The organism is Pseudomonas sp. 22526 (assembly GCF_052044735.1).
In the GTDB taxonomy this organism is placed as follows: domain Bacteria; phylum Pseudomonadota; class Gammaproteobacteria; order Pseudomonadales; family Pseudomonadaceae; genus Aquipseudomonas; species Aquipseudomonas piscium.
This window is the reverse complement of the sequence record NZ_JBQENK010000002.1, coordinates 4638-115088: the sequence shown is the minus strand read 5'-3', so window position 1 is coordinate 115088 and position 110451 is coordinate 4638. Positions and strand designations below refer to the sequence as shown.

The 110451-nt window shown below is 61.6% G+C and carries 112 protein-coding genes and 1 pseudogene (1 of these 113 cut by a window edge); 87 read left to right on the top strand and 26 right to left on the bottom strand.

Annotation, left to right across the window (positions count from 1 at the left end; all coding sequences use genetic code 11):
* A protein-coding gene (locus tag ACTJKT_RS02895) for an efflux RND transporter permease subunit (protein WP_440786125.1) crosses the window boundary here: on the top strand, window positions 1-2698 show its 3' portion. The gene continues 368 nt to the left of window position 1, outside the view; the window shows 2698 of its 3066 coding nt (coding positions 369-3066); its start codon lies off the left edge, out of view; its stop codon occupies window positions 2696-2698.
* A gap of 106 nt (window positions 2699-2804) precedes the next feature.
* On the opposite strand, the gene ACTJKT_RS02890 is transcribed toward ACTJKT_RS02895, so the two are convergent.
* The 3 genes from ACTJKT_RS02890 to plsB are packed head-to-tail and all read right to left on the bottom strand — an operon-like array spanning window position 2805 to window position 6477.
* Window positions 2805-3494: a DUF4197 domain-containing protein gene (locus ACTJKT_RS02890; RefSeq protein WP_440786124.1), complete on the bottom strand. Its 690-nt coding sequence runs from the start codon at window positions 3492-3494 to the stop codon at window positions 2805-2807.
* A 27-nt stretch (window positions 3495-3521) separates the two neighbouring features.
* A complete protein-coding gene (locus tag ACTJKT_RS02885) occupies window positions 3522-3920 on the bottom strand; it encodes a YbaY family lipoprotein (RefSeq protein WP_440786123.1) in 399 nt (132 codons plus the stop codon).
* Between the two features lie 52 nt (window positions 3921-3972).
* The gene (gene plsB, locus ACTJKT_RS02880) at window positions 3973-6477 is read right to left on the bottom strand and encodes a glycerol-3-phosphate 1-O-acyltransferase PlsB (protein ID WP_440786122.1); all 2505 of its coding nucleotides are present in this window, start codon (window positions 6475-6477) and stop codon (window positions 3973-3975) included.
* Between the two features lie 244 nt (window positions 6478-6721).
* Between plsB and ACTJKT_RS02875 the strand changes: the two genes are divergently transcribed.
* Window positions 6722-6931 carry a cold-shock protein gene (locus ACTJKT_RS02875; RefSeq protein WP_007927922.1) on the top strand — a complete coding sequence of 70 codons (210 nt, stop codon included), beginning with the start codon at window positions 6722-6724 and terminating at the stop codon, window positions 6929-6931.
* Window positions 6932-7025: 94 nt separating this feature from the next.
* On the opposite strand, the gene ACTJKT_RS02870 is transcribed toward ACTJKT_RS02875, so the two are convergent.
* From ACTJKT_RS02870 to ACTJKT_RS02855, 4 genes and pseudogenes are all read right to left on the bottom strand, one after another.
* The gene (locus ACTJKT_RS02870; RefSeq protein ID WP_007927921.1) at window positions 7026-7403 is read right to left on the bottom strand and encodes a hypothetical protein; all 378 of its coding nucleotides are present in this window, start codon (window positions 7401-7403) and stop codon (window positions 7026-7028) included.
* Between the two features lie 83 nt (window positions 7404-7486).
* Window positions 7487-8276, bottom strand: a pseudogene (locus tag ACTJKT_RS02865) (putative RNA methyltransferase).
* Window positions 8276-9427, bottom strand: coding sequence for a succinyl-diaminopimelate desuccinylase (gene dapE, locus ACTJKT_RS02860; protein ID WP_440786121.1), 1152 nt, complete (start codon window positions 9425-9427; stop codon window positions 8276-8278). Before dapE ends, ACTJKT_RS02865 begins: the two are co-directional and overlap by 1 nt.
* A gap of 232 nt (window positions 9428-9659) precedes the next feature.
* Entirely contained in the window at window positions 9660-12254 is a 2595-nt protein-coding gene (locus ACTJKT_RS02855) for a glycosyltransferase (protein WP_440786120.1), read from the bottom strand.
* Between the two features lie 264 nt (window positions 12255-12518).
* On the opposite strand from ACTJKT_RS02855, the gene tcdA reads away from it, so the two are divergent.
* Complete coding sequence (gene tcdA / locus ACTJKT_RS02850) at window positions 12519-13328, top strand: tRNA cyclic N6-threonylcarbamoyladenosine(37) synthase TcdA (protein WP_440786119.1); 810 nt, start codon at window positions 12519-12521, stop codon at window positions 13326-13328.
* A gap of 86 nt (window positions 13329-13414) precedes the next feature.
* Here the strand turns inward: tcdA and ACTJKT_RS02845 are convergent, their stop codons facing one another.
* From ACTJKT_RS02845 to ACTJKT_RS02830, 4 genes are all read right to left on the bottom strand, one after another.
* Window positions 13415-13828: a SufE family protein gene (locus ACTJKT_RS02845; RefSeq protein WP_440786118.1), complete on the bottom strand. Its 414-nt coding sequence runs from the start codon at window positions 13826-13828 to the stop codon at window positions 13415-13417.
* Window positions 13825-15030 (bottom strand): aminotransferase class V-fold PLP-dependent enzyme, encoded by a 1206-nt coding sequence (locus tag ACTJKT_RS02840; protein ID WP_440786117.1) that lies wholly within the window; start codon window positions 15028-15030, stop codon window positions 13825-13827. Before ACTJKT_RS02840 ends, ACTJKT_RS02845 begins: the two co-directional genes overlap by 4 nt.
* Window positions 15031-15107: 77 nt before the next feature.
* Window positions 15108-16142 (bottom strand): 2,3,4,5-tetrahydropyridine-2,6-dicarboxylate N-succinyltransferase, encoded by a 1035-nt coding sequence (gene dapD / locus ACTJKT_RS02835; protein WP_440786116.1) that lies wholly within the window; start codon window positions 16140-16142, stop codon window positions 15108-15110.
* A gap of 34 nt (window positions 16143-16176) precedes the next feature.
* The gene (locus tag ACTJKT_RS02830) at window positions 16177-16485 is read right to left on the bottom strand and encodes an arsenate reductase (protein WP_440786343.1); all 309 of its coding nucleotides are present in this window, start codon (window positions 16483-16485) and stop codon (window positions 16177-16179) included.
* Between the two features lie 279 nt (window positions 16486-16764).
* On the opposite strand from ACTJKT_RS02830, the gene ACTJKT_RS02825 reads away from it, so the two are divergent.
* Window positions 16765-18411 carry a Na+/H+ antiporter gene (locus tag ACTJKT_RS02825; protein WP_440786115.1) on the top strand — a complete coding sequence of 549 codons (1647 nt, stop codon included), beginning with the start codon at window positions 16765-16767 and terminating at the stop codon, window positions 18409-18411.
* A 113-nt stretch (window positions 18412-18524) separates the two neighbouring features.
* Here ACTJKT_RS02825 and dapC read toward each other — a convergent pair whose 3' ends face one another.
* From dapC to map, 3 genes are read right to left on the bottom strand one after another with little or no spacing between them, the layout of a single operon-like run.
* The gene (gene dapC / locus ACTJKT_RS02820) at window positions 18525-19724 is read right to left on the bottom strand and encodes a succinyldiaminopimelate transaminase (protein WP_440786114.1); all 1200 of its coding nucleotides are present in this window, start codon (window positions 19722-19724) and stop codon (window positions 18525-18527) included.
* 39 nt (window positions 19725-19763) lie between these two features.
* Complete coding sequence (locus ACTJKT_RS02815; RefSeq protein ID WP_097302068.1) at window positions 19764-22466, bottom strand: [protein-PII] uridylyltransferase; 2703 nt, start codon at window positions 22464-22466, stop codon at window positions 19764-19766.
* Window positions 22467-22513: 47 nt separating this feature from the next.
* Entirely contained in the window at window positions 22514-23296 is a 783-nt protein-coding gene (gene map / locus ACTJKT_RS02810; RefSeq protein WP_023969788.1) for a type I methionyl aminopeptidase, read from the bottom strand.
* A 407-nt stretch (window positions 23297-23703) separates the two neighbouring features.
* Here map and rpsB point away from each other — a divergent pair, with 407 nt between their 5' ends.
* The 23 genes from rpsB to ispD all read left to right on the top strand — a co-directional run bounded on the left by rpsB (window position 23704) and on the right by ispD (window position 49851).
* A complete protein-coding gene (rpsB, locus tag ACTJKT_RS02805) occupies window positions 23704-24444 on the top strand; it encodes a 30S ribosomal protein S2 (RefSeq protein WP_007924078.1) in 741 nt (246 codons plus the stop codon).
* 204 nt (window positions 24445-24648) lie between these two features.
* Window positions 24649-25515, top strand: a complete 867-nt coding sequence (gene tsf / locus ACTJKT_RS02800; protein ID WP_097302071.1) for a translation elongation factor Ts — start codon at window positions 24649-24651, stop codon at window positions 25513-25515.
* A 208-nt stretch (window positions 25516-25723) separates the two neighbouring features.
* Window positions 25724-26467: a UMP kinase gene (gene pyrH, locus ACTJKT_RS02795; RefSeq protein WP_007924076.1), complete on the top strand. Its 744-nt coding sequence runs from the start codon at window positions 25724-25726 to the stop codon at window positions 26465-26467.
* Window positions 26464-27021 (top strand): ribosome recycling factor, encoded by a 558-nt coding sequence (gene frr, locus ACTJKT_RS02790; protein WP_025806624.1) that lies wholly within the window; start codon window positions 26464-26466, stop codon window positions 27019-27021. Before pyrH ends, frr begins: the two co-directional genes overlap by 4 nt.
* Before the next feature lie 16 nt (window positions 27022-27037).
* A complete protein-coding gene (gene uppS, locus ACTJKT_RS02785) occupies window positions 27038-27793 on the top strand; it encodes a polyprenyl diphosphate synthase (RefSeq protein ID WP_025806625.1) in 756 nt (251 codons plus the stop codon).
* Window positions 27793-28599: a phosphatidate cytidylyltransferase gene (locus ACTJKT_RS02780; protein WP_124319338.1), complete on the top strand. Its 807-nt coding sequence runs from the start codon at window positions 27793-27795 to the stop codon at window positions 28597-28599. Before uppS ends, ACTJKT_RS02780 begins: the two co-directional genes overlap by 1 nt.
* Window positions 28596-29786: a 1-deoxy-D-xylulose-5-phosphate reductoisomerase gene (gene ispC, locus ACTJKT_RS02775; RefSeq protein WP_440786113.1), complete on the top strand. Its 1191-nt coding sequence runs from the start codon at window positions 28596-28598 to the stop codon at window positions 29784-29786. The genes ACTJKT_RS02780 and ispC overlap by 4 nt, the downstream gene beginning before the upstream one ends.
* A gap of 53 nt (window positions 29787-29839) precedes the next feature.
* Window positions 29840-31192 carry a sigma E protease regulator RseP gene (gene rseP, locus ACTJKT_RS02770; protein ID WP_440786112.1) on the top strand — a complete coding sequence of 451 codons (1353 nt, stop codon included), beginning with the start codon at window positions 29840-29842 and terminating at the stop codon, window positions 31190-31192.
* Between the two features lie 74 nt (window positions 31193-31266).
* Window positions 31267-33654 (top strand): outer membrane protein assembly factor BamA, encoded by a 2388-nt coding sequence (gene bamA, locus ACTJKT_RS02765; RefSeq protein ID WP_440786111.1) that lies wholly within the window; start codon window positions 31267-31269, stop codon window positions 33652-33654.
* Window positions 33655-33699: 45 nt separating this feature from the next.
* Window positions 33700-34203 carry an OmpH family outer membrane protein gene (locus ACTJKT_RS02760; RefSeq protein WP_007924063.1) on the top strand — a complete coding sequence of 168 codons (504 nt, stop codon included), beginning with the start codon at window positions 33700-33702 and terminating at the stop codon, window positions 34201-34203.
* Between the two features lie 3 nt (window positions 34204-34206).
* Window positions 34207-35262 (top strand): UDP-3-O-(3-hydroxymyristoyl)glucosamine N-acyltransferase, encoded by a 1056-nt coding sequence (gene lpxD / locus ACTJKT_RS02755; protein WP_097302083.1) that lies wholly within the window; start codon window positions 34207-34209, stop codon window positions 35260-35262.
* 109 nt (window positions 35263-35371) lie between these two features.
* Window positions 35372-35812, top strand: a complete 441-nt coding sequence (gene fabZ, locus ACTJKT_RS02750) for a 3-hydroxyacyl-ACP dehydratase FabZ (RefSeq protein ID WP_007924058.1) — start codon at window positions 35372-35374, stop codon at window positions 35810-35812.
* Window positions 35809-36585 carry an acyl-ACP--UDP-N-acetylglucosamine O-acyltransferase gene (lpxA, locus tag ACTJKT_RS02745; protein ID WP_025806631.1) on the top strand — a complete coding sequence of 259 codons (777 nt, stop codon included), beginning with the start codon at window positions 35809-35811 and terminating at the stop codon, window positions 36583-36585. Before fabZ ends, lpxA begins: the two co-directional genes overlap by 4 nt.
* A gap of 2 nt (window positions 36586-36587) precedes the next feature.
* Window positions 36588-37718 carry a lipid-A-disaccharide synthase gene (lpxB, locus tag ACTJKT_RS02740; protein ID WP_440786110.1) on the top strand — a complete coding sequence of 377 codons (1131 nt, stop codon included), beginning with the start codon at window positions 36588-36590 and terminating at the stop codon, window positions 37716-37718.
* Window positions 37719-37729: 11 nt separating this feature from the next.
* Window positions 37730-38362: a ribonuclease HII gene (rnhB, locus tag ACTJKT_RS02735; RefSeq protein WP_081251597.1), complete on the top strand. Its 633-nt coding sequence runs from the start codon at window positions 37730-37732 to the stop codon at window positions 38360-38362.
* A gap of 69 nt (window positions 38363-38431) precedes the next feature.
* Window positions 38432-41956: a DNA polymerase III subunit alpha gene (gene dnaE / locus ACTJKT_RS02730; protein ID WP_440786109.1), complete on the top strand. Its 3525-nt coding sequence runs from the start codon at window positions 38432-38434 to the stop codon at window positions 41954-41956.
* Window positions 41957-42096: 140 nt separating this feature from the next.
* Window positions 42097-43044, top strand: coding sequence for an acetyl-CoA carboxylase carboxyltransferase subunit alpha (locus tag ACTJKT_RS02725; protein WP_053277647.1), 948 nt, complete (start codon window positions 42097-42099; stop codon window positions 43042-43044).
* Window positions 43045-43163: 119 nt separating this feature from the next.
* The gene (gene tilS, locus ACTJKT_RS02720; protein ID WP_440786108.1) at window positions 43164-44492 is read left to right on the top strand and encodes a tRNA lysidine(34) synthetase TilS; all 1329 of its coding nucleotides are present in this window, start codon (window positions 43164-43166) and stop codon (window positions 44490-44492) included.
* Between the two features lie 274 nt (window positions 44493-44766).
* On the top strand, window positions 44767-46398 hold the full coding sequence (locus ACTJKT_RS02715) for a CTP synthase (protein WP_007924045.1): 1632 nt from the start codon (window positions 44767-44769) through the stop codon (window positions 46396-46398).
* A gap of 5 nt (window positions 46399-46403) precedes the next feature.
* A complete protein-coding gene (gene kdsA / locus ACTJKT_RS02710; protein ID WP_007924043.1) occupies window positions 46404-47249 on the top strand; it encodes a 3-deoxy-8-phosphooctulonate synthase in 846 nt (281 codons plus the stop codon).
* Between the two features lie 157 nt (window positions 47250-47406).
* On the top strand, window positions 47407-48696 hold the full coding sequence (gene eno / locus ACTJKT_RS02705) for a phosphopyruvate hydratase (RefSeq protein ID WP_009042397.1): 1290 nt from the start codon (window positions 47407-47409) through the stop codon (window positions 48694-48696).
* 172 nt (window positions 48697-48868) lie between these two features.
* Window positions 48869-49147, top strand: coding sequence for a cell division protein FtsB (gene ftsB, locus ACTJKT_RS02700; protein ID WP_007924039.1), 279 nt, complete (start codon window positions 48869-48871; stop codon window positions 49145-49147).
* A complete protein-coding gene (ispD, locus tag ACTJKT_RS02695) occupies window positions 49144-49851 on the top strand; it encodes a 2-C-methyl-D-erythritol 4-phosphate cytidylyltransferase (protein ID WP_081362554.1) in 708 nt (235 codons plus the stop codon). Before ftsB ends, ispD begins: the two co-directional genes overlap by 4 nt.
* Window positions 49852-50033: 182 nt before the next feature.
* Here the strand turns inward: ispD and ACTJKT_RS02690 are convergent, their stop codons facing one another.
* Window positions 50034-50930 carry a LysR substrate-binding domain-containing protein gene (locus ACTJKT_RS02690; RefSeq protein ID WP_097302093.1) on the bottom strand — a complete coding sequence of 299 codons (897 nt, stop codon included), beginning with the start codon at window positions 50928-50930 and terminating at the stop codon, window positions 50034-50036.
* Between the two features lie 106 nt (window positions 50931-51036).
* Between ACTJKT_RS02690 and ACTJKT_RS02685 the strand changes: the two genes are divergently transcribed.
* The 8 genes from ACTJKT_RS02685 to rpoS all read left to right on the top strand — a co-directional run bounded on the left by ACTJKT_RS02685 (window position 51037) and on the right by rpoS (window position 58233).
* On the top strand, window positions 51037-52149 hold the full coding sequence (locus ACTJKT_RS02685) for an S-(hydroxymethyl)glutathione dehydrogenase/class III alcohol dehydrogenase (RefSeq protein ID WP_440786107.1): 1113 nt from the start codon (window positions 51037-51039) through the stop codon (window positions 52147-52149).
* 83 nt (window positions 52150-52232) lie between these two features.
* A complete protein-coding gene (gene fghA, locus ACTJKT_RS02680; protein ID WP_440786106.1) occupies window positions 52233-53084 on the top strand; it encodes an S-formylglutathione hydrolase in 852 nt (283 codons plus the stop codon).
* 52 nt (window positions 53085-53136) lie between these two features.
* The gene (ispF, locus tag ACTJKT_RS02675) at window positions 53137-53610 is read left to right on the top strand and encodes a 2-C-methyl-D-erythritol 2,4-cyclodiphosphate synthase (protein ID WP_007924033.1); all 474 of its coding nucleotides are present in this window, start codon (window positions 53137-53139) and stop codon (window positions 53608-53610) included.
* Window positions 53607-54665: a tRNA pseudouridine(13) synthase TruD gene (gene truD / locus ACTJKT_RS02670; RefSeq protein ID WP_440786105.1), complete on the top strand. Its 1059-nt coding sequence runs from the start codon at window positions 53607-53609 to the stop codon at window positions 54663-54665. The genes ispF and truD overlap by 4 nt, the downstream gene beginning before the upstream one ends.
* Window positions 54653-55402 carry a 5'/3'-nucleotidase SurE gene (surE, locus tag ACTJKT_RS02665; RefSeq protein ID WP_440786104.1) on the top strand — a complete coding sequence of 250 codons (750 nt, stop codon included), beginning with the start codon at window positions 54653-54655 and terminating at the stop codon, window positions 55400-55402. The genes truD and surE overlap by 13 nt, the downstream gene beginning before the upstream one ends.
* A 41-nt stretch (window positions 55403-55443) precedes the next feature.
* On the top strand, window positions 55444-56079 hold the full coding sequence (locus ACTJKT_RS02660; protein ID WP_169916052.1) for a protein-L-isoaspartate(D-aspartate) O-methyltransferase: 636 nt from the start codon (window positions 55444-55446) through the stop codon (window positions 56077-56079).
* A 209-nt stretch (window positions 56080-56288) separates the two neighbouring features.
* Window positions 56289-57122: a peptidoglycan DD-metalloendopeptidase family protein gene (locus tag ACTJKT_RS02655; RefSeq protein ID WP_025806643.1), complete on the top strand. Its 834-nt coding sequence runs from the start codon at window positions 56289-56291 to the stop codon at window positions 57120-57122.
* A gap of 106 nt (window positions 57123-57228) precedes the next feature.
* Entirely contained in the window at window positions 57229-58233 is a 1005-nt protein-coding gene (gene rpoS, locus ACTJKT_RS02650) for an RNA polymerase sigma factor RpoS (protein WP_007924026.1), read from the top strand.
* Between the two features lie 502 nt (window positions 58234-58735).
* Here the strand turns inward: rpoS and fdxA are convergent.
* Both fdxA and mutS read right to left on the bottom strand, forming a co-directional pair.
* Window positions 58736-59059, bottom strand: coding sequence for a ferredoxin FdxA (gene fdxA, locus ACTJKT_RS02645; protein WP_007924025.1), 324 nt, complete (start codon window positions 59057-59059; stop codon window positions 58736-58738).
* Between the two features lie 142 nt (window positions 59060-59201).
* Window positions 59202-61781, bottom strand: a complete 2580-nt coding sequence (mutS, locus tag ACTJKT_RS02640; protein ID WP_440786103.1) for a DNA mismatch repair protein MutS — start codon at window positions 61779-61781, stop codon at window positions 59202-59204.
* 187 nt (window positions 61782-61968) lie between these two features.
* Between mutS and ACTJKT_RS02635 the strand changes: the two genes are divergently transcribed.
* The 46 genes from ACTJKT_RS02635 to recX all read left to right on the top strand — a co-directional run bounded on the left by ACTJKT_RS02635 (window position 61969) and on the right by recX (window position 96672).
* Window positions 61969-62703 carry a LexA family transcriptional regulator gene (locus tag ACTJKT_RS02635; RefSeq protein ID WP_028681850.1) on the top strand — a complete coding sequence of 245 codons (735 nt, stop codon included), beginning with the start codon at window positions 61969-61971 and terminating at the stop codon, window positions 62701-62703.
* 543 nt (window positions 62704-63246) lie between these two features.
* Window positions 63247-63435: a Com family DNA-binding transcriptional regulator gene (locus ACTJKT_RS02630; protein ID WP_440786342.1), complete on the top strand. Its 189-nt coding sequence runs from the start codon at window positions 63247-63249 to the stop codon at window positions 63433-63435.
* An 8-nt stretch (window positions 63436-63443) separates the two neighbouring features.
* Entirely contained in the window at window positions 63444-64025 is a 582-nt protein-coding gene (locus tag ACTJKT_RS02625) for a DUF642 domain-containing protein (RefSeq protein WP_440786102.1), read from the top strand.
* Window positions 64026-64127: 102 nt separating this feature from the next.
* The gene (locus ACTJKT_RS02620; protein WP_053277657.1) at window positions 64128-64475 is read left to right on the top strand and encodes a phage holin family protein; all 348 of its coding nucleotides are present in this window, start codon (window positions 64128-64130) and stop codon (window positions 64473-64475) included.
* Window positions 64476-64641: 166 nt separating this feature from the next.
* Window positions 64642-65406 carry an N-acetylmuramoyl-L-alanine amidase gene (locus tag ACTJKT_RS02615; RefSeq protein WP_440786101.1) on the top strand — a complete coding sequence of 255 codons (765 nt, stop codon included), beginning with the start codon at window positions 64642-64644 and terminating at the stop codon, window positions 65404-65406.
* 270 nt (window positions 65407-65676) lie between these two features.
* Entirely contained in the window at window positions 65677-65862 is a 186-nt protein-coding gene (locus ACTJKT_RS02610; protein WP_440786341.1) for a Com family DNA-binding transcriptional regulator, read from the top strand.
* A 10-nt stretch (window positions 65863-65872) separates the two neighbouring features.
* Complete coding sequence (locus tag ACTJKT_RS02605) at window positions 65873-66514, top strand: hypothetical protein (RefSeq protein WP_440786100.1); 642 nt, start codon at window positions 65873-65875, stop codon at window positions 66512-66514.
* A gap of 242 nt (window positions 66515-66756) precedes the next feature.
* On the top strand, window positions 66757-67281 hold the full coding sequence (locus ACTJKT_RS02600) for a hypothetical protein (protein ID WP_440786099.1): 525 nt from the start codon (window positions 66757-66759) through the stop codon (window positions 67279-67281).
* A gap of 3 nt (window positions 67282-67284) precedes the next feature.
* Window positions 67285-67893, top strand: coding sequence for a phage baseplate assembly protein V (locus ACTJKT_RS02595; protein WP_097302108.1), 609 nt, complete (start codon window positions 67285-67287; stop codon window positions 67891-67893).
* Window positions 67894-67906: 13 nt separating this feature from the next.
* Window positions 67907-68239 (top strand): phage baseplate protein, encoded by a 333-nt coding sequence (locus tag ACTJKT_RS02590; protein ID WP_007924012.1) that lies wholly within the window; start codon window positions 67907-67909, stop codon window positions 68237-68239.
* Window positions 68236-69231 (top strand): baseplate J/gp47 family protein, encoded by a 996-nt coding sequence (locus ACTJKT_RS02585; protein ID WP_440786098.1) that lies wholly within the window; start codon window positions 68236-68238, stop codon window positions 69229-69231. Before ACTJKT_RS02590 ends, ACTJKT_RS02585 begins: the two co-directional genes overlap by 4 nt.
* Window positions 69228-69962 carry a phage tail protein I gene (locus ACTJKT_RS02580; RefSeq protein WP_440786097.1) on the top strand — a complete coding sequence of 245 codons (735 nt, stop codon included), beginning with the start codon at window positions 69228-69230 and terminating at the stop codon, window positions 69960-69962. The genes ACTJKT_RS02585 and ACTJKT_RS02580 overlap by 4 nt, the downstream gene beginning before the upstream one ends.
* Window positions 69959-70495 (top strand): hypothetical protein, encoded by a 537-nt coding sequence (locus ACTJKT_RS02575; protein ID WP_440786096.1) that lies wholly within the window; start codon window positions 69959-69961, stop codon window positions 70493-70495. Before ACTJKT_RS02580 ends, ACTJKT_RS02575 begins: the two co-directional genes overlap by 4 nt.
* A 103-nt stretch (window positions 70496-70598) precedes the next feature.
* Entirely contained in the window at window positions 70599-71351 is a 753-nt protein-coding gene (locus tag ACTJKT_RS02570) for a hypothetical protein (RefSeq protein ID WP_440786095.1), read from the top strand.
* Window positions 71352-71362: 11 nt separating this feature from the next.
* Complete coding sequence (locus ACTJKT_RS02565) at window positions 71363-71599, top strand: tail fiber assembly protein (RefSeq protein WP_097302115.1); 237 nt, start codon at window positions 71363-71365, stop codon at window positions 71597-71599.
* A gap of 87 nt (window positions 71600-71686) precedes the next feature.
* Window positions 71687-71908 (top strand): hypothetical protein, encoded by a 222-nt coding sequence (locus tag ACTJKT_RS02560; RefSeq protein ID WP_097302117.1) that lies wholly within the window; start codon window positions 71687-71689, stop codon window positions 71906-71908.
* 2 nt (window positions 71909-71910) lie between these two features.
* The gene (locus ACTJKT_RS02555) at window positions 71911-73077 is read left to right on the top strand and encodes a phage tail protein (RefSeq protein WP_124372970.1); all 1167 of its coding nucleotides are present in this window, start codon (window positions 71911-71913) and stop codon (window positions 73075-73077) included.
* Entirely contained in the window at window positions 73077-73583 is a 507-nt protein-coding gene (locus ACTJKT_RS02550; RefSeq protein WP_440786094.1) for a phage major tail tube protein, read from the top strand. Before ACTJKT_RS02555 ends, ACTJKT_RS02550 begins: the two co-directional genes overlap by 1 nt.
* 128 nt (window positions 73584-73711) lie before the next feature.
* Window positions 73712-74293, top strand: a complete 582-nt coding sequence (locus ACTJKT_RS02545; protein ID WP_440786093.1) for a phage tail assembly protein — start codon at window positions 73712-73714, stop codon at window positions 74291-74293.
* Window positions 74294-74421: 128 nt separating this feature from the next.
* A complete protein-coding gene (locus ACTJKT_RS02540) occupies window positions 74422-76698 on the top strand; it encodes a phage tail tape measure protein (RefSeq protein WP_440786092.1) in 2277 nt (758 codons plus the stop codon).
* Window positions 76698-77081 carry a phage tail protein gene (locus ACTJKT_RS02535; protein WP_440786091.1) on the top strand — a complete coding sequence of 128 codons (384 nt, stop codon included), beginning with the start codon at window positions 76698-76700 and terminating at the stop codon, window positions 77079-77081. The genes ACTJKT_RS02540 and ACTJKT_RS02535 overlap by 1 nt, the downstream gene beginning before the upstream one ends.
* The gene (locus tag ACTJKT_RS02530) at window positions 77074-77286 is read left to right on the top strand and encodes a tail protein X (protein ID WP_440786090.1); all 213 of its coding nucleotides are present in this window, start codon (window positions 77074-77076) and stop codon (window positions 77284-77286) included. Before ACTJKT_RS02535 ends, ACTJKT_RS02530 begins: the two co-directional genes overlap by 8 nt.
* Window positions 77287-77295: 9 nt before the next feature.
* Entirely contained in the window at window positions 77296-78315 is a 1020-nt protein-coding gene (locus ACTJKT_RS02525; protein ID WP_440786089.1) for a phage late control D family protein, read from the top strand.
* Between the two features lie 177 nt (window positions 78316-78492).
* Entirely contained in the window at window positions 78493-79077 is a 585-nt protein-coding gene (locus ACTJKT_RS02520; RefSeq protein ID WP_440786088.1) for a phage tail terminator protein, read from the top strand.
* Window positions 79074-79256 (top strand): DUF2635 domain-containing protein, encoded by a 183-nt coding sequence (locus ACTJKT_RS02515; RefSeq protein ID WP_440786087.1) that lies wholly within the window; start codon window positions 79074-79076, stop codon window positions 79254-79256. The genes ACTJKT_RS02520 and ACTJKT_RS02515 overlap by 4 nt, the downstream gene beginning before the upstream one ends.
* On the top strand, window positions 79256-80752 hold the full coding sequence (locus tag ACTJKT_RS02510) for a phage tail sheath subtilisin-like domain-containing protein (RefSeq protein WP_440786086.1): 1497 nt from the start codon (window positions 79256-79258) through the stop codon (window positions 80750-80752). Before ACTJKT_RS02515 ends, ACTJKT_RS02510 begins: the two co-directional genes overlap by 1 nt.
* Before the next feature lie 66 nt (window positions 80753-80818).
* Entirely contained in the window at window positions 80819-81166 is a 348-nt protein-coding gene (locus ACTJKT_RS02505) for a phage tail tube protein (protein ID WP_007923973.1), read from the top strand.
* On the top strand, window positions 81163-81459 hold the full coding sequence (locus ACTJKT_RS02500) for a phage tail assembly protein (protein WP_007923972.1): 297 nt from the start codon (window positions 81163-81165) through the stop codon (window positions 81457-81459). The genes ACTJKT_RS02505 and ACTJKT_RS02500 overlap by 4 nt, the downstream gene beginning before the upstream one ends.
* 130 nt (window positions 81460-81589) lie before the next feature.
* Window positions 81590-83344 (top strand): phage tail protein, encoded by a 1755-nt coding sequence (locus ACTJKT_RS02495; RefSeq protein WP_440786085.1) that lies wholly within the window; start codon window positions 81590-81592, stop codon window positions 83342-83344.
* Window positions 83331-84569 (top strand): DNA circularization protein, encoded by a 1239-nt coding sequence (locus tag ACTJKT_RS02490; RefSeq protein ID WP_440786084.1) that lies wholly within the window; start codon window positions 83331-83333, stop codon window positions 84567-84569. Before ACTJKT_RS02495 ends, ACTJKT_RS02490 begins: the two co-directional genes overlap by 14 nt.
* A 3-nt stretch (window positions 84570-84572) precedes the next feature.
* Window positions 84573-85613: a phage baseplate assembly protein gene (locus ACTJKT_RS02485; protein ID WP_440786083.1), complete on the top strand. Its 1041-nt coding sequence runs from the start codon at window positions 84573-84575 to the stop codon at window positions 85611-85613.
* A gap of 110 nt (window positions 85614-85723) precedes the next feature.
* Window positions 85724-86233: a phage baseplate assembly protein V gene (locus ACTJKT_RS02480; RefSeq protein WP_025806669.1), complete on the top strand. Its 510-nt coding sequence runs from the start codon at window positions 85724-85726 to the stop codon at window positions 86231-86233.
* On the top strand, window positions 86233-86631 hold the full coding sequence (locus ACTJKT_RS02475) for a phage GP46 family protein (protein ID WP_440786082.1): 399 nt from the start codon (window positions 86233-86235) through the stop codon (window positions 86629-86631). Before ACTJKT_RS02480 ends, ACTJKT_RS02475 begins: the two co-directional genes overlap by 1 nt.
* Window positions 86621-87661 (top strand): baseplate J/gp47 family protein, encoded by a 1041-nt coding sequence (locus ACTJKT_RS02470; protein WP_440786081.1) that lies wholly within the window; start codon window positions 86621-86623, stop codon window positions 87659-87661. Before ACTJKT_RS02475 ends, ACTJKT_RS02470 begins: the two co-directional genes overlap by 11 nt.
* A complete protein-coding gene (locus ACTJKT_RS02465; protein ID WP_025806671.1) occupies window positions 87649-88248 on the top strand; it encodes a YmfQ family protein in 600 nt (199 codons plus the stop codon). The genes ACTJKT_RS02470 and ACTJKT_RS02465 overlap by 13 nt, the downstream gene beginning before the upstream one ends.
* An 11-nt stretch (window positions 88249-88259) precedes the next feature.
* Entirely contained in the window at window positions 88260-89420 is a 1161-nt protein-coding gene (locus ACTJKT_RS02460; protein WP_440786080.1) for a phage tail protein, read from the top strand.
* Entirely contained in the window at window positions 89417-89842 is a 426-nt protein-coding gene (locus ACTJKT_RS02455; protein WP_440786079.1) for a phage tail assembly chaperone, read from the top strand. The genes ACTJKT_RS02460 and ACTJKT_RS02455 overlap by 4 nt, the downstream gene beginning before the upstream one ends.
* Before the next feature lie 151 nt (window positions 89843-89993).
* Window positions 89994-90914 (top strand): gp53-like domain-containing protein, encoded by a 921-nt coding sequence (locus ACTJKT_RS02450; RefSeq protein ID WP_440786340.1) that lies wholly within the window; start codon window positions 89994-89996, stop codon window positions 90912-90914.
* Window positions 90915-90916: 2 nt separating this feature from the next.
* Window positions 90917-91402 (top strand): phage tail assembly chaperone, encoded by a 486-nt coding sequence (locus tag ACTJKT_RS02445; protein ID WP_440786078.1) that lies wholly within the window; start codon window positions 90917-90919, stop codon window positions 91400-91402.
* A gap of 73 nt (window positions 91403-91475) precedes the next feature.
* Window positions 91476-92687 carry a carbohydrate-binding protein CenC gene (locus tag ACTJKT_RS02440; protein ID WP_440786077.1) on the top strand — a complete coding sequence of 404 codons (1212 nt, stop codon included), beginning with the start codon at window positions 91476-91478 and terminating at the stop codon, window positions 92685-92687.
* Between the two features lie 12 nt (window positions 92688-92699).
* Window positions 92700-93350 carry a phage tail assembly chaperone gene (locus ACTJKT_RS02435; protein WP_440786076.1) on the top strand — a complete coding sequence of 217 codons (651 nt, stop codon included), beginning with the start codon at window positions 92700-92702 and terminating at the stop codon, window positions 93348-93350.
* Window positions 93351-93395: 45 nt separating this feature from the next.
* Complete coding sequence (locus tag ACTJKT_RS02430) at window positions 93396-93959, top strand: glycoside hydrolase family 19 protein (RefSeq protein WP_440786075.1); 564 nt, start codon at window positions 93396-93398, stop codon at window positions 93957-93959.
* Window positions 93941-94477, top strand: a complete 537-nt coding sequence (locus tag ACTJKT_RS02425) for a lysis protein (protein WP_440786074.1) — start codon at window positions 93941-93943, stop codon at window positions 94475-94477. Before ACTJKT_RS02430 ends, ACTJKT_RS02425 begins: the two co-directional genes overlap by 19 nt.
* Window positions 94478-94559: 82 nt before the next feature.
* On the top strand, window positions 94560-95060 hold the full coding sequence (locus ACTJKT_RS02420) for a CinA family protein (protein WP_226305181.1): 501 nt from the start codon (window positions 94560-94562) through the stop codon (window positions 95058-95060).
* A gap of 83 nt (window positions 95061-95143) precedes the next feature.
* Window positions 95144-96196: a recombinase RecA gene (gene recA / locus ACTJKT_RS02415; RefSeq protein WP_025806682.1), complete on the top strand. Its 1053-nt coding sequence runs from the start codon at window positions 95144-95146 to the stop codon at window positions 96194-96196.
* Window positions 96197-96204: 8 nt separating this feature from the next.
* Window positions 96205-96672: a recombination regulator RecX gene (gene recX / locus ACTJKT_RS02410; protein WP_096373213.1), complete on the top strand. Its 468-nt coding sequence runs from the start codon at window positions 96205-96207 to the stop codon at window positions 96670-96672.
* Window positions 96673-96717: 45 nt separating this feature from the next.
* Here the strand turns inward: recX and ACTJKT_RS02405 are convergent, their stop codons facing one another.
* Window positions 96718-97833 (bottom strand): TIGR00730 family Rossman fold protein, encoded by a 1116-nt coding sequence (locus tag ACTJKT_RS02405; protein WP_440786073.1) that lies wholly within the window; start codon window positions 97831-97833, stop codon window positions 96718-96720.
* 483 nt (window positions 97834-98316) lie between these two features.
* On the opposite strand from ACTJKT_RS02405, the gene ACTJKT_RS02400 reads away from it, so the two are divergent.
* Entirely contained in the window at window positions 98317-98511 is a 195-nt protein-coding gene (locus ACTJKT_RS02400; RefSeq protein ID WP_063428685.1) for a hypothetical protein, read from the top strand.
* A 1-nt stretch (window position 98512) separates the two neighbouring features.
* Here ACTJKT_RS02400 and ACTJKT_RS02395 read toward each other — a convergent pair whose 3' ends face one another.
* Window positions 98513-98935, bottom strand: a complete 423-nt coding sequence (locus ACTJKT_RS02395) for a PA3611 family quorum-sensing-regulated virulence factor (RefSeq protein ID WP_009042441.1) — start codon at window positions 98933-98935, stop codon at window positions 98513-98515.
* Window positions 98936-99124: 189 nt separating this feature from the next.
* On the opposite strand from ACTJKT_RS02395, the gene ACTJKT_RS02390 reads away from it, so the two are divergent.
* The 3 genes from ACTJKT_RS02390 to ACTJKT_RS02380 all read left to right on the top strand — a co-directional run bounded on the left by ACTJKT_RS02390 (window position 99125) and on the right by ACTJKT_RS02380 (window position 101259).
* Window positions 99125-99835 (top strand): tRNA-uridine aminocarboxypropyltransferase, encoded by a 711-nt coding sequence (locus tag ACTJKT_RS02390; protein WP_440786072.1) that lies wholly within the window; start codon window positions 99125-99127, stop codon window positions 99833-99835.
* A gap of 334 nt (window positions 99836-100169) precedes the next feature.
* The gene (gene erdR / locus ACTJKT_RS02385; protein ID WP_025806687.1) at window positions 100170-100820 is read left to right on the top strand and encodes a response regulator transcription factor ErdR; all 651 of its coding nucleotides are present in this window, start codon (window positions 100170-100172) and stop codon (window positions 100818-100820) included.
* Window positions 100821-100896: 76 nt separating this feature from the next.
* Complete coding sequence (locus ACTJKT_RS02380; RefSeq protein WP_009047331.1) at window positions 100897-101259, top strand: diacylglycerol kinase; 363 nt, start codon at window positions 100897-100899, stop codon at window positions 101257-101259.
* On the opposite strand, the gene ACTJKT_RS02375 is transcribed toward ACTJKT_RS02380, so the two are convergent.
* A complete protein-coding gene (locus ACTJKT_RS02375) occupies window positions 101256-102182 on the bottom strand; it encodes a LysR family transcriptional regulator (RefSeq protein WP_007923931.1) in 927 nt (308 codons plus the stop codon). The two genes, ACTJKT_RS02380 and ACTJKT_RS02375, sit on opposite strands and share 4 nt — an antisense overlap.
* Window positions 102183-102317: 135 nt before the next feature.
* Here ACTJKT_RS02375 and fpr point away from each other — a divergent pair, with 135 nt between their 5' ends.
* Window positions 102318-103097, top strand: coding sequence for a ferredoxin-NADP reductase (gene fpr, locus ACTJKT_RS02370; RefSeq protein WP_007923929.1), 780 nt, complete (start codon window positions 102318-102320; stop codon window positions 103095-103097).
* A 72-nt stretch (window positions 103098-103169) separates the two neighbouring features.
* Here fpr and tsaA read toward each other — a convergent pair whose 3' ends face one another.
* From tsaA to rimO, 6 genes are all read right to left on the bottom strand, one after another.
* A complete protein-coding gene (gene tsaA, locus ACTJKT_RS02365) occupies window positions 103170-103865 on the bottom strand; it encodes a tRNA (N6-threonylcarbamoyladenosine(37)-N6)-methyltransferase TrmO (protein ID WP_273864654.1) in 696 nt (231 codons plus the stop codon).
* A gap of 125 nt (window positions 103866-103990) precedes the next feature.
* A complete protein-coding gene (locus ACTJKT_RS02360) occupies window positions 103991-104761 on the bottom strand; it encodes an SDR family oxidoreductase (protein ID WP_440786071.1) in 771 nt (256 codons plus the stop codon).
* A 133-nt stretch (window positions 104762-104894) separates the two neighbouring features.
* Window positions 104895-105356, bottom strand: coding sequence for a DUF1456 family protein (locus ACTJKT_RS02355; RefSeq protein ID WP_097302161.1), 462 nt, complete (start codon window positions 105354-105356; stop codon window positions 104895-104897).
* Between the two features lie 66 nt (window positions 105357-105422).
* Complete coding sequence (locus ACTJKT_RS02350) at window positions 105423-106133, bottom strand: rRNA pseudouridine synthase (protein WP_025806691.1); 711 nt, start codon at window positions 106131-106133, stop codon at window positions 105423-105425.
* 82 nt (window positions 106134-106215) lie between these two features.
* Window positions 106216-106689: a GNAT family N-acetyltransferase gene (locus ACTJKT_RS02345; RefSeq protein WP_025806692.1), complete on the bottom strand. Its 474-nt coding sequence runs from the start codon at window positions 106687-106689 to the stop codon at window positions 106216-106218.
* 106 nt (window positions 106690-106795) lie between these two features.
* Window positions 106796-108133 carry a 30S ribosomal protein S12 methylthiotransferase RimO gene (rimO, locus tag ACTJKT_RS02340; protein ID WP_440786070.1) on the bottom strand — a complete coding sequence of 446 codons (1338 nt, stop codon included), beginning with the start codon at window positions 108131-108133 and terminating at the stop codon, window positions 106796-106798.
* Between the two features lie 392 nt (window positions 108134-108525).
* Between rimO and ACTJKT_RS02335 the strand changes: the two genes are divergently transcribed.
* Window positions 108526-110367, top strand: a complete 1842-nt coding sequence (locus ACTJKT_RS02335; protein WP_440786339.1) for a potassium transporter Kup — start codon at window positions 108526-108528, stop codon at window positions 110365-110367.
* The last annotated feature ends 84 nt before the right edge of the window (window positions 110368-110451 follow it).

The window sequence follows — 110451 nt, the reverse complement described above, 5'->3', positions numbered from 1 at the left end:
CCTGCCACCGGGTATCCAGGGGCCGTTCTTCAACGACGAGTTCGGCACCACCTTCGGCAATATCTACGCGCTGACCGGCGACGGTTTCGACTACGCGGTGCTCAAGGATTATGCCGACCGCATCCAGATCCAGCTGCAGCGGGTCAAGGACGTGGGCAAGGTCGACCTGCTGGGCCTGCAGGACGAGAAGGTCTGGATCGAGCTGTCGAACGTCAAGCTGGCCACCCTCGGTCTGCCCCTGGCGGCGGTGCAGCAAGCCCTGGAAGAACAGAACGCGGTGTCCACCGCCGGTTTCTTCGAGACCAGCAGCGAGCGCCTGCAATTGCGGGTGTCCGGTAATTTCCAGAGCGTCGAGCAGATCAGCAATTTCCCGATCCGGGTGGCCGACCGCACCTTCCGTATCGGCGATGTGGCGGACGTGCGTCGCGGCTTCAACGATCCACCGGCGCCGCGCATGCGCTTCATGGGCCAGGACGCGATCGGCCTGGCGGTGGCGATGAAGGACGGCGGCGACATCCTGGTGCTGGGCAAGGCACTGGAGCTGGAGTTCGCCCGGATCCAGAAAAACCTTCCCGCCGGCATGGAGCTGCGCAAGGTCTCCGACCAGCCGGCCGCGGTGAAGACCGGCGTCGGCGAGTTCGTCCAGGTGCTGGTGGAAGCCCTGGCGATCGTGTTGCTGGTGAGCTTCTTCTCCCTCGGCGTGCGCACCGGCATGGTGGTGGCCCTGGCGATTCCGCTGGTGCTGGCGATGACCTTCGCCACCATGTATTACCTGGGGATCGGCCTGCACAAGATCTCCCTCGGCGCGCTGGTATTGGCCCTGGGCCTGCTGGTGGACGACGCGATCATCGCGGTGGAGATGATGGCGATCAAGATGGAGCAGGGCTACGACCGGCTCAAGGCCGCCAGCTACGCCTGGACCAGCACAGCCTTCCCGATGCTCACCGGTACCCTGATCACCGCCGCGGGCTTCCTGCCGATCGCCACGGCGCAGTCCGGCACCGGCGAATACACCCGTTCGATCTTCCAGGTGGTGACCATCGCTCTGCTGGCTTCGTGGATCGCCGCGGTGGTGTTCGTGCCCTATCTGGGCGAGAAGCTGCTGCCGGACCTGGCCAAGCTGCACGCGGCCAAGCACGGCAACGGCGACGGCCAGCCCGATCCCTATGGCACGCCGTTCTATCAGCGGGTGCGGCGGATGGTGGAGTGGTGCGTGCGTCGGCGCAAGACCGTGATTGCCCTGACCGTGCTGCTGTTCATTGCCTCGGTGATGCTGTTCCGCTTTGTGCCGCAGCAGTTCTTCCCGGCTTCCGGGCGACTGGAGCTGATGGTCGACCTGAAGCTGGCCGAGGGTGCGTCCCTGAGCAACACCGCCGATCAGGTCAAGCGCCTGGAGGCGATGCTCAAGGATCACGCCGGTATCGATAACTACGTGGCCTACGTCGGCACCGGCTCGCCGCGTTTCTACCTGCCCCTGGACCAGCAACTGCCGGCGGCGAGCTTCGCCCAATTCGTGGTGCTGGCCAAGACCATCGAGGAGCGGGAAAGCCTGCGCAGCTGGCTGATCGAAACCCTCGACGAACAGTTCCCGGCCCTGCGTTCACGGGTCACTCGCCTGGAGAACGGCCCGCCCGTGGGTTACCCGGTGCAGTTCCGCGTCACCGGCGAGCACATCGAAGAAGTGCGGGCCCTGGCGCGCAAGGTAGCGGCCAAGGTGCGCGAGAACCCCCATGTGACCAACGTGCACCTGGATTGGGAAGAGCCGAGCAAGGTGGTCTACCTCAATATCGATCAGGACCGTGCGCGGGCCCTGGGCGTGAGCACGGCCAACCTGGCGAAGTTCCTGCAAAGCTCGCTGACCGGCTCCAGCGTCAGCCAGTACCGCGAAGACAACGAGTTGATCGAGATCCTGCTGCGCGGGACCTTGCATGAACGTACCGAGCTGTCGCTGCTGTCGAGCCTGGCGGTGCCCACCGACAACGGCAAGAGCGTGGCGTTGTCGCAGGTCGCGACCCTGGAGTACGGCTTCGAGGAAGGCATCATCTGGCACCGCAACCGCCTGCCCAACGTCACGGTGCGGGCCGATATCTATGGCAAGGAACAACCGGCGACCCTGGTGCAGCAGATCCTGCCGACCCTGGAGCCGATCCGCGCCGAACTGCCGGACGGTTACCTGCTGGACGTCGGCGGCACCGTGGAAGACTCGGCCCGCGGGCAGAACTCGGTGAAGGCCGGCGTGCCGCTGTTCATCGTGGTGGTGCTGACCCTGCTGATGCTGCAACTGCGCAGCTTCTCGCGCACGGCGATGGTGTTCCTCACCGCGCCGCTGGGGCTGATCGGCGTGACCCTGTTCCTGATGGTGTTCCGCCAGCCGTTCGGCTTCGTGGCCATGCTCGGCACCATCGCGCTGTCGGGGATGATCATGCGCAACTCGGTGATCCTGGTGGATCAGATCGAGCAGGACATCGCTGCCGGGCTCAAGCCGTGGCAGGCAATCATCGAGGCGACGGTAAGGCGCTTCCGGCCGATAGTGCTGACCGCGCTGGCGGCGGTGCTGGCGATGATCCCGCTGTCACGCAGCGTGTTCTTCGGGCCGATGGCGGTGGCGATCATGGGCGGGCTGATTGTGGCGACGGCGCTGACCCTGCTGTTCTTGCCGGCGTTGTATGCGGCCTGGTTTCGGGTCAAGAAAACCTGATTCATTCCTGTAGGAGCGAAGCTTGCTCGCGATGGATATCAAGGATAACGCGGNTTCTTGAGTTCATCGCGAGCAAGCTTCGCTCCTACAGGGGATAGGGTAGGGGTTACAGGGTACCGAACACCTTCTTCGCCAGGCTGGTGGCCGCTGCCGCCGGGTTCTCGCGAATGGTCGCTTCCTGCTTGCCGATCATCTCGAACAGGCCGTTGAGCGCCTGTTCGGTCACGTAGCCTTCGATATTCGCGTTCTTCGCATCCAGCACGCCCAGGGTGGCGGCCTGGCCGGCGAAGGCGTTGTACTGCTGGGCCAGGCCCACCTTGTCGGTGGCCTGCTTGACGATTGGCAGGAACTTCACGCGGATCTGCTCGCGGCTGGTCTTGCTCAGGTACTGGGTGGCGGAATCCTTGCCACCGCTGAGAATGCCCTTGGCGTCCTCCACGCTCATCTTCTTCACGGCATCCACCAGCAGCGCCTGGGCCTGCGGCACGGCGGCCTCGGCGGCCTTGTTCATGCTGGTCTCGAGTTCCTCGACCTGGGCGCCCATGCCGAACTGCTTCATTTTCTTCGCCACTTTGCCGAGGTTGCCCGGCAGTTCGATGCGCACGTCCGGGTTGTTGCTGAAACCGCCGGCGGTGCCCAACTGTTTGACCGCGACCTGGGCACCCTGGGTCAGGGCATCCTTGAGGCCGCCGGTGGCGTCTTGTTGCGACAGGTCGCCGAGGGACAGCGCCAGGGCGCTGGCGGAGATCAGCAGGCCGGCGCACAGGCTGGTGAAGCGAAGGGAAGAACGGAGCATGGCAGCTTCCTTGTTCGAGAAAAGGGATTAACGAACCGCGTCGACGCGGATTTTCAGCGGTTGCGGATCGCTGCCGTCGAGTTTCACTCCGTTGTGCTCGGTGGTGATGAACAGCAGTTTGCCGGCCACTTCGATCCGCGCGCTGACCGAATAACGGTGCCCGGGCTTGACCTGGGCCGGGTCGTAGCTGAGGTGGAAGGGCAGCGGCACCTGGCCTTTGACCGGGCCCTTCTGTTCGGCCAGCAGCACCGCGGGAGCGTCGGCCAGCGACACGTCCTGCAGGCTGACGCTCAGGGTGGCGGCCGGCGGCAGGGCGATGCGTTGCAGGTAGAAGACTTCGCCATCGAGGCTGGCTTTGCTGGCAGGTTGCATGCTGTTACAGGCCCCGAGCAGGGTGGCAAGGGCGAGCAGGCTGAGCTTTTTCATGACGGATCTCCGTATCGGGGGGCGCCAGAAACCGCCTGGCGCCGATAAGAATCTAGTCGCTTTGCTGCGGAGCAGCGACCTGTTCGGCGGCATCTTCGCTGCGATGCAGGGCCACCTGGCGGATCGACAGGCGAATCTCCGCCGGCAGCACGCGCTTGGCCGCGCCTTCGGCCAGTTCGCCGAGCAGTTCGTGGTAGCTCAGCTTGCCGGCTTCGTCGCGGCGCAGCACGTCCTGCTCCAGCAAGGTCTGGATGAAGTGGCGGAACAGGCTCTTGTCGAAGAACTCCGGGGCATTCAGGCCGTGCAGGATCGACAGGCGCTGGGCCATGACCGTGCACAGGTCTTCCAGCTCTTCGGCGCTGATGCTGCGCTGGCCGCTGTTGAGCAGCAGCGAGATGGCCATGTAGAAGCGCTGCAGGGTCTGGGCGATGCTCTTGGACAGCAGGGTCAGCAGCACGAAGTGCCGCGAACTTGGCGCCGGGCGCAGGTACAGGTCTTTCTCGAAGCGCAGCAGGCCTTGCTCGACGAAGGCCTCCAGCCATTGGTCGATCACCCCGTCCAGCTCGTCCAGGGACCAGCGGATGAACAGCTCCGACTGCAAGTAGGGGTAGAGCGCGCGGGTGTAGCGCAGGATCTGTTCGCGGCTCATGCGCGACGAGCTCTGGAAGAAGCTCGCCAGCAACGCCGGCAGGGCGAAGATGTGCAGCACGTTGTTGCGGTAGTAGGTCATCAGGACGGCGTTCTGCTCGTCCAGGTAGAGGATCTTGCCCAGGGCATCGCTCTGCTCGGACAGCAGGTCCATGTCCTTCACGTGCTCGATCAAGGCCTGGCCATCGCCTTCCGGCAGGGTGGTGTGAGGCGAGTAGGGAACCTTGCGCAGCAGCGCCAGGTACAGGTCCAGGACCCGGGCCATGGCGCGGTCGTCGAGGGCCAGGCGGCTGGTGGACAGCAGTGCCAGGGCCACCAGGTTGACCGGGTTGATCGCCGCTGCTTCGTTCAGGTGCTGGGCGACTTTTTCACCCAGGCGGTTGGTGGTTTCGTTGAGCCACGCCGGCTTGAACTGCGGGCCCAGCTCCTGGGCGCGCCAGCCCGGCTGTTCCTGGTCGAGGAACTCGGCCAGCTTGATCGGCTCGCCGAAGTTCACCGCCACCTGGCCGAAGCGCTGCTTGAGGGCGCCGATGACCTTGAAGATGTCGAAGATCGACTCTTTCTTCTTGCTCGCGCCGCGCAGTTCGCCCAGGTAGGTGCGGCCTTCCAGCACGCGCTCGTAGCCGATGTACACCGGCACGAAGACGATCGGCATGCGCGAGGAGCGCAGGAAGCTGCGCAGGGTGATGGCCAGCATCCCGGTTTTCGGTTGCAGCATGCGCCCGGTGCGCGAGCGCCCGCCTTCGACGAAGTACTCCACCGGGAACCCCTTGGTGAACAGGGTGTGCAGGTATTCGTTGAACACCGAGGTGTAGAGCGGGTTGCCCTTGAAGGTGCGGCGCATGAAGAACGCGCCGCCGCGGCGCAGCAGGCTGCCGATCACCGGCATGTTCAGGTTGATCCCGGCGGCGATGTGCGGCGGGGTCAGGCCGTTGCGGAACAGCAGGTAGGACAACAGCAGGTAGTCGATGTGGCTGCGGTGGCAGGGCACGTAGATCACTTCGTGGCCCGGGGCGACTTTCTGCACGCTTTCGATGTGGTTGACCTTGATCCCGTCGTAGATCTTGTTCCAGAACCAGCTCAGCACCACTTCGAGGAAGCGGATCGCGGTGAAGGTGTAGTCCGAGGCGATCTCGTTGCCATAACGCAGGGCCACGGCCTTGGCTTTTTCCGGGGAGATTTTTTCCCGTTCGGCTTCGTCGAGGATCGCCTGCTTGACCAGCGGCTGGTTCAGCAGGCCCTTGACCAGGTTGCGGCGGTGGGAAATGTCCGGGCCGATCACCGCGGCCTTCAGGTTGCGGAAATGCACGCGCAGGATGCGCTGGGCCATGCGCACGGTGCGTTCGTGGCCCTTGTTGTGCTCGATCAGCTCGCGCAGGTGGATCGGCGCGGAGAATTGCACCCGAGTCTTGCGACCCAGGATCATGATGCTCAGCAGCCGGCGCAGGCGCCCGGTGACTGCCCAGCTGTCGGCGAACAGCAGTTTCCACGGGCTCGATTCGCTATCTGGCGACTGGCCCCAGAACACGCTGACCGGAATGATCTGCGCGTCTTCGGCGGCATTCTGGCTCAGGGCGCTGACCAGGCGGGTCAGGGTCGGTGGCGCGCCGCGCTTGTCCTGGCGGCCGAGCCAGTCCGGGGCCGGGGTCAGGTAGAAGAACGCGGCGGGCTCCAGCAGGTTACCCACCGAGACCGGCAGCACCGGGCGCGGCAACCCGGCCTTGGTGCACTCGGTATCGACCACGGCGAGGTCGGTGAGCGAAGGGTTTTGCAGGACGTAGAACACCGGACGGCTGCGGTCGAGGTTGAGGGTGAAGGACGACTGGTTGATCGTCTCCGAGCGAACCCAGAGGTACAACAGTCGGCGCAAGGTGCCAAACACAAGACGGCGGAACGGGGAGCGGGTCATACGGCTTCTGCTTTAGTGGAAAAAACCGAGCAGTTGCTCGGGGCGGCTAGTGTGCCGGATTCACCGAAAATCGGCAAAAAAGCGGCAAACAAGATTGAGTTGAGAGTTTTTGCGCCTGTCATATACTCGCCCGACTGACGCTTGGGCATGTGGGGCCCATCAATAGAAACCCAGGTCCAGGCGAAAGTTCTCACGGCTTCGTTTCAGTAAGCCGACTGATAATAAAAAGACGGAGGATGGATTGATGGCAACTCGCGAGACCGGCAGCGTGAAGTGGTTCAACGACGCCAAGGGCTACGGCTTCATTCAGCGTGAAGGTGGTGCCGATGTATTTGTCCACTACCGTGCTATTCGTGGTGAAGGCCACCGCTCGCTGACCGAAGGGCAGCAGGTTGAATACGCCGTGGTAGAAGGGCAGAAGGGGTTGCAGGCTGAGGATGTAGTGGGCTTGTAAGCGCTGTGCCTTGTAGGAGCGAGGCTTGCCCGCGATAGCGTTGTGTCAGGTAAAACGCTATCGCGAGCAAGCTTCGCTCCTACAGTAAGCAGATTCAGGCGGTACGCCAGGTAATCTCTTCTTCCCCGTCGGCGCTGATGCGAATCCAGCGGTCGGCCGATTCCTCACCTTCTTCCTCGACCCAGCTGCCTGGTGCGCAGCGCACTTCGACGTTCAGCGCGGCGAAGGCGGCGCGGGCGCAGGCGATGTCGTCGTCCCACGGCGTCTGGTCGCTTTCCAGGTACAGGCTGTTCCACTTGCCCACGGCTTTCGGCAGCCAGGTCACCGGCACGCTGCCGGCCTTGCATTTGTAGGTCTGGCCTTTCTGTACCCAGTCGCTGCACGGGCCCAGGGCCGCGCCGAGCCAGGCGGCGATGGCCTTGTGGTCGACGTCGGCGTCTTTCAGGTAAATCTCGATATCCGGTTGGCGCATGGATGTCCTCACTGCGGGTCTGAAAAATCCATTCGCGGATTTATTCGGCCTCGAGACGCTGCTCGGGGCCGTGGATTAATGGGTTACTGCAGAACGAAGTAATCGTAGCGCATCGACACGCTGACCTCGAAGGGCTCGGCCTGCTCGATCACGCTGGCCCGGCGTTCGGCACTGGCGCGCCAGCCGTGGGGCGTCATGGCCAGCAGGTTGGCGCGATCCTGCGGATTACTCAACGTCAGCTTGAAGTCCAGGGTTTCACTGTGTTGCAGGGCCATGCCCGCGGGCACCAGCGCCAGGTGTTTGTCGTCGGTGTACTCGCGGACCTCGTCGTACAGGCGCTCGCGCAATTCCATCAGGTGACCGCTGGTCGGCCCGACCTTCATCAGGCCGCCGCCAGGGCTGAGCAGGCGCTTGGCTTCCTGCCAGTCCAGCGGGCTGAAAACACTGGCGAGGAACTGGCAGCTGGCGTCGGCCAGGGGCACCCGGGCCATGCTGGCGATCAACCAGGTCAACTGCGGGGCACGGCGACAGGCGCGCTTGACCGCTTCCCGGGAGATGTCCAGGGCATAACCGTCCGCCTGGGGCAGGGCTTGGGCGATCTGGGCGGTGTAGTAACCCTCGCCGCAACCGATATCGACCCAGCGCTGCGGGGCGCGCTCGGCGGCCAGTTCGGCCAGGCGCCTGGCCACCGGCGCGTAATGGCCGGCATTGAGAAAGTCGCGGCGGGCTTCGACCATGGCCTGGTTGTCGCCCGGGTCGCGGCTGTTCTTGTGCTGCACCGGCAGCAGGTTCAGGTAACCCTGGCGGGCGCGGTCGAAGCGGTGNGTTGTCGACGGCGCTCAGGGGCGCCGCGCAGATAGGGCAGGCAAGCATCAGGCGAGCAACTTGATCAGGGTCTGGTAGTAGATTTCGGTCAGCACGTCGAGGTCGCTGGCCAGCACTCGCTCATTGACCTGGTGGATGGTGGCGTTGACCGGGCCCAGCTCGACCACCTGGGTGCCGAGGGTGGCGATGAAGCGCCCGTCGGAGGTACCGCCGCTGGTGGAAGCCTTGGTCTCGCGCCCGGTGACGTCCTTGATGCTGGCCGACACCGCGTCGAGCAGGGCGCCCGGCTCGGTGAGGAACGGCAGGCCCGACAGCGCCCACTCTACGTGCCAGTCCAGGCCGTGCTTGTCGAGGATGGTGGCCACGCGCTGTTGCAGGCCTTCGACCGTGGATTCGGTGGAGAAGCGGAAGTTGAACGCCGCCACCAGCTCGCCGGGGATCACGTTGGTCGCGCCGGTGCCGGAATTCAGGTTGGAAATCTGGAAGCTGGTCGGCGGGAAGAAGGCATTGCCGTCGTCCCAATGCTCGGCGGCCAGTTCGGCCAGGGCCGGGGCGGCCAGGTGGATCGGGTTCTTGGCCAGGTGCGGGTAGGCCACGTGGCCCTGCACGCCGCGCACTGTGAGCTTGGCGCCGAGGGAGCCGCGACGGCCGTTCTTGACCACGTCACCGACCAGGCTGGTGCTCGACGGCTCGCCGACGATGCACCAGTCCAGGCGCTCCTTGCGCGCCGCCAGGCGTTCGACCACGGCCTTGGTGCCGTGGTGGGCCGGGCCTTCTTCGTCACTGGTGATCAGGAAGGCCACCGAGCCTTTGTGGTCCGGGTAGTCGGCGACGAAGCGCTCGGTCGCCACCAGCATCGCCGCCAGGCTGCCTTTCATGTCCGCCGCGCCGCGCCCGCAGAGCATGCCGTGCTCGTCGATCAGCGCGTCGAACGGGTCGTTCTGCCAGGCCTGGACCGGGCCGGTCGGTACCACGTCGGTATGGCCGGCGAAACACAGCACCGGGCCTTCGTGCTTGCCATGGGTGGCCCAGAAGTTATCCACATCCTCGATGCGCATCGGCTCCAGCTTGAAGCCGGCATCGCCCAGGCGCTGCATCATCAGCTTCTGGCAGTCGGCGTCGACCGGCGTCACCGACGGGCGGCGGATCAGGTCACAGGCGAGTTGCAGGGTCGGCGAAAGGTCGGCGTGGGCCGTCATGGGGAAACTCCGAAGCTGGGGCAAGGTCAGGCGCTGCTCTTTCTCTGTAGGAGCGAGCTTGCTCGCGATGGACGCAAGAGCGGCGCAGTGCATCAGGGCTGCGCGTTATTCTTGATATCTATCGCGAGCAAGCTCGCTCCTACAGAGGCGGCGGCGGGCGAGGCGCGCAAAATGGCGGATATCTTAAAGCAAAACGGCGGCCAGAGGCCGCCGTTTAGTGCTTTGCTGCGATTTATGCAGCCGCCACCGGCGCGCTTTCGGCAGCGGGTTTTGGCAGCGACGACAGGAAGGCCATGACCAGCGCCGCCACATAGGGCAGCGACTGCACCAGCAGCATGGTCACCCAGAAGCGCATGTCGTTGCTCGGCAGCCCACCCTGCACCAGGTAGATGCCCAGCGCCGCGCCCCACAACAGCAGCATGATGAACAGCTCTTCCCGGGCTTCCGAGATCGCCACCCAGAAGCCGTGGTTGTCGGCATTCTTCGGCGTGCGGAAGAACGGAATGCTGCTGGTGAAGAAACCGTACAGCACCGCCTTGGCGATGGTGTGGGACAACGCCAGGCCCGCCACGGCCGCGCAGAACGCGTCCTTGAGGTTGACCCCGACCGCCCGGCGGTAGAGGAAGATGATCTTGCCGACCTTGAACACGAACAGCGCCAGGGGCGGGATCGCGAAGATCAGCAACGGCGGATCGACGCGCTGCGGCACGATGATCATCGCCGCCGACCAGAGCAGGGCGCCGAGGGTGAAGAAGATGTTCATGCCGTCCGCCACCCACGGCAGCCAGCCCGCGAGGAAGTGGTAGCGCTGGCCACGGGTCAGCTCGGTGTCCTTGCCGCGCAGCAGGCTGGCGGTGTGGCGCTTGATGATCTGGATCGCCCCATAGGCCCAGCGGAAACGCTGTTTCTTGAAGTCGATGAAGGTATCCGGCATCAGGCCCTTGCCGTAGCTGGTGTGGTAGTACGCTGCCGACAGGCCTTTCTCGAACACCCGCAGGCCCAGCTCGGCGTCTTCGCAGATGCACCAGTCGGCCCAGCCCAGTTCTTCCAGGACCGAACGCCGGGTCATGGTCATGGTGCCGTGCTGGATGATCGCGTCACGGTCGTTGCGGGTGACCATGCCGATATGGAAGAAGCCTTTGTATTCCGCGTAGCAGAGCTTCTTGAAGGTGCTTTCGTTCTGGTCGCGGTAGTCCTGCGGCGATTGCACCACGGCGATTTTCGGGTCGGCGAAGTGCGGCACCATGTGCTTGAGCCAGTTGCGGTCGACGCAGTAGTCCGAGTCGATCACCGCGATCACTTCGGCGTCCTTGGCGGTGTGCGGGATCAGGTAGTTCAGCGCGCCGCCCTTGAAGCCGGCCAGGGGCGCGACGTGGAAGAACTTGAAGCGCGGGCCGAGGGTTTCGCAATAGGCCTGCACCGGTTCCCAGACCGCCGGGTCCTTGGTGTTGTTGTCGATGATCAGGACTTCGAAGTCCGGATAGTCGAGGTTGGCCAGGGCATTGAGGGTCTGTTTGACCATCTCCGGCGGTTCGTTGTAGCACGGCACGTGGATCGAGACTTTCGGCCGGTAACTGGAGTCGCCCTCAACCGGCAGGAACTCGCGCCGGCGCTTATGCACCCAGACTGCCTCGGCCAGTTCATGGGCCTCGGTGAGCAACACGATGAACACCCCGAGCGCACCCAGGGCGAGCAGGAAGCCTACCGTCAGGCTGAACCAGGTGCTGTATTGCTGGCTGTAGTCGTAGCCGATCCACACCAGCACCGAGCCGCAGAGGAAGGCGATGAAGGTCAGGAAGGTCCGGCCGCGCTGGCGCAGGGCCGAGCCGTCGATCATCAGCAGGGTCAGGGACAGCAGCGCCAGGACCACCGAACCGATGGCCAGCACGCGCCATTGCGGGATCGCCACCACCGGGCCTTCGAAGTTGAACTTCTGCTGGCGCGCGGCGTTGAACACGCCCCAGTAGGCGCCCACCGAACCTTCGTCGCTGGCCTTCCACGGCTGGTCGAAGGCTTCGATCACGAAGTAGTTGTAGCCCTGGCGGTTGAGCTTGTTGACCAGGTTACGCAGGTAGATCGCCTGATCCGCCGGGCTGGCGTCGGCGCCGCCACGCATGCGGCCGTTGCTCGGCCAGCCCACTTCGGACAGCAGCAGCGGTTTTTTCGGGAACATCTTCTTCAGGTCGCGGGCACGGTCGAGGACGAACTGCCCGGCCTTGTCCATCGGGATGAATTCCCAGTAGGGCAGGACGTGGGCGGCGATCAGGTCGACGTGCTGGGCCAGTTCCGGGTGTTCTTCCCAGACGTGCCACTGTTCGGACGTGGTGACCGGCACCTTGACCGCGGCGCGCACGCGATCGAGCAGCACGCTCAACTGGTCGGCGGTGATTTCCTTGCGGAAGATCGCTTCGTTACCGACCACCACGCGCACCACACTGCGCGAGTTGTTGGCGATGTCGATGGCGCGGGTGATTTCACGCTCGTTGCGCTCCAGGTCCGGGCTGATCCAGATCCCCAGGGTCACGCGCAGGCCGAACTCTTCCGCCAGCTTGGGGATGTTCTCCAGCGTGCCGTCGACCGAGTAGGTCCGAATGTTGTCGGTCAGCTTGCTCATGATCTCCAGGTCGCGACGCATTTCATCGTCGGTCGGGAACTGGTCTTTCTGCGGGAACTGGCCCAGCTGGAAAGGCGAGTAGGAAAAGCCGGAGATTTGTGCAGGCCAATTGGGGGCGGAGACCGGGCGGTTGACCAGTGCCCAGAAGCCGGTGAACAGGGCGGCGATTGCCAGAACCACCACCAGGTTGAGTCCAAATTTACGCGATGACATAGCTATTTCGGGTTCCAAAGGGTGTGGAACGGGGGGACGGTCGGCATGCGCCAAGCGGCGCGCATCCTACACTGGCCTTCGACTGAGCGTACAGCGCACAGGGGAAGGCCGCAGATTGGGCAATCCAACTCGATTTAAGTTCTCGGCGACGGAATTTTCAGATTGTTCCACTTATTAAAGCAGCCCCGACTGCCATTCATAGGGCAAAGATGCTCTTGGCGGGCATCGGCCCTATAATGCGCGCCGGTTTTTGGGGTAATGGTCATGAGTACAGAAGATCCGCGGTTTGCTGGCGTCGCCCGTTTGTATGGCATCGAGGGGCTGGAACGCTTGCGCGCCGCCCATGTGGCGATCGTCGGGGTCGGCGGTGTCGGCTCCTGGGCGGCGGAAGCCATTGCCCGTTGCGGCGTGGGCGAGATCTCGCTGTTCGACCTGGACGACGTCTGCGTCAGCAACAGCAATCGGCAGTTGCACGCCCTGGACAGCACGGTGGGCAAGGCCAAGGTCGAGGTCATGGCCGAGCGCCTGCGCGGGATCAATCCGCACTGCACCGTGCATGCGGTGGCGGACTTCGTCACCCGCGAGACCATGGCCGAATACATCACGCCGAACATCGACTGCGTGATCGACTGCATCGACAGCGTCAACGCCAAGGCGGCGCTGATCGCCTGGTGCAAGCGGCGCAAGATCCAGATCATCACCACCGGCGGTGCGGGCGGGCAGATCGACCCGACGCTGATCCAGGTCTGCGACCTGAACCGGACCTTCAACGACCCGCTGGCCTCGAAGGTGCGCTCGACCCTGCGCCGCGACTACGGCTTTTCCCGCACCGTGACCCGTCACTACAGCGTGCCTTGTGTGTTTTCCACCGAGCAGCTGCGCTACCCGAAACCGGACGGCAGCATCTGCCTGCAGAAGAGCTTTGTCGGCGATGGTGTGAAGCTCGACTGCGCCGGCGGTTTTGGCGCGGTGATGATGGTGACCGCGACCTTCGGCATGGTCGCGGCGACCAAGGCGGTGGACAAGCTGGTGGCCGGCGTGCGGCGCCCGGCGGACAGAGTCAAACCCGCATGATTCTGTAGGAGCGAGGCTTGCCCGCGATAGCGGTCTATCTGACACACCGCATTTCGCGGGCAAGTCGGATCGCCGCCCGCTCGCTCCTACAGGATTGCGGCAGCCAGCTCGCGCATCCGCTGCAATACCGCATTCAGCCCATTGCTGCGCGACGGCGACAGCTGGCGCGACAGGCCCAGCTGATTGAACCAGTCCGGCAAATCCACCCGTTGCAGCTCTTCGGCGGACAAACCGTTGACCCGCGCCAGCAGCAGGGCCACCAGGCCGCGGATCAGGCGCGCATCGCTGCTGGCGACGAATTGCCAGTGGCCGTCCTGCAAAGTAGCTACCAACCAGACCTGGCTTTCACAGCCATGCACCCGATTGGCTTCGACCTTGTCGGCCTCGGCCAGCGGCGCCAGGCGCTCGCCCCATTGCATCAGCAAGCGTGCGCGCTGTTCCCAGCCGGGAACGCCCTGGAAACTGTCGAGGGCAGCCAGGGCTTCGGCGGGCAGGCTCATCGCAACAGCTCCAGGGCTTGATCGAGGGCCTCGAAGAAGCGCTCCAGGTCCTCGGAGTCGTTGTACAGCGCCAGGGACACGCGGATCGCCCCGGCCAGGCCGAAGCTTTTCAGCAGCGGCATGGCGCAGTGATGCCCGGCGCGCACGGCTATGCCCTGTTCGGTCAGCAGGTGAGCCAGGTCGGCGTTGTGCACGCCATCGACCACGAAACTGACCAGCGCCAGCTGCGGCTTGCCCAGCAAACGCAGGCCTTTGCGGGCCAGCAGGCCGTGCAGCAGGTAGTCGTGCAGCGCGGCTTCATGGGCACTGACGGCGTCCTGATCCAGGCCGCTGAGGTAATCCAGGGTCGCGCCGAGGCCGATCACGCTGGCGATCGGCGGCGTACCGGCTTCGAAACCCAGCGGGGCGGGGCGGAAGCTGGCGTGCTGGTAGTCGGCCTGCTGGACCATCTCGCCGCCAAACTGCCAGTGACGCAGGCCTGGCAGCGCCTCGGTGCGCCCGTAGAGCACGCCGACGCCGTCCGGGCCGTAGAGCTTGTGGCTGGAGAACACATAGAAATCGCAGCCCAGCGCCTGCACATCGTGGCGGCCGTGGACCACGCCCTGGGCGCCATCGACCACGGTCAGGGCGTCGTGCGTCTTGGCCAGGGCCAGCAGCTGCGGTAGGGGCTGCCAGGCACCGAGCACGTTGGACAGCTGGCTGACGGCCAGCAGCCGAGTGCGCGGGCCGATCAGGCGGGCCGCGGCGTCGAGATCGATCAGGCCGTCGTCGTCCAGCGGCAGGACTACCAGGTTGAGCCCGCGACGGTGCGCCAGTTGCTGCCAGGGCAGCAGGTTGGCGTGATGCTCCAGGGCGCTGATGACGATTTCGTCGCCCGGGTTGAATTGGTGTTCCAGGCCATAGGCCAGGAGGTTCAGCGCGGAGGTCGCGCCGTGGGTAAAGATGATCTGCCCGCTGTCACCGGCATTCAGCCACTGCGCCACCTTGTGCCGGCTGTTCTCGAACGCCTGGGTGGCATGAGCGCCGGGCAGGTGCTGCGCGCGATGCACGTTGGCCGCGCCATTGGCGTAGTAGTGCGCCAGGGCGTCCAGCAGGGCTTGGGGTTTTTGCGTGGTGGCGGCGTTGTCCAGGTAGGTCTGGTCCTGCCGCTGCAGGGCGGTGATGGCCGGGAAGTCGGCACGCCAGGGGGAGGGTACAAGCATGGTGGTCAAGACTCGTATGAGCAGGCCGGGCGCTGATGATACGCGCCCGGCCTGTTCCGATGAAAGCGAGTCGCTGCTTAGTTGTGAGCGTGCAGCGCTGCGTTCAGCTCGATGGCCGATTTGTGGGTCTTGCACTCCACGGCACCGGTCTCCGAATTGCGGCGGAACAGCAGGTCCGGCTGGCCGGCCAGTTCGCGGGCCTTGAGCACCTTGACCAGCTGGTTGTTCTCGTCCAGCAGCGCCACCTTGGTCCCGGCGGTCACGTACAGGCCCGATTCCACGGTGTTGCGGTCGCCCAGCGGGATACCGATACCGGCGTTGGCGCCGATCAGGCAGCCTTCGCCGACCTTGATCACGATGTTGCCGCCGCCCGACAGGGTGCCCATGGTCGAGCAGCCGCCGCCCAGGTCGGAACCCTTGCCGACGAATACGCCCGCGGAAACCCGGCCTTCGATCATGCCCGGGCCTTCGGTGCCGGCGTTGAAGTTGACGAAGCCTTCGTGCATCACGGTGGTGCCTTCGCCGATGTAGGCGCCCAGGCGAATACGCGCGCTGTCAGCGATACGCACGCCGCTCGGCACCACGTAGTCGGTCATTTTCGGGAACTTGTCCACCGAGAACACTTCCAGCAGCTCGCCGCGCAGGCGGGCTTCCAGTTGACGCTCGGCCAGTTCGCCGAGGTCGACCGCGCCCTGGTTGGTCCAGGCCACGTTCGGCAGCAGCGGGAAGATCCCGGCCAGGTTCAGGCCGTGCGGCTTGACCAGGCGGTGGGACAGCAGGTGCAGCTTCAGGTAGGCCTCCGGGGTGGAGGTCAGCTGGGCGTCTTCGGCCAGCAGGGTGGCGACCAGCGGCTTGTGGCTCTCGGCCAGGCGGGTCAGCAGCGCGGCCTGGGTGGCGTCGATGCTTTTCAGCGCATCGGCCAGTTGCGAGGCCTGGGTGGTGGTGAAGGCGATGGCCTGGTTGCCTTCGCTGTAGCCCAGTACCGGGGCGATGGCGGCAAGGATTTCCGCGGATGGCTTGAGCAGGGGCGCGGCGTAGAAGACTTCCAGCCATGCGCCTTGACGGTTTTGAGTGCCGACACCAAAGGCCAGGCTGAACAGGGTAGTGGACATGCTGTTACCTCTTACAAAATTGAACGGGCAGGCGTTATTTGATTTCTGCCGCGTAGATATCGGGCTTGAAGCCAATCAGGGTTCGGTCGCCGAGATCGAGCACCGGGCGCTTGATCATCGAGGGTTGTGCGAGCATCAGTTCGATCGCTTTCGCCTGGTCGAGATCGGCTTTGCGTTCGTCGTCGAGTTTGCGAAAGGTCGTGCCCGCACGGTTCAGCACCACCTGCCAGCCGTGCTCGTTGCACCACTGGGTCAGGTGTTCACGGTCGATTCCGAGCGCTTTGTAGTCATGGAAGTCATAGCTGGCAGCGTGTTCATCGAGCCAGGTGCGCGCCTTTTTCATGGTGTCGCAGGCTTTGATGCCGAAAAGGTGCAACGTTTTGCTTGAAGCGGTCAAGGAATTGCCCCCTTTTGAGATGCTGGAGTTAAAGGTCACGGATTATGCCACGCCCGCGCCGGTTCGGCGTCGGCGAAGGCCCGGCTTTGTAGCTTTGTGTGACAGCAGCATGGACCGCTTGCGACTTTTGTGCAGCGGCGAGGCCCGAGCTTAAGCGGCTAATATGGCACTTCGACGGTAACCTGTTGCCTGAAGTCTGCTGCTGATCGATTGGGAAACCGCTTTATGCAAACCGCTTATACCGTCCTTATCCTGCTGATGCTGGTAAGCCTCTCGCGGCTGGTCGGACGGGTGATTCCGTTGCCGTTGCCACTGGTGCAGATCGCCGCCGGGGCCTTGCTGGCCTGGCCCACCCTGGGGCTGCACGTGGCCCTGGACCCTGAGTTGTTCCTATTCCTGTTCCTGCCGCCGCTGTTGTTCTCCGATGGCTGGCGCATGCCCAAGCGTGACCTGTGGCGCCTGCGCGGCCCGATCCTGACCCTGGCCGTGGGCCTGGTGCTGTTCACTGTGGTGGGTGCCGGTTATTTCATTCACTGGTTGCTGCCGACCATTCCCTTGCCGGTGGCCTTTGCCCTGGCGGCGGTATTGTCGCCGACCGACGCCGTGGCGGTTTCGGCGATTTCCCAGAACCGCCTGCCGACGCCCTTGATGCACATGCTCCAGGGCGAGGCGCTAATGAACGACGCTTCCGGCCTGGTGACCTTCAAGTTCGCCCTGGCGGCGGCCGTGACCGGGGTGTTTTCCCTGGCCAATGCCAGCCTGACCTTTGTCCTGGTGGCCGTGGGTGGCCTGGCGGTCGGCGTGGCCCTGAGCTGGCTGGTGGGGCGCCTGCGGGCCTGGATGATCGCCCGCGGCTGGGATGACCCGGCGACCCACGTGGTGTTCATGCTGTTGCTGCCGTTCGCCGCCTACGTGCTGGCCGAGCGCCTGGGAGCCTCGGGCATTCTCTCGGCGGTGGCGGCGGGGATGATGCAGAGCTGGCTCGATCTGTTGCCCCGGCAGACCAGCACCCGCTTGCTCAACCGCAGCGTCTGGTCGCTGCTGGAATTCGCCTTCAACGGCCTGATCTTTCTGCTGTTGGGCCTGCAACTGCCCGACATCATCAAGGCCGTGGTCAACCACGAAACCACCTTGTGGCCGACCCTGTTCTATCGCTGCCTGGATGTGGGGGCGATCTTCCTGGTGCTGCTGGTGCTGCGTTTCATCTGGGTGCAAAGCATCTGGCGCCTGTCCGGCCTGTTGCGCCGCTGGCGTGGCAAGGGTGAGCTGACGCTGGTGCCGACCGCGCGTTCCTGCTGGTTGCTGACGCTGGGCGGGGTGCGCGGGGCGGTGACCCTGGCGGGCGTCATGTCGGTGCCGCTGTTGCTGGGGGCGGGCGAGGCCTTCCCCGAGCGCGACTTGCTGATCTTCATTGCCGCCGGGGTGATCCTGTTGTCGCTGATCGCCGCCTGTATCGCCTTGCCGCTGTTGCTGCGGGGCATCCAGAAGAGCCCCGACGAGAAGCGCCATGCCGAAGTGCGCGACGCCTGGCGCAAAACCGCCGAGGCGGCGATTCATGCCCTGGAGGCTGAGGAAGTGGCCGATGCCGCCAACTCGCCGGATGCGGCCCAGGCGGCGCTGGCCACCGAGCTCAAGGGGCGGCTGATGTCGGAGTATCGCCATCAACTGGAGGTGTTCAACGATTCCGCCGAAGCCCAGGCGCTGGCGTTCCAGATGGACTTGCTGGAGCGCAAATTGCGTTTGAAGGCGCTGCGGGCGCAGCGGCTGGAGTTGTATAGGTTGAGCCGCCAGCACCAGATCGGCGACGACGTGTTGCGCGAGGTATTGGGCGAGCTGGACCTCAGCGAGGCCAATCTGGGGCAGGTGAAATAACCCCTGTTTTCTGTAGGAGCGAGGCTTGCCCGCGATGAAGGATAACGCGGTGTATCAAGTGTACGGCGTCGTCTTTATCGCGAGCAAGCTTCGCTCCTACAGGTCAGCGTGATTTATTTACGGCGTAGAACGAAATCCCGGATCCGCTCGGCCGCTTCCACGCATTCGGCCAAAGGCGCTACCAGGGCCATGCGCACTCGGCCGGCGCCCGGGTTGCTGCCGTCGACGTCGCGCGAAAGATAGGAGCCCGGCACCACGGTCACGTGCTCCTGTTCGAACAGGTCGCGGCAGAACGCCGTATCGTCGCCGGCCACGTTCGGCCACAGGTAGAAGCTGCCGTCCGGGCGCTGCACGTCGAGCACCGGCGCCAGAATCTCCAGCACCGCATCGAACTTCTCGCGATACAGCGCGCGGTTGGCGCGCACATGCACTTCGTCGTTCCAGGCGGCGATGCTGGCCAGCTGGGTCTGAACCGGCATGGCACAGCCATGGTAAGTGCGGTACAGCAGGAAGCCCTTGAGGATGTCCGCGTCGCCCGCGACGAAACCGGAGCGCAGGCCCGGCAGGTTGGAGCGCTTGGACAGACTGTGGAACACCACGCAACGCTTGAAGTCCTGGCGCCCCAGCTCGGCGCAGGCAGTGAGCAGGCCGGGGGGCGGGGTCTGCTCGTCGAAGTACAGCTCGCTGTAGCACTCGTCGGCGGCGATCACGAAGTCGTACTGGTCGGCCAGGGCGATGAGTTTCTTCAGGGTGTCGATCGGGATCAGCGCGCCGGTCGGGTTGCCCGGCGAGCACAGGAACAGGATCTGGCAACGCTGCCAGATTTCGGCCGGCACTGCGTCGAAGTCCGGGTTGAAGCCGTTTTCATCCAGGCATGGCAGGTAGTGCGGCTTGGCTCCGGCGAGGAAGGCTGCGCCTTCGTAGATCTGATAGAAGGGGTTCGGGCTGACCACCAGCGCGTCGTCGCCACGGTTGACCACGGTCTGGGTGAAGGCGAACAGCGCCTCGCGGGTGCCGTTGACCGGCAGCACGTTGCGCGCCGGGTCGATCCAGCCATTGGGTACGCCAAAACGCCGCTCGCACCAGCTGGCGATAGCCTCACGCAGGGCCGGAAGGCCCAGGGTCGTCGGATACACCGCCATCTGGTCGAGGTTGTTGGCCAGGGCTTCGGCGACAAAGCTCGGCGAGCGGTGCTTGGGCTCGCCGATGGACAGCGCGATAGGGCGCTTGGCCGGGTTGGGCTGGACGCCGCCGAGCAGGGCGCGGAGTTTCTCGAACGGGTAGGGCTGCAGCTGGTTCAGAGCGTTGTTCATCGGTGCGGTGTCTCACTCAAAGCGGGTCGTGGCGCGTGGTCAGATGCTCAGGCGCGTCAAGGCGGTAGGCGGTTCGTGGCTGACGCTCAGCTGTTCGACGATGGCGTCCTGCAGTCGGCTGCACAGCTGGGGATCGGACAGTTGCTGGTTGTTCGCATCGGTAATGAAGAACACGTCTTCCACGCGCTCGCCCAGGGTGGCGATCTTGGCGTTTTGCAGCGACAGGTCGAACTCCAGGAAGATCTTGCCGATGCGCGCCAGCAGGCCGGGGCGATCGGGAGCGCTCAGTTCGAGCACGGTGACCGGGCGCTGGGCGTCGTTGTGGATAGTCACTTGCGGCGGGAAGGCGAAGTGCTTGAGCTGACGCGGTACCCGACGCTGGATGATGGTCGGGTAATCGTCAGGGTTGCGCAGGGCCTCGGTAAGGCCGTCGCGGATCTGTTTGACGCGTTGCGGGTTGTTGCCGATCGAGCCGCCGTCGTTGTCGAGCACGATATAGGTGTCGAGGGTGAACTGGCTGCTCGAGGTGATGATCCGGGCGTCGTGGATGTTCAGGTTCAACTGGTCCATCGCGGCCACGGTCACGGCGAAGAAGTCGTGCTGGTCCGGGGCGTAGATGAAGATCTGGGTGCCGCCCTCGAATTCGCGCTGGGTGGTTTCCTTGATCAGCACCAGCGGGCCGCCGTCGGCCGGCTGCTGGAGGATCGCGTCGCTGTGCCAGGCCACGTCGCCGGCGGTATGGCGCAGGAAGTAGTCGTCACCCAGTTGCGCCCAGAGCTGCTCGACGTCGTCCGGATCGGTGCCGGCGCGCACCAGGATGTCCAGGGCCGCGCTTTGCGTCTGGCGGATCTGCTCTTCGCGGTCCACCGGGTTTTCCAGGCCGCGGCGCAGGGCGCGCTTGGTCTCGGTGTAGAGCTGGCGCAACAAGCTGGCGCGCCAGGAGTTCCACAGCGTCGGGTTGGTCGCGTTGATGTCGGAAACCGTCAGCACGTAGAGATAGTCCAGGCGGGTCTGGTCGACCACGACCTGGGCGAAGTCATGGATGACCTGCGGGTCGGACAGGTCCTTGCGCTGGGCGGTGGTCGACATCACCAGGTGGTTCTGCACCAGCCAGACGATCAGGCGGGTGTCCCACAGCGGCAACTGGTGGCGGATGCAGAAGGCTTCCGCGTCCACGGCGCCGATTTCCGAGTGGTCGCCGTGCCGGCCCTTGCCGATGTCGTGGTAGAGCCCGGCCAGGTAGATCAGCTCGGGCTTGGGCAGCTTGGCCATGAGCTTGCTGGCCAGTGGGAATTTCTCCGAAACCTGGGTGTACTGCAGTTTGCGCAGGTGCTTGATCAGGTTCAGGGTGTGGGCGTCGACCGTATAGATGTGGAACAGGTCGTGCTGCATCTGTCCGACGATATGGCCGAACTCCGGCAGGTAACGCCCGAGAATGCCGTAACGATTCATCCGCCGCAGGTTGCGGTGAATGCCGATCTCGCACTTGAACAGCTCGATGAACAGGCTGGTATTGCGGATGTCATGGCGGAAATCGTCGTCGATCAGGTGGCGATTTTCGCGCAACAGGCGAATGGTATCGGCGCGTACGCCCTTGATCTCCGGGTGCTGGGCCATGAGCACGAAGATTTCCAGCATGGCGAACGGCGTGCGGTGGAACACCTTGGCGTTGATCGCCTCGATGTAGCCGTCGTGCAGTTGGAAACGCGAGTTGATCGGCTGCGGCGGCGCTTCGTCTTCCGGGGCGAGGATGACTTCTTCGAAGTGCTGGATGATCAGGTCGCTGAGCTGGGCAATGCTCATCACCACCCGGTAGTACTGCTGCATGAAGCTTTCGATGGCCTGCTTGGCATCGTTGCCCTCGAACCCCAGTAACTTGGCGATCGAGCGCTGGTGATCGAACAGCAGGCGGTCTTCGGCACGCCCGGCAAGCATGTGCAGGGCATAGCGGACCTTCCACAGGAACTCCTGGGACGAGGCCAGCAGCGCGTTCTCGCTTTCCACCAGGAAGCCTTCGCCGGCCAGGGCCCGCAGGTTCAGCGTGCCGTACTCGCGACGGGCGACCCAGAGAATGGTCTGGATATCCCGCAGGCCGCCGGGCGAGCCTTTGACGTTGGGTTCCAGGTTGTATTCGGTGTCGTTGTACTTGTGGTGCCGGGCCTTCTGTTCGGCGCGCTTGGCCAGGAAGAAGTCCTTGCTCGGCCACATGTGCGCGGTGCTGGTGACGTCGAGCATGCGCTGGCGCAGGCGTTCGGGGCCGCAGATGGTGCGGCTTTCCATCAGGTTGGTAACCACCGTCAGGTCGGCGCGGGCCTCTTCGGCGCATTCCTCCACCGAGCGCACGCTTTGCCCGACCTCCAGGCCGATGTCCCAGAGCAGGGTCAGGAAGCGTTCGATGGAGTCGCGGAAAATCTCGTGGTCGGCGCTGTCCAGCAGGATCAGCAGGTCGATGTCCGAGTAGGGGTGCAGCTCGCCGCGACCGTAGCCACCGACCGCCACCAGGGCGATGTCGGCGTCTTCGCTCCAGTCGAACTGGTCCCAGGCCTTTTGCAGGATGTTATCGACGAACCAGGCGCGGTCCTCGATGAGCCGGCGGATATCCCGTCCGCTGCGAAAGCGCTCGTCGAGCACTTCACGTGCCTGACGAATGGCTTTCTTGAAGGCAGCGATAGGGCTTGCCTTCAGGGCCAGTTCCGCCTGGAACTGGCCGCGGTCGAACAATTCGGGATCCACCTGCGGCATCGATTGGCTTTCCTTTCTATCTATAGCTAAGGGCGCAGCTGCGTGGATCAGGCCGAGACGCGCGGGATGGTGTCATCGCTGCGCAGGGTGAAGATCTCGTAGCCGGTCTCGGTCACCAGCAGGGTGTGTTCCCACTGTGCGGAGAGCTTGCGGTCCTTGGTGATCGCGGTCCAGCCGTCGCCCAGCACCTTGGTGTCGGCCTTGCCCTGGTTGATCATCGGCTCGATGGTGAAGGTCATGCCGGCTTTCAGTTCCATGCCGGTGCCGGCGCGGCCGTAGTGCAGGATCTGCGGCTCTTCGTGGAACACCTTGCCAATACCGTGGCCGCAGAACTCGCGAACCACCGAGAAGCCATTCTTTTCAGCGTGCTTCTGGATGACTTCGCCGATATCGCCCAGGCGGCAGCCCGGCTTGACCAGTTCGATGGCCTTGTACATGCATTCCTGGGTGATCTGCGACAGGCGCTCGGCCCAGACCGGCACGGTGCCGACGTGGAACATGCGGCTGGTATCGCCGTGGTAGCCGTCCTTGATGACGGTGACATCGATGTTCAGGGTGTCGCCATCCTTCAGCGGCTTCTCGTTCGGGATGCCGTGGCACACCACGTGGTTGATCGAGGTGCAGATGGACTTGGGAAAACCCTTGTAATTCAATGGCGCGGGAATCGCCTGCTGCACATTGACGATGTAGTCGTGGCAGATGCGGTCCAGTTCTTCGGTGGTCACACCGGGTTTGACATGCTCGGCAATCATTTCCAGCACTTCGGCGGCCAGTTTGCCGGCGACACGCATTTTTGCGATGTCCTCGGGAGTTTTGAGGGTGACGGTCATACAGGCTCTCTTGACGCTCAGTGGCGCGGATAAACACGGAATGGCTTGAAAACGGTATACCGAAGGCTGAACCCGCTGTGGGGTCGCCGCGCTTTCAAAAGCCTCAAAGGTGCGATTCTAACAGAGCCCCGGGGCAAATCTGAGGCTCTGTGCGTCGCTTCTTTCTATAACAGTGGAGCATTCTGGCCCGATTCCAAGGGGGGAGCAAAAAAGTGCTGCGGGGGAAATGAGAATCCGGGTTCCGTTTTTAGCCTTCTTGTGGTATAAAATGCGCCGCTTTCCGGGGATGCTCCGAAAAGCCTAAACCCACACACGTGTCGACACGATGACCTGGGTGCCCTCAGCACAAGCTGTTGGTTGGTCATTGGGATACGTGGAGGCCTAACCCGACTTATTAAGGAACTATCATGTCCCAAGTCAACATGCGCGATATGCTGAAGGCCGGTGTGCACTTCGGTCACCAAACCCGTTACTGGAATCCGAAAATGGGCAAGTACATTTTCGGCGCGCGTAACAAGATTCACATCATCAACCTTGAAAAAACCCTGCCAATGTTCAACGAAGCTCTGACTTTCGTAGAGCGTCTGGCCCAGGGCAAAAACAAGATTCTGTTCGTCGGCACCAAGCGTTCCGCTGGCAAGATCGTTGCTGAAGAAGCAGCACGTTGCGGTTCGCCGTACGTCGATCACCGCTGGTTGGGCGGCATGCTGACCAACTACAAAACCATCCGTGCTTCCATCAAGCGTCTGCGTGACCTGGAAGTTCAGTCGGAAGACGGCACCTTCGCCAAGCTGACCAAGAAAGAGGCGCTGATGCGCACTCGCGATCTGGAAAAGCTGGATCGTAGCCTGGGTGGTATCAAGGACATGGGCGGTCTGCCTGACGCACTGTTCGTGATCGACGTTGACCACGAGCGCATCGCGATCACCGAAGCCAACAAGCTGGGTATCCCGGTCATCGGCGTTGTCGATACCAACAGCAGCCCGGAAGGCGTTGACTACATCATCCCAGGCAACGATGACGCCATTCGCGCCATCCAGCTGTACATGGGTTCGATGGCTGACGCCGTGATCCGTGGCCGCAACAACGTTGCTGGCGGCACCGAAGTATTCGCTGAAGACGCTCCAGCGCCGGCAGCTGAAGCCTGAGTAACTGACGCTTAGCGTTTACTCAGTACGCAAAAAGGGGGCTAGGCCCCCTTTTTGCCACCTCGAAAATCATTTACCGATGGCGCCCCTGCAGTTCTTGTCATGTGTGGCGGCTATCAAGGGTTTTCGAGAGCGCAGCTCAAGAATTGATCGCCCGTTGAGTCGGGTGGAATGGTTGAAAACCTATCCAAGAGGAATTTGAAAATGGCAGAGATTACTGCAGCGTTGGTTAAAGAACTGCGCGAGCGTACCGGCGAAGGCATGATGGACTGCAAGAAAGCCTTGACCAAGGCTGGCGGCGACATCGAGAAAGCCATTGATGACATGCGTGCTTCGGGCGCCATCAAGGCTGCCAAGAAAGCAGGCAACATCGCTGCTGAAGGCGCCATCGCCATCAAGGACGACGGTAAAGCCGCCGTTCTGCTGGAAGTCAACTCGCAGACCGACTTCCTGGCTCTGCAGGACGATTTCAAGGCATTCGTTGCTGCCAGCGTAGAAAAAGCTTTCGCTGACAAGCTGACCGACGCCGCTCCGCTGATCGAAGCTCGTGAAGCTGATCGTCTGGTTCTGGTTGGCAAGACTGGCGAGAACGTCAACATCCGTCGTCTGGCTCGCGTTGAAGGTGACGTGGTCGGTACTTACCTGCACGGTAACAAGATCGGTGTTGCGGTTGTCCTGAAAGGCGGTTCCGTAGAACTGGCCAAGGACATCGCCATGCACGTGGCTGCAAGCAACCCTGAGTTCCTGCTGCCATCGCAAGTTTCCGCCGAAGCCATCGAGCGCGAGAAGGCTGTGTTCCTGCAGCTGAACGAAGACAAGATGAAAGGCAAGCCAGCCGAAATCGTTGAAAAAATGATCGCTGGCCGTATCAGCAAGTTCCTGGCCGAAGCCAGCCTGGTTGAGCAAGCTTTCGTCAAGGATCCAGAAGTCACCGTAGGTGCCCTGGCCAAGAAAGGCGGCGCTGAAATCGTTTCGTTCACCCGCTTCGCGGTAGGTGAAGGCATCGAGAAGAAAGAAGACAACTTCGCTGAAGAAGTTGCCGCACAACTGGCTGCTGCCAAGCAACAGTAAGACGGTTTTTCAACTGTCGCCCGAAAGAGGCTGCCCGCTCACGCGCGCAGCCTCTTTTCAAATGCGGTAACCAATTTAATTGGTTGCCTTCGGAACCGGTTTACAAAGTCGTGTTCTGATGGCGCTGTGACAGCGTCAAGCTAGAGTGAACGCAGGCTGCAAACAGCTTGCAGAGAATTTTTAAAATACGCCGCAGGAGAGATTCGCAATGGCTCAGCAGGGCAGTGGTTATCAAGCTCGCTATAAACGCATTCTACTCAAGCTTAGCGGCGAGGCCCTGATGGGCTCGGAAGAGTTCGGGATCGACCCTAAGGTGCTGGATCGCATGGCGCTGGAAGTCGGCCAGCTGGTTGGCATCGGTGTTCAGGTCGGTCTGGTCATCGGCGGTGGCAACCTGTTCCGCGGCGCGGCGCTCAGCGCGGCCGGCATGGATCGGGTGACAGGCGACCACATGGGCATGCTGGCCACTGTGATGAACGGCCTGGCCATGCGTGACGCGCTGGAACGTGCGAATATCTCGGCTATCGTCATGTCGGCCATTTCCATGGTGGGTGTGACCGATCACTATGACCGTCGCAAGGCGATGCGTCATCTGAACTCCAAGGAAGTGGTGATCTTCGCTGCCGGTACCGGCAACCCGTTCTTCACCACCGACTCCGCAGCATGCTTGCGGGCGATCGAGATCGATGCCGACGTAGTGCTCAAGGCAACCAAGGTTGACGGTGTGTACACCGCAGACCCATTCAAAGACCCGCATGCCGAGAAGTTCGATCATCTGACCTACGATGAAGTGCTGGATCGCAAGCTGGGTGTCATGGATCTGACAGCGATCTGCCTGTGCCGCGACCATAAGATGCCGTTGCGCGTATTCAATATGAACAAGCCCGGCGCCCTGCTGAACATCGTGCATGGCGGCGCTGAAGGAACCCTGATCGAGGAAGGCGAACAATGATCAACGAAATCAAGAAAGACGCTCAAGAGCGCATGAAGAAATCCCTGGAGTCGCTGGTTCATGCGTTCGGCCAGATCCGTACCGGCAAGGCGCACCCAAGCATCCTGGGCAGCGTGATGGTGCCTTACTACGGCTCCGACACTCCGTTGAGCGGTGTCGCCAACGTTACTGTAAAAGACTCCCAGACCCTGCAAGTCGTGCCGTTCGAGCGCAACATGCTGGCGGCAATCGACAAGGCCATTGGCAGTGCCGGCTTGAACCTCAATCCGACCAACCTGGGCGAGCTGCTGCTGATCAAAATGGCGCCGCTGACCGAGGAGACCCGCAAAGGCTTCACCAAGCAGGCGCGTGCGGCTGCTGAAGATGCCCGCGTTGCGGTGCGCAATATTCGTCGCGATGCTTTGGGTGATCTGAAGAAGCTGTCCAAGGATAAGGAAATCAGTGAAGACGAAGAGCGTCGTGCCGGCGCCGAGATCGAAAAGCTGATCAAAGAGTTCGAGGCTCAGATTGCCAAGGCAACTGAAGAAAAAGAAAAGGACCTGATGGCCGTATAAGGGTCAGGACGTTTTCATGGACAAGACCAAGCAGCCTGTACCGTCTTCGGTGCCGCGCCATGTCGCGATCATCATGGATGGCAACAATCGCTGGGCAAAAAAACGCTTTATGCCGGGTGTCGCCGGGCATAAAGCGGGTGTCGATGCTGTTCGTGCGGTGATCGAGGTATGCGCCGAGGCCAAGGTCGAGGTGCTGACGCTGTTCGCCTTCTCCAGTGAAAACTGGCAGCGGCCGGCCGATGAAGTCAGTGCCTTGATGGATCTGTTCTTCAAGGCGTTGCGCCGTGAGGCCAAGCGCCTCAACGAAAACAACATCAGCCTGCGCATCATCGGCGATCGCTCGCGCTTCCATCCCGAGTTGCAGGCGGCGATGCGCGAGGCGGAAGCGATGACCGCGGGTAGCGACCGCTTCATTCTGCAGATCGCCGCCAACTATGGCGGTCAGTGGGATATCGCCCAGGCCGCTCAGCGCCTGGCGCGGGAAGTTCAGGCAGGGCACCTGCGTCCTGACGACATTACCCCCGAGTTGTTGCAAACCTGCCTGGCGACTGGCGACCTGCCGTTGCCGGACCTGTGCATCCGTACGGGTGGCGAGCACCGCATCAGCAATTTCCTGCTCTGGCAGCTGGCTTACGCCGAGCTGTACTTCTCCGACCTGTTCTGGCCGGACTTCAAACACGATGCCATGCGCGCTGCGCTGGCCGATTACGCTTCTCGCCAGCGCCGCTTCGGTAAAACGAGCGAGCAGGTCGAGGCTGGAGCCCGGGTTTAATGCTCAAACAACGAATCATCACTGCGCTGATCCTGCTGCCGATCGCCTTGTGCGGTTTTTTCCTGCTCGAAGGTTCCGCCTTCGCCCTGTTTATCGGGCTGGTGGTGACCCTCGGGGCTTGGGAGTGGGCGCGCCTGGCGGGTTTCGAGGCTCAGCCGACCCGTATTGCCTATGCAGTAGTGGTCGCTGCGCTGTTGTTCCTGATGCAGCTGTTGCCGGGGATCGCGCCTTGGGTACTCGGTGCGGCGGTACTCTGGTGGGGGCTGGCGACTTTCCTGGTGCTCACCTATCCGCGTACCAGCGAGCATTGGGCCGGCGCTGCGGCCAAGCTGGTGATCGGTCTGCTGATTCTGCTGCCGGCCTGGCAAGGCCTGGTCTTTATCAAGCAGCAGCCTTTGGGCAACTGGTTGATCATGGCGGTGATGGTGCTGGTCTGGGGCGCCGATATCGGTGCTTACTTCTCCGGCAAGGCATTTGGCAAGCGTAAGCTGGCGCCTCAGGTCAGCCCGGGCAAGAGCTGGGAAGGGGTGTACGGCGGGCTGCTGCTGAGCTTGGTGATCGCTGCGGTGGTTGGTCTGGTTGCAGGCTGGTCCGTCGGGCAGATCATCCTTGGCTTGCTCGGAGCGGCTGTCGTGGTGTTCATCTCGGTGGTCGGCGACCTGACCGAAAGCATGTTCAAGCGCCAGGCCGGGATCAAGGACAGCAGTAACCTGCTGCCGGGTCATGGTGGCGTGCTCGACCGTATCGACAGCCTGACCGCGGCCATTCCGGTATTCGCGGTGCTGTTGTGGATGGCTGCATTGTGAGTCGCCCACAGCAGATTACGGTTCTCGGGGCCACCGGCTCTATCGGCCTCAGCACCCTGGACGTCATCGCTCGTCATCCCGAGCGTTATCAGGTCTTTGCCCTGAGCGGCTTCAGTCGCCTGGCTGAGTTGCTGGCGCTCTGTATCCGTCACGCCCCGCGTTTTGCCGTCGTCCCGCATATCGCTGCCGCGCGCAGCCTGCAGGAAGACTTGCGCAATGCCGGCTCGCGCACCCGTGTACTGGTGGGCGAGGAGGGCTTGTGTGAAGTGGCGTCCGACCCTGAAGTCGACGCGGTCATGGCAGCTATCGTCGGTGCCGCGGGCTTGCGTCCGACCCTGGCTGCCGTCGAGGCCGGCAAGAAAATCCTTCTGGCTAATAAAGAAGCACTGGTCATGTCCGGTGCTCTGTTCATGCAGGCGGTGGGCAAGAGCGGTTCGGTGCTGCTGCCCATCGACAGTGAGCACAACGCCATCTTCCAGTGCATGCCCACAGACTTTTCCCGCGGGTTGAGCAGTGTAGGTGTGCGACGCATTTTGCTGACCGCCTCCGGCGGTCCGTTCCGGCAAACTCCGCTGGCTGAGCTGGAGCAGGTAACGCCCGAGCAGGCGTGTGCCCACCCCAACTGGTCCATGGGGCGCAAGATTTCCGTCGATTCGGCCAGCATGATGAATAAAGGCCTCGAGTTGATCGAGGCGTGCTGGCTGTTCGATGCCAAGCCTGCCCAGGTCGAGGTGGTGATCCATCCGCAAAGCGTGATTCATTCGCTGGTCGACTATGTGGATGGCTCGGTGCTGGCCCAGTTGGGCAACCCGGATATGCGCACGCCGATCGCCAATGCCCTGGCCTGGCCGGAGCGGATCGACTCCGGCGTGCCGCCGCTGGACCTGTTCGCCGTGGCGCGCCTGGATTTCCAGGCGCCTGATGAAGAGCGTTTCCCCTGCTTGCGCCTGGCGCGCCAGGCCGCCGAGGCTGGCAACAGCGCTCCGGCCATGCTGAATGCCGCCAACGAGGTGGCTGTTGCCGCGTTTCTCGAACGGCGCATCCGCTACCCCGAGATCGCGAGTATCATCGAGGAAGTATTAAGCCTTGAACCGGTTGTTGCAGTCGATGAGCTGAGCGCTGTGTTCGCGGCGGACGCCAAAGCCCGTGCCCTGGCTGAGCAGTGGCTGGGTCGCAACGGCCGGTAAGGTTGCGACAAGCCCGAGCGTATCGGTACTGGATAGGATTGCGGAGAAAGTAGATGAGCGCGCTCTATATGATTGTCGGCACCCTGATTGCCCTGGGTGTGCTGGTCACCTTCCATGAATTCGGTCACTTCTGGGTGGCGCGTCGTTGCGGCGTCAAGGTTCTGCGTTTCTCCGTGGGCTTCGGCATGCCGCTGCTGCGTTGGTATGACCGGCAAGGTACCGAGTTCGTGGTTGCCGCCATTCCGCTGGGCGGCTACGTGAAGATGCTCGACGAGCGCGAAGGCGAAGTACCCGTCGACCAGCTCGATCAGTCGTTCAATCGCAAGTCGGTGCGCCAGCGTATCGCCATCGTTGCTGCCGGTCCTGTCGCCAACTTCCTGCTGGCGCTGGTGTTCTTCTGGGGGCTGGCGATGCTCGGTACCGAGCAGGTGCGTCCGGTCATCGGCAGCGTCGAGTCTGGAAGCATTGCCGCCAAGGCGGGCCTGAGTTCCGGCCAGGAAATCGTTGCAATCGATGGCGAGCCCACGGTGGGGTGGTCGGCGGTCAACCTGCAGCTGATTCGGCGTCTGGGCGAAAGCGGTACCTTGCAGTTGCTGGTGCGCGAGCAGGGTTCGACCGCCGATTCGCCACGCGAGCTGGTGCTCGACAAGTGGCTCAAGGGTACCGATGAGCCTGATCCTATTCGTTCCCTGGGCATTCGCCCCTGGCGCCCGGCGCTCGCTCCCGTTCTGGCCGAGCTCGACCCGAAAGGCCCGGCCCAGGCGGCTGGCCTGAAAACCGGCGATCGCTTGCTGGCGCTGGATGGTCAGGCGCTGACCGATTGGCAGCAGGTCGTCGACTGGGTGCGTGTACGTCCTGATACCAAAATTGTGCTGCGCGTCGAGCGTGATGGTGCTCAAATCGACGTCCCGGTGACCCTGGCCGCGCGTGGTAAAGAGAAGGTTGCCAGTGGTTATCTGGGGGCTGGGGTGAAGGCGGTCGATTGGCCGCCGGAAATGCTTCGCGAGGTCAGTTATGGTCCGCTGGCCGCCATTGGCGAAGGTGCCCGGCGTACTTGGACCATGAGCGTGCTGACCCTCGATTCACTGAAGAAAATGTTGTTCGGCGAGCTCTCGGTAAAAAACTTGAGTGGACCGATAACCATTGCTAAAGTGGCGGGCGCTTCTGCCCAGTCGGGCGTTGCTGATTTCTTGAATTTCCTTGCTTATCTGAGTATTAGCCTAGGGGTTCTGAACTTGCTGCCCATTCCTGTACTGGATGGGGGGCATCTGTTGTTTTATCTGATCGAGTGGGCGCGTGGTCGTCCCTTGTCGGATCGGGTGCAAGGTTGGGGGATACAGATCGGTATCAGCTTGGTGGTCGGGGTGATGTTGCTTGCCCTGGTCAACGATCTGGGTCGTCTGTAACGCTTCGCTGAATTGCGAATCTGCCGCATTTTGCGGCAGTTTCTTTATTGCCAGTTGGAATAAGAAAGGACTTCATGAAACGTCTGCTGCTAACTGCGGTTCTCTCCGTATTGATGATCGCCGAAGTTCACGCCGAGTCCTTCACTATCTCCGATATCCGCGTCAATGGCCTCCAGCGGGTCTCCGCGGGTAGCGTCTTTGGTGCCTTGCCGTTGAACGTCGGTGAGCAGGCGGATGATCGTCGCCTGGTGGAATCCACTCGTGCGCTGTTCAAAACCGGCTTCTTTCAAGATATCCAGCTGGGCCGCGATGGCAATGTCCTGGTCATTACGGTAGTCGAGCGTCCATCCGTCGCCAGTATCGAAATCGAAGGCAACAAGGCGATTTCCACTGAAGACCTGATGAAAGGCCTCAAGCAATCCGGTCTCGCAGAAGGCGAAATCTTCCAGCGTGCGACCCTTGAAGGTGTTCGTAACGAACTGCAGCGCCAATATGTCGCTCAGGGCCGCTACTCGGCCACCGTCGATACCGAAGTGGTTCCGCAGCCGCGCAACCGTGTGGCGCTGAAGGTCAATATCAACGAAGGCACCGTAGCTGCCATCCAGCACATCAACGTCGTGGGCAATACCGTATTCCCGGACGAAGACCTGGTTGATCTGTTCGAACTGAAAACCACCAACTGGCTGTCCTTCTTCAAGAACGACGACAAGTATGCCCGTGAGAAACTCTCCGGTGACCTGGAGCGCCTGCGTTCCTACTACCTGGACCGTGGCTATATCAACATGGATATCGCTTCGACCCAGGTTTCCATCACCCCGGACAAGAAACACGTCTACATCACTGTGAACGTCAACGAAGGCGAGAAGTACAGCGTTCGTGACGTGAAGCTCAGCGGTGACTTGAAAGTGCCTGAAGACCAGGTCAAGTCGCTGCTGCTGGTCGAGAAGGGCCAGGTGTTCTCGCGTAAATTGATGACCACCACTTCCGAGCTGATCACCCGTCGCCTGGGCAACGAGGGTTATACCTTCGCCAACGTCAACGGCGTTCCGCAGCCTCATGACGAAGATCACACGGTCGATATCACTTTCGTGGTCGATCCCGGCAAGCGCGCCTACGTGAACCGCATCAACTTCCGCGGCAACACCAAGTCCGAGGACGAAGTGCTGCGTCGTGAAATGCGTCAGATGGAAGGTGGCTGGGCTTCGACCTACCTGATCGACCAGTCCAAGACCCGTCTTGAGCGTCTGGGCTTCTTCAAGGAAGTCAACGTCGAAACCCCGGCCGTGCCAGGTGTCGACGACCAGGTAGACGTCAACTACGCAGTAGAAGAGCAGGCTTCCGGTTCGATTACCGCCAGCGTCGGTTTCGCCCAGAGCGCCGGCCTGATCCTCGGTGGTTCGATCACCCAGAACAACTTCCTGGGTACCGGTAACAAGGTCAGCATCGGCCTGACCCGCAGCGAATACCAGAGCCGTTACAACTTCGGTTATGTCGACCCCTACTGGACTGCCGATGGCGTGAGCCTGGGTTACAACGCGTTCTATCGCACCACCGACTACGACGACCTCGATGTCGACGTGGCGAGCTATGCGGTAGACAGCCTGGGTGCCGGCGTCAGCGTTGGCTACCCGATCAGCGAGACTTCGCGTCTGACCTTCGGCCTGACCGCACAGCAAGACAAGATCAAGACCGGTCGTTATACCGTTGACGAAATCTTCGACTTCGTGAACCGCGAAGGCGACAACTACCTGAACTTCAAGGCTTCGGCCGGCTGGTCCGAGTCCACCCTGAACAAAGGTGTCCTGGCGACCCGTGGTCATTCCCAAAGCCTGGTGCTGGAAGCCACTACTCCGGGCAGCGACCTGTCGTTCTTCAAGCTCGACTACCGCGGTCAGCTGTTCCAGCCGCTGACCGACACCTACACCATGCGCCTGCACACCGAGCTGGGTTATGGCGACGGTTATGGTTCGACCGATGGCTTGCCGTTCTATGAAAACTACTATGCTGGTGGTTTCAACTCGGTTCGTGGTTTCAAGGACAGCACCCTGGGTCCTCGCAGTACTCCGAGCCGTGGTGTAGATCGGACTGGCAACGCCGGTACCTCGCTTGACCCGGACCAGGATGCCCTGCCATTCGGTGGCAACGTGCTGATCCAGGGTGGTGTCGAGGTGTTGTTCCCGATGCCGTTCGTCAAGGATCAGCGCTCGCTGCGGACTTCCGTGTTCTGGGATGTGGGTAACGTATTCGACTCCAAGTGCGAGAAGACCACCAACACCAACGGCACGTCGTCCAATACACAGTGTAACGACATCAGCCTGAGCAATCTGGCCAGTTCCGTGGGTGTCGGCGTGACATGGGTAACCGCTCTGGGCCCGCTGAGCTTTGCTCTGGCGATGCCGATCAAGAAACCTGACGACGCTGAAACCCAGGTGTTCCAATTCTCCCTCGGTCAGACTTTCTAAGAGCCTGACCCAAGATAACGACAATGGATTTTGTAGGAGTGCATCGTGCGTAAGTTGACTCAATTGGTTCTCCTGGCGACTGTCCTGGTAGCAGGCCCGGCCTTCGCCGACATGAAAATCGCCGTACTGAACTATCAGATGGCTCTGCTGGAGTCCGATGCTGCAAAGAAATACGCAGTGGATGCCGAGAAGAAGTTCGGCCCGCAGTTGAACAAGCTGAAAACCCTGGAAAGCAGCGCCAAGGGCATCCAGGATCGTCTGGTTGCCGGTGGCGACAAGATGCAGCAAGGCGAGCGTGAGCGCCTGGAGCTCGAATTCAAGCAGAAAGCCCGCGACTTCCAGTTCCAGTCCAAGGAACTGAACGAAGCCAAGGCCGTTGCCGATCGTGAAATGCTCAAGCAGCTGAAGCCGAAACTCGACAGCGCCGTGGAAGAAGTCATCAAGAAAGGTGGTTTTGACCTGGTGTTCGAGCGTGGTGCAGTGATTGATGTCAAACCTCAGTACGACATCACTCGCCAGGTTATCGAGCGCATGAATCAGCTGAAGTAACCCATGACAGCGACTATAAAGCTCGGCCAGCTGGCCGAGTTCCTCGGAGCCACCCTGCGTGGCTCCGCAGAGAAAGAAATCACTGGGCTAGCCACCTTGCAGGAGGCTGGCCCAGCTCAGTTGAGCTTTTTGGCAAATCCCCAATACCGTAAGTATCTGGCTGACAGCCAGGCAGGAGCCGTGCTGCTGAAGGCGGCGGATGCCGAAGGTTATGCCGGTGATGCCTTGGTAGTGGCCGACCCCTACCTGTCGTATGCACGGATTTCCCACCTGTTCGATCCCAAGCCCAAGGCGCCAGCCGGTATTCATCCGACTGCGGTCATTGCCGAGGATGCTGTGGTCGACGCGGCTGCCAGTATTGGCGCGTTTGCGGTGATCGAGAGCGGTGCGCAAATCGCCGCGGGTGTCACGATCGGTGCTCATTGTTTTATCGGTGCTCGTTGCCAGATTGGCGAGGGCGGCTGGCTGGCTCCACGTGTGACGCTTTACCACGATGTGCGCATCGGCAAGCGCGTGGTCATTCAGTCCGGTGCGGTGCTCGGCGGCGAAGGTTTCGGTTTCGCCAACGAGAAGGGCATCTGGCAGAAGATCGCGCAGATTGGTGGCGTCACCATTGGCGATGATGTCGAGATCGGCGTGAATACCGCTATCGATCGCGGTGCGCTGGCCGATACCGTCATTGGCAATGGCGTGAAGCTGGATAACCAGATTCAGATCGCTCACAACGTCCAGGTCGGTGATCACACCGCCATGGCGGCCTGTGTCGGTATTTCCGGCAGCACCCGGATCGGCAAGCATTGCATGCTCGCCGGCGGTGTCGGGCTGGTTGGCCACATCGATATTTGCGACAACGTTTTCCTGACCGGGATGACCATGGTGACCCACTCGATTACCGAGCCGGGCTCCTACTCTTCCGGTACAGCCATGCAGCCTGCTGCCGAGTGGCGCAAAAGCGCGGCACGCATCCGTCAGCTCGATGATCTCGCGCGACGCCTGCGACAGCTGGAAAAGCGCGTAGGGGACGTGACCCCCGACGGTAAAGCTTCATCAGATGGCTGATACCATTTCCATATCAAGTGTGCACAGCCGTTAGACTGCCTCCTTGATTTGCTAGAGGAGTGTGCGTTAGTCGCGCGCTCCCAATCTTTACTACAGGCTTCCCCCCGAAATGATGGACATCAACGAGATTCGCGAATACCTGCCTCACCGTTACCCGTTCCTGTTGGTGGACCGGGTGGTGGACCTGGATGTTGAAGGCAAGTGCATTCGTGCCTACAAGAATGTCAGCATCAACGAACCTTTCTTCAATGGTCACTTCCCCGCGCATCCAATCATGCCGGGCGTGCTGATCATCGAAGCCATGGCTCAGGCTGCGGGCATCCTTGGTTTCAAGATGCTGGACGTGAAGCCGGCCGATGGCACCCTCTATTACTTCGTCGGTTCCGACAAGCTGCGCTTTCGCCAGCCGGTACTGCCGGGCGACCAGTTGATCCTGGAAGCCAAGTTCATCAGCTGCAAGCGCCAGATCTGGAAATTCGAATGCCAGGCTTCGGTCGACGGCAAGCCAGTCTGCTCCGCTGAAATCATCTGTGCGGAACGCAAACTATGAGTTTGATTGACCCTCGCGCAATCATCGATCCGACGGCCATTCTGGCCGACGACGTTGAGGTTGGCCCGTGGTCGATCGTTGGCGCCGGTGTGGAAATCGGCGAGGGTACGGTGATCGGGCCGCATGTGGTGCTCAAAGGCCCGACCCGGATCGGTAAGCACAATCGTATCTACCAGTTCTCCTCGGTAGGCGAAGACACTCCCGATCTTAAGTACAAGGGCGAGGAAACCCGCCTGGTGATTGGTGACCACAACGTCATTCGTGAAGGCGTGACCATTCACCGCGGCACAGTCCAGGATCGTTCCGAGACCACCCTCGGCGATCACAACCTGGTCATGGCCTACGCCCATATCGGTCACGACAGCGTGATCGGCAACCATTGCATCCTGGTCAACAACACAGCGTTGGCCGGCCATGTGCATGTGGACGACTGGGCCATCCTGTCCGGCTTCACCCTGGTTCACCAGTACTGCCATATCGGCGCCCACAGCTTTTCCGGCATGGGGACGGCGATCGGCAAGGATGTTCCGGCCTTTGTCACCGTCTTCGGCAACCCGGCCGAGGCCCGCAGCATGAACTTCGAGGGCATGCGCCGTCGTGGTTTCAGCGAGGACGCGATTCACGCCCTGCGTCGAGCCTATAAGGTGGTATATCGCCAGGGTTTGACCGTCGACCAGGCGCTCGCCGAGCTGGCAGAGGCTGCTGCACAATTTCCCGAAGTCGCGGTATTTCGTGACTCGATCCAGTCTTCGACTCGCGGCATCACCCGTTAATCATGAGCAAACTGCGTATTGCGCTGGTGGCTGGCGAAGCTTCCGGCGACATTCTTGGCGCCGGTTTGATGCGCGCGCTCAAGGCCCAGCATCCCGCCGTTGAATTTATCGGTGTCGGTGGCCCGCTGATGCAGGCCGAAGGGCTGACTTCCTATTTCCCGATGGAGCGCCTGGCGGTCATGGGGCTGGTGGAAGTCCTGGGGCGCTTGCGCGAACTGCTGGCCCGGCGCAAGAAGCTGGTTCAGACCCTGATCGCCGAGAAACCGGACGCGTTCATCGGCATCGACGCCCCCGATTTCAACCTGAACATCGAACTCCAGTTGCGTCAGGCCGGCATCAAGACCGTGCACTACGTCAGCCCTTCGGTCTGGGCTTGGCGGCAAAAGCGCGTGCTGAAGATCCGCGAAGGTTGCGACCTGATGCTGACGCTGTTCCCGTTCGAAGCCAAATTCTATGAAGAGAAGGGCGTGCCGGTGCGGTTCGTCGGGCACTCCCTGGCTGACGCCATTCCGTTGGAGGCCGATCGGGCCGCGGCTCGCGCTGAACTGGGCTTGCCCGGGGGGGCGCTGGTGGCCCTGATGCCGGGCAGCCGTGGCGGCGAAGTCGGGCGCCTGGGGGCCTTGTTCCTCGATGCGGCGCAACGCCTGCGTGCCTTGCGTCCTGGGGTGCGTTTTGTCATGCCTTGCGCGAGCCCCGAGCGGCGCGTTCAGCTGGAAGAGCTGCTGGCCGGTCGCGACCTGCCGCTGACCCTGCTCAACGGTCAGTCGCATCAGGCGCTGGCGGCTTGCGACGCGGTATTGATCGCCTCCGGCACCGCGACCCTTGAGGCACTGCTGTACAAGCGCCCGATGGTCGTCGCCTATCGCCTGGCGCCGCTGACCTTCTGGATTCTCAAGCGCATGGTCAAGAGTCCATATATTTCCCTGCCGAACCTGCTGGCCCAGCGCCTGCTGGTTCCCGAGCTGCTGCAGGACGACGCCACTGCAGAGGCCCTGGCCCAGACCTTGTCGCCCTTGATCGAAGATGGCCAGGAGCAGACTCGCGGGTTTGACGAGATCCATCGCACCCTGCGCCGGGATGCCTCCAACCAGGCGGCTGAAGCGGTGTTGAACCTGATTGGCAAACCGGCATGAGTAACGAAAAGATGCAGATGGGACTGGATTTCTCGCTGGTAGCCGATGCTGAAGACCTGGTGGCCGGTGTCGACGAAGTAGGGCGCGGCCCCTTGTGCGGCGCAGTGGTCACGGCTGCGGTCATTCTCGATCCGAACCGGCCGATTCTCGGCCTGAACGACTCGAAGAAGCTCACCGAGGCCCGTCGCGAGAAGCTCTACGACGAGATTTGTGAGAAGGCCCTGAGCTGGTGCATTGCCCGCGCCGAAGTCGAGGAAATCGACGAACTGAATATCCTGCATGCCACCATGCTGGCCATGCAGCGCGCGGTAGAAGGGCTGAGCGTGACCCCGAAACTGGCGATGATCGACGGTAATCGTTGCCCGAAGCTGTCGATGCCTGCCGAAGCCGTGGTCCAGGGCGATAGCAAGGTGCCGGCGATCGCCGCGGCGTCGATTCTGGCCAAGGTCAGCCGGGATCGCGAGATGGCGGCGTTCGAGCTGATCTACCCCGGTTATGGCATCGGCGGACACAAGGGTTATCCGACGCCCGTTCATCTGGAAGCACTGGCCCGCCTGGGGCCGACGCCGATTCACCGGCGTTCGTTCGCGCCGGTGCGCCAAGCCTACGAAGCCCGTGAGAACGCGGGCGAGATTCAGTCCTGAGGCTGATGTTTTAGCCAAGGCCCGGTACAATCCGGGCCTTGTTGTTTTTGCGCTCATTACAGGATCACTATGCCGGCTTCATTCGTTCATCTACGCCTGCACACTGAATATTCCCTGGTTGACGGTCTGGTGCGGATCAAACCGCTGGTCAAGACGTTGGCCGGCATGGGCATGCCCGCGGTGGCGGTTACCGACCAGAACAACATGTGTTCCCTGGTCAAGTTCTACAAGGCATCCATGGGCACCGGGATCAAGCCGATCTGTGGCGCCGACCTGTGGCTGTCGAACAAGGACCCCGAGAATCCACTGAGCCGCATCAGCCTGCTGGTGATGAACGCCATGGGCTATCGCAACCTGACCGAGCTGATTTCCCGCGGCTTCATCGACGGCCAGCGCAATGGCCAGATCATCATCGAGCGCGAGTGGGTGGCCGAGGCCGCCGAAGGCCTGATCATGCTCTCGGCCGCGAAAGAGGGCGAGATCGGTATCGCCTTGCTCTCTGGCGACCTGCAAGAAGCGGAAACCCTGGCCCGCGAGTGGATGACGGTGTTCCCGGAGCGCTTCTATCTGGAAGTGCAGCGTACCAACCGTCCCAACGACGAAGAGCAGCTGCACGCAGCCGTGGCCCTGGCGGACAAGATCGGCGCGCCGCTGGTGGCGACCAACGATGTGCGCTTCATCAAGCGCGAAGACTTCGAGGCCCATGAAACCCGGGTCTGCATCGGTGAAGGCCGCGCCCTCGACGACCCGCGCCGCTCGAAGAACTACAGCGATCAGCAGTACCTGAAAAGCGCCGAGGAAATGGCCGAGCTGTTCAGCGACCTGCCCGAGGCCCTGGAAAACACGGTCGAGATCGCCAAGCGCTGCAATATCGAAGTGAAGCTGGGCAAGCACTTCTTGCCTGACTATCCGATTCCCGATGGCATGACCATCGATGAATATTTCCGCAAGGTTTCCTTCGACGGGCTGGACGAACGTCTCAGCGTGCTGCTGCCCAAGGACACCACCGAAGACTATGAAGCCAAGCGCCAGGTGTATGTCGACCGGCTGAATTTCGAACTGGATATCATCATCCAGATGGGATTCCCCGGTTACTTCCTGATCGTTATGGACTTTATCCAGTGGGCCAAGAGTAACGGAGTGCCGGTAGGACCTGGCCGGGGCTCGGGTGCCGGCTCCCTGGTGGCCTACGTGCAGAAGATCACCGACCTCGACCCACTGGCCTACGACCTGCTGTTCGAACGTTTCCTCAACCCGGAACGGGTTTCCATGCCCGACTTCGACGTCGACTTCTGCATGGACGGTCGTGACCGGGTTATCGACTATGTGGCCGAGAAATATGGCCGTAACGCGGTAAGCCAGATCATCACCTTCGGTTCCATGGCCGCGAAGGCTGTGGTGCGGGACGTGGCGCGGGTTCAGGGCAAGTCTTACGGCCTGGCTGACCGTCTGTCGAAGATGATCCCCTTCGAAGTCGGCATGACCCTGGAAAAAGCCTACGAGCAGGAAGAAATCCTGCGCGACTTCATCAAGGTCGATGAAGAAGCGGCGGAAATCTGGGAGATGGCGCGCAAGCTCGAGGGCGTGGTGCGTAACGTCGGCAAGCACGCCGGCGGCGTGGTTATCGCCCCGACCAAGCTGACCGACTTCTCGCCAATCTACTGCGACGAAGCCGGCGACGGCCTGGTAACCCAGTTCGACAAGGACGACGTCGAGGCCGCCGGCCTGGTGAAGTTCGACTTCCTCGGCCTGCGGACCCTGACCATCATCAAGTGGGCGATGGAGACCATCAACCGTGAGCAGGTGAAAAACAACCTGCCCGACGTCAACATCGACTTCATCCCGCTGGACGACAAGAAGACCTACGAGCTGCTGCAGAAGGCCGAGACCACCGCAGTGTTCCAGCTCGAATCCCGAGGCATGAAGGAGCTGATCAAGAAGCTCAAGCCTGACTGCCTGGAAGACCTGATCGCACTGGTAGCCTTGTTCCGTCCTGGTCCGTTGCAATCGGGCATGGTGGACGACTTCATCAACCGTAAGCACGGTCGCGCCGAACTGGCCTATCCGCATCCGGACTACCAGTACGATGGCTTGCGGCCGGTACTGGCGCCGACCTACGGCATCATCCTGTATCAGGAACAGGTGATGCAGATTGCCCAGGTGATGGCTGGCTATACCCTTGGCGGGGCCGACATGCTGCGTCGTGCCATGGGTAAGAAGAAACCCGAGGAGATGGCCAAGCAGCGCGGCGGCTTCATCGAAGGTTGCGCCAACAACGGTATCGATGCCGACCTGGCGGGCAACATCTTCGACCTGGTGGAAAAATTCGCCGGCTACGGCTTCAACAAATCCCACTCGGCCGCCTATGGGCTGGTGTCCTACCAGACTGCATGGCTCAAGACGCATCACCCGGCGCCTTTCATGGCGGCGGTACTGTCCGCGGATATGCACAACACCGACAAGGTGGTGGTGCTGATCGAAGAAGTGCGCAGCATGAAGCTGCGCCTCGATGCGCCGGATGTGAACAGTTCCGACTTCAAGTTCACCGTCAACAACGACGGCCGCATCGTCTATGGCCTGGGCGCGATCAAGGGCGTGGGCGAGGGGCCGGTGGAGGCGATCGTCGAGGCCCGTGCCGAAGGTGGTCCGTTCAAGGACCTGTTCGACTTCTGCGGCCGGGTCGACCTCAAGCGCATCAACAAGCGTACCCTCGATGCGTTGATCCGCAGTGGGGCCCTGGACCGCCTGGGGCCGTACTTCCACGACGAACTCAAGGCCTACCAGGCCAACATCGACCGCAACCGCGCGGTGCTGTTGTCGGCCCTGGAGGAAGCGGTCAAGGCGGCCGAGCAGACTGCACGGACCGCCGACAGTGGTCACGCCGATCTGTTCGGCGGGGTCTTTGTCGAAGAGGATGCGGATGTCTACGCCAATCATCGCAAGGCCAAGGAACTGACCCTCAAGGAACGCCTGAAAGGCGAGAAAGATACCCTCGGGCTGTACCTGACCGGGCACCCGATCGACGAATACGAAGGTGAGATCCGGCGTTTCGCCCGCCAGCGCATCGTCGACCTGAAGCCGGCGCGCGATACCCAGACCGTCGCGGGCATGATCATTGCCCTGCGGGTCATGAAGAACAAAAAGGGCGACAAGATGGGGTTCATCACCCTTGACGATCGTTCCGGGCGGATCGAGGCTTCGCTGTTCGCCGATGCCTTCCATTCGGCCCAGTCCCTGCTGCAGACCGACGCGATGGTGGTGGTCGAGGGCGAGGTCAGCAACGACGACTTCTCCGGCGGCCTGCGCCTGCGGGTCAAGCGGGTGATGAGCATGGAGGATGCCCGCACCAACCTGGCGGAAAGCCTGCGCTTGAAGGTGCATACCGAAGCCCTCAAGGGCGATCAGCTACGCTGGCTGGGGGAGTTGTGCAAACGCCATCGCGGCGCTTGCCCGATCTCCATGGAGTACACCAAGGAGGACGCCAAGGCCTTGCTGCAGTTCGGCGAAGCCTGGCGGATCGACCCGGCGGATGCCTTGATTCAAGCCCTGCGTGACCAGTTCGGGCGAGACAACGTCTTCCTCCAATACCGTTGACGGTCAGGCGCCATAAAAGTGCGCCGATCTCGACCCGAATTTTTAATCTCGACCTGAACGCGCCTCTCCCTTAAGGTAGGGCGCGAATAGACAACCGGCCGGCCCAAGCTCTCTTGGACGTCGACCCAAGACGGACGCCTATGAACCCGAATTTTCTTGATTTCGAACAGCCGATCGCCGACCTGCAAGCCAAGATCGAAGAGTTGCGCTTGGTCGGTAATGACAATTCGCTGAATATCGGCGATGAGATCTCCCGCCTGCAAGACAAGAGCAGCACCCTGACCGAGGACATCTTCGGCAAGCTGACCAGCTGGCAGATCGCACGCCTGGCGCGTCACCCGCGTCGTCCGTACACCCTGGACTACATCGAGCACATCTTCACCGAGTTCGACGAACTGCATGGCGACCGTCACTTCTCCGACGACGCCGCGATCGTCGGCGGTGTTGCCCGTCTGGACGACCAGCCGGTCATGATCATCGGTCACCAGAAAGGCCGTGAAGTGCGCGAGAAAGTCCGTCGCAACTTCGGCATGCCGCGTCCTGAAGGCTATCGCAAGGCCTGCCGCCTGATGGAAATGGCCGAGCGCTTCAAGATGCCGATCCTGACCTTCATCGACACCCCGGGCGCCTACCCGGGCATCGACGCCGAAGAGCGCAACCAGAGCGAGGCCATCGCCTGGAACCTGCGGGTCATGGCGCGCCTGAAAACCCCGATCATCGCCACCGTGATCGGTGAAGGTGGTTCCGGCGGTGCGCTGGCCATCGGTGTCTGCGATCAGCTGAACATGCTGCAGTATTCCACTTACGCGGTGATCTCGCCGGAAGGTTGCGCCTCGATCCTTTGGAAAACCGCCGAGAAAGCGCCGGATGCCGCCGAAGCCATGGGCATCACCGCCGAGCGCCTGAAAGGCCTGGGCATTGTCGACAAGGTCATCGGCGAGCCACTGGGTGGCGCGCATCGTGATCCGGCTGCCGCTGCCGCGCTGATCCGCGCCGAGCTGACTTCCCAGTTGGCGATGCTCAAGAAGATGGATAACGACACCCTGCTGGCGCGTCGTTACGATCGCCTGATGAGCTACGGTCTCTGACAGATCGACGCTCCTTGTAGGGGCGGGCTTGCTCGCGAAATGGGCGCCTCGGCCAATCAGGTCGAGGCTTTTCAGGCACTGCGAGCAAGCTCGGTCTCTACTCAGGATCCGATCCATTCATGAGCCCATTCGATACAGCCCTTACGCAAAAACTGCTGCAACGCCTCCTGCCCTGGCTGGATCGATCGGCCTGGCGCATCGCGTTCTCTGGTGGCCTCGACTCCACCGTCCTGCTTCACCTGCTTGCCCAACTCGGGCAGCGACACAAACTTCCCCCTTTGACCGCCATCCATGTGCATCACGGCCTTCAGGCTGCGGCTGACGCCTGGCCGGAGCATTGTCGAACCCAGTGCGAGGCTTTGGGAGTGCCGTTGCAAATAGTGGCGGTGCAGGTGCAACCGGGGGCCAGTCTCGAACGCGCGGCGCGGGAAGCGCGTTATGCCGCGTTCGAAGAGGCTACCGGCGGTAATGAACTGTTGCTGACCGCCCAGCACCGTGACGATCAGGCGGAAACCCTGTTGTTTCGTCTGCTGCGTGGGGCCGGGGTCAGGGGGCTGTCCGCTATGCCGGCGTCGCGTGCGCTGGGGCAGGGGTATTTGCTGCGGCCCTTGCTCGATGTCTCCCGCGACGAGCTGGAGCGTTATGCCCGTGATCACCAGCTGCGCTGGATCGACGACCCCTCCAACCAGGATCGGCAGTTCTCCCGTAATTACCTGCGCCATCAAGTATTCCCATTGCTGACCGCTCGCTGGCCACAGGCTGCCAGCAGCCTGGCGCGCAGCGCGGCGCATTTGCGCGAGGCCCGGGAGTTGCTGGATGAGCTGGCGATCATTGATCTGCAAGAGGCGGCTCTGGGTGCCGAATTCGAGTGGCTAGGGTTACCGTCCCTGGCGCTGGCGCCTTTGGTCGGCTTGTCGGAGGCGCGTCAGCGCAATGCCCTGAGTCACTGGCTGAGCCAGTTCACGACGTTGCCCGACAGCGGCCACTGGGCGGGCTGGCAGACGCTGCGCGATGCCGCGGGCGACAGCCGTCCGGTATGGCTGCTGGGGCAGGGCGAGTTGCAGCGGGCGGCAGGGCGCGTCTGGTGGTTGTCGGATAGCTGGCTGCAACCCGTGCTGTCTGCACCGGGTTGGGTCGATACCGCTGCGCCTCTGCCGCTGCCGGGTAATGGTCAATTGCAATTCATCGGTGGCGCGCCGCAAGGGCCCTTGCAGGTGCGTTACCGTCAGGGCGGCGAGGTGATGCAACTGCCCGGACGCGGCCACCGCGACCTCAAGCGCTTGCTCAACGAGGCGGGTCTGCCTGCCTTCGTCCGTGGCAGATTGCCGCTGCTGTATCGAGGCGAAGAATTGCTCGCGGTGGCGAACCTGCCAGGTCTTGACGCAAATGCCCATGAAGGCTGGCAATTGCATTGGCAGCCGCCTTCGAGCGATCAAGGTTTGAGCTGAAAGTCCCTTTCCGGTAGACTACGCTCCCTTCTTGATACAACTTCTGTGGATTCGCCTGAATTGCAGGAGTTGCCGATTACCAAGCAGTCTTTGCTGGGCGATTCCAAAAAATGTGTAGCGAGCAACGTACCGGTGTTTTCTCTTCCGGTCTGTCCCAACGCGGCGGTTTTTTTGAAAGGTGCACTGTGATTAATGCAGGTGATCGGGGGCTTCGGCCTTCCTTCGCTTTCCCCGGCGGCTCGGACCGCTTTAACGCAGACTTCTAGGGTTTTTCATGACGCGCTACATATTCGTCACGGGCGGTGTTGTTTCTTCATTGGGGAAAGGCATTGCCTCGGCTTCATTGGCGGCCATCCTGGAGGCGCGGGGACTTAAGGTCACCATGCTCAAGCTGGACCCGTACATCAACGTCGACCCGGGCACCATGAGCCCGTTCCAGCACGGTGAAGTGTTCGTCACCCACGACGGCGCCGAGACCGACCTGGACCTGGGCCACTACGAGCGGTTCATCCGCACGACCATGACCCAGAACAACAACTTCACCACCGGTCGTGTCTACGAGCACGTGCTGCGCAAAGAGCGCCGTGGTGATTACCTGGGCGCCACCATCCAGGTGATTCCGCACATCACCGACGAGATCAAGCGTCGCATCATCAAGGGCGCCGGCGATGCCGACGTGGCCCTGGTGGAGATCGGCGGCACCGTGGGTGACATCGAGTCGCAACCTTTCCTCGAGGCCATCCGCCAGCTGCGCGTCGAAGTCGGTTCCAAGCGTGCGATGCTGATGCACCTGACCCTGGTTCCGTACATCGCCACCGCTGGCGAGACCAAGACCAAGCCGACCCAGCACTCGGTGAAAGAGCTGCGCTCCATCGGCCTGCAGCCGGATGTGCTGATCTGCCGCTCCGACCACCCGGTGGACGTGTCCTCGCGTCGCAAGATCGCATTGTTCACCAACGTTGAAGAGCGTGCGGTGATCTCCCTGGAAGACGTCGACACCATCTACAAGATCCCGGCCGTGCTGCACGCCCAGGGTCTGGACGATTTCGTCGTCGAGCGTTTCGGCCTGCAATGCAACGGTGCCGATCTGTCCGAGTGGGAAAAAGTGGTCGACGCCAAGCTCAACCCCGAGCACGAAGTCACCATCGCCATGGTCGGCAAGTACATGGAACTGCTGGACGCCTACAAGTCGCTGATCGAAGCGATGAGTCACGCCGGCATCACCAACCGCACCAAGGTCAACCTGCGTTACATCGACTCCGAAGACATCGAGAACCAGGGCACCGCGCTGCTCGAAGGCGTCGATGCGATCCTGGTTCCAGGCGGTTTCGGCCTGCGTGGCGTGGAAGGCAAGATCACCGCCGTCCAGTACGCTCGCGAAAACAAGGTGCCTTACCTGGGTATCTGCCTGGGCATGCAAGTGGCCGTGATCGAGTTCGCTCGTAACGTCATGGGTTGGAAAGACGCCAACTCCACCGAGTTCGATCGCGCCAGCGGTCATCCGGTCGTCGGCCTGATCACCGAGTGGGCTGATGCCACCGGTGCCGTCGAAACCCGTACCGAAGCTTCCGACCTGGGCGGCACCATGCGTCTCGGCGCTCAGGAATGCCTGCTCGAAGCCGGCTCCAAGGTGCACGATTGCTACGCCAAGGACGTGATCGTCGAGCGTCACCGTCACCGCTACGAAGTGAACAACAACCTGCTGCCGCAGCTGATCGACGCCGGCCTGAAGATTTCCGGTCGTTCCGGCGATGGCGCGCTGGTTGAAGTGGTCGAGGCGCAGGACCATCCATGGTTCGTCGCCTGCCAGTTCCACCCTGAGTTCACCTCGACGCCACGTGACGGCCATCCGCTGTTCAGCGGCTTCGTCAAGGCGGCTTTGGCTCAACACCAGAAGAAGGCGTAACCCCGATGGCACAGAAGATCATCCGCGTCGGCGACATCGAGATTGCCAACGACAAGCCCATGGTGCTGTTCGGCGGCATGAACGTGCTGGAAAGCCGTGACATGGCCATGCAGGTCTGCGAAGAGTACGTGAAGGTCACCGAAAAGCTCGGTATCCCTTACGTGTTCAAGGCCAGTTTCGACAAGGCCAACCGGTCTTCTGTGACCTCTTATCGTGGTCCTGGCCTGGAAGAGGGCATGCGCATCTTCCAGGACATCAAGCAAGCCTTCGGCGTGCCGATCATCACCGACGTCCACGAGCCGCACCAGGCCGCGGTCGTCGCCGAGGTCTGCGACATCATTCAGCTGCCGGCCTTCCTGTCGCGCCAGACCGACCTGGTGGTCGCGATGGCCAAGACCGGTGCCGTGATCAACATCAAGAAAGCCCAGTTCCTCGCGCCCCAGGAAATGAAACACATCCTGAGCAAGTGCGAAGAAGCGGGTAACGATCAGTTGATCCTCTGCGAGCGTGGTTCGAGCTTCGGTTACAACAACCTGGTGGTGGACATGCTCGGCTTCGGCATCATGAAGCAGTTCGAATACCCGGTGTTCTTCGACGTGACCCACGCGCTGCAAATGCCCGGCGGTCGTGCCGACTCGGCTGGCGGTCGCCGCGCCCAGGTCACCGACCTGGCCAAGGCCGGCATGAGCCAGTCCCTGGCTGGCCTGTTCCTGGAAGCCCACCCGGATCCGGACAACGCCAAATGCGACGGTCCATGCGCCCTGCGTCTGGACAAGCTCGAACCTTTCCTGGCCCAGCTCAAGGCCCTGGACGAACTGGTTAAGAGTTTTCCGACGGTAGAGACCGCGTAAAGCCGATTTCTCCGGTAAAGTACCGCACGATTAATTGCTCAGGCCCTCTGGCCTGAGCCTTATCGTCCGCAAGTCTGCCCCTTGTTCCCTGCTTGCCGGCGGTAAAGAGATTCCCTTCAGCTGCGTCGTTTTCGTCAACTTTGGAGTGTTTACAACAATGGCAAAAATCGTCGACATCAAAGGTCGTGAAGTTCTCGACTCCCGTGGCAACCCCACCGTCGAAGCGGACGTGCTTCTCGATAACGGCATCATCGGCAGCGCCTGCGCGCCGTCCGGTGCTTCCACCGGCTCGCGTGAAGCACTGGAGCTGCGTGATGGCGACAAGAGCCGTTACCTGGGCAAGGGCGTACTGAAGGCAGTAGCCAACATCAACGGTCCGATCCGTGACCTGCTGCTGGGTAAAGACCCAAGCGACCAGAAAGCCCTCGATCAGGCGATGATCAAGCTGGACGGTACCGACAACAAGGCAACCCTGGGCGCCAACGCGATCCTCGCCGTTTCCCTGGCCGCGGCCAAGGCAGCAGCACAGGACCAGGACCTGCCGCTGTACGCGCACATCGCCAACCTGAACGGTACTCCGGGCGTCTACTCGATGCCGGTGCCGATGATGAACATCATCAACGGTGGCGAGCACGCCGATAACAACGTTGACATCCAGGAATTCATGGTGCAGCCGGTTGGCGCCAAGTCCTTCTCCGAAGGCCTGCGCATGGGCACCGAGATTTTCCATCACCTCAAAGCCGTGCTGAAGGCCCGTGGCCTGAGCACCGCCGTGGGTGACGAAGGTGGTTTCGCGCCGAACCTGGCTTCCAACGAAGACGCCCTGAAAGTGATCTCCGAAGCCGTGGCCAACGCCGGCTACAAGCTGGGCACCGACGTGACCCTGGCCCTGGACTGCGCGGCCAGCGAGTTCTTCGAAGACGGCAAGTACAACCTGTCCGGCGAAGGCCAGGTGTTCACCGCTGAAGGTTTCGCCGACTACCTCAAAGGCCTGACCGAGCGTTACCCGATCATCTCCATCGAAGACGGTCTGGACGAGTCCGACTGGGCTGGCTGGAAGATCCTCACCGACAAGATCGGCGAGAAGACCCAGCTGGTGGGCGACGACCTGTTCGTGACCAACACCAAGATCCTGAAAGAAGGCATCGACAAGAAGATCGCCAACTCGATCCTGATCAAGTTCAACCAGATCGGCACCCTGACCGAAACCCTGGAAGCCATCCAGATGGCCAAGGCTGCCGGTTACACCGCAGTGATTTCGCACCGTTCCGGCGAAACCGAAGATTCGACCATTGCCGACCTGGCCGTGGGCACCTCGGCTGGCCAGATCAAGACCGGTTCGCTGTGCCGTTCCGACCGCGTGTCCAAGTACAACCAATTGCTGCGTATCGAAGAGCAATTGAATGGCAAGGCCAAGTACAACGGCCGCAGCGAGTTTCGCGGTTAAGCGGTAGATGGTACAAAGACACCGGATTGGGTCAGAAAAATCGCATCAGCGAGGTTTTTGCCACTAATCTGATGCCTTAAGAGCACAAGCCTGGTTCTTCCAGGCTTCGTGCTGTCAGTAGGTTCGAAGTTGTTGGCATGGCTGTCTTTTTTCACTGGATACCCGATATTCGATGCGCAGTCCCAATTGGTTGTTCCTCGTCTTGCTCTTGCTGCTGGCTGGCCTGCAGTACCGCCTGTGGGTGGGGAATGGCAGCTTGGCGCAGGTAACCGACCTGACTCAGCAAATTGCCGATCAGCGCGCTGAAAACGAGCGCCTGCTGGAGCGCAATCGTGTACTCGACGCGGAAGTCATGGAATTGAAGAAAGGCATGGAGACCGTGGAAGAGCGGGCTCGTCATGAACTGGGCATGGTCAAGGAGGGCGAAACCCTCTACCAGTTGGCCCAATGATCCAGTCGTTACCGGCCTTCTGGGCCGTGATTCCTGCCGCGGGCGTCGGTGCCCGTATGGCCGCGGACCGTCCCAAGCAATACTTGCAACTGGGCGGGCGCACTATTCTCGAACACAGCCTCGGCTGTTTCCTCGACCATCCTTCCCTGAAGGGGCTGGTGGTCAGCCTGGCGCTTGACGATCCTTACTGGCCGACCCTGGCCTGTGCCCACGATCCGCGGATCCAGCGGGTCGAAGGCGGCGCGGAGCGTTCCGGATCGGTCCTCAATGCCTTGCTCCATCTGCACGCCCAGGGCGCTGCGGATGAAGACTGGGTGCTGGTCCACGATGCCGCGCGGCCGAACCTGTCTCGGGATGACCTGGACAAGTTGCTGGGCGAGTTGGCGGATGATCCTGTGGGCGGCCTGCTCGCGGTGCCGGCCCGTGACACCCTCAAGCGCATCGACAAGCACGGCCGAGTGCTGGAAACCGTGGATCGCAGCCTGATCTGGCAAGCCTATACGCCACAGATGTTCCGTCTGGGCGCCTTGCATCGCGCCTTGGCCGACAGCCTGGTGGCGGATGTGGCGATTACCGACGAGGCGTCGGCGATGGAGTGGGCCGGCCAGGCGCCGCGCCTGATCGAAGGACGTTCGGACAACCTCAAGGTGACCCGTCCGGAAGACCTGGAGTGGTTGCGCCAGCGTTGGGCCAATCGCCGATAGCTTGTATCAGCTCTATCGCGACCATGACGTGCGCACTATCTGTAGGAGCGAGGCTTGCCCGCGATGGTCGCGCCGCGGAATGTTTGGTCCACCGCGTTATCCTTCATCGCGCGCAAGCTGCGCTCCTACAGAGGATCACCTCAAGCCCTGTAGCGAGCTTGCTTGCGTTCAGATCCCGGTGGTCAACCACAATACTCCGGCCGCTTGGCCAACCCCTCCTTGAGATAATCCACCAGCTTGCGCACCTTGGGCGACAGATGCCGTTGTTGCGGGTACAGCGCCCACACTGCGGTATTTGGCGGCTGATGGGCTTCGAGCAGGGAAATCAGGCTGCCCTGATGCAGATGCTCCAGCACGTAATAGTCCGGTAGCTGACAGAGGCCAACCCCCTGTAGCGCCGCATCCAGCACGGCTTGTCCGCTGTTGCAGCGCCAGTTGCCTTGCACTCGCTGGGAAAACTCGCGGCCGTCCTGCTCCAGCTGCCAGATGTCCGAGCTGCCGATCAGGCAGTTGTGGCGGCTCAGCTCCGACAGGCTGTGGGGGCGACCGTAGCGCTCCAGGTAGGACGGCGAGGCGCAGAGGTACATGCGGCGTGGCGCCAGGCGGGTCGCCACCAGCCGTGAATCTTGCAGGCGGCCGAGGCGGATCGCCAGGTCCAGGCCTTCATGCACCAGGTCCAGGGGGCGGTTGCTCAGTTCGATATCCACCCGCAGTTGCGGATAAAGCCCCATGAAACTGGTGACCAGCGGCACGATAAAACGCTCGCCGTAGGCCACCGCGCAGGTCATGCGCAGCATGCCCTTGGGCTCGCTGGTCAGGTCGCCGACGGCGCGCAGGGCTTCTTCGCGCCCGTCCTGCAGACGCTGGCAATGCTGCAAGAAAGTCTGCCCGGCTTCGGTCAGGGTCACCCGGCGGGTACTGCGATACAGCAGGCGGGTCTGCAACCGTTCTTCCAGGCGGACGATCTGCCGGCTGATATGGGAAGACGACACCCCAAGGCGTTCCGCGGCGGCGGTGAACTGGCTGCACTCGGCCACGGCTACGAACTCATCGATGCCTTCCCAGCGGTTCTCGTTCATGGTGATTGTCCCTGTACAGCAATAATGTTTTGCTTTTGTTCGGATTATTCATCGCCAGGCGCTGTTTTACACTCCCTGTCTCGTTTTTATTCGCTGGAGACCCAGGATGATCAAGTCGCGCGCTGCCGTTGCCTTCGAGGCCAAGAAACCCCTTGAGATCGTTGAAGTCGATGTCGCCATGCCCAAGGCCGGCGAGGTGTTGTTGCGGGTCGTCGCTTCCGGCGTGTGCCACACCGACGCCTACACCCTGTCCGGTGCCGACCCGGAAGGCATCTTCCCGTCGATCCTCGGTCACGAAGGCGGGGCCGTGGTCGAGGCCATCGGCGAGGGCGTGACCTCGGTGGCCGTGGGCGACCATGTGATCCCGCTGTACACCCCGGAATGCGGCAAGTGCAAATTCTGCCTGTCGGGCAAGACCAACCTGTGCCAGGCGATCCGCGCCACCCAGGGCAAGGGCCTGATGCCGGACGGCACCACCCGTTTCTCCTATAAAGGCCAGCCGATTTTCCACTACATGGGCACTTCGACCTTTTCCGAGTACACCGTGTTGCCGGAAATCTCGGTCGCCAAGATCCCTAAAGAAGCGCCTCTGGAAAAAGTCTGCCTGCTGGGTTGCGGCGTCACCACCGGGATCGGCGCGGTGATCAACACCGCCAAGGTCAAGGCCGGCGACACCGTGGCGATCTTCGGCCTGGGCGGTATCGGCCTGTCGGCGGTGATCGGCGCCGTGAAAGCCAAGGCTGGCCGGATCATCGCCATCGACATCAACCCGGCCAAGTTCGAAATCGCCAAACAGTTGGGCGCCACCGATTGCGTGAACCCGAAAGACTTCGACCGGCCGATCCAGGAGGTCATTGTCGACATGACCGACGGCGGCGTGGACTTCTCCTTCGAGTGCATCGGTAACGTGCAGCTGATGCGTGCCGCGCTGGAGTGCTGCCACAAGGGCTGGGGCGAGTCGGTGATCATCGGCGTGGCCGGTGCCGGCCAGGAAATCTCCACCCGTCCGTTCCAGCTGGTGACCGGTCGCGTCTGGCGCGGTTCGGCGTTCGGCGGCGTGCGTGGGCGTTCCGAGTTGCCAAGCTATGTGGAAATGGCCCAGACCGGCGAAATCCCGTTGGAAACCTTCATCACCCACACCATGGGGCTGGAGGACATCAACAAGGCCTTCGACCTGATGCACGAAGGCAAGAGCATCCGTACCGTCATTCATTTCTAAGGAGCAGTGGCAAGCGGCAAGCCAGAAGCTGCAAGAGCGATTACCGCCAACTTGCAGCTTGAAGCTTGAAGCTTGCGGCTGAAATGCCCATGAGTCTGGAAAACCTGTCCTGCCAGAAAAGCTTCGGCGGCTGGCACAAACGCTACAAGCATCATTCCGAGGTGCTGGGCTGCGACATGGTGTTTGCCGTCTACCTGCCACCGCAGGCGGAGCAGGGCGGCAAGCTGCCGGTGTTGTACTGGTTGTCCGGCCTGACCTGCACCGACGAGAACTTCATGCAAAAGGCCGGCGCCCAGTGCCTGGCCGCCGAGCTGGGATTGATCATCGTCGCGCCGGATACCAGTCCGCGCGGTCCAGGCGTGCCGGGCGATCCGGATGGCGCCTGGGACTTTGGCCTGGGGGCCGGGTTCTACCTGAATGCCACCCAGCAGCCTTGGGCCGAGCATTACCGCATGCATGACTATGTGGTGCAGGAGCTGCCGGCATTGGTCGAGGCGCATTTCCCGGCCTCGGACAAGCGCGGCATCAGCGGGCACTCCATGGGCGGCCACGGTGCTCTGGTCTGCGCGTTGCGCAATCCGGGGCGCTACCAGTCGGTATCGGCCTTCGCGCCGATCAGCAACCCGATGGATTGCCCGTGGGGGCAGAAAGCCTTTTCCCGTTACCTGGGCGAAGAGCGCTCCCGTTGGCGCGAGTGGGATGCCAGCGTGCTGATCCAGGAGGCCAGCGAAAAGCTGCCGTTGCTGGTGGATCAGGGCGATCGTGACGATTTCCTGGCCAATCAGCTCAAGCCCGAAGTGCTGCAACAGGCGGCGAAAGCCGCGGGTCATCCGCTGACGTTGCGCCTGCAACCCGGCTACGACCACAGCTATTTCTTCATCGCCAGCTTCATTGGCGACCACCTGCAGCATCATGCGCGCGCTCTGAGCGCCTAATGTCCGCCAAAGCAGGTAGAATCACGCCCTGACTCAATCAGGGCGTTTTTTTATGCGTATTGGCCACGGCTACGATGTGCACCGTTTCGCTGAAGGCGATTTCATCACTCTGGGCGGTGTGCGGATTGCCCACAGCTTCGGGCTGCTCGCCCACTCCGACGGCGACGTGCTGTTGCACGCTCTGAGCGATGCCTTGCTGGGTGCTGCCGCACTGGGCGACATCGGCAAACATTTTCCGGACACTGATCCGCAGTTCAAGGGCGCCGACAGCCGCGCGCTGTTGCGTCATGTCGTCGCACTGATCCATGCCAAGGGCTGGAAGGTCGGCAACGTCGATAACACCATCGTGGCCCAGGCGCCGAAGATGGCTCCCCATATTGAAACGATGCGCGCGCTGATTGCCGCGGATCTGCAAGTCGAGCTGGATCAAGTGAACGTCAAGGCCACCACCACCGAAAAGCTCGGCTTCGTCGGGCGCGAAGAAGGCATCGCCGTACATTCCGTTGCCTTGTTGCTGCGCGCATGAACGAACTGCAACTGTTGGGCCCGCGGGCCTATGGCGAAGCCCTGGGCAGCGCGGTACTGAAGGCCAGCGCCGAAGACTTCCAGGTCGACGAAGTCCTTGATATTCCCCTGACCGGCGAAGGCGAGCACCTGTGGTTGTGGGTGGAAAAGCGCGGTCTGAACACCGAAGAAGCGGCACGGCGGATTGCCAAGGCCGCGGGTGTACCGTTGCGCACCGTCAGCTATGCCGGCTTGAAGGATCGCCAGGCGCTGACCCGGCAGTGGTTCAGCGTGCAGTTGCCCGGCAAGGCCGACCCCGATCTGTCGGCCGCTGAAAACGACACGCTGAAGATCCTCAAGCTGACCCGCCACAAGCGCAAGCTGCAACGCGGCGCCCACGCGGCCAACGGCTTTACCTTGCGCCTGACCGAGTTGAAGGCAGACAAGGCGGGGATCGAAGAGCGCCTGCAATCGATCGCCAAACAGGGCATTCCCAACTACTTCGGCGCCCAGCGTTTTGGCCATGACGGCGGCAACCTGGTGGATGCCCGCGATTGGGCCGCCCGCAAGGCCCTGCCGGAACAGCGCAACGTGCGTTCGCGGCTGCTTTCCACCGCGCGCAGCTACCTGTTCAACCGGGTGCTGGCGGCGCGTGTGGCCGATGGCAGCTGGCAGCGGGCCCAGGTCGGCGACCTGCTGGCCTTCACCGACAGCCGCAGCTTTTTCCCGGCCGGCGAAGCCGAATGCAGCGATCCGCGCCTGGCTATCCTCGACTTGCACCCGACCGGCCCGCAGTGGGGCGAAGGCGAGTCGCCTGCCGCCGGGGCGACCCATCTGCTGGAGCAGCAGGTGGCCGCCGACGAAGCGGATCTGCGCGATTGGTTGATTAAAGCCGGAATGAGCCACGAACGTCGCATCCTGCGGCTGCCCATTGGCGGGTTGACGTGGCATTATCCCGAGCCTGACATTCTGCAACTGGAATTCGTCCTGCCGGCCGGATGCTTCGCCACCGTATTGGTGCGTGAACTCGTCGATCTGGTGCCGGTGGGGCAGACGGACAGCCCATGCGTATTCTGATTTCTAACGACGATGGTGTAACAGCACCCGGTCTCGCCGCGCTTCATGCTGCGCTGGCGGATTACGCCGAGTGTGTGGTGATCGCCCCGGACCAGGACAAAAGCGGCGCCAGCAGCTCGCTGACGCTCGACCGGCCGTTGCACCCGCACACCTTGAGTAACGGTTTCATCAGTATCAATGGCACCCCCACCGATTGCGTGCACCTGGGCCTCAACGGGCTGCTGGAGCGCGATCCGGACATGGTCGTGTCCGGAATCAACCTCGGGGCGAACCTGGGCGACGACGTGCTGTATTCCGGTACCGTCGCCGCGGCCCTGGAAGGGCGTTTTCTGGGGCTTCCTGCATTTGCCTTTTCGTTTGTCTCGCGTCAGGTGGATAATCTGCCGACGGCTGCCTATTTCGCCCGCAAACTGGTCGAGGCCCATGGGCAGCTGGATCTTCCACCACGTACCGTACTGAACGTGAACATTCCCAATCTGCCCCTCGATCACATTCGCGGCATTCAGCTGACCCGCCTGGGTCATCGCGCCCGGGCGGCGGCGCCGATGAAGACGGTCGACCCGCGCGGCAAGGCCGGTTACTGGATCGCCGCGGCGGGGGACGCCGAGGACGGCGGCCCGGGGACTGACTTCCACGCCATCATGCAGGGTTATGTCTCGGTCACGCCGTTGCAGTTCGACCGTACCTTCAATGATGCCTTCAGAAGTCTTGATGGCTGGCTGGAGGGGCTGCGCTGATGGCTCGCGAACAAGACGATTTGCTGCGTCGCGGTATCGGGATGACTTCCCAGCGTACCCGCGAACGCTTGATCCAGCGTCTTTACGATGAAGGCCTGTCCAACACCCAGGTGCTGGAAGTCATTCGGCGTACGCCGCGGCATCTGTTCGTCGACGAGGCCCTGGCGCATCGCGCCTATGAAGACACGGCCTTGCCGATCGGGCACAACCAGACGATCTCCCAGCCTTATATGGTGGCGCGCATGAGCGAGCTGCTGCTGGCGGCCGGCCCGTTGGACAAGGTGCTGGAGATCGGCACCGGCTCGGGTTACCAGACGGCGGTGTTGTCGCAGCTGGTGGAGCGGGTGTTCTCGGTCGAGCGCATCAAGGTGTTGCAGGACCGGGCCAAGGAACGTCTGGTCGAGCTGAACCTGCGCAACGTGGTTTTCCGCTGGGGTGACGGCTGGGAAGGCTGGCCGGCGCTGGCGCCGTACAACGGGATCATCGTGACGGCGGTCGCCACCGACATCCCTCAGGCGCTGCTGGACCAATTGGCGCCGGGTGGCCGGATGGTGATTCCGGTCGGTGCCGGCGAAGTGCAGCAACTGATGCTGGTCATTCGTGAAGAGCAGGGGTTTTCGCGGCAGGTTCTCGGCGCGGTTCGCTTCGTTCCCTTGCTCAACGGGCCGTTGGCCTGAGCATTTGTTTGGAACGGGTGAATTCTGTTTGATCGGCTTGGTCTTACAGCTTGATCAATCGGTTAAGTAACGCTGAACCCTGATCGATAAGCCGGTACCTGCCGATTTCGCTTTGCCGGGAGTAAAGCGCGGATGGCCGGTTATACTTGCGACATTTTATGCCTTAGCCAGGCACTATTTATCTTCAACCACCACAAAGGGAGCGGCGGGTGAGTCTCACAGTCATTGCGCAGCGTATGGGTACAACAAGCTTTCAGCGACTGGTGATTGGCCTTGTCTTGAGTTCTCTGTTGGTCGGGTGTTCGAGCAATAAGTCGAGCAGCGCCCGGGTCGTCGATCGCACCAGTGCGGTACCGCAGCGCCCGACGGTGACCACCGGGCAATACACGGTTCGTCGCGGCGACACCCTGTTCTCGATCGCCTTCCGTTATGGCTGGGACTACAAGGCCCTGGCCGCGCGCAACAACATTGCCGAGCCGTACACCATTCACCCGGGGCAGACCATCCGCTTCGACGGTCGTTCGGGTTCGGCACCGACAGCGGTGGTTACAAAGTCGGCTTCCAGTGCATCTTCTTCAAGTAAAACCACGGTAATTCGTCGTCCGGCAGGGGCCGCGCCAACGATTGCGAGCCAGCCCGCGCCGGCTCCATTACCGCCTGCAGGCCCCGCGCCAAAGGGCTGGGGCTGGCCTGCGAACGGTATTCTGATTGGAAAATTCTCTTCAAACGGTAGTTTGAATAAAGGCATTGATATCGCCGGGGATTTGGGACAGCCTGTTTTAGCTGCGTCTGATGGGACGGTGGTTTACGCCGGGAGTGGCTTAAGGGGCTACGGCGAACTGGTCATCATCAAACACAGCGATACCTACGTCAGTGCTTACGGCCACAACCGTAGGCTGTTGGTTCGGGAGGGGCAGCAGGTCAAAGTCGGACAGACAATTGCCGAAATGGGATCAACTGGTACAGACCGGGTGAAACTGCACTTTGAGATTCGCCGACAAGGTAAACCTGTGGATCCGCTGCAATTCCTGCCACGTCGTTGATCCGTTACCAAGCCTGTTCCGTCACGTAGAGGGAACAGGTTCCAGCGTTGCCAAGGATAAAGGCGTCGCTTGAGCCTGAGGTCGAACTCACCAAAGGACTATAACAATGGCTCTCAGTAAAGAAGTGCCGGAGTTTGACATCGACGATGAAGTTCTCCTTATGGAGACGGATATCGCCACTGATTCGATGTCGAATGAGGGATCTGCTGTACCTTCAGTTCGTGCCAAATCCAAACACTCCGCTTCACTGAAGCAACACAAATACATTGATTACACGCGAGCGCTCGACGCGACGCAGCTGTATCTCAATGAAATCGGCTTTTCCCCATTGCTCTCTCCGGAAGAAGAAGTTCATTTTGCGCGCCTGTCGCAAAGTGGTGATCCGGCCGGGCGCAAGCGCATGATTGAAAGCAACCTGCGTCTGGTGGTGAAAATCGCCCGACGTTATGTCAATCGTGGGCTTTCGCTGCTGGACCTGATCGAAGAGGGCAACCTCGGTTTGATCCGGGCGGTGGAGAAGTTCGATCCGGAGCGCGGTTTCCGCTTCTCGACCTATGCCACCTGGTGGATCCGTCAAACCATCGAACGGGCAATCATGAACCAGACCCGGACTATCCGGCTGCCGATTCATGTGGTCAAAGAGCTCAACGTCTACCTGCGGGCAGCACGGGAGCTGACACAGAAACTCGACCATGAACCCTCCCCTGAAGAAATCGCCAACCTGCTGGAGAAACCGGTAGGTGAGGTCAAGCGCATGCTGGGCTTGAACGAGCGGGTTTCTTCAGTCGACGTCTCGCTGGGTCCGGATTCGGATAAAACCCTGCTGGACACCCTCACCGACGATCGTCCTACCGATCCGTGCGAGCTGCTGCAGGATGACGACCTGTCGCAAAGCATCGATCAGTGGCTTTCCGAACTGACCGACAAGCAGCGTGAAGTGGTGGTTCGCCGCTTCGGCTTGCGCGGCCACGAGAGCAGCACCCTGGAAGATGTGGGCCTGGAGATCGGGCTTACCCGAGAGCGGGTACGCCAGATCCAGGTCGAAGGTCTCAAGCGTCTGCGTGAGATCCTCGAGAAGAACGGCCTGTCCAGCGAGTCGCTGTTCCAGTAACGGTAAGAGCAATCCTGCCGTGAAAAGCCCCGACAGGTTCGGGGCTTTTTATTGGGTGATCGATAGGCATCAGATGAAATTCGCGGGCGGGCGTTCAATAGCTGAAAGAGCATGTAAGCAAAGGCTTACTCTTTCGTAAGTGTTCGGTTTTTATGCGGTATGAAAGTTGTCTGTTTAACCTGAGGTTTTTAGTTATCTAATTGATTAATAAGAGCTTAATTTTATTTTTAGAGCTGTGTTCGACACTTTTTCTGCCTGTCAGTGCCATTGCTCTGTCATGGAAACTCTCTAATATCAGCCCTGTGTCGACGGATAGACACAGCCATCAAGGATGATGGTCAGGACATCGCAGGACGCGATTCATCAGGACGATGAAAAGGAACACAGGGACTAGGGAAAAAAGGTGGGCGGGTCATACCGCCCCTTTTTTTTTGCCTGCTTAAAAGTGAATCCGAAATAGCAAAAAGGCCCACAAGGGGCCTTTTTGGGGAACGCGAGGTAATCAGCGTTCGAGATCTTTGATCTTGCCTTTGACGCCATCCCACTCTTCGGCATCGGGCAGGGAATCTTTCTTTTCAGTGATATTGGGCCAGATCTCGGCCAGCTCAACGTTCAACTGAATGAACTCCTGCATCTCTTCCGGAACTTCGTCCTCGGAGAAGATCGCTACAGCGGGGCATTCAGGCTCGCACAGCGCGCAGTCAATGCACTCATCCGGGTGAATCACCAGGAAGTTCGGGCCTTCGTAAAAGCAGTCCACCGGACAGACTTCTACGCAGTCGGTGTACTTGCACTTGATGCAGTTGTCGGTGACGACGAAGGTCATTTCTAATTCTCTCCTCAGGCGGCGGCAGCGGAGCCCCTTCAGGACGGGGTCGCCAGGTTCGGGAGCGATAGTCTGCGGACCAGGCTAATAGTCCGCAGCATCCCAAACCGCGCGAGATTCTAACAGCTTGAAAGCATCAGCGTTAGATGCGTGTCTTCAATGTATAGAGCATTTCCAGTGCCTTGCGCGGGGTCATGTCATCCAGATCGAGCTTGGCCAGGTCATCGAGGACCGGGTGCGGCAGGCTGGCGAACATGTCGCTTTGCTGCGGGACCGAAGCCTTGCCCGGTACCGCAGGCGGCGCTTCATGGGGCAGGCTGGTGGTCTCCAGGCGACTCAGGTGCTCGCGGGCGCGGACGATCACATCGCCCGGAACCCCCGCCAGCTGGGCCACGGCCAGGCCATAGCTCTGGCTGGCAGGGCCTGGCAGCACATGGTGCAGGAACACGATGCGCTCGTTGTGCTCGGTGGCATTGAGGTGCACGTTGGCGACCAGAGGTTCGCTTTCCGGCAGGACGGTGAGCTCGAAGTAGTGGGTGGCGAACAGGGTGTACGCCCGCAGCTGGGCGAGACGTTCTGCCGCAGCCCAGGCCAGGGACAGACCATCGAAGGTACTGGTGCCGCGGCCCACTTCGTCCATCAGCACCAGGCTGCGTTCGGTAGCGTTGTGCAGGATGTTGGCGGTTTCGCTCATTTCCACCATGAAGGTGGAACGACCACCGGCCAGGTCATCGCTGGAGCCGATCCGGGTGAAGATCCGGTCCACCAGGGACAGCTCACAGCTCGCCGCCGGCACGAAGCTGCCGATATGGGCCAGCAGCACGATCAGCGCGGTTTGCCGCATATAAGTGGATTTACCACCCATGTTCGGACCGGTGATCACCAGCATCCGGGTCTGATCGTCCAGGCTCAGGTCGTTGGCCACGAACGGTGTGGTCAATACCTGCTCGACCACCGGGTGACGACCCTGGGTGATGCGCATGCACGGCTCGCTGACGAAACGTGGGCAATTGAGGTCGAGGTTTAGCGCTCGCTCGGCCAGGTTGCTCAGCACGTCCAGCTCGGCCAGGGCACCGGCGGTGTCCTGCAGGGGCGGCAGGTGACCGATCAGGGTTTCCAGCAAGGCTTCGTAGAGCATCTTCTCGCGGGCCAGCGCGCGGCTCTTGGCGGACAGCGCCTTATCCTCGAAAGCCTTGAGCTCCGGGGTGATAAAGCGTTCGGCGCCCTTGAGGGTCTGACGGCGGATGTAGTCCGCCGGGGCCTGCTCGGCCTGTTTACTCGGCAACTCGATGAAGTAGCCGTGAATCCGGTTGTAGCCGACTTTCAGGTTGGCCAGGCCGGTACGGGCCTTTTCCCGGGCTTCCAGGTCGATGAGGAACTGGCCGGCGTTTTCGCTCAGCGATTGCAGTTCGTCCAGCTCGGAGTCGTAGCCGGTCTTCAGCACGCCGCCGTCGCGGATCACCGCCGGCGGGTTGTCGATGATGGCTTTTTCCAGCAACGCGGCCAGTTCCGGGTAGGTGCTGGTGGTCACGGCCAGTTGGCTCAGGTGCTCGGCTTCAAGCTCGGTCATCGCCACTTGCAGTTCCGGCAGCGCCGCCAGGGCATCGCGCAGGCGCGCCAGGTCGCGGGGACGGGCGTTGCGCAGGCCGATACGGGCGAGGATCCGCTCGATGTCGCCAATCTCCTTGAGCTGCGGTTGCAGCCTTTCGAAGCGGTAACCGTCCAGCAGGCAGCCGATCGAGGTCTGCCGCGCCTGCAGGACTTTCAAGTCCCGCAGCGGGCGGTTCAGCCAGCGGGTCAGCAGGCGGCTGCCCATGGCGGTCTGGCAACGGTCGACCACCGACTGCAGGGTGTTGTCGCGACCACCGGCGAGGTTGGTGTCCAGCTCCAGGTTGCGCCGGCTGGCGCCGTCGAGCACCACGGTGTCGTCCAGGCGTTCGTGGCGCAGGCTGCGCAGGTGGGGCAGGGCGGTGCGCTGGGTTTCCTTGGCATAGCCCAGCAGGCAGCCCGCGGCGCCGATGGCCAGGGTCAGGTTCTCGCAGCCGAAACCCTTGAGGTCCTGGGTGGAGAACTGCTGGCACAGGCTCTTGTGAGCCGAGTCGCGCTCGAAGTCCCAAGGCGCGCGACGACGCACACCGCGGCGTTTTTCCGCCGGCAGGCCTCGCGGCCAATCGTCCGGGATCAGCAGTTCCACCGGGTTGATGCGTTCCAGCTCGGCCAGCAGGTTTTCCCAGCCCTTGATTTCCAGGACCGTGAAGTTGCCGCTGGTGATGTCCAGCACCGCGAGGCCGAACAGGCGCTCGTCGCCCAGCACCGCCGCGATCAGGTTATCCCGGCGCTCGTCGAGCAGTGCCTCGTCGCTGACGGTCCCCGGGGTGATGATCCGCACCACCTGGCGCTCCACCGGGCCCTTGCTGGTGGCCGGGTCGCCGACCTGCTCACAGATCACCACCGACTCGCCCAGCTTCACCAGCTTGGCCAGGTAACCTTCGGCGGCGTGATAAGGAATCCCGCACATCGGAATCGCCTGGCCAGCCGACTGCCCGCGCGCGGTCAGGGTGATGTCCAGCAACTTGGCGGCCTTCTTTGCGTCTTCATAGAAGATTTCGTAGAAGTCGCCCATGCGATAGAACATCAGCTGATCGGGATGCTGGTTCTTGAGGCGCCAGTACTGCTGCATCATCGGCGTGTGGGAGGACAGATCGGTGAGCGCTTTATTCATCGGGTCGTCAGGTTGATTCGTTGAAAGGGTGGGCAAAAGCAGAGGGCATGGGCCCGGCTTTTTCGCGATGGGCGCAAGGTTACCATGGGCGGTCCGACCTTCGCAGGGATGAACCCAGCTGGATTTCGGGTGTTTTATGCAGGAATATGCATTTTAGCATTTGTCATCGGCGAAAATAACCCGCAATATGCGCGTTATGCAAAAGCGCAACGTTTCTACCGTCTTAAGAGAGCTGCTCGATCGCGATGGCATTTCCCCCACGGAACTCCATCGGCGTACCGGCGTGCCTCAATCCACCCTTTCGCGGATCCTCAGCGGCAAGATTGTCGATCCTTCGGACAAACACATCTCGCGGATCGCCGAGTACTTCCAGGTGAGCACCGATCAACTGCGCGGGCGCGCGGCTGTCGCCTCTGCCCGGTCGGCCGATCCGCATTCGGAACTCAAGGACATAAGTCTGTGGGACGACGATACCCCTGTCGATGACGACGAGGTGTCGGTCCCCTTTCTTCGCGAGGTTGAATTGGCTGCGGGATCAGGAAGATTCGTCATCGAGGAAAGCGAGCGCTCCAGTCTGCGCTTCGGCAAGCGCAGCCTGCGGCACAATGGCGTGCAGTTCGACCAGGCCAAGTGCGTGACGGTACGCGGCAACAGCATGTTGCCGGTGCTGCGCGACGGCGCCACGGTGGGAGTCAATGCCGGCAAGTGCGGTATCGGCGACATCATCGATGGCGACCTGTATGCCATCAACCACAATGGCCAACTGCGAGTGAAGCAGCTCTATCGCCTGCCTTCCGGTATTCGCCTGCGTAGCTTCAACCGCGACGAACACCCGGATGAGGACTACAGCTTCCAGGAAATGCAGGAGGAGCAGATCGTCATCCTCGGTCACGTCTTCTGGTGGGGCATGTACGCCCGTTAACCGCAGCCCATAACGCCAAAGCCCGCCATCGAGCGGGCTTTTTTGTGCCCGCGGAAAACCCTCCGAGCCTTTATTTATGCGGCCTTCATGCGCCCATGCATTTCTTACGCATAAATAAATGCATTTGTGCATTGACTGTATATGCATCCATGCATATTATTCGTTCCAAGCCGCCCGACAGCGGCGAGCAACACCGCTCTTTAGTGGCAAAAGCAAAGGCAGCGATGAACCGGCCTCGACGGTTCAGAGGGTTGGCAACTGACCCGGGTGTGCAGCGTAAAGCACCAAGAGCAGTTATCCGGCGGGCAGGGACCGCGGTCGGAAAAACAATCTGAATAGACTCGTACCGCGCCAGTAGCGCCGAAAAGTCAGCTTCCTTTTGTTCACAGGGTGAAAGGAAGGCGAAGGATCGCATTACTGAAAAGCCCGGCGGATTGCCGGGCTTTTTGGAATGCCTACCTGAAGCGCACAGGCATACCGGGCTTCATCTCTGGATGGCCAATGCACAAGGAAGGATCCGATGAACATCACAAGGCACTGCAGATGCTGAAAGATTGCCGATGTGGACATTGCAAAAGACTGCTCGCCCGGATCGGCGAGTATGCAGAGCTCCAGATCAAATGTTCCCGATGCGGAACGCTGAATCATGTGAGGGCCGCGAGCCCCGAGCTATCGCCTATGAGCGACATGAGTGCTGCTTCGGCAGCACGACCCAATCAATCACAGCCATAGGTGAACACATGAAAGTCTTGAAAAAATACGTCGCTCCCATTCTGGCCGCCGCTGTGCTGCTGGGCTCCGCAGCCAATGCTGTTGCGGCCAATCTGCTGGTCAACGGCAGCTTCGAACAGCCCGGTTGCAGTGGTGGCTGTATTCTGGATACCCCGGCAAAAACCAACTTCATTACTGGCTGGACGACATTCCTGTCCGGTGCCGAGTACTTCAACGTGCCGGCTTCGATTGGCGGCTCCGCAGCCGCGGACGGTCTGGTGATTGTTGACCTGGCGAACTATGTCTATGGCAACGGCGGGGGCATTCAACAGAACTTTGCCACTGTCGTTGGCGCCAAGTACCGACTGACGTTCAGTGCCGGCAATTCGAAGTTCGCCGGTCGTTCGGGCGACGGTGTGGTTCAGGTCAAAGTGGCTGGCCAAACCGCCACTTTCAATACACCGACCGCCAAAGGCGTTGCGATCGAGTGGAGCACCCTGACCTACGACTTCACCGCCACTACCACGCAAACGACTCTGGCGTTCTCCAACGAGCAGAATCCGTACGCCAACTTTGCCTTTATCGACAACGTCATTGTTGAACGTCTGTAACTCCCGTTCAGCGGACTTTTCCAGGGTTGAAGACAGCGCCGGTGACCCGGTGCTGTCTTGCACTCAATCCCTGCACTCATCAACGCTCCCAGGAGGCGTGACATGACAAACGAGCAACAAGCGTTGCTGGACATGCCGATCTGGCTTGTCATCGTCCTCGCCCTGGTGGGCGGGGTGTCCGGCGAAATGTGGCGCGCCGACAAGGAGGGCGCCCGCGGCTGGCTGCTGCTGCGGCGCCTGGCACTGCGCTCCGGGGCCTGCGTGATCTGCGGGGTCTCGACCATCATGCTGCTGTACGCCGCCGGCGTATCGATCTGGACCGCCGGCGCCTTCGGCTGCCTGACCGCCATGGCGGGCGCCGACGTGGCCATCGGACTCTACGAGCGCTGGGCGGCCAAGCGCCTGGGTGTGTGCGAAGTGCCGCCCAAGGATTCCCGCTCGGACTCCTGAATAACGACCCAAACAGATCGTCGATTCATTGAGTCGACGCTGCCGTGATACCCGCCTGACGCAGGACGCGTACTCGTATTGAACGAGCTCAATCAGCCCTCCCGGCAGGGAGGCGCCAGGTACGGCCCAGCGCCGTCCGTCCATCCGTTTCAAACAGAGGCAAACCATGATCCCAATCGACTACAACAGCTATCGCACCCTTGCGCCCTACAACAAGCGGGTGCGTTTTCTGGTGCTGCATTACACGGCCCTGAACTTCGAGGCGTCGGTCAAGGCCCTGACCACCGGCGCGGCGAGCGCTCATTATCTGATTCCGGCGGTGCAGGATCCGACGTATCAGGCCGCGGGCTTCCAGGAGCAAAGGATTTTCAACCTGGTGGCCGAAGAAGACCGCGCCTGGCATGCCGGTGTCAGTGACTGGGCCGGTCGCAGCGGCTTGAACGACACCTCCATCGGCATCGAGATCGTCAACGAGGCCACCGACGTCAACGGGGTCTTCACCTTCCCGGATTACGAAGGCTCCCAGGTCGAGGCGCTCAAGCAGTTGGCCCTGAATATTCTCCAGCGTTATCCGGACATGTCGCCGAAAAACGTGGTGGGCCATTCCGATATCGCGGTGGGCCGCAAATCCGATCCGGGCCCCAAGCTGCCCTGGAAGGAACTCTACAAAGCCGGGATTGGCGCCTGGTACGACGAGCCGACCAAGAAGAAATACGTCCAGCAACTCCGCGCCGCTGGGCTGCCCGAGCGTGCCGAAGTGCTCAAGGCCTTCGCCACCTACGGCTATGGCGTGCCGGCGCAGGCGACGGATGACTTCTTCCAGTCGCTGGTGCGGGCATTCCAGATGCACTTCAGGCCGAAGAACTACGCCGGGAAACTGGATGTGGAAACCTGCGCGATTCTTTATGCGCTGAACGAGAAGTACGTCTGAGTTTTATAGCTCGGTGTTCAGCTGTTACAGCGCGACACCACATGAAAAGCCCGCCACCGAGTCAGGCTTTTTTGTGCCTGCAAGAATGCAAAAAGCCCCGACAAGTTCGGGGCTTTTCTTTAGCGCGGGAAAATAGAGAGGGCGATTCAAGAGGGGGCATGAACACCCAAAAGAGACGCCAGATTGCAGAGATAGCCTGCAAGCCTGCCAAGTCCCTCACTGCTCGCATGAGCGAGGTGGAACCTGGCAGAAAATCAAATGGACTTGCAGATGTTAAAAGAATGCAGATGCGGTAATTGCAAACGACTTCTCGCCCGTGTGGGTGAGTTTACCGAGCTCCAGATCAAATGTTCCCGATGCGGGACGTTGAATCATGAGAAGGCCACGAGCCTCGAGCGATCGCCTTTGAGCGACATGAGAGCGGAGTTCTCCGCAACCAATCATGCGATTCAATAGGTGAACCAATATGAAGAAAATTGTCAGTGCCTCACTGCTCGGCTTGCTGGTGCTTTTGGGTACCGCCATGAACGCCTCGGCAGACACCGCCATGTCCTGGAACCTGGCAAGGGATGTAATCCTGGCGAAGGAGAGTTCTCCTCCTGACTCTACCTGGTCGTTCATGCAGAATTCTTCCGGGGTGAACAAGGCTGAAAACTACACCGCGCTACCCTACTTCAAAGCCGATACGTGCAGCGGCTTGCCTGCGACCTGCTGGCAAGATCCGGTATCTGGGGCTCATGTGTCGGTTCATTTCAAACCCTATACCTACACCGCGAATGGCACTTTTTCGATCGCGCCCGGCAACGTTGCTTTTCACCCTGGCCAGAATAGCCAGACAGTCATCCGCTGGGCGAGCCCCGTGGCTGGAGAGATAAACATCCTCGGGCGCGTCAACAGCATCCACGATTCCTGCGGTGATGGCGTGGCCTGGTCCCTGAATCTGGGCGACACAGTTCTTCAGTCTGGAAGCTTGGTCAGAGGCACTGGTGCTGTTTTTTCGGCCAGTAAAGTGCCTGTCACCAAGTCGTCTGCCATTTATTTGGTACTCGACAAGAAGGCTAACTACGTCTGCGATTCCAGCACCATCGACATGCTTATCACCCACTAATCAAGGTCATGTTCCCTCGCATCAGGATGTAGTGCGTACCAGGTGAAAGAGGGTGTGCCTGTCCATGCGACCGGGAACAACGCTGTTTGAGCCACCAGCGTAAGTCGCGACAGGTTTCTCGAGTCAATCAAATCCTGTCGCGACACACGGCAAACCGACGTTCACCGCTCCTCCAATCACGCCACATTCGCACCCCCCCCTCGCGCAATCTCAAACCCTGATATCTGAACAGGAAGCCCCCTATGCCCACAGTCATCGACAAGCCGTCGCAGCTGTTTTTCGCCATTGCCGAGACCCTGCGAGGGGCGGGGCTTGGCCTCAAGGTTGGCAGTCCCCAGGACTTCGATGCCGTGCTCGACCAGGCCTGGGTGCTGATTGCGATCGAGCGCGATGCCCCGGGTATTCGTAACCAGGAGGGACGTATCGCCCATGCCCTGACGATCTCGCTGCAAGCTGTAGCGGCTGTAGGGGGCGAGCGGTCCGGGTTCGAGGCCTGCGATTTGGCGAGCGTGCTCAAGGACCTGGCCACGGATAACCGTTGGGGATTGCCGGCAGCGCAGTGCGACCTGCCCATGAACCTCGAGGGCCTGCCTTCGACCCTGATTCGCGGCGAGCAGCAATACCCGGCCTGGACGCTGTCGTTCACCCAGACGCTATACCTCGGGCAGCCATTGCTGGACGACCCGACTGGCATTCCGAAGTTCGCCCGCACCTGGGAAGTCTCGAATATCGATGACCCCGACCAATACCAAGCACTTGAGGGCTGAGCCATGTTTGACGAGCTGCTGCGCATGCAGCTGGGCCCGATCATCGAGCGACTGGCCGAAATGGAAACCGAACTCGATGACTTGCACCGGCGCGCAGAAAACCATTGCCGTATCGGTGTATGCCAGTCGGTCGATGCGGCCAGCAACACCTGCCGGGTCAGCCACGGAGAGCTGCTGACGCCGGCGATCAGGTTCTTCAACCCCAGCGCCGGCGCGCAAAGCGAATCGCGCATTCCTTCGGTGGGCGAGCAGTGCCTGCTGCTCAACTACGGTGGCGGCGACGGCGGGGCCCAGTCGGTGGCGCTGTTCGGCCTCAACTGCGACCGCTTTCCACCGGTGTCGACCCTGGCCGCGCTGACCCGCCGCCAATACGCCGATGGCAGCCAAAGCAGTTATGACGATGCCGGCCATGTCTTGAGCTGGAGCAACGGCCCGACCGCGCTCACCGCCTCCCGCGAGGCGGTCGAGCTGAGCATCGGTCCCGCCCGGCTGGCGATGAGGCCCGAAGCGATCGAGCTGCAGCTGGGCGCGGTGGGCATCTTGCTCGACAGCGCCGGCATTCACTTCAGCGGCCCCCTGGTGGAACACCAGGGCCGCGTCATCAGCCCTTGATAAGAGGCTTCCCATGATTGGAGTCGATAGAAACACCGGCGCCGCGGTCGATGACTGGCTGCAGTTCGTGCAGCGCGCGACCCGCGCCCTGACCACGCCGCTGGGCACCCGGCAGAAGCGCCCTTTGTACGGCTCGCTGATTCCCGACCTGCTGGGCCAGAACCTCGGCGATGACCTGCTGATCCTCGCCCAGAGCCATGCCGCGCAGGCGTTCTACAACGAGCAGAACGGCATCGGCGATTTCGAGCCGCAGGTCATAGTCGCCAGTCGGCGCGGCGCCGGGCTGCTGTTGCGCTTCGCCGGCACCTGGAAAAACCGCCAACAGACGTTCGAGGTCGTGACATGAGCATGCTGATACCCGGTGAACACCAGTTGGCCGAGCCGACCATTGTCACCGTCGATGAATTCGAGCCGCTGCTCGCCGAGTTCAAGACCTTTGTCGTCGATTACGTGGCCCAGCGTTCCCCCGCCACTGCGCAGAAACTGCAGGCCAGCCTGGCCAACGAAAGCGAGCTGCTGACCCTGGCGCTGGAAGCCTTCTGCCTGCGCCTGCAAACCCATGAGCGCAAGTACAACGCCCGCATCAAACAGATGCTGGCCTGGTGGGCCACCGGCAGCAATCTCGATGCACGCCTGGCGGACATGGGCCTGGAGCGACAGTTGCTCGACCCGGGCGATCCGGCGGCCTTTCCGCCGGTCCCCGCGGTCTACGAAAGCGACGAAGATGCGCGCCTGCGCTACTACCTGGCGCCCCACGCACCGGCCGCCGGTTCGCGCATGCAGTACCGCCGCGAAGTCTTCACCCTCGGCGAGCGGCCGACGGTGAAGGTGGACTCCACCGATGCGGGCGTGGTGACCGTCACCTACACCTTCGATCCAGACGGCTTCGCCGCTCAGGTCAAGGATGGCAACGGTCGCCGCACTGCACCGGGCGAAGTGCAGGTCACCGTGCTCTCGCGGCAAGGCGACGGTACGCCATCCGAGGACCTGCTCGAAGGCGTGCGCCGACACTTTGCACGACCGGACGTGAAGCCGGAAACGGATCGGGTGACGGTGCAGGCGGCACAGATCAAACCCTACAAGATCCGCGTGGTGGCCAAGATCAACCCGGGCCCCGATTCCGGGCTGACCCAGGTTGCCACGCAGCGGCAACTGCAGGCTTACGCCGACAGCTGTCATCGCCTGGAAGGGCGAGTGGATCCGAGCTGGATCGATTACACCCTGCATACGGCGGGTGCGGTGCAGCTGGAGATTCTCGAGCCGCTGCAACCGATCGTGACCACGGCTTTCCAGGCACCGTATTGCACGGGGGTTGAAGTGGAGGTGCGCATCTTATGAGTGACGACACTGCTCGCTTGAGCCTGCTGCCGGCCAACAGCTCGGCGCTGGAAAAGGCTCTCGATCTCGGTTTTGCCCGCTTGCTCGAGCGTGTGGACCCACCCTTTCCCGAACTGATGAGCCCTACCCAGACCCCTGTGGACTTCTTGCCTTATCTGGCGGCGGATCGCGGGGTCAATGAGTGGGATGCGGAGGCCAGTGAAGCCGAAAAACGCCTGACCGTCGCGCTGTCCTGGCAGATCCAGCGCCAGGCCGGGACCAACAAGGCCCTGAGCCACGCCGTCGAGTCCCTGGGTTTCATGCCCAACATCGCCGCCTGGTACGAGCAGCGACCGCTGGGCAAGCCCTACACCTTCGATGTGCAGGCAATCATCGTCCGGGACTGGTCCAGCGGTGATCACAATCGCCTGATACGGCGTATCGACGCCGCCAAGAGCGAGCGCGACGACGGCACCATCACCATCGTCCATCAAACCACGGGTGGGTTGCGACTGGCCGCTGGCGCCGATCCTGGCCTGAGCATCAGCGATGACAGCCAGCCTGGGGCCTTGCCCGAGGTCAAGCTGCGCGGATCGCTGAGCGTGAGTTGCGCTGCACATACACCGCTGAGCACTGGCGAACTCCGTCTTGACGGAGCACTGCCTGAATTCGGGCTCGGCGCCCGGTTTAACAGTGCCGGGGTTTCCCAGCACTACACCATTAACGACTACGACCTCAGGGCGCAGCTATGACAGAAGACATTACGCGCTTGGTTCGCTTCACTTCCGCCGGTCTGGATGAAGTGTTGGCGGCAAAGAACCAAGGCTTGAAAGGTGAGATCACCCACATCGGCGCCGGCACCGGCCGCTACAACCCGGACGGCACGGAAACCGCCTTGCGCAACGAGCGCCAGCGAGTGGCGATCGTGGATTACGAGGACCTGGGTTCGCGCCAGCTGCGGATGGCGGCGCTGTTCGACGGTCCGGACGAATACGAGATCGGCGAGTTCGGTTTCTACCTGGCCAGCGGCACCCTGCTGGCGGTGTATTCGGTGGCTGGCAAGCTGCTGACTTACAAGGCTGCTGCTGCACGGGTGCTGCAAAAGTTCACGCTGGATATTTCGCCGCTGCCGGCAGACAGCGTGACGGTGGTGGTGGGATCCGAGAATCTCAACATCTTGCTGACAGAGGAGTTGGCCACTCTTTCGGCGGCCAGTATCGACAACATGGCCCGTGGGCTTGGGGTGCTCTTTCGGGTGAGAGCGCTGGAAGAAAAGGTCATTTGAAAATCAGCAAGTCAGGTTTCGCAGGTGCCGATGGCCTGTCCTTTGGCTCCGAATGGGAAGTGTCTTTGTGAGCAAGATCAATGGAATCTAAGGAGTTAAGACTTTGAGTACAGAACAGCAACTGGCCGCGGTGGTAAGCGCGGCGAATAATTTGACCAACACTGTCACGGGCAAGGTTGGCGAGATCGACAAGGCACTGGCGGACGCCAGACAGCAATACGATGCGCAGCTTCAGGATCTGAAAATCCGACTGCCGCGGCTAGCGATCACCAAGAACTTCACCCTGTTGCCCAATACCGCCGGGACGTTGATTGACAGCTGGGGTATTCATGGGCAGGTCACCACGACGAAGTTGCGTTCGATTACCTCTGCGTCCCAGGCAGTCGGTCGTCCAGCAGCAGACGTTGAGTTCATGCTCAAGGTTCAGGCCGACGTGCGGGAGCAGTTCCCCAATTTCGATATCCGGGCAACGGACTATTGGCGCGGGGCGATCAATGTCTGGCAAATGCAATGGACGGAAATCGACGCCAGTCCCTGGCTCGCCTTTCCTTATGCAAACGACCAGACGTCGGCCGCTGCCGTCGCCGCGGTGCCCTTGAACTCTTATCTGACCATGGGCGCTTTCGTGCGTGTCGTTGATGGATCGATCAGTGGCGCCTGGAGTACCGGTTCGCAGAAAGGCAAATGGCGTTGGTGCTCCGCGACGGTTTCTCCTTCCGGAGTATTCGGTTCCTATTACCACCTGCACCCGATGCGTACTTCGAGCACTGGATTGATTGAAATCATGCTGGCCGGTGCCTGCACCGGCGTAGTCACCGACCCGGGCGACTGGGGCACCATGCTGGCTATTAGTTAAGGAAAAGAACAATGAAACCAACTTTTGTACCTGCTGAACTGCACCCGATCATCAAGTGGGAAATGATTCGCAAGGCTCGCGATGAAGACCTGGCGGCGAGTGATTACGCGGCCATGCCCGACTACCCCATGAACGAGACCAATCGTCCGGCGTTTGCCACCTATCGTCAGGGGCTGCGTGATATCCCCGATCAGGGCAGTGATCCGGACGCGGTCGCCTGGCCGGTCAAGCCGGATTTCCTGAAGTAAGCCCCCCACCGCGAAAGCGGTTTTTTTTCGCCCGCATAAAGCCCCGCAGAGGGGCTTTGGCGCTTTTGCGTCTGGAGAAATTCGTACATGTCCATCCGCCAGCAATACACCGTCCTGGTGCCATTCCCCACCGGTGGCGGCCACTGGTCGAGCGTCGGCCAGCAACTGGAACTGCTCGATGTCGAGGCCAGTGCCCTGCGTGCCGCCGGCCGCCTGGAGCTGACCCGCGTTCTTGAAACGCGCCAACAGGCCGAACCGGCCACCCCATCCACCAAGGCCTTGAAGGCCGCTGCCAAGAAGGCTGAATAACCATGGCTGAGGTTCTGAACTTCGAGCACAACGGCATTACCGTCAATGCCACCGAATCCCCCGAGGCCATGGGTGGCCTGGGTGACAACGTCATCGGTCTGGTCGGCACCGCGCCGAAGGCCGACCCGCTGATTCCGCGCAATGCGCCGTTCCGCATCAACAGCTTCACCACCCAGGCGCTGCTGGACCCGACCGGCGCCGAGCAAGGCACCCTGTATCACGCGGTGTACCAGATCCTCAAAGTGGTCAAGGTTCCGGTTTATGTGGTGATCGTCGAAGAGGGCGCGACCCCGGCCGACACTGTCAACAACGTGATCGGCGGCGTCGATGCCACCACCGGCCGCAAGCTTGGCCTGGCGGCCCTGGGCAGCGTCCCGGAAGACCTGACCATCATTGGCGCACCGGGCTTTACCGGCACCAAGGCGGTGGCCGGTGAGTTCGCTTCCTTCGGCAAGCGCATCAAGGCCCGTGTGGTGCTGGATGGCAAGGACGCCTCGGTCGCCGACCAGGTGACCTACAGCAAGGAACTGGGCGGCGCGGACCTGGGTTTCGACCGTTGCCTGGTGGTGCACAACATGCCGGCCGTGTACTCCAAGGCGGCCAAGAAGAACGTGTTCCTGGCGCCGTCGAGCCTGGCCATCGCCGCGCTGGCCAAGGTCAAGCAGTGGGAGAGCCCGGGCAACCAGGTGACCTACGCCGAAGACGTGTCGCGCACTGTGGAATACAACATCCTCGACACCTCGACCGAAGGCGACCTGCTCAACCGCTACGGCGTCAGCTACTACGCCCGCACCGTGCTCGGCGGCTTCTCGCTGCTGGGTAACCGCTCCATCACCGGCAAGTTCATCAGCTATGTCGGCCTGGAAGACGCCATCAGCCGCAAGCTGGTCAAGGCCGGGCAGAAAGCCATGGCCAAGAACCTGACCAAGTCCTTCATGGACCAGGAGGTCAAGCGCATCAACGACTGGCTGCAGACCCTGGTCGCCGACGAAACCATCCCGGGCGGCAGCGTGTACCTGCACCCCGAGTTGAACAGCGTCGAGAAGTACAAGAACGGTACCTGGTACGTGGTCATCGACTACGGCCGCTACGCGCCGAACGAGCACATGGTGTATCAGCTCAACGCCCGCGATGAAATCATCGAGCAGTTCCTGGAGGATGTTCTCTAATGTTTACCAACCGCGTAAGACAGGCCATCGCGGCCACCCTGCAAGGCCTGCCGTTGTCGGCGACCGTGGAAGAGTTCACCCCGCCGAAGATCGAATTCGAAATGGAAGAGATGCGTGGCGGGCGTTTCATCGGCGAGGAAATGGCCAAGAGCGGCAAGGTGCTCAATGCCAAGTTGACCCTCCAGGGTGTAGGTCCGGAAATCATGCTCGCCCTCGGCGTGAGCGTGGGCGACGACATTCTGCTGAATGTGCGTGAAGCCGGCCAGGACCAGGATGGCAACACCTACTTCACCTACCACACGGTCGGCGGCAAGTTGAAATCCCTGGAAGAGACGATGCTGAAAATGGGTGAAAAGCCCAAGACTAATCTGGAGCTCAGCTGCCGTACCTACAACCGCCTGGAAAACGGCGTGCCTGTGATCGACATCGACGTGCGCACCCAGAAGTTCGTGCTCAACGGCGTCGACATCCTCGGTGATGCCCGTCGCGCCGTACTGATGCCTTAACTCGCAACACTCCCCTCCTGCTAGGAGCGAGCACGCTCGCGATGACGGCCTGACAAACGACATCGCATCCGTTGGCCGATCCTTATCGCGAGCACGCTCGCTCCTACCCTTTACCAAGGAATTCCTTCATGTCCTGGACGCCTCCGATCCATGTCCTGCTGTGCCCGATCACTGCCGACGACGAGTCGCAGATCGCGCAGATTCAGCTCAAGCCATTGTTCTACGCCGCGCAGAAAGAAGCGCTGGCCCGCGCCGGCGACGATGAGGACGATCAGTTCTTCGAGCTGGCCAAGCTGGCGACCGGCCTGTCAGTGAAAGAGCTGGATCAGCTCAAACGACCGGATTACGTGAGCATTGCGCAGTACGTTCACGAGATGTCGACCCGTCCGACCGCCCACTTTCTCAATCAGGCCGAGGATCAGGTCAACGAGGACAACCCGGACCAGGTGCAACTGCTGCTGCCGCTTGCCGTGGCCGGCCAGGACGTGACCTCACTGACCCTGGAAATGCCAGCGCTGCGGGCGACCAAAGCGATGAAAAAACTCAAGACGGCCAAGGAGCGCGCTGAGTTCATCACTGCCCATTGCACCGGCCTGATGATTCCCGACCTTGGCCAGCTGACGGTGCCTGACTGGACCCAGCTGCAGGTTCGCATCGACGATTTTTTAAACAAACCGGCGGCCTTCTTTCGGAGCGCGACATCGAAGTGATACTCGATGTGGTGCCGCTCATTTACTCGGTGAGTGAAGCGGAAATCCTGGAGTGGGACGCCGGCAAGGCATTACGCCGCTACGACATCGCGATCACTCGCCTTGGCGTGAAACAGGAGTAGAGCGGGATGGCGGACGATAAGTTTTCGCTCAGGTTCACCGCCGTCAAGGAAGGCTGGTTGACGTTCGGTGACCCCAGGTCGGTCGACCTGAATACGCCCGCCGCAGGCATCGCCTCGGCGGGTGGATTGGCAGCAGTGTCCAAGGATCGGCTGCCCGACCTTGGCCAGGCGCTGGATACCCTCAGCGCCGATATCGGCTTGCTGGTGACCAGCCTCGATTCCCTGAACCTGACGCTGTCGTCGCAACGCCTGCGGCAGGCGGTGGTGTCCGGCCAGGCGGCTGGCGCCAAGGGGGAGTCGGCAGGCGGACAGAAAAGCGCGGGCAAGGCAGGTGGCGGCATCGAGCCGCCGAGCCTGCTCAAGCCTGCGATCAGCATGGATTCGGCGATGGCCGATCTGGGGCGCGTACTTGATCTCTCGCCGTCTCGGCGCGCGGAGGTGGTACGGGAGAACCAGCGCAAGGCCAGCACGCCGCTGATAGCCGCCGGCGGGACGACCGCCGTCGATCTGGCCAAGGTCGAGTATGCGGCGGCCAAGGCAGGCATCGGCAGCGATCAGCACTCTGCGCAAGACAAGCAACAGGCGTTGCTGACCTTTGCCGGTGCCGCGGCGATTACTGCAACGGCATTCAAGGTATCGGCCATCGATGCCGGGGAGATGATGGCCGGCTGGCGTACGTCGATGAACCTCGACGCCAGACAGGCCCTCGATCTGGCGGATGCGACCAATCACCTGGGCAAGGCCCCGGGGGATGCCGAAGCCGCAGATATCGGCGCCATCCTCCAGCGTCATGGTGGCGCAGCGGCCTCGGCCAAGTTGGCACCCGAGCAAGCAGCGGCGCTTTCGGCGGCGTTGCTCAACAGTGGTACATCGAAGGCCGATGCAGGCCTGGCGTTCAATAACATCGTCACCGCCCTGGGCAAGGGCGAGCAGGCTTCCGCGGCTCAGCGAGCCGCCTGGAGTGAACTGAAGCTGGATCCCCGGGCGGTCGCCGACGGGTTGCGCGAGAACGCCCAGGGTACGGTGATATCGGTATTGGCAGCCTTGAACGCGCAACCCGCCGAGAAACGCTCGACACTGGCCGGTGCGTTGTTTGCCGAAGGCGATCAGGCGGCATTGCGCCTGTCGCGGAACCTGCCAGAGGTTCAGCAAACCTTCTCCCTGGTGGCCGACAAAGGCCAATACGCGACATCGAAGCTGGGTGACAAGGGTTCGGTACGGCAGTCTGCATTGGCGCAGTCGAACACCCAGCAAACCACCTGGAACCGCTTCGAGGCGCGCACCGAGCGGCTGACCACTGCCGCGGGCAACGCGTTGGCACCGGTAGCCGACAGTACGCTTGCTCCTCTTGGCGAGCTGGTGGATGGCCTTAGCGAACTGGCCGAAACCTTTCCCAAGGTCACGGCCGCCATCGTGCTGCTCGGCGCGGCGCTGGCGCCATTGATCGGCAAGCAGGCCAAGGCGGTGGTGGACGAGGTGTTCAACCGCGGCGCCAAGCGCATCCTTGACGGTTCAGGCGCTCGCCAGCCCGGCGCTCCAGGTCCTTCGGGCGGTCCAAGTGCTCCGAGTACCCCGAGCGGTCCGAGCATCGATGTTCCGCAGGAACAACGTTCCAAAGGCAAGGCCGCAAAGAGGGCCGCTAAAAGACAGGCTGCCCAGAACGCGCTGAAAGCCACGGTCGTTGCTCCAGGTGCAGGTTCGTCCTTTGCCCTCGGTCTGGCCGGACCACAGGCCTCGGTTCGTTCCCTGAGCCGCAGGGCTCCAGGGCCGGCGAAGTACCTCGGCGCCGCGGTGGATGTCGCCGAAGGCCTGGTGACCGGCGATACCCGGATGCTCGCTTCTGGCCTGGGAACCGCTGGTGGCGGCTGGGCGGGGGCTTCCGCGGGGGCTGCCTTCGGCGGGGCGATCGGCAGTGTCGTTCCCATCATCGGAACGGCTCTCGGTGCGGCCGTCGGTGGACTGTTCGGCGGCTATTATGGCGGTGACTACGGCGCCAGCCTGGGCGACAAACTCGGTGCCCTGGTCGATCGCCTCAGCTCGCCGGAGCAGGTCAAGAACGGCCTCGTGGGCACCCAGCCGGTGAACCCGGCGGGTGCCGGTCAGGCAGTCAACCAGCCGATCACTTTCGCCCCGGTCATTCAGATCAGCGGGCCCGATCAGGCCAGCTCCCAGCACATTGCCGACCTCGTGCTGCAACAGCTCAGGGCGCAGTTCATACCCCTGATGATGACCGATCCACTCGCGGTAAGACGCGGTGCCGCCTTGAGCGATGGAGGTGTTTGATGCGACAGCAAATGGTGCTGGGCAGTTTTATTTTCGGTCAGTCGCGGGGGTTCGCTTACAGCTCCCTGGTGCGCAAGTCGGGTGGTGGTTGGGTGAGCCTGGAGATTCTCACCAGCAAGCCTAAATCCAGCCAGACCGGTCAGGGCCTGCAAGGACTGACAATCACTGGCAAGTCCATGCGTGCGATCGCCATGACGCGGCTCGATGAGTTGCGTGCCTTGCAGGCGTTGCGGGTGCCGCTGCCGCTGGTCGATGGCATCGGCCGCAACTGGGGCCTGTGGCGAATCGACAGTGTGTCCGAGAGCCAAAGCTACGTGATCGATGACGGCACGGCGATGGTCAACGACTGGGTCATAGAACTGACGGAGTTCATCAATGCGTAAGGTCAGAAGCATTGCCGGCGATTCGGTGAACCTGTTGCTCTACCGCGAGCTTGGACGCAGCGACGATGCCGCCGAGGAAGCGCTCTGGCGGCTCAACCCCGGGCTGGCCGAGCACGGGCCGGTGCTGCCGGCGGGGCTCTGGGTGAGACTGCCCGAGCTGGAAACCCGGCCGGTACTCGCGACGCCGGTATCGGCCTGGGATTAAGGAGGCGACATGGCACTTGGATTTACGCCGTCGGTAGAGATCTACGGCGCCAACGCGGCGCTGCTCAATGAGCGCCTGGTGCAATGGCAGCACATCGATGCGGCCGGGATCGAATCCGATCAACTGACCCTGACCCTCGATACCGAAGGGCTCGACGGGCTGCCCAGCCTGGGCGGCCGCATCGGCCTGCGGGTCGGTTACCTGGAGTCGGGTATGGTGGACAAGGGGCAATTCATCATTGTCCGACGCACACCCTTTCTGTACCCGATGCGCCTGGTGCTGGTGGCCACGGCCGCGCCGTTCAAGGAGAGCGATGAGACGGGTTTCAGGCGTCGCCGATCGGCCAGCTACGGGCCGATCACTCTTGGTGCGTTGTTTCGGCAACTGGTCACCCGACACGGGTTTTCGCCGCGAGTAGCGCCGGAGCTCGATGGGGTTGCTATCGCTCATGTCGATCAGTCCAACGAAACCGACATGAGTTTTCTGACACGCCTGGCCAGGGAGTACGGCGCGGTGACCAAACCGGTGAACGGCCTGTATGTGCTGGCCCGCAGCGGCCAGGTCAAATCCCTGTCGGGCCAGGCGCTGCCGGACGTGCGTTTGTCGGTGACCCGGGATAACCGGCCGGGGGATTCGGCCTTCATCTCGGCCAAGGTCGACGAGGAAAGCCGCTCGAAATTCCAGGGCTGCCAAAGCACCTGGTGGGACAGCGCCGCCGCCAAGGAGCGGGTGGTCCAAGTCGGTACCGCGCCCTTCAACAAACTGCCCAAACGCCGGGCCAGCGAGCAGCAGGCCCTGGCCGCGGCTATCAGCGAGATGCGCAGGCAGGAGCGTGAAGCGCGCAATATCCAGATCGAATGTCCTGGCAACCCGGCGTTGTCGGCCGAGGGGCTGGTGCTGCTCGACGATACCTGGCCCGGCTTCATGCGGGGACGCTGGTCGATCAAGAAGGTGACCTCCAGCGGCACCCGCACCCAGGGCTACCGCTGCACCATCTCGGCCAAATGCCTGGAGCCTCAGCCGGACTGAGTGTGCCCGGCCCAAGGGCGGCCTGATCTCTGGCCGTCCGCAACCTTCCTCCCTGTCACCCCCCCTGATAAAGCTCAAGCGCATATGGGGGGAGGGGAGTGTTCGCCCTTTGCGCATCCGCCAAGGGCTGTCGGGTAGCCCTCGGTTTTTTATCTCATTCGATTCTGGAGCTTCTTCATGAAGATCACTCCGATCCTCACGCAGCTGCGCGATCACTGCCCCGGCCTGGCCAATCAGGCGGCCGTCGGCGTCGATCTCGCGCTGCTGCAAAGCAATACCGCGTTGCCCACCCCCAGTGCCCATGTGACGCCGCTCGCCGATCTGGCCAGCCCGAGCACCGGGCAGAACGTTACCCGCCAGGCCATCCGTGACCGCTTTGTGATCACCCTGGTACTGGACGCCAGCGATGGCCGGCAGGCCCTGGAGCAACTGGAGAATCTGCGTGCCGAGTTGTGGCGGGCGCTGGTGGGGTTCAAGCCGGGCGCGGACTACAACCCGATCGAGTACGACGGTGGCGAGCTGGTTTCGCTCAGCGCCACGCGGTTGTTCTATCAGCTGCGCTTTTTCGCCGAGTTCCAGCTGGGACGCAACCTGGCCAGCCAGCCGGCGGAAACCTGGCGTGAGCGTGAACTGGACGGCTTGCCGTCCTTTACCGGGGTCACGGTGCGGGTCGATGCCATCGATCCGGCGGACCCCAACCTGAAACACCCGGGGCCCGACGGGCGCCTGGAACTGACTTTCTCTGGAGACGTAACGCAATGAGCAACCGCATCACTGTGCTGCCGGCCGCGGGCCGCGCCGTGCCGGACCCCGAAGCCGGCGACCTGCTGCCCCTCGAAGGCCGTGAAGTCGACGACAACGCCTGGTGGCGCCGGCGTCTGGCCGATGGCGATATCACCCTCAAGGCTGCGAAGTCGGCCAAACTACAAGGAGCCAAATAATGGCGATCGGATTCAGCAATATTCCGGCGGACATTCGTGTGCCGCTGTTCTACGCCGAGATGGACAATTCGGCGGCCAATAGCGCTTCTTCGGCCATGCGCCGACTGATCGTGGCCCAGGTCAACGACAACGTCGCGCCTGCCGAAACCGGCAAGCTGGTGCTGGTGTCCAGCGTCGCGCTGGCCAAGAGCATTGGCGGTCAGGGCTCGATGCTCGCCTCCATGTACGAGACCTGGCGCAAGACCGACCCGATCGGTGAGATCTGGTGCCTGCCGCTGCACAACGTCGAAGGCAGCGTGGCCAAGGCCGAGCTGAAGTTCACCGGCGCCGCCAGCGAAAGCGGCGTGCTCAACCTGTATGTCGGTGGTGTGCGGGTTCAGGCCGCCATCGTCAATGCCGCCACCGCGGCTCAGGCAGCCAGCGCGCTGGCGCTGAAAATCAATGCCGCCGCCGACCTGCCGGTGAGCGCCGCCGCGGTCGAAGGCACCCTGACCCTGACCGCCAAGTGGACCGGCGACAGTGCCAACGACATCAGCCTGCAGCTCAACCGCCTGGGCAAGAGCAATGGCGAAGAAACCCCGGCTGGCCTGAGCGTGACTGTCGGCAAAATGGCCGGCGGCGCTGGCGTGCCGGATCAGGTCGCTGCCCTGGCGGCCCTGGGCGATGAACCTTTCGAGTTCATCTGCATGCCGTGGACCGACACCGCGACCCTCAACGCCTGGCAAGCCGTCATGGACGACAGCACCGGTCGCTGGTCCTGGGCCAAGCAACTGTTCGGTCACGTCTACAGCGCCAAGCGCGGCACCGTCGGCACCCTGGTGGCGGCCGGTCAGACGCGCAACGACCAGCACATCACCATCCAGGCCCTGGAGCCGGGCGTACCGCAGCCGTTCTGGGTGCAAGCCGCCGCACTGGCCGCGCGCACTTCGGTGTTCATCTCCGCCGATGCCAGCCGTCCGACCCAGAGCGGCAGCCTGCCGGGTGTTGATCCGGCACCGGCCAGCGAGCGTTTCACCCTGACCGAGCGTCAGTCGCTGCTCAGCTACGGCATCGCCACCGCTTACTACGAAGGCGGTTACGTGCGCATCCAGCGTTCGATCACCACCTACCAGAAGAACGCCTACGGCCAGGCCGACAACTCCTACCTGGACAGCGAAACCATGCACCAGTCGGCCTTTATCGTGCGCCGCCTGCAAAGCGTGATCACCAGCAAGTACGGGCGCCACAAGCTGGCCGCCGACGGTACCCGCTTCGGCGCCGGCCAGCCGATCGTGACCCCGAGCACCATCCGCGGCGAGCTGATCGCCCAGTACGCCAAGCTGGAACTGGAAGGCCACGTGGAGAACGCCGAGCTGTTCGCCGAGCACCTGATCGTCGAGCGCGACAGCCAGGACCCGAGCCGGGTCAACGTGCTGTTCCCGCCGGACTACATCAACGGCCTGCGAGTGTTCGCGCTGCTCAACCAATTCCGTCTGCAGTACGACGCGGCGGCCTAAGCCGAGCCTCTTTCACTGCGCTTTTCCAGCCCGCCTCGCGCGGGCTCATTTTTTGGGAGAAACACCATGGGTCAACTGATTGCGGGCACCTGCTACGTCAAAGTGGACGGCGCTCAACTGACCATCAACGGCGGCTGCGAAGCGCCGCTGATGTCCGTGAAACGGGAAACCATCGTGCCGGGTTTCTACAAGGAAACCGACATTGCCCCGTCCTTCAAGGTCACGGCGCTGCACACCCCGGACTTCCCGCTCAAGCAGCTGGTGGCCGGTTCCGACATGACCGTCACCTGCGAGTTCAGCAACGGCAAGGTCTACGTCCTGGCCGGCGCCTACCTGGTGGAAGAGCCGGTTTCCAAGGGTGACGACGCGAGCATCGAACTGAAGTTCGAAGGCATCAAGGGGACCTGGCAATGAGCGATAGCGTAAAGCTGCGTGTGGCCATCGAAGCCCACGGCGAACCGCTGACCGAACTGACCCTGCGCCGCCCGACGGTGCAGGAAGTGCGGGCGATCAAGGCGCTGCCGTACAAGATCGACAAGAGCGAAGAAGTCAGCCTCGACATGGACGTCGCGGCCAAGTACATCGCGGTCTGTGCCGGCATCCCTCCGTCCTCGGTCAACCAGCTGGACCTGGCTGACCTCAACGCCCTGAGCTGGGCGGTCGCGAGTTTTTTCATGAGTGCGGCATCGGAGCCATCAGCGACCTGATCGCGGTTGCCTATGACCTGGCCTGGTTCTGGAAGGTTGACCCCGAACAGATGATGGCCAGGCCACTGGATGTGCTCCGGGAGTCCCTGGAGCACGCGCAACGGATCAATGCGATGCAGCAGGTGCAGTGATGGCGAAAAAAACGAGTAAAGCAAAGCAGGTGAAGGCTGCCAAAGCCGAGGAAACTCCAAAACCTCAGAAGCTTGAAAATGGGCCAGCTGTCGAAGCCACGACCGACATGGTGGTGGTCGCCAAAGGTGCCGAAAAGCTGGACAAGGAAATCACCGGCATTCGCGGCAAGATCGCCGGTTTCAAAAAGGACCTGGAGGACAACGGCCTCGACAAGCTGAACTTTGCCAGCCTGATGGAAGGCACCGGGTTGGTCGCTCCGTTTGTGAAGGGCATCAAGTCGGCGATAAAGGCCGAGGATGAACTGGTGGCGGCCAATCTCAAGGCTCAAAAGCTTGAGGTACCGGATGTGGTTCGAGGCACCACGGCCATCAACCTCAAAAATTTCAGTGAATCGCTGGATGCCGTTTCTCTGAAGGTCGGGCAGGCCCTGCTACCGGCGGTCAACAAAATCGTCGTCGAGTTGCAACCGCTGTTGACCTCGGTCGGACAGTTCGTGGCGAACAATCCGGCACTGGTCGAGGGGCTGGCCGCCGCTGCGGTGGCTTTTACCGTCGTGACCTCGGCGGCAACAGCGATGGCGGTCGTACTGGCCGCATTGACTTCTCCCGTCGGCTTGGTGGCTGCAGGGATAGCCTTGGCTGCGGGATTGATCGTTGCAAACTGGGCACCGCTTTCTGGTTTTTTCAGGAGGCTGTGGCAGGGCATTCGACCCGTGCTTGTACCCATGGCGGACTTCTTCAAGACCCTGTTCGCGTTCACCCCGCTGGGGCAGGTTGCGAACAACTGGGGGCCGGTCAGTGCTGCTTTCGGGGATATCTTCTCGGCGATAAAAACGGTGGCCGGTGGCGTCATCGAAGTCTTGAAGTTTACCTTCAGCCTCACACCAATGGGCGCGATCGTAGCCAACTGGGCGCCGATCTCGACGTTTCTGGCAGGACTTTGGCAAACCATCAAAACGGCTGCGACTCCGTTGGTGGCGTTTTTCCAGGAGTTGTTTTCCTGGACACCTATTGCCTTGATTGCAGCCAACTGGGGCCCATTGACGGGTTTGTTTTCGGCTATCTGGGGCTTGCTCCAGGCCTTGGCCGTACCCGTGGCGGAGTTTCTGCGGGGGATTTTTGCGTGGACGCCCATCCCGCTGATCATTGCCAACTGGGGACCGATCACCGAGTTCTTCGCTGGTGTCTGGGATGGCATCAAGGCCTCGGCGATGATCATGTATGCCGCGCTCTATAAGATCTTCGAATGGACCCCGCTGCCTCAGATCATTAAGAGCTGGGAGCCGATCACTGAGTGGTTCTCCACCTGGTGGCAGAAGCTCAAGGCGATCATCGAGCCGATCAAGGAGTTGCTGGGCGGAAGCGTTGGCGGCTTCATCACCAAGATCACCGGGAAAGTGGAAAGCCTGACCGAACACCAGCTCAAGACCAATGAGCAAGACAGGGGGGCCTTGGCCCCGGTGTTTTTCGGTGGTGGTGAGGAGCCCGGTCAGACATCGAGTGTGCTGCCAGGCAAATTGCCCAAGGTCGCATCTCTCGCACCAGGTGCTCTGCAACAGAACTCCAGCTTGCTGCTGCAACAGAGTGCGGCCAACAACCGCACGCAATTGCAGGGCGGGCTGACGGTGAGCTTCGAAAACGCCCCGGCGGGCCTGCGTACCAGCGCGCCGCAAATCAACCAACCCGGCGTGGCGCTGTCGTCGCGTGTCGGCTACCGCTCACTTTCGCTAGGAGGTTCCAATGAGCTGGCGTGATCGTTTGTTGCCGGCGTCGTTTCGTGGCGTCGGGTTCTGGGTCGACCAGGCGAAAACCCCGGTCGGCCACAAGGGCCAGTTGCACGAGTACCCGCAGCGTGACCTGCCGTTCTACGAGAGCCTGGGGCGGCAGGCGCGGACCCACGACCTGACGGCGTTCATTGTCGGCGCCGATTGCCTGGAGCAGCGTGACAAGCTGCTCAAGGCGCTGGAGGAGGGCAGCGGTGAGCTGGTGCACCCGTGGCTGGGGCGCCTGCAGGTCAAGGTCGGCGAATGCGAGATGACCCAGAGCCGCCAGGATGGCGGCCTGGTGACCTTCGCCCTGAAGTTCTACCCCGACCAGCCGTTGCAGTTCCCCAGCGCCACGGTCAACACCCGCCAGCTGTTGCTGGTGTCGGCCGACAGCCTTATCGGCTCGGCGGTGCGCCGCTTCGAGGAGGCCATGACCCTGGTCAAGGCCGCGCGCATCGGCATCGCCGATTTGCGCAACAGCCTCAAGGAGGTCTACCAGACCATCGAGCAGGAGCTCAAGCCGCTGATCGACACCTACCGCGATCTCAACCTGCTGGTGCGGGCGATCAAGGATTTGCCCAAGGAAGTGAGCGCCGAGTTCAAGGGCTTGCTGGGGGACATCAAGGACCTCAAGGACTATGCGCGCAACGGTTATCGCGGCGTGCTGGCCAACGTTTCGCAGCAGGTCGAGGCGGTGAAGAAGATCGACACGCCGAAACTCACCACCGGCAAGGACACCACCGCCGCGGCGCAAGCCATGGCGGACCTGGTGCAGGATGCCGTGCTGGTGCGGATCGCCCAGGCCGTGGCGTCGCTGCCGGTGGCGACCCCGGCGGTCAAGCTCAGCGGTACGCCGTCGCTGGCCAAGCAGGCGATCCAGCCGGTGACCCGCGCGGAAGTGCCGGTGGCCGATGAGGTGCTGGCGTTGCGCAACTCGATCAACGAGGCGATCTGGCAGGCGGCGGAAAAAGCCGACGCCCTGCACTACGAGGTACTCAACGGCCTGCGCCAGCTGGTCTACGGCCACCTCACCGCGGTGGCTTCGTCCGGCGTGCGGCTGGTGGTCAAGAACCCGATGCAGAGCCTGCCGACGGTGGTGCTCGCCTATCGGCTGTTTGGCGATGCCACCCGGGCGGCCGAAGTGCAGCAGCGCAACGGCGTGGCCCATCCCGGTTTCCTGCCGCCGACCAACGTCAAAGTGGCGGGGGAGTGACCCATGGGCAACTTCGATAACCGGGTGCTGTTGACGGTGGACGGCCAGGATTACGGCGGCTGGAAAAGCGTCGAAATCAGCGCCGACCTGGAGCGGCAGTTTCGCACCTTCAAGCTCGACGTGACCTGGCAATGGCCGGGGCAGACCCTGGACCAGCGCATCCGTCCCGGCGCCAAGTGCCAGGTGCGCATCGGCGCCGACCTGTTGCTCAGCGGCCATGTGTTCAAGGCGCCGATCAGCTATGACGGTCGGCAGATCGGCCTGAGCATCGAGGGCAGTTCCCTGACCCAGGACCTGGTGGATTGCGCGGCGATCAACCAGCCCGGCCAATGGCGCGAACAGAGCCTGCTGAAAATCGTCCAGGCCCTGGCCGCGTCCTACGGCGTCGGGGTGGTCAGCGAGATCGCCGAAACCACGCGGCTGAGCAGCCACAGCATCGTGCCTGGGGAAACCGTGTTCCAGTCCATCGACCGCCTGCTGACGTTGTTCCGGGTGTTCTCCACCGACGATGCCGAGGGCCGGGTGCTGTTGGCCCGGCCGGGCAGCGGTGGGCGCGCGGTGGATGTGCTGGAGCTGGGCAAGAACATCCTCTCGGCCAGCGCGCCGATGGACTTCAGCCAGGTGTTTTCCGAGTACCGGGTGATCGGCCAGCACAAGGGCAACGACCAGAAAAGCGGCGCCGCGGTCAGCGAAGTGTCGGGCGTGGCCAGCGACAGCACGGCCAAGCGCAAGCGGGTCACGGTGATCAATGAGCCGGCGCAGCTGACCCAGGAACTGGCCCAGCAACGGGCTGACTGGGAAAGCGCCATTCGCACCGGCAAGGCCCTGACCAGCACCTACAAGGTGCAGGGCTGGCGCCAGAGCAACGGTGACCTGTGGCGCCACAACACCCTGGTGCGGGTGATCGACCCGGTGCTGGGCTTCGACCAGGACCTGCTGATTTCCAAGGTCACCTATTCGCTCTCCGAGCAGGGCTCGATCACCACCCTGCAGGTGGCGCCGCCTCATACCTTCGACGCCAGCCCCGTGCCACCCAAAACCTGACGTCGTTCCCCTTATGCATGTGTAGGAGCGAGNGCGATAGCGCTCCGCCTGACACCCCGTGCCGCCTCCATCGCGAGCAAGCTCGCTCCTACAGAGGTCAAGGAAAAACCATGAGCCTACTGACACGCCTGTTGGCGCGCGGCACCGTCGTGCTCGCCAACTCGGCCAACAAACTGCAATCGCTGCAAATGCGCCTGACCGCCGGCGAAGTGAACGACGACATGGAGCACTTCGAACCTTACGGCTTCACCAGCAATCCGCTGGCCGGCGCCGAAGGCATCGCCACCTTTCTCGGCGGCGACCGCTCCCATGCCGTGGTGCTGGTGGTCGCCGACCGCCGTTTTCGCCTCAAGGCCCTGGCCCCTGGTGAAGTGGCGATCTACACCGACGAAGGCGACAAGATTCATTTCAAGCGCGGGCGGATCATCGACATCGAGACCGCCACGCTCAATATCCGCGCCAGCAGCGCGGTGCACATCGACACCCCGACCCTGACCCAGACCGGCAAGATCGTCTCCCAGGGCGACCAGGTCGCTGGCGGCATCAGCCAGATCAAGCATGTGCATGGCGGCGTGCAGTCCGGTAGTGGGCAGACCGGCGCGCCGGCGGGAGGCCAATGATGTTTATCAGCCAAGACCTGCACCGCGCACTGACCCGTTCCGTGCTGATCAGCCTGTTCACCTGGCGCCGTGCGGCGGACGACGACCCGCTGGATGACGAGGAGCGCTTCGGTTGGTGGGGCGACAGTTTTCCCACCGTGGCCGACGACCGCATCGGCTCGCGGCTGTGGCTGCTGCGCCGAGTCAAGCTCACCCGCCAGACCCAGCTCGACGCCGAGTTCTATGCCCGCGAAGCCCTGCAATGGCTGATCGACGATGGCCATTGCCGTGCGGTCGAGATCATCAGCGAACGTCTCGACGACCAGCGCCTGAACCTGCGCACGACGCTGGTCCTGGCCAGCGGTGAACGCCTGGACATCAACCCCGATAACAGTTGGCAGGTGACCTATGCCCTTTGATACTCCTTCGCTGCCGGTGCTGATCAAGCGCACCCAAAGCGACCTGGCCAGCGATGCGCTGCGCCAGTCCGATGCGCAAGTGCTGGCCCGCGCCCTCGGTGGCGCCGCCTATGGCCTCTACGGCTACCTGGACTGGATCGCCGATCAAATCCTGCCGGACAAGGCCGACGAGTCGACCCTGGAGCGCATCGCCGCGCTGCGCCTCAACCAGCCACGCAAGGCCGCCCAGGCGGCCAGCGGTTCGGTGAGCTTCAGCGCCGCGGCAGGCGCGGTGCTGGACGTCGATACCCTGCTGCAGGCCAGCGACGGCCGCACCTATAAAGTCACCGCCGCCCGCACCACCAGCGCCGGCAACAACAGCACCACCGTCCAGGCCCTCGACGCCGGCACCCTGGGCAACGCCGAGGCCGGCCTGGAGCTGATCCCGGTGCAACCCATCCAGGGCGTCGGCAACAGCTTCACCGTGCTCGCCCCCGGCCTGAGCGGCGGCGTCGCCGCAGAAAGCCTGGAATCGCTGCGCGCGCGGGTGATCCGCTCCTACCGCATCATCCCTCACGGCGGCTCGGCCCAGGACTATGAAACCTGGGCGCTGGAGTGCCCGGGGATTACCCGCGCCTGGTGCCGTGGCAGCTACCTGGGGCCGGGCACCGTGGGGCTGTTCGTGATGCGTGACGACGATGCGCAACCTATCCCGAATGCCGAGCAACTGGCGGAGGTCCAGGCCTACATCGAACCGCTGCGCCCGGTGACGGCCGAATTGCATGTGCTGGCGCCGCAGCAGTCGCCCGTGACCTACAGCCTGCGGCTGTCGCCGGACACCAGCGCGGTGCGCGCGGCGGTCGAGGCCCAGTTGCGCGATCTGCACAACCGCGAGGCCGGCCTGGGCGACACCTTGTTGATCAGCCATATCCGCGAGGCTATCAGCAGTGCCGCCGGCGAGAACGATCACCGGCTCAGCGTGCCGGCCGCGGATGTCCCCGCCGCCAGTAACCAGTTGCTGACGTTCGGAGGTTGCGTATGGCTGGAGTAAGAACCGCCGCGCAATACCAGAGCCAACTGCGCAGCCTGCTGCCCAGCGGCCCGGCCTGGGACCCGGAGCGGGTGCCGGAACTCGAGGAGGTGCTCGAAGGCGTCTCCCAGGAACTGGCCCGCCTCGACGCCCGCGCCGCCGACCTGCTCAACGAAATGGACCCTGCTGGCGCCAGCGAACTGGTGCCGGACTGGGAGCGGGTGATGAACCTGCCCGACCCCTGCCTGGGTGCGACCCCGCTATTCGACGACCGCCGCCTGGCCGTGCGCCGGCGGCTGCTGGCCGTCGGCAGTCAGGCGCTCGCCTACTACGTCGAGATCGCCCGCAGCCAGGGTTACCCCAACGCCACCATCACCGAGCACGAAGCCCCCCGCATGGGCCGTGCACGGTTTGGCCAGGCGCATTTCGGCACCTGGCAGGCGCAATTCATGTGGACGCTCAACACCGGTGGACGACTGCTCCTGGGCCGGCGTTTCAACGCCAGCTACTGGGGCGAACGCTTCGGCATGAACCCGGGCTCGGCCCTGGAATGCCAGATCCACCGCAGCGCACCGGCCCATACGCGGGTGCACATCAATTATGACTAGGGGATAGACCGATGGATTATCCGAAGAGTGTGCCCAGTGCCGGGTTGGTGAATGGGCAGTTTGTCGATGAGAACCCGCTGACCGGCACCCCGGGCTCGCTGATTCCGGCGGACTGGGGCAATGGGGTGACCCAGGAAATTCTCAACGTCATCAAGGCGGCTGAACTGACGCCGAACGAGGTGAAGACTGACCAACTGCTGCAAGCGATCCAGGCAGTCGCCGCCAAAGGCTGGAATCAGGACCTGGCATTGCCGCTCAATGCCTTGGCATTGCCGACCGTGGCGACGGCCGATGCCCGCCTGGCAGTGACGCCGACCGCGGTTTCGACCAGCGGCGGCAAGGTGTCTATTCCTGCTGGCGTGTATATCAGCATCGGCCAGGAAGTGGTGGCCGGCCAATTGGGCCGCTCACGCACCTTCATGACCAGTGCCTGGAGCAGCGCGGAGCTGCTACCCAGCTCGGGGTATTTCCTCAGGGCACAGGTGATAGGTGGTGCCCTGACGTTTTACATGCAGCGCGGAACCCTCTATGACACGCCTCCCGACTCGCTTAAAGGCGTCGTCAATGGCAGCGCCGGTGGCGGCTTTCAGTCGACGCCGCTGGACATGTGCCTGGCCTGGGTAGTCACTGGTGCACCCGGTACGGCGCCCGTCGTGCGCCAGATCTACAACCGGGCACGCCTGAGCTGGAGTCAGACCTTGAATGGTTCGGGTGCCATCTTCCTGCCCCTCGATCCGCATGCCCGCGCTGCGCGCTTGATCGCGGGCAACCCGACGCCCTCCGCCGGCGCCGTTACTTCGATGTCGTTCCCTCAGGTTGGCTGGCTGGGCGCTAACTATTGCTTCCTGTCACCGGTTTCCACCATCAGCTCGAACCATGCGAGCGGCTGGACAGATCCTGCCAATCCGACCCCTTGCATCCTGTTCACCAACAACGTGGTGGGCGATGTGACGGTCACCTCACTGACCGCCAGCTTCGATCACACCCAGTTGCGGTCCCTTTGGCAGTCTTACCAGGCGGAGCACCTGCTGGGCGCCAATAACGCCGAAAGCGACGAGTTGTTGATGAGCATGGGCATCAAGACCCACCCGATTACCGACTATAGCGCTGGTATTGCCGTCAACTTTTCCAATGCCGTCAACGTTCAACTGTCCTGGGAGCTGATTCGATGAGAGTCATTCAAGAGATGCATCAGTTTGAAGGTGAAATGCGGCCTGTTCAGCCATCGCCCGAGCATGAGTGGGACGGTGCTCAATGGCGGCTTGTCCAACTGGCAGAAACTTCTCCAGGGAAGGCGGTAATAGCCGAGCCGACAGAAACCTCGGTAGCGATCATCGAAGACCCCGTAGAGGACTCGGCAATCCAGGAGCGTAAATGGCGTCAATCCGTTTTAACGGAGACTCAATGGCTGTTGGCCCGTCATCGCGATGAACAGGAACTGGGACGTGTGACGACGCTTACGGCCAAGCAATACCTGGAGCTCCTTGAATATCGGCAAGCACTGCGCGACTGGCCCCTCATCACGAGGTTTCCCTTGGCCACTGAGCGTCCCCTCGTTCCAGCTTCGTTAGGGAACATTCTTCAGTTCAGCTAACGGATTGAGCGCCGTATTTCCTTTAAACAGATCACCTGCAGTCAATGAACTCCGACACCCAAATCAAGAGGGTGTTTGGTTGGCCTATGCAGGGTTCTTTAGGGTGCCGGCCAGTGAGTTGGCTAATAAAGAAGTTATCAGGAGCAAGACATTGGATTACCCAAAGAGTGTGCCCAGTGTAGGGTTGGTGAATGGAAGGTTTGTTGATGAAGACCCACTAGCCGGCACGCCAGGTTCGCTTATTCCGGCAAGTTGGGGGAATAGCGTTACCCAAGAGGTTCTCGGTGTAGTTCAGGCGGCAGGTATGACGCCGGACGAGGGGGCGAATGATCAACTGCTGGGTGCATTACGCAGTTCAACGCTCTTTTCTACGCCTCCGCGCTTTGACGTGAGTCGTTCGGTTGCTACTCCGGAGTTTGTACAGCGCGCGCTGGGTAATTACTCCAGCGCTCGAGGAATATCGGAAAGCACGCAACTGACCCTTGCCGATGTCGGTTGTTCGATCGGCCTCGGTGGGACCACCGGTTATACCGTCACCCTGCCGGATGTTTCGACTGTTCCAAGTGGCGCGATGATCAGTTTGCATTGTCGTAATAGTGCGGTGGTTACGATTGCTAGCAAGAGTGGGGCGCAAATCAGTCCGCAAGGGAATTTTCTGAATTCCATTGTAATGAGTAGCGGCGAAAGCGCGAATCTGGTTCGGGAGTCAGGTGTCTGGACCCTTTATGGTACGGCCAGTCTTAAATACTCCGCGCTGTATGGGGCTCAGCTTTCGACAGCGGGATATCAAAAATATCCGAGCGGATTGATTGAACAATGGGTGTTAGGTGGGTCTGACGCCAATGGCGTTATGTCCCTGTCACTACCCATAAAGTTTCCCAATGCAATATTGGGAGGTATTGCTGACGAAGGCTATCCCGCAGGTTGGGGCGGTGCGAACGTTACGGTCTGGTCGTTTGATTTGAATGCATCAAATACTTCAACAGCTGTTGCCCGTGTCCGATCGGTCGAAGTTGGGACCATCAGAGTTGCCGCGGGGATAACCGGGCGCATCGTTGTGTGGGGGCGATAGTCATGAAGATTTACTTTTATGCCAAGACCCTTGGTTTTGATGTGGTCGCATTTTCCAATGACTCTCCGCCAGAAGGTGCGGTTGAAATCAGCCAGGCGGAATATGCCGAACTTTTTGCTGGGCAGGGTGTGGGCAAGCTTATTGCGGCCAATGACAATGGCGCTCCTATTCTTGTGGACCCTCCTGGCCCATCGCCGGAGCTGTTGATTTCGATTGAGCGCGTCTGGCGTGACTCGGAGTTGCTCAAGACCGATGCGCTGGTCGCCAGGCATCGTGACGAGCTTGAGTCTCAAGCCGCCACTACTTTGTCCGATGCGGACTACAGCGCTTTACAAACCTACCGTTGTGATTTGCGCAGTTGGCCAAAGTCCCGAAAGTTTCCTGCCGTCACAGATCGGCCCGTGCTGAGAATGACTTCCGGCACTACAGGGGCGACGGTGAAAAGAAAGAGGGTGAGAAAGCCGGTGCAGGTGACCGAGTCCGTTTGAGTTTGTCGGTTCTGTGTTGGGCTTTGCCGAACGCTGAAGTTTTTTATGTTTAATTTTGTATGAGGGCTAGACAGTGGACTACCCAAAGAGTGTACCTAGTGCCGGTTTGGTAAACGGAAAGTTTGTCGATGAAAATCCGATCGCTGGAACGCCAGGATCTCTGATCCCCGCGAGTTGGGGGAATGCGGTCACCCAAGAGATTGTTAATGCAATCGATGCGGCAGGAATTTCTCCTGTGGAGGATCAGAACAATCAACTGACGCTGGCCATCAAAGAGCTTGCCAAGCTGGATCCGTTGCAAGCATTTCCGGTTCAGGTCTATCGAAAGAACCATGTGATTAATGGGAACTTCGATATTTGGCAGCGCGGCTCTGCTAACCAGGGGACCAATATTGGAGGGTATGTTGCAGATCGGTTTCGTTGTGACTGGAATGGCAATGCTGGAGTCAATATTTCGCGTCAGAGCTTTACTCTGGGACAAACAGAAGTTCCCAATGAACCGCGATTCTTTTTACGTTGGCAGCAAGTCACGGCCGGTGCTGGGGCAAATACACATAAGATTTCACAATATATTGAGTCTGTCAGAACTCTAGCCGGAAAGCTGGCAACCGTGACTTTCTGGGCGAAAGCCGATGCAGAGAGAAATATCACGGTGACGGTGACCCAGTCTTTTGGTGGCGGTTCTGAGTCTGTGGTCACGACTGTGGGAGTGTTTAAACTGACCACTACATGGGCGCGTTATACAGCGACTGTGAAGATTCCATCGATTGCCGGAAAAGTCCTGGGCGGCGCGGAGAACGACTCTCTTAGGCTGGCCTTCGATCTGCCATTGAATGTCCTGCAAACCATCGATCTGGCGCAAGTTCAACTTGAAGAGGGCGTGGTCTCAACGCCTTTTGAATTGAGAACTCCCGCCGAAGAATTGATGCTCTGTCAACGTTATTACGAGAAAACACTCAGACAGGACGTTCAGCCAGGCGATACATCAAGCTCTGCTGCTGGAGCTCTCATATCTATCGTCATGGAGGGGCAGATAGGCTCTTTTTCCCAACCCTTGGCACAGTGGTCTTTCAAGGTGGAAAAAAGAACGACTCCCAGCATTGCCTTGTACAGGATCTCGCAGAGCGGAACTGTTGGTCAGTGGCGCTCCGGGAGCGACGCGATTTCGTCCGGCAATGCGCGTCCCTATTCAATCTCTACACGAGGAGCCTGGGTATATAACTCGGATGTGGCAGTGGCACCTCAGACCTATTACATCCATGCAACGGCAGATGCCGAACTATAGGGATAAAACCATATGAGCTATCAACTGACCGCTAATGGGGTCTATCGCCTTGCCGATTCGGTTTTTATTCCAGAAGACTTGGCCAATCGCGATTGGGCTGCCTACTTGCAATGGCTGAGTTATGGAGGAGAGCCGCAAGCGATCACGATCAATACTGAGTCGGACGGGGCTGAGCGTGTCTGGCGTGACTCGCAGCTTCTACAAACTGATGGCCTTGTCGCGAGGCATCGTGATGAATTGGAGGCTGGGGGCGATACAACGATCTCAACTGCTGACTATGAGAGCTTACAAGCCTACCGCCGGGCTTTGCGTAGCTGGCCGGAGTCCTCAGATTTTCCTTCTGTTGTCGCAAGACCGTCTCTCAATATCGGTTTGGTTTCTGCTCTTGCTGTATCGACAGCAGGCGCTTCTGTGCGGAAAGCCGAGGCGATTGAGCGGGCATGGCGCAGCAAGATGCTGGAGTCCACTCAGTGGCTGGTTATTCGCGATAACGAAGAAATGGACATGGGCGAAGGTACGACGCTGAGTACCGAGCAATTCAAGGAGCTGCTGGCCTATCGACAGGGATTGCGGGATTGGCCTTCGGCCGCCGACTTTCCGAACGCCGAGTATCGGCCTGTCGAGCCAGGTTGGCTTGAACCTGTTCTGCAGGAGCATAAATGACCCTGTCTGTTCTGAGCGTCCTCGATACAGAGGAGATGGAGTGAAATGCCTGTCACCCTTGAAATGATTCAACGCATCATGCCCAACGCCCGCTCCCAAGCGGGCGTTTTTGTTTCTGCGCTTAACACCGCCATGGCGCACCGCTATATCAACACACCCAAGCGCATGGCCGCCTTCCTCGCACAGATCGGTCATGAGTCGGGGCAGTTGCGTTATGTGCGGGAGCTGGGTAATGACCAGTACCTGAGCAAATACGACACCGGCAGCCTGGCGGCCCGTCTGGGCAATACCCCGGAGGCCGATGGCGACGGCCAGAAATACCGTGGCCGTGGCCTGATCCAGGTCACCGGGCGCAACAATTACCGGCAATGCAGCCTCGGACTGTTTGGCGACGAACGTTTGCTGGCGTTGCCGGAATTGCTGGAGCAGCCGCAGTGGGCCGCCGAGTCGGCCGCCTGGTTCTGGCAGCAGAACGGCCTTAACGAACTGGCCGACCGCGACCAGTTCAACAGCATTACCCGGCGGATCAACGGCGGTTTGAACGGGCTGGAGGATCGTCTGCAGCTCTGGGCACGGGCGCGGGAGGTGTTATGCCAGCCTTCGGCCTGATGCCTCTGTCTTACCGGGCAATGGCTGTCGTTGCGCTGCTGGCCGTGGTGGCCGGCGTGGCCGGGACGCTGGCCTGGCAGGTCCAGGATTGGCGCTTTGGCCGGCAACTGGCGGAACAGGCCAGGCTGCACGGTGAAGCGCTGAATCAGCTGAACCTGGCGGCGGCTGCCCGGCAGCGGGGCGAGCAGGACAAACGCCTGGCCCTGGAGCAACAGCTGCAAGCCAGCGATCAAACCCACTATCGAGCCTTGAGCGATGCACAACGTGATCAAGGTCGCCTGCGCGACCGTCTTGCCACTGCTGATCTGCGCCTGTCAGTCCTCCTCGACACCCATGACAGCGCCGCCGGCTGCACAGTGCCTGCCACCCCCGCCACCGGCGGCCTGGTTCATGGAGCCCCGCGAGCCCGACTTGACCCGGCGCATGCTCAACGAATTGTCGCCATCACCGATGCCGGCGACCGGGGACTGATCGCCCTGCAGGCGTGTCAGGCCTATGTCAGGGCGCTGGGCCGTTAAACATTTTGATCCGCTGCGCGCCTTGCAAGCGCCTATCGCTCGTGTACGGTAAGACCTCCGCCAACCCGATCAGGAGAGGACCGTGAACGAAATCACCCAGCTTGCCGCTGAACTTGGCAGACGCTTGCAGGTTCTGAATACCCACGTCACCACCGCCGAGTCCTGCACCGGTGGCGGGATTGCCGAGGCCATCACCCGCATTCCCGGGAGTTCGGCCTGGTTCGAGGCGGGTTATGTGACCTACTCCAATCGGCAGAAGACCCAGCAGCTGGGGGTGCCGGAAGTGTTGTTCGCTTCCGTCGGCGCGGTCAGCCGCGAAGTGGTCGAGGCGATGGTGCGGGGCGCGCAGGGCAAAAGCAGGGCGCGTTATGCCGTGGCGGTCAGCGGTGTGGCCGGCCCGGATGGCGGCTCGCCGCAGAAGCCGGTGGGCACCGTATGGCTGGCCTGGGGCGTCGGAGAGGCGGTAACGGCCGAGTGCCGACACTTCGCCGGGAATCGGGACGAAGTCCGCCGACAAACGGTGAAGGCCGCGCTAGAGGGCTTGCTGCAACATGCCGCGGCAGAAATCTCAAAACAGGGGTAGGCGATCCACGAACGCTGTGGAATAATACTGGCTACTTATACAGGTGTTGGCCGTCAGGCCTTATTGATTACGTGAGGACTTTAATGGACGACAACAAGAAGAAAGCCTTGGCTGCGGCCCTGGGTCAGATCGAACGTCAATTCGGCAAGGGTGCCGTAATGCGTATGGGCGATCACGATCGCCAGGCGATCCCGGCCATTTCCACTGGCTCTCTGGGTCTGGACATCGCACTCGGCATCGGCGGTCTGCCAAAAGGCCGTATTGTTGAAATCTACGGTCCGGAATCGTCCGGTAAAACCACCCTGACCCTGTCGGTGATTGCCCAGGCACAGAAGATGGGCGCTACCTGCGCCTTCGTTGACGCCGAGCACGCACTGGACCCGGAATACGCCGGCAAACTGGGGGTCAACGTTGACGACCTGCTGGTTTCCCAGCCGGACACCGGCGAACAGGCGCTGGAAATCACCGACATGCTGGTGCGCTCCAATGCCATCGACGTGATCGTGATCGACTCCGTGGCGGCGCTGGTACCCAAGGCCGAGATCGAAGGCGAAATGGGCGACATGCACGTGGGCCTGCAGGCTCGCCTGATGTCCCAGGCGCTGCGCAAGATCACCGGTAACATCAAGAACGCCAACTGCCTGGTGATCTTCATCAACCAGATCCGTATGAAAATCGGCGTGATGTTCGGCAGCCCGGAAACCACCACCGGTGGTAACGCCCTGAAGTTCTACGCTTCGGTTCGTCTGGATATCCGTCGTACTGGCGCGGTGAAGGAAGGTGACGAAGTCGTAGGTAGCGAAACCCGGGTCAAGATCGTCAAGAACAAGGTGGCTCCACCCTTCCGTCAGGCTGAATTCCAGATCCTGTACGGCAAGGGTATCTACCTGAACGGCGAGATCATCGATCTGGGCGTGCTGCACGGTTTCCTCGAGAAGTCCGGTGCCTGGTACAGCTACCAGGGCAACAAGATCGGTCAGGGCAAGGCCAACTCGGCCAAGTTCCTGCAGGACAATCCGGAAATCGGCAATGCCCTCGAGAAGCAGATTCGCGACAAGCTGCTGGCTCCGAACGGGGATGCCAAGGCTCTGCCCGTCAACGAGACCATCGATGACATGGCCGACGCGGATATCTGATCGATCCGATGACCGCCGTACTCGATACCCTCGTCGCGGTGCGGCGAACCGCAATGGACCTGCTCGCGCGACGCGAGCACGGTCGAGTCGAGCTGACGCGTAAACTGCGTCAGCGCGGCGCCCCTCCCGAGATGATCGAAACAGCCCTTGACCGTTTGACGGAAGAGGGACTGTTATCCGAATCCCGCTACCTCGAAAGTTTCGTTTCCTATCGTGCCCGTTCCGGCTACGGCCCCATGCGTATTCGCGAAGAACTCAGCCAGCGCGGTTTGCAGCGTGCCGATATCGAACTCGCCTTGCGTGAGAGCGGCATCGATTGGCAAGCGCAGCTGGAAGAGGTCTGGCAGCGCAAATTCGCCGGGCATTTCCCCATAGATGCCAAGGAGCGGGCCAAACAAGGCCGCTTTCTGGGCTATCGGGGATATTCGATGGACATGATCGGCCGCTTGTTGAGCGGCCGAAGGGTGGACGACTGACCTGTAGGGCCCGCGAGTCGAATGCGCGGGCCGCTGCTTCTCCGCTCAAGTGACCTTGATCGGTTCTCTGCTGCGTTGTGGCGTCCTGGCCTGATTCACTGCCCAGTTTTCCGGCAGGTTGATGAAGTCGATCAGTTCGCGCAGGCGACCATTGTCGCGGGCGTTGAAGGTGAATGACAGGCGTGCCAGATGGCTGAACTCCGGTTCGTTGTGTTCCTCGACATTGTAAGCATGTTGATGGAAGCGATCGCTCAGGCACAGGTCGGCGAAAGCCGTCTGCATCTGCTCGAGCGCCGGTTCGCTGAGCTTGTGATTCATGCGAATGACAAACTGATGTTTCAGCCAGCGACTGGAGTGGAAGTTGCTGTAGAACTGGTTGATTTCCTCCACCGCCTCCTCGGTGTTGTGCGCCAGGCGCATCAGCTTCATGTCGGTTGGCAGGATGTAGCGGTTGTTCTCGAGCTGGTTGTGGATAAAGTCCAGCGCCCCTTGCCAGAAGGTCCCTCCCGGGACATCCAGCAGCACTACCGGTACCAGCGGGCTCTTGCCGGTCTGGATCAGGGTCAATACTTCCAGCGCCTCATCGAGCGTGCCAAAGCCACCCGGGCATAACACCAGGGCATCGGCTTCCTTGACGAAAAACAGCTTGCGGGTAAAGAAGAAGTGGAAGGACAGCAGGTTCTCTGTGCCGTCCACCGTCGGGTTCGCATGCTGCTCGAAGGGCAGGGTGATATTGAACCCCAGGCTGTGATCGCGACCGGCACCTTCGTGGGCCGCGGCCATGATGCCGCCACCGGCACCCGTGATCACCATCAGGTCGGAGCGGGCCAGGGCCGCGCCGAGTTCTCGTGCCAGGGCATACAGCGGGTGTTCGATCGGCGTGCGCGCGGAGCCGAATACCGTCACCTTGCGTCGCCCCTTGAACTGTTCCAGTACGCGGAAAGCATGTTCCAGTTCGCGCAGGGCCTGCAGGGTGATTTTTGCGTTCCAGCGGTTGAGGTCGTCCTGGGCCATGCGCAGGACGGTGAGAATCATGTCGCGATAAAGAGGGATGTTAGGGCTATTGGGGGCGATCAGGTTGAGTTGTTCTTCGACCTTGCTGAGGTCGATACCGTTGCTCTGAAAATGACGACTGAGGAGGTCATTCGGTTCGTAAGGCATTCAACTTCTCCTTCTGCACAGAACCTTTGACACGAACGAAGCATTCGTTGGTGTCACGACACTGCATGTGTCGCTGTCAACCCGACATCGGCGGCTGATTCGCCAGGGTGGGAAAACCCTGCCGTGGCCAGCAGGCCATCCATACAGGTTCTGCTATTCCTTGATTTAGAAAGCATCTGCACTGCAAGACGCGCTTGGGCGGCCTCCGGATCCACCCAGGAAAAATCAGCATGAACACTTTGAAATCTAGACCTTCATGATGATTCGCGCTGACTTGATCATGGCCCTTGAAAGTCGAGGCTGGCAATCACTTATTGACAGTGGCATGCAGTGTTTTCACCGCCTGTCTGAACGCATACCGACCGCTGGAGGCTCTGATTTACTAGGTTACAGCGCCAGCAAGACAGCTTGGCGTCAAAGGGCAGGATGCACAGGTCGGGGTTGTCGCGCAGGTAATGGCGAGTGGGGGCACGGAGGCTGGTCATGCACAAAGTCGTGCTGGATATAGATGCGCAGCTGTATCAACTGCTGAAGTCAGCGGCAGACGCCAATCATCTGACTCTTGAAGAGGAATGCCGACGCCGGCTTGAAGGTGGGGAGCGCCGTTCGAGCTATTTGCAGGCCCTGTTGGCGGAGCTGCGGGCCGATGATCAACAGCGGCACGCAGCAGGGAATTGAATCACTTTTTCTTCTTGGTCGGGGCCGGGCAGTCCGACTCCTGGAAACGCGCCGAAGCGACCGGGCGGTTGGTCCGGTTCTCGGTGAATTCGTAGCGCATGATTGCGCCCTTGGCCATCAGCTTGCGGTAGTTCGGGTCACGACAAACGCTGGCACCCAGTTGCAGGTACACCGCTTTGGGGTTGGCGCGCATTTTTTCAGCGTGTTCGGCCTGGACGCTGAGGTGGTTGATCAGCTCCTTGCCTTCTACGGTATAACCCTGGTCGAGGATGTTCTCGTTGACTTCCCGAGGCGTGCCGACGTTACTTTCCTCGGCGGTTTTCTGCAGGGTCTTGTTCAGTTCGAAGTCTTGCAGCGATGCAGCCTGAGCACTGAACGGCAAGGCCAGCAGAAGGGCGGCGGTGGGAACGATAAAGCGCAACATGAAACTCTCCTGGTTCAGTGACTGATGCTTCGACCAGTCACGCGACTGTGCGTTCAGTGGCGGCGAATTATAGGGGAGCGAGGGTAGGCGGTACAGGTTTGAGCAGACAGCTCTGATAAACTTGTGCGACTTTTCAGCTTTCCGAGTTCCTTTCGTGTCGATTCCTTCTTTCTGCCAGGGCGGCTTCTAATGAGTCACGCCGTTTCCCGCCTGCGTGCCCAACGTCTCGCGCGTGCTGTCAGACCTTTTACCGCACGGGGTTCCCGGGCGGAACGCTGTGCGGGTTGTCGGGTGATTCCCAGCCACTGCATGTGTGCCTGGCGCCCCAAGGTTTCCGCGCAATCGGCGATGTGCCTGATCATGCATGACGTCGAACCCATGAAGCCGAGCAATACCGGCTGGCTGATCGCCGATGTCATAGAGGACACCCTGGCGTTCCCCTGGTCGCGAACAGAAGTCGACCCACAATTGCTGGCCTTGCTGGCCGATCCCCAGTGGCAGCCTTATGTGGTATTCCCCGGAGAGTTCGTCGCGCCACAGCGGGTGGTGAGCGAAGTCCGCCTGGAGGAGGGCAAGCGCCCGCTGTTTATCCTGCTGGATGCGACCTGGAGCGAAGCGCGCAAGATGTTTCGCAAAAGCCCTTATCTTGAACACCTGCCGGTCTTGAGCCTGGAGCCCGAGCAGTTGTCGCGCTACAAGCTGCGGCGTTCCAAGCGCGATGACCATTTCTGCACCGCGGAGGTTGCGGCGCTGTGCCTGGAGCTGGCCGCGGACCGGCAGGCCAGTGAAGTACTGGATGCCTATCTGGATGTGTTCAGCACCCATTATCTGTCGGCCAAGTTCCAGCTTGAGATCGACCCTGATGATGAGACGCACACATGCCTCAAGCCTTTTCTGTAAGGCCTGAGGCAAGGGGCTGGAGTTTTTTCGGCCAGAGTTGTGCCACCAGTATCCCCCTCAGCATCGAGGCACAGCCGCGCAGGGCGTGGCTTTACGTGATGGCACCCTTGTTAGTTAGCAAGCTAAGATGGCGCACAGCCCGAAGCTTGACCACCCCGGCTTCGCTGGGCATGCTTGGCGCCGATTAGGGCGCGACCTATCCTTGAAACGCCGTATTTACGGGCTCTTGGCGTTGATCGTGCTCTTTGGGTGCAGCATTCTGGCTGACACCTGTGTTGCCTTGGCGAGGACCGAATGCATCGGTTCTCCCATAAAAAACAGGATCATTTGAAAAATGGCCACATACGAAATCCTGATTGCCGATGACCACCCCCTCTTTCGTAGCGCACTGCATCAAGCGGTGACCCTGGGCCTCGGCCCGGATGTCCGTCTGGTGGAAGTGGCGAGCATTGCCGAACTGGAAACCCGCCTGACCGAAAAGGCCGATTGGGACCTGGTGCTGCTGGACCTGAACATGCCTGGCGCCTACGGTTTTTCCGGCCTGGTGCTGTTGCGCGGGCAGTACCCGCAGATTCCGGTGGTGATGGTGTCGGCCCAGGAAGAAGCATCCGTGATGGTGCGTTCACGTGAATTTGGCGCCAGCGGTTTTATTCCCAAGTCCAGTTCTCTCGAAGTCATTCAACAGGCCGTGCGCAGCGTGCTCGACGGCGACGTCTGGTGGCCGCCGCAGGCCTTCGAACAGGTCAGCGTCTCCGCCGAGGCCAAGGCGGCCAGCGAAGGCCTGGCGAGCCTGACGCCACAACAGTTCCGCGTGCTGACCATGGTCTGCGAAGGCTTGCTGAACAAGCAGATCGCTTATGAACTGAGCGTTTCGGAAGCGACCATCAAGGCCCACGTGACGGCGATCTTCCGTAAACTGGGGGTGCGTACCCGCACTCAGGCGGCGTTGCTCCTGCAACAACTTGAGTCAATTTCCAGCCAGTAACCGGCTCTTTCTTCACGCTTTTTTGACTTTGGTTGAACTAGCTTTCCTATTCCTTATTGTTCTAGTTGCCTAACTTATGTCGCCTTTCAAAGGTCAAACCGGTCTTAAACGCATCCTCAATGCCTCGGGGTATTCCCTCGATGGCCTGCGGGCCGCCTTCACCGGCGAAGCAGCGTTCCGTCAGCTGGTGCTGCTCAACGCGATTCTGATCCCCGTGTCTTTCCTGCTGAATGTCAGCCGGGTCGAGCGGGCGTTGCTGATCGCGGTCTGCCTGCTGGCGTTGATTGTCGAATTGCTCAATTCGGCGGTCGAGGCGGCGATCGACCGTATCTCCCTGGATCGCCATCCGCTGTCGAAAAATGCCAAGGACATGGGCAGCGCCGCGCAACTCGTGGCTTTGAGCATGATCACCGTGGTCTGGGCCGTGATCCTGATCTAGGGAATGCTCGGCAGCACGATCTCGTCGCTGCGCTGCACCCCGGCGGTAAAGGCGCGGCAGAGCTCGAGGAACTCGCGCATCGCCGAGGTCTGGTACTTCTGTTTGTGCCAGATGAAGTAGAACTGCCGGGCCAGGTCCAGGTCCGGCGTCTCGACCGGCACCAGGCTGCCGCGGCGGAAGGCGTCGCGCAGCGCCAGTCTGGAAATGCAGCCAATCCCCAACCCCGACTCCACCGCGCGCTTGATCGCTTCGGTGTGTTCCAGCTCGAGCCGGATATTCAGCGCGCTGCGGTGATGACGCATGGCCTGGTCGAAGGTCAGGCGTGTGCCCGAGCCCTGTTCCCGCAGAATCCAGGCCTCGTGGGTCAGCTCTTCCATGCTCGCATGGCCGCGTTTAGCCAAGGGGTGCTGCGGGGCGCAGAACACCACCAGCTCATCCTCGACCCAGGTTTGCACTTCGATGTCCGGGTGGCTGCAGTCGCCTTCGATTAGACCCAGGTCAATTTCGTAGTGGGCGACCTGTTGCACGATATGCGCAGTGTTCTGCACATGGAGTTTGACCTGGCTCTCCGGGTGGACCTGCATGAAGCTGCCGATCAACAGGGTCGCCAGGTAGTTGCCGATGGTCAGGGTCGCGCCCACCGACAATGAGCCGAAACCGGACTTGCCGTTGAGCAGGTCTTCGATTTCCTTGGCCTGGTCCAGCAACGCCACCGCCTGGGGCAGCAGCTGCTTGCCCAGGGCGTTGAGGCTCAGGCGTTTGCCGGCGCGATCGAACAGCTGGCAACTGGATTGCCGTTCGAGCTCGGTGATCGAAGTGCTCGCCGCCGATTGGGACAGGGCCAGCAGGCCGGCAGCACGAGAAACGCTCTCTTGCTGGGCGACGGCGACGAATACTTGCAGTTGACGGAGAGTAAATCGCATATCGATATAACCGATAACCCTTATCTTAATAATCCAGTTAACAGATATTGTCGCCGCCTTTAGAATGCTGTGCAATTGCGCTCGGCTCGCCTGTCGCAGAGCAGGCGCCGACAACTTTCCAGGAGTCCCCCGTACATGAGCAACATGAACCACGAGCGTGTCCTCAGTGTTCACCACTGGAACGACACTCTGTTCAGCTTCAAGTGCACCCGCGATCCGGGCCTGCGCTTCGAGAACGGTCAGTTCGTGATGATCGGCCTGCAACAGCCCAACGGCCGCCCGCTTATGCGCGCTTACTCGATCGCCAGCCCGAACTGGGAAGAGCATCTCGAGTTCTTCAGCATCAAGGTTCCCGATGGTCCGCTGACTTCCCAGCTGCAGCATTTGAAGGAAGGCGACGAGATCATCATCAGCAAAAAGCCTACCGGTACCCTGGTACTGGATGACTTGAAGCCTGGCAAACACCTGTACCTGCTCAGCACCGGCACTGGCCTGGCGCCCTTCATGAGCGTCATCCAGGATCCGGAAACCTACGAGCGTTTCGAAAAAGTGATCCTGTGCCACGGCGTGCGTTACGTCAACGAAGTCGCCTACCGCGAGTTCATCACCGAGCACCTGCCACAGAACGAGTTCTTCGGCGAAGCGCTGCGTGAAAAACTGATCTACTACCCGACCGTGACCCGCGAGCCGTTCGAGAACGAAGGCCGTCTGACCGACCTGATGCGCAGCGGCAAGCTGTTCAGCGATATCGGCCTGCCGCCGATCAACCCGCAGGACGATCGCGCCATGCTGTGCGGCAGCCCGAGCATGCTCGACGAGACCAGCGAAGTGCTCAACAGCTTCGGCCTGACCGTTTCGCCACGCATGCGCGAGCCGGGCGACTACCTGATCGAGCGCGCCTTCGTCGAGAAGTAAGCGACTCGCAGCACAGAAAAAGCCCGCGTTGCCTGAGAAGGCAGCGCGGGCTTTTTCGTTTCCGGCTGCCGGTCAGCGCGCGGGAACCACTTCCAGGACCTGGATCAGGCCCGGCTGCGGGTAGTGCCAGCGCACGTCGAGGTCCCAGAATTGCGCGCCGTATTCACGCTCCGGAGTGGGCGTCTGGTAAGCCGGGCGCGGGTCCTGGGCCAGGCACTGTTCGATCAGCTCCACCAGTGGTTCCTGCAGGCGTTGAGCGTGCGTATGGGCCTGTTGCAGGGCGTTGTCGCTCCACTGCACCGGGATCAGCTCCGGCGCCGCGCTGGCGATGCTGTTGCTCGCGCTGTCGATGATGTCGGCATAGGGCACGTAGGGCTTGATATCGAGAATCGGCGTGCCGTCCAGCAGGTCGATGCCGGAAATCCATAGGCGATTGGCTTCGACCTTGTCCAGCTTGACCACCGACTGGCCGATGCCGTTGGGGCGGTGGGTGGCGCGGGTAGCGAATACGCCCATGGACTTGTTGCCGCCCAGGCGCGGCGGGCGGACCTTGAGCCGCGGTTTGTCTTCCAGCGCCTGGTGAAACAGGAACAACAGCCAGACGTGGCTGACCTGTTCCAGGCCCTGCACCGCGTCGCCCTGATCGAAGGGCGCCACCAGCTCCAGCACGCCACGGGCCGCCGGGGCCAGTTGCGGCTGGCGCGGGATGGCGAATTTTTCCTTGAAGCAGGAGCGCACGAAGCCGATGGGGGAAACGCTGTAGGTCATGGTCTGGAATCGAGACAGGGAAAGGACGCCATGATAACCCGAGAGCGCTGTCGGAGCCGTGTGAGCAAGCTCGCTCTTACAGACCGCGCAGGCCCTGTAGGAGCGAGCTTGCTCGCGATAGGTCCTTACAGACTGAACCCACCATCCAGCGGAATGATATTCCCGGTCATATAGGCCCCGGCGGTGCTCGCCAGGCTGATGGCCAGGGCGGCCATCTCCTCCTCGCGTCCCCAGCGTTTCATCGGGATCAGCGCCGTATCCTCGGCCAGGGCCTGCTGGTCGTTGCCGATATGCTGGGTCATCTTGCTCGGAAAGCGCCCGGGGGCGATCACGTTGACGTTGATGTGCTGGCTGACCAGTTCGCGGGCGAGGATCCGCGACAACTGGTGCAGCGCGGCCTTGCTCGGGCCATAAGCGTAAGCCTGCTCGCCAAAGGACGAGATCCCGGCTACCGAGCCGATATTGATGATGCGCGCCGGGTTGGCCGCGGAGCCTGCCTTGCGCAGCAGCGGCAGGAATTGCTGGATGCAGCTGAACACCGAGGTCACGTTCAATTGCATGACCTTTTCCCAGCCCTTGACCGGGTAGCTTTCCAACGGCGCGCCCCAGGTGGTGCCGGCGTTGTTCACCAGGATATCCAGTCGATCGACCTGGGCTTCGAGGCGGGAGACGAGTTGTTGTATGCCTTCTTCGTTCGCCAGGTTGGCGGACAGGGCGTGGCAGCTGCCCAGGGCCCCGAGTTCCGTCGCGGTCTGCTGGCAGGCTTCGGCATCGCGGGAGCAGACATAGACAGTGGCGCCGGCCTCGACAAAGGCCTTGGCGATCATCTTGCCGATGCCGCGGGTGCCGCCGGTCACCAGGGCGGTACGGCCTTGCAGGGAAAAGTAGGGATGCATGGCGAATCCTGAGGGCTGAGGGTCAGTGCATACCCTAGTCGTCAGTCGCGATGAGCGGAGCCATTATTGTGCGGGGGAATGAAGGGTCATGCAGGGCGGTGGCCGAGGGTGGCCACCGCGGATCGAGGAGGAATCAGCTGCGAATGCGCAGGGTCAGGCCCTTGAGGAAATTGCGCAGCAACTGGTCGCCGCAGGGGCGGTAGTTGGTGTGGCCGAACTTGCGGAACAGCGCGCTCAGCTCGGGCTTGGACACCGGGAAGTCGGCGGCCTTGAGGATCGCGTGCATGTCGTCTTCCTTCAGCTCGAAGGCGACCCGCAGCTTCTTCAGGATGATGTTGTTGGTCACCGGCAGTTCGATCGGCAGCGGCGGACGGCTTTCGTCCTTGCCGCGCTTGAAGATCACCAGGCCGTCGAGGAAGTGCGCCATGACCTCGTCCGGGCAATGCACGAAACCTTCTTCCTCGTCCTTTTTCAGGTAGCCGACGATGTCGTTCAGGCTCACTTCAAAACCGGTGAGCTTGATGATCTCGACGACCTTCTTGTCGCTGATGTCGAGCATGTAGCGCACGCTGCGCAGTACATCGTTATGAATCATGTCTACAGTCCTGGTCTGTTCACGTTGAGCGCCGCAGGCAAGCGCGGCGTCTGAATGGGTGTCGGCCTAGAATTTCTCTTTGGCGGACAGGTAGCGCCATTGCCCGACCGGCACCTTGCCGATGGAAACCCCACCGATACGGATGCGGCGAATGGCGACGACCTTCAGGCCTACCGCTTCGCAGAGCTGGGCGATCACGCCCGGTTGCGGGTTCTTCATGGCGAAGCGCAGGCGGTTTTCGTTCTGCCAGCTGGCCTTGACCGGCGGCAGTTCCCGTCCCTTGTAAGTCAGGCCGTGGTTCAGGCGGTTGAGGCCGTGGGCGACCATCTCGCCTTCCACCTCGACTACGTATTCCTGCTCGATCTTGGCCGCATCGGCGGTCAGCTTGCGCAGGATCTTCCAGTCCTGGGTGAACACCAGCAGGCCGCTGGCGTTGGCTTGCAGGTCGGCACTGGCGGTCAGGCGCAGGAAGTGGCCCTTGAGCGGCCGTTTGCCGAAGCGGTGTTCCTCGGACAGGCTGGCGGCGCTCAGCGACTGCATGGCGCTGTCGACGTCCTGGCCGGCCGGCACGTTCAGCAGCAGGGTCACTGGCTCCGGCGCGGTGGCCTTGGCCTGCGGGTCGAGTTCGACTTTCTGGGTGTCGACCTTGAACTGCGGCTCGTCGATGACCTCGCCATCCACGGTGACCCAGCCGCCCTCGATGAACAGCTCAGCCTCCCGGCGGGAGCAGCCGACGAGTTCGATGAGGCGTTTGGAGAGACGAATCGGGTCAGTCATGACAGGGGCCGTAACAAAAGGGGGCAGGCATTGTACCTGCCCGGCGCCGGTTAATCGCGGGTCCATTTGCCCGCTGTGGCTTTTAGCCGCGCACTGCCTGCTGCTGGGGCTGTTTCAAACGCATGTGCAGCAGCGGGTAGGGCTGGCCCATGCCGTCGTGCTCGGAGCGGCCGATGATCTCGAAGCCCTGCTTGAAGTAGAAGCCCAGGGCTTGCGGGTTCTGCTCGTTGACGTCCAGCTCGTCGGCGTTCAGGTGTTCGATGGCGTACCTGAGCAATTGCTTGCCCAGGCCCTGGCCGCGATGGTCGGGGTCGATGAAGAGCATTTCGATCTTGCCGGCGGCGACCCCGGCGAAGCCGGTGATGTGCTGGCGCTGATCCCGGGTGCAGATCAGCATCACCGCATCCAGATAGCGGTTCAGCACCAAGTTTCTCAGCAGTTCGATGTAGCTGTCCGGCAGGAAGTCGTGGGTGGCGCGCACCGAGGCCTCCCAGACCCGGGTCAGTTCCGGGTAGTCGCTGTGTTTCGGGGTATGGATGACCGAATGATGGCGCATGCCGCCTGCTCCTGTGTGGTGACGCATCCGTGGTCCTGAGCAAACGATAGACGTAAAAAAGCCCCGCATCTCGCGAAGAGAGCGGGGCTTTGCGGTTTTTTACGCCTTACAGGACTTCGGCCCACAGGTCGTATTCGTCGGCGTCGGTCACCCGGCACCAGACCTTGTCGCCTGGTTTGAGGTCGCCGGCACCGTCGATGAACACGTTGCCGTCGATTTCCGGGGCGTCGAAGAAGCAGCGACCCACGGCGCCCTGTTCGTCGACTTCATCGATCAGCACTTCGATTTCCTTGCCGATGCGCTGTTGCAGGCGTGCGGAGCTGATTTCCTGCTGGTGCGCCATGAAGCGCTCCCAACGGTCCTGCTTGACCTCGTCCGGGACCACTTCCAGGTCTAGGTCGTTGGCCGGCGCACCTTCCACCGGCGAGTACTGGAAGCAGCCGACGCGGTCGAGCTGGGCTTCGGTCAGCCAGTCGAGCAGGTACTGGAAGTCTTCTTCGGTTTCGCCGGGGAAGCCGACGATGAAGGTCGAGCGGATGATCAGCTCGGGGCAGATCTGGCGCCAGTTCTTGATCCGGGCCAGGGTCTTGTCTTCGAAGGCCGGGCGCTTCATGGCCTTGAGCACTTTCGGGCTGGCGTGCTGGAACGGGATGTCCAGGTACGGCAGGATCTTGCCGGCGGCCATCAGCGGGATCAGCTCGTCGACGTGCGGGTACGGGTAGACGTAGTGCAGGCGGACCCAGACGCCCAGGGTGCTGAGGGCTTCGCATAGCTCGGTCATGCGGGTTTTCACCGGCGCGCCGTTCCAGAAGCCGGTGCGGTACTTGACGTCGACGCCGTAGGCGCTGGTGTCCTGGGAGATCACCAGCAGTTCCTTGACCCCGGACTTCACCAGGCGCTGGGCCTCGTCCAGCACGTCGCCCACCGGGCGGCTGACCAGCTTGCCGCGCATCGACGGGATGATGCAGAAGCTGCAGTTGTGGTTGCAGCCTTCGGAAATCTTCAGGTACGCGTAGTGGCGCGGGGTCAGCTTGATGCCTTGTGGCGGTACCAGGTCGATCAGCGGGTTGTGGTCCTGTTTCGGCGGCACCACTTCGTGCACCGCGCTGACCACTTGCTCGTACTGCTGCGGACCGGTCACGGCCAGCACGCTCGGGTGCACGTCGCGGATATTGCCTTCTTCCACGCCCATGCAGCCGGTGACGATGACCTTGCCGTTTTCCTTGATGGCTTCACCGATCACTTCCAGGGATTCGGCCTTGGCCGAGTCGATGAAACCGCAGGTGTTGACCACCACGACGTCGGCGTCCTGGTAGGTGGACACCACGTCATAACCTTCCATACGCAGTTGCGTGAGGATGCGCTCGGAATCGACCAGCGCTTTCGGGCAACCCAGGGAAACGAAGCCGACCTTGGGGTTGGCTGGCGCGGTAGGGGTGGACATGTCTAACCTCGGTATAGGTGTCGGGTCGCTCGGCGATTTGGATAAAACCGCTGGCGACGAACGGGCGCTAGGGGCGCCTCTGATCAAAAAGTGCGCAATTCTAGCGATGGCCGGCGCACTTGACCAGCTTTATGCAGGGAAATACGACGAGTGCTGCGCTATGCTTCGCGCCGTTGCGCCCAGGTGAATTCCTACAGTCAACAGAACCTCTGTAACTGTAAGTAAAAGGGTGCATGCTGCATGGGCATTCACGAGAGTCTTGCAAGCTTAGCCTTGTCTTGAATGTCATGCCTTTTAATAAGAAGCCCCGGTCTGGGTAGTAGGAGTGGTGGATGGGTCAGGCAAGTAGTCAGGCGGTGGGCAGCGAGCATTCCAGGGCCAGGCCCCTGGGGATGTTGGTCGCGGCGGTCGGTGTGGTTTATGGCGATATCGGGACCAGCCCGCTTTATACCTTGAAGGAGGTATTTGCGGGGCACTATGGGGTTCCGGTCAACCACGACGGTGTATTCGGCATTCTTGCATTGATCTTCTGGTCGCTGATCTGGGTGGTCTCGATCAAATACGTATTGTTCATCCTGCGGGCCGACAACCAGGGCGAGGGCGGCATCATGGCCTTGACCGCCCTGGCCCGGCGGGCGTCGACGCCCTATCCGAGACTGCGGATGGTCCTGGTCATCCTCGGCCTGATCGGCGCGGCCCTGTTCTATGGCGACAGCATGATCACCCCGGCGATTTCCGTATTGTCGGCGGTAGAGGGGCTGGAGATCGCCTTCGACGGGCTCGAGCACTGGGTCGTGCCGATGGCGCTGATCGTGCTGGTGGCGCTGTTTCTGATCCAGAAACACGGTACCGATCGCATCGGCAAGCTGTTCGGGCCGGTGATGGTCCTGTGGTTCGTGACCCTGGGCGGGCTGGGGGTCTACGGCATCGCCCAGCATCCGGAAGTGCTGCAGGCGCTGAACCCGGTCTGGGGCGTGCGGTTCTTCATCGTGCATCCGGGCATGGGCGTGGCCATCCTGGGCGCCGTGGTACTGGCATTGACCGGTGCCGAAGCGCTGTACGCCGACATGGGCCACTTCGGTCGCAAGCCGATCGCCCGCGCCTGGTTCGCCCTGGTGCTGCCAGCGTTGGTGCTCAACTATTTCGGCCAGGGCGCCTTGCTCCTGGAGAACCCGGAAGCGGCGCGTAACCCGTTCTATCTGCTGGCGCCGAGCTGGGCCCTGATCCCGCTGGTGGTGCTGGCCACCCTGGCCACCGTGATCGCCTCCCAGGCGGTGATCTCCGGCGCGTTCTCCCTGACCCGCCAGGCGATCCAGTTGGGTTATATCCCGCGCATGTACATCCAGCACACCTCCAGCGCGGAGCAGGGGCAGATCTACATTGGCGCGGTGAACTGGGCGCTGATGGTCGGTGTGATCCTCCTGGTGCTGGGCTTCGAGTCTTCCGGCGCACTGGCTTCGGCCTACGGCGTGGCGGTGACCGGGACCATGCTGATCACCAGCATCCTGGTGTCGGCGGTGATGCTGCTGCTGTGGAAGTGGTCGCCGATTCTGACGGTGCCTATCCTGGTGGGCTTCCTGTTGGTGGACGGGTTGTTCTTCGCCGCCAACGTGCCGAAAATCTTCCAGGGCGGTGCTTTCCCGGTCGTGGCGGGGATTGTGCTGTTCGCCCTGATGACCACCTGGAAGCGCGGCAAGGAACTGTTGATGGACCGCCTCGGCGAGGGCGCGTTGCCGCTGCCGATCTTTATCAACAGCATCCGTGTGCAGCCGCCGCATCGGGTCCAGGGCACCGCGGTGTTCCTCACAGCGCGTTCCGACGCCGTGCCCCATGCGCTGTTGCACAACCTGCTGCATAACCAGGTGTTGCACGAGCAAGTGGTGTTGCTGACCGTGGTCTATGAAGATATCCCACGGGTGCCGACACAACGGCGCTTCGAGGTGGATTCCTATGGCGAAGGCTTCTTCCGGGTGATCCTGCACTTCGGTTTCACCGACGAGCCGGACGTGCCTGAAGCGCTGAAGCTGTGCCATCTGGACGAGCTGGACTTCAGCCCGATGCGCACCACCTACTTCCTCAGCCGCGAGACGGTCATCACCTCCAAGATCGTCGGCATGGCGCGTTGGCGCGAGACGCTGTTCGCCTTCATGCTCAAGAACGCCAACGGCAACCTGCGCTTCTTCAAGCTGCCGGTGAACCGGGTGATCGAACTGGGTACGCAGATCGAGATGTAAGCGGCCGCGATAGCAAAAGCCCCCGTCACCTCAGTGGTGACGGGGGCTTTTTTATTGGAGGGCGCGATGACCCCTGTAGGAGCG

What these genes read in the sequence shown, in the direction of transcription:
- lpxD (WP_097302083.1), top strand. Translation starts at nt 34,207, where the DNA reads ATGACAGCGACTATAAAGCTCGGCCAGCTGGCCGAGTTCCTCGGAGCC.
- bamA (WP_440786111.1), top strand. Translation starts at nt 31,267, where the DNA reads ATGAAACGTCTGCTGCTAACTGCGGTTCTCTCCGTATTGATGATCGCC.
- ACTJKT_RS02565 (WP_097302115.1), top strand. Translation starts at nt 71,363, where the DNA reads ATGAAACCAACTTTTGTACCTGCTGAACTGCACCCGATCATCAAGTGG.
- ACTJKT_RS02600 (WP_440786099.1), top strand. Translation starts at nt 66,757, where the DNA reads ATGCCCACAGTCATCGACAAGCCGTCGCAGCTGTTTTTCGCCATTGCC.
- lpxA (WP_025806631.1), top strand. Translation starts at nt 35,809, where the DNA reads ATGAGTTTGATTGACCCTCGCGCAATCATCGATCCGACGGCCATTCTG.
- ispF (WP_007924033.1), top strand. Translation starts at nt 53,137, where the DNA reads ATGCGTATTGGCCACGGCTACGATGTGCACCGTTTCGCTGAAGGCGAT.
- ACTJKT_RS02725 (WP_053277647.1), top strand. Translation starts at nt 42,097, where the DNA reads ATGAACCCGAATTTTCTTGATTTCGAACAGCCGATCGCCGACCTGCAA.
- fdxA (WP_007924025.1), bottom strand. Translation starts at nt 59,059, where the DNA reads ATGACCTTCGTCGTCACCGACAACTGCATCAAGTGCAAGTACACCGAC.
- rseP (WP_440786112.1), top strand. Translation starts at nt 29,840, where the DNA reads ATGAGCGCGCTCTATATGATTGTCGGCACCCTGATTGCCCTGGGTGTG.
- ACTJKT_RS02550 (WP_440786094.1), top strand. Translation starts at nt 73,077, where the DNA reads ATGTTTACCAACCGCGTAAGACAGGCCATCGCGGCCACCCTGCAAGGC.
- rpoS (WP_007924026.1), top strand. Translation starts at nt 57,229, where the DNA reads ATGGCTCTCAGTAAAGAAGTGCCGGAGTTTGACATCGACGATGAAGTT.
- ACTJKT_RS02625 (WP_440786102.1), top strand. Translation starts at nt 63,444, where the DNA reads ATGAAAGTCTTGAAAAAATACGTCGCTCCCATTCTGGCCGCCGCTGTG.
- ACTJKT_RS02530 (WP_440786090.1), top strand. Translation starts at nt 77,074, where the DNA reads ATGCGTAAGGTCAGAAGCATTGCCGGCGATTCGGTGAACCTGTTGCTC.
- ACTJKT_RS02520 (WP_440786088.1), top strand. Translation starts at nt 78,493, where the DNA reads ATGAAGATCACTCCGATCCTCACGCAGCTGCGCGATCACTGCCCCGGC.
- ACTJKT_RS02400 (WP_063428685.1), top strand. Translation starts at nt 98,317, where the DNA reads ATGCACAAAGTCGTGCTGGATATAGATGCGCAGCTGTATCAACTGCTG.
- tcdA (WP_440786119.1), top strand. Translation starts at nt 12,519, where the DNA reads ATGAGTACAGAAGATCCGCGGTTTGCTGGCGTCGCCCGTTTGTATGGC.
- fpr (WP_007923929.1), top strand. Translation starts at nt 102,318, where the DNA reads ATGAGCAACATGAACCACGAGCGTGTCCTCAGTGTTCACCACTGGAAC.
- ACTJKT_RS02560 (WP_097302117.1), top strand. Translation starts at nt 71,687, where the DNA reads ATGTCCATCCGCCAGCAATACACCGTCCTGGTGCCATTCCCCACCGGT.
- dapC (WP_440786114.1), bottom strand. Translation starts at nt 19,724, where the DNA reads ATGAACAACGCTCTGAACCAGCTGCAGCCCTACCCGTTCGAGAAACTC.
- ispD (WP_081362554.1), top strand. Translation starts at nt 49,144, where the DNA reads ATGATCCAGTCGTTACCGGCCTTCTGGGCCGTGATTCCTGCCGCGGGC.
- kdsA (WP_007924043.1), top strand. Translation starts at nt 46,404, where the DNA reads ATGGCACAGAAGATCATCCGCGTCGGCGACATCGAGATTGCCAACGAC.
- ACTJKT_RS02595 (WP_097302108.1), top strand. Translation starts at nt 67,285, where the DNA reads ATGTTTGACGAGCTGCTGCGCATGCAGCTGGGCCCGATCATCGAGCGA.
- ACTJKT_RS02545 (WP_440786093.1), top strand. Translation starts at nt 73,712, where the DNA reads ATGTCCTGGACGCCTCCGATCCATGTCCTGCTGTGCCCGATCACTGCC.
- ACTJKT_RS02715 (WP_007924045.1), top strand. Translation starts at nt 44,767, where the DNA reads ATGACGCGCTACATATTCGTCACGGGCGGTGTTGTTTCTTCATTGGGG.
- erdR (WP_025806687.1), top strand. Translation starts at nt 100,170, where the DNA reads ATGGCCACATACGAAATCCTGATTGCCGATGACCACCCCCTCTTTCGT.
- frr (WP_025806624.1), top strand. Translation starts at nt 26,464, where the DNA reads ATGATCAACGAAATCAAGAAAGACGCTCAAGAGCGCATGAAGAAATCC.
- ACTJKT_RS02505 (WP_007923973.1), top strand. Translation starts at nt 80,819, where the DNA reads ATGGGTCAACTGATTGCGGGCACCTGCTACGTCAAAGTGGACGGCGCT.
- ACTJKT_RS02375 (WP_007923931.1), bottom strand. Translation starts at nt 102,182, where the DNA reads ATGCGATTTACTCTCCGTCAACTGCAAGTATTCGTCGCCGTCGCCCAG.
- ACTJKT_RS02840 (WP_440786117.1), bottom strand. Translation starts at nt 15,030, where the DNA reads ATGCTTGTACCCTCCCCCTGGCGTGCCGACTTCCCGGCCATCACCGCC.
- pyrH (WP_007924076.1), top strand. Translation starts at nt 25,724, where the DNA reads ATGGCTCAGCAGGGCAGTGGTTATCAAGCTCGCTATAAACGCATTCTA.
- ACTJKT_RS02485 (WP_440786083.1), top strand. Translation starts at nt 84,573, where the DNA reads ATGGGCAACTTCGATAACCGGGTGCTGTTGACGGTGGACGGCCAGGAT.
- ACTJKT_RS02380 (WP_009047331.1), top strand. Translation starts at nt 100,897, where the DNA reads ATGTCGCCTTTCAAAGGTCAAACCGGTCTTAAACGCATCCTCAATGCC.
- plsB (WP_440786122.1), bottom strand. Translation starts at nt 6,477, where the DNA reads ATGACCCGCTCCCCGTTCCGCCGTCTTGTGTTTGGCACCTTGCGCCGA.
- ACTJKT_RS02445 (WP_440786078.1), top strand. Translation starts at nt 90,917, where the DNA reads ATGAAGATTTACTTTTATGCCAAGACCCTTGGTTTTGATGTGGTCGCA.
- ACTJKT_RS02350 (WP_025806691.1), bottom strand. Translation starts at nt 106,133, where the DNA reads ATGACTGACCCGATTCGTCTCTCCAAACGCCTCATCGAACTCGTCGGC.
- uppS (WP_025806625.1), top strand. Translation starts at nt 27,038, where the DNA reads ATGGACAAGACCAAGCAGCCTGTACCGTCTTCGGTGCCGCGCCATGTC.
- ACTJKT_RS02845 (WP_440786118.1), bottom strand. Translation starts at nt 13,828, where the DNA reads ATGAGCCTGCCCGCCGAAGCCCTGGCTGCCCTCGACAGTTTCCAGGGC.
- ACTJKT_RS02500 (WP_007923972.1), top strand. Translation starts at nt 81,163, where the DNA reads ATGAGCGATAGCGTAAAGCTGCGTGTGGCCATCGAAGCCCACGGCGAA.
- ACTJKT_RS02395 (WP_009042441.1), bottom strand. Translation starts at nt 98,935, where the DNA reads ATGTTGCGCTTTATCGTTCCCACCGCCGCCCTTCTGCTGGCCTTGCCG.
- ACTJKT_RS02605 (WP_440786100.1), top strand. Translation starts at nt 65,873, where the DNA reads ATGAAGAAAATTGTCAGTGCCTCACTGCTCGGCTTGCTGGTGCTTTTG.
- ACTJKT_RS02525 (WP_440786089.1), top strand. Translation starts at nt 77,296, where the DNA reads ATGGCACTTGGATTTACGCCGTCGGTAGAGATCTACGGCGCCAACGCG.
- ACTJKT_RS02455 (WP_440786079.1), top strand. Translation starts at nt 89,417, where the DNA reads ATGAGAGTCATTCAAGAGATGCATCAGTTTGAAGGTGAAATGCGGCCT.
- ACTJKT_RS02345 (WP_025806692.1), bottom strand. Translation starts at nt 106,689, where the DNA reads ATGCGCCATCATTCGGTCATCCATACCCCGAAACACAGCGACTACCCG.
- dapD (WP_440786116.1), bottom strand. Translation starts at nt 16,142, where the DNA reads ATGTCCACTACCCTGTTCAGCCTGGCCTTTGGTGTCGGCACTCAAAAC.
- fghA (WP_440786106.1), top strand. Translation starts at nt 52,233, where the DNA reads ATGCCCATGAGTCTGGAAAACCTGTCCTGCCAGAAAAGCTTCGGCGGC.
- ACTJKT_RS02690 (WP_097302093.1), bottom strand. Translation starts at nt 50,930, where the DNA reads ATGAACGAGAACCGCTGGGAAGGCATCGATGAGTTCGTAGCCGTGGCC.
- ACTJKT_RS02490 (WP_440786084.1), top strand. Translation starts at nt 83,331, where the DNA reads ATGAGCTGGCGTGATCGTTTGTTGCCGGCGTCGTTTCGTGGCGTCGGG.
- ACTJKT_RS02580 (WP_440786097.1), top strand. Translation starts at nt 69,228, where the DNA reads ATGAGTGACGACACTGCTCGCTTGAGCCTGCTGCCGGCCAACAGCTCG.
- ACTJKT_RS02585 (WP_440786098.1), top strand. Translation starts at nt 68,236, where the DNA reads ATGAGCATGCTGATACCCGGTGAACACCAGTTGGCCGAGCCGACCATT.
- lpxB (WP_440786110.1), top strand. Translation starts at nt 36,588, where the DNA reads ATGAGCAAACTGCGTATTGCGCTGGTGGCTGGCGAAGCTTCCGGCGAC.
- ACTJKT_RS02465 (WP_025806671.1), top strand. Translation starts at nt 87,649, where the DNA reads ATGGCTGGAGTAAGAACCGCCGCGCAATACCAGAGCCAACTGCGCAGC.
- mutS (WP_440786103.1), bottom strand. Translation starts at nt 61,781, where the DNA reads ATGAATAAAGCGCTCACCGATCTGTCCTCCCACACGCCGATGATGCAG.
- tilS (WP_440786108.1), top strand. Translation starts at nt 43,164, where the DNA reads ATGAGCCCATTCGATACAGCCCTTACGCAAAAACTGCTGCAACGCCTC.
- ACTJKT_RS02815 (WP_097302068.1), bottom strand. Translation starts at nt 22,466, where the DNA reads ATGCCGCAGGTGGATCCCGAATTGTTCGACCGCGGCCAGTTCCAGGCG.
- ACTJKT_RS02875 (WP_007927922.1), top strand. Translation starts at nt 6,722, where the DNA reads ATGGCAACTCGCGAGACCGGCAGCGTGAAGTGGTTCAACGACGCCAAG.
- ACTJKT_RS02885 (WP_440786123.1), bottom strand. Translation starts at nt 3,920, where the DNA reads ATGAAAAAGCTCAGCCTGCTCGCCCTTGCCACCCTGCTCGGGGCCTGT.
- ACTJKT_RS02555 (WP_124372970.1), top strand. Translation starts at nt 71,911, where the DNA reads ATGGCTGAGGTTCTGAACTTCGAGCACAACGGCATTACCGTCAATGCC.
- ACTJKT_RS02660 (WP_169916052.1), top strand. Translation starts at nt 55,444, where the DNA reads ATGACTTCCCAGCGTACCCGCGAACGCTTGATCCAGCGTCTTTACGAT.
- ftsB (WP_007924039.1), top strand. Translation starts at nt 48,869, where the DNA reads ATGCGCAGTCCCAATTGGTTGTTCCTCGTCTTGCTCTTGCTGCTGGCT.
- rimO (WP_440786070.1), bottom strand. Translation starts at nt 108,133, where the DNA reads ATGTCCACCCCTACCGCGCCAGCCAACCCCAAGGTCGGCTTCGTTTCC.
- ACTJKT_RS02470 (WP_440786081.1), top strand. Translation starts at nt 86,621, where the DNA reads ATGCCCTTTGATACTCCTTCGCTGCCGGTGCTGATCAAGCGCACCCAA.
- ACTJKT_RS02360 (WP_440786071.1), bottom strand. Translation starts at nt 104,761, where the DNA reads ATGCATCCCTACTTTTCCCTGCAAGGCCGTACCGCCCTGGTGACCGGC.
- ACTJKT_RS02620 (WP_053277657.1), top strand. Translation starts at nt 64,128, where the DNA reads ATGACAAACGAGCAACAAGCGTTGCTGGACATGCCGATCTGGCTTGTC.
- ACTJKT_RS02480 (WP_025806669.1), top strand. Translation starts at nt 85,724, where the DNA reads ATGAGCCTACTGACACGCCTGTTGGCGCGCGGCACCGTCGTGCTCGCC.
- tsaA (WP_273864654.1), bottom strand. Translation starts at nt 103,865, where the DNA reads ATGACCTACAGCGTTTCCCCCATCGGCTTCGTGCGCTCCTGCTTCAAG.
- recA (WP_025806682.1), top strand. Translation starts at nt 95,144, where the DNA reads ATGGACGACAACAAGAAGAAAGCCTTGGCTGCGGCCCTGGGTCAGATC.
- ACTJKT_RS02615 (WP_440786101.1), top strand. Translation starts at nt 64,642, where the DNA reads ATGATCCCAATCGACTACAACAGCTATCGCACCCTTGCGCCCTACAAC.
- ACTJKT_RS02510 (WP_440786086.1), top strand. Translation starts at nt 79,256, where the DNA reads ATGGCGATCGGATTCAGCAATATTCCGGCGGACATTCGTGTGCCGCTG.
- ACTJKT_RS02855 (WP_440786120.1), bottom strand. Translation starts at nt 12,254, where the DNA reads ATGTCATCGCGTAAATTTGGACTCAACCTGGTGGTGGTTCTGGCAATC.
- ACTJKT_RS02890 (WP_440786124.1), bottom strand. Translation starts at nt 3,494, where the DNA reads ATGCTCCGTTCTTCCCTTCGCTTCACCAGCCTGTGCGCCGGCCTGCTG.
- ACTJKT_RS02390 (WP_440786072.1), top strand. Translation starts at nt 99,125, where the DNA reads ATGAGTCACGCCGTTTCCCGCCTGCGTGCCCAACGTCTCGCGCGTGCT.
- ACTJKT_RS02460 (WP_440786080.1), top strand. Translation starts at nt 88,260, where the DNA reads ATGGATTATCCGAAGAGTGTGCCCAGTGCCGGGTTGGTGAATGGGCAG.
- ACTJKT_RS02535 (WP_440786091.1), top strand. Translation starts at nt 76,698, where the DNA reads ATGCGACAGCAAATGGTGCTGGGCAGTTTTATTTTCGGTCAGTCGCGG.
- ACTJKT_RS02335 (WP_440786339.1), top strand. Translation starts at nt 108,526, where the DNA reads ATGTTGGTCGCGGCGGTCGGTGTGGTTTATGGCGATATCGGGACCAGC.
- ACTJKT_RS02405 (WP_440786073.1), bottom strand. Translation starts at nt 97,833, where the DNA reads ATGCCTTACGAACCGAATGACCTCCTCAGTCGTCATTTTCAGAGCAAC.
- map (WP_023969788.1), bottom strand. Translation starts at nt 23,296, where the DNA reads ATGACCGTCACCCTCAAAACTCCCGAGGACATCGCAAAAATGCGTGTC.
- dapE (WP_440786121.1), bottom strand. Translation starts at nt 9,427, where the DNA reads ATGACGGCCCACGCCGACCTTTCGCCGACCCTGCAACTCGCCTGTGAC.
- ACTJKT_RS02425 (WP_440786074.1), top strand. Translation starts at nt 93,941, where the DNA reads ATGCCAGCCTTCGGCCTGATGCCTCTGTCTTACCGGGCAATGGCTGTC.
- rnhB (WP_081251597.1), top strand. Translation starts at nt 37,730, where the DNA reads ATGCAGATGGGACTGGATTTCTCGCTGGTAGCCGATGCTGAAGACCTG.
- rpsB (WP_007924078.1), top strand. Translation starts at nt 23,704, where the DNA reads ATGTCCCAAGTCAACATGCGCGATATGCTGAAGGCCGGTGTGCACTTC.
- dnaE (WP_440786109.1), top strand. Translation starts at nt 38,432, where the DNA reads ATGCCGGCTTCATTCGTTCATCTACGCCTGCACACTGAATATTCCCTG.
- ACTJKT_RS02540 (WP_440786092.1), top strand. Translation starts at nt 74,422, where the DNA reads ATGGCGGACGATAAGTTTTCGCTCAGGTTCACCGCCGTCAAGGAAGGC.
- ACTJKT_RS02590 (WP_007924012.1), top strand. Translation starts at nt 67,907, where the DNA reads ATGATTGGAGTCGATAGAAACACCGGCGCCGCGGTCGATGACTGGCTG.
- eno (WP_009042397.1), top strand. Translation starts at nt 47,407, where the DNA reads ATGGCAAAAATCGTCGACATCAAAGGTCGTGAAGTTCTCGACTCCCGT.
- ACTJKT_RS02830 (WP_440786343.1), bottom strand. Translation starts at nt 16,485, where the DNA reads ATGAAAAAGGCGCGCACCTGGCTCGATGAACACGCTGCCAGCTATGAC.
- ACTJKT_RS02825 (WP_440786115.1), top strand. Translation starts at nt 16,765, where the DNA reads ATGCAAACCGCTTATACCGTCCTTATCCTGCTGATGCTGGTAAGCCTC.
- ACTJKT_RS02430 (WP_440786075.1), top strand. Translation starts at nt 93,396, where the DNA reads ATGCCTGTCACCCTTGAAATGATTCAACGCATCATGCCCAACGCCCGC.
- fabZ (WP_007924058.1), top strand. Translation starts at nt 35,372, where the DNA reads ATGATGGACATCAACGAGATTCGCGAATACCTGCCTCACCGTTACCCG.
- ACTJKT_RS02515 (WP_440786087.1), top strand. Translation starts at nt 79,074, where the DNA reads ATGAGCAACCGCATCACTGTGCTGCCGGCCGCGGGCCGCGCCGTGCCG.
- surE (WP_440786104.1), top strand. Translation starts at nt 54,653, where the DNA reads ATGCGTATTCTGATTTCTAACGACGATGGTGTAACAGCACCCGGTCTC.
- tsf (WP_097302071.1), top strand. Translation starts at nt 24,649, where the DNA reads ATGGCAGAGATTACTGCAGCGTTGGTTAAAGAACTGCGCGAGCGTACC.
- ACTJKT_RS02355 (WP_097302161.1), bottom strand. Translation starts at nt 105,356, where the DNA reads ATGATTCATAACGATGTACTGCGCAGCGTGCGCTACATGCTCGACATC.
- ACTJKT_RS02575 (WP_440786096.1), top strand. Translation starts at nt 69,959, where the DNA reads ATGACAGAAGACATTACGCGCTTGGTTCGCTTCACTTCCGCCGGTCTG.
- ACTJKT_RS02685 (WP_440786107.1), top strand. Translation starts at nt 51,037, where the DNA reads ATGATCAAGTCGCGCGCTGCCGTTGCCTTCGAGGCCAAGAAACCCCTT.
- ACTJKT_RS02870 (WP_007927921.1), bottom strand. Translation starts at nt 7,403, where the DNA reads ATGCGCCAACCGGATATCGAGATTTACCTGAAAGACGCCGACGTCGAC.
- ACTJKT_RS02630 (WP_440786342.1), top strand. Translation starts at nt 63,247, where the DNA reads ATGCTGAAAGATTGCCGATGTGGACATTGCAAAAGACTGCTCGCCCGG.
- ACTJKT_RS02635 (WP_028681850.1), top strand. Translation starts at nt 61,969, where the DNA reads ATGCGCGTTATGCAAAAGCGCAACGTTTCTACCGTCTTAAGAGAGCTG.
- ACTJKT_RS02780 (WP_124319338.1), top strand. Translation starts at nt 27,793, where the DNA reads ATGCTCAAACAACGAATCATCACTGCGCTGATCCTGCTGCCGATCGCC.
- recX (WP_096373213.1), top strand. Translation starts at nt 96,205, where the DNA reads ATGACCGCCGTACTCGATACCCTCGTCGCGGTGCGGCGAACCGCAATG.
- ACTJKT_RS02495 (WP_440786085.1), top strand. Translation starts at nt 81,590, where the DNA reads ATGGCGAAAAAAACGAGTAAAGCAAAGCAGGTGAAGGCTGCCAAAGCC.
- truD (WP_440786105.1), top strand. Translation starts at nt 53,607, where the DNA reads ATGAACGAACTGCAACTGTTGGGCCCGCGGGCCTATGGCGAAGCCCTG.
- ACTJKT_RS02435 (WP_440786076.1), top strand. Translation starts at nt 92,700, where the DNA reads ATGAGCTATCAACTGACCGCTAATGGGGTCTATCGCCTTGCCGATTCG.
- ACTJKT_RS02610 (WP_440786341.1), top strand. Translation starts at nt 65,677, where the DNA reads ATGTTAAAAGAATGCAGATGCGGTAATTGCAAACGACTTCTCGCCCGT.
- ACTJKT_RS02475 (WP_440786082.1), top strand. Translation starts at nt 86,233, where the DNA reads ATGTTTATCAGCCAAGACCTGCACCGCGCACTGACCCGTTCCGTGCTG.